76 protein-coding genes and 2 pseudogenes (1 of these 78 cut by a window edge) are annotated in these 85,154 nt (G+C 38.6%); 40 read left to right on the top strand and 38 right to left on the bottom strand.

Going from position 1 to position 85,154, the window contains the following annotated elements:
- The 7 genes from LEP1GSC199_RS21060 to LEP1GSC199_RS19775 form a co-directional block, all read right to left on the bottom strand.
- Positions 1 to 285: helix-turn-helix domain-containing protein (locus tag LEP1GSC199_RS21060; RefSeq protein WP_002990966.1), on the bottom strand; the 285-nt coding region annotated here is incomplete at its 3' end.
- A 51-nt stretch (positions 286 to 336) separates the two neighbouring features.
- Positions 337 to 891, bottom strand: a complete 555-nt coding sequence (locus tag LEP1GSC199_RS19800; protein WP_002991033.1) for an SDR family oxidoreductase — start codon at positions 889 to 891, stop codon at positions 337 to 339.
- Positions 888 to 1,802, bottom strand: a complete 915-nt coding sequence (locus tag LEP1GSC199_RS19795) for a CE1 family esterase (protein WP_002990861.1) — start codon at positions 1,800 to 1,802, stop codon at positions 888 to 890. Before LEP1GSC199_RS19795 ends, LEP1GSC199_RS19800 begins: the two co-directional genes overlap by 4 nt.
- Positions 1,799 to 2,332: a hypothetical protein gene (locus tag LEP1GSC199_RS19790; RefSeq protein WP_002990716.1), complete on the bottom strand. Its 534-nt coding sequence runs from the start codon at positions 2,330 to 2,332 to the stop codon at positions 1,799 to 1,801. Before LEP1GSC199_RS19790 ends, LEP1GSC199_RS19795 begins: the two co-directional genes overlap by 4 nt.
- Entirely contained in the window at positions 2,322 to 2,939 is a 618-nt protein-coding gene (locus tag LEP1GSC199_RS19785; protein WP_002990672.1) for a hypothetical protein, read from the bottom strand. The genes LEP1GSC199_RS19790 and LEP1GSC199_RS19785 overlap by 11 nt, the downstream gene beginning before the upstream one ends.
- A 6-nt stretch (positions 2,940 to 2,945) precedes the next feature.
- On the bottom strand, positions 2,946 to 4,052 hold the full coding sequence (locus LEP1GSC199_RS19780; protein WP_002990916.1) for a DNA alkylation repair protein: 1,107 nt from the start codon (positions 4,050 to 4,052) through the stop codon (positions 2,946 to 2,948).
- Between the two features lie 253 nt (positions 4,053 to 4,305).
- Positions 4,306 to 5,256, bottom strand: a complete 951-nt coding sequence (locus LEP1GSC199_RS19775) for an N-acyl homoserine lactonase family protein (RefSeq protein WP_002991068.1) — start codon at positions 5,254 to 5,256, stop codon at positions 4,306 to 4,308.
- A 91-nt stretch (positions 5,257 to 5,347) separates the two neighbouring features.
- Here LEP1GSC199_RS19775 and LEP1GSC199_RS19770 point away from each other — a divergent pair, with 91 nt between their 5' ends.
- The gene (locus LEP1GSC199_RS19770) at positions 5,348 to 5,845 is read left to right on the top strand and encodes a MarR family winged helix-turn-helix transcriptional regulator (RefSeq protein ID WP_232420858.1); all 498 of its coding nucleotides are present in this window, start codon (positions 5,348 to 5,350) and stop codon (positions 5,843 to 5,845) included.
- Between the two features lie 6 nt (positions 5,846 to 5,851).
- Here the strand turns inward: LEP1GSC199_RS19770 and LEP1GSC199_RS22140 are convergent, their stop codons facing one another.
- From LEP1GSC199_RS22140 to LEP1GSC199_RS19745, 5 genes are all read right to left on the bottom strand, one after another.
- The gene (locus tag LEP1GSC199_RS22140; RefSeq protein WP_002990755.1) at positions 5,852 to 8,020 is read right to left on the bottom strand and encodes an ABC transporter substrate-binding protein; all 2,169 of its coding nucleotides are present in this window, start codon (positions 8,018 to 8,020) and stop codon (positions 5,852 to 5,854) included.
- A gap of 127 nt (positions 8,021 to 8,147) precedes the next feature.
- The gene (locus LEP1GSC199_RS19760) at positions 8,148 to 8,690 is read right to left on the bottom strand and encodes a PadR family transcriptional regulator (RefSeq protein ID WP_002990991.1); all 543 of its coding nucleotides are present in this window, start codon (positions 8,688 to 8,690) and stop codon (positions 8,148 to 8,150) included.
- Between the two features lie 123 nt (positions 8,691 to 8,813).
- Positions 8,814 to 9,587 (bottom strand): alpha/beta fold hydrolase, encoded by a 774-nt coding sequence (locus LEP1GSC199_RS19755; RefSeq protein ID WP_002990986.1) that lies wholly within the window; start codon positions 9,585 to 9,587, stop codon positions 8,814 to 8,816.
- A 1-nt stretch (position 9,588) separates the two neighbouring features.
- On the bottom strand, positions 9,589 to 10,185 hold the full coding sequence (locus LEP1GSC199_RS19750) for an NAD(P)H-dependent oxidoreductase (RefSeq protein ID WP_002990602.1): 597 nt from the start codon (positions 10,183 to 10,185) through the stop codon (positions 9,589 to 9,591).
- A gap of 81 nt (positions 10,186 to 10,266) precedes the next feature.
- Positions 10,267 to 11,304, bottom strand: coding sequence for a DUF1554 domain-containing protein (locus LEP1GSC199_RS19745; RefSeq protein WP_002990725.1), 1,038 nt, complete (start codon positions 11,302 to 11,304; stop codon positions 10,267 to 10,269).
- A 448-nt stretch (positions 11,305 to 11,752) separates the two neighbouring features.
- On the opposite strand from LEP1GSC199_RS19745, the gene LEP1GSC199_RS19740 reads away from it, so the two are divergent.
- Positions 11,753 to 12,319 (top strand): DUF4215 domain-containing protein, encoded by a 567-nt coding sequence (locus LEP1GSC199_RS19740; protein WP_039927513.1) that lies wholly within the window; start codon positions 11,753 to 11,755, stop codon positions 12,317 to 12,319.
- A gap of 391 nt (positions 12,320 to 12,710) precedes the next feature.
- Here LEP1GSC199_RS19740 and LEP1GSC199_RS19735 read toward each other — a convergent pair whose 3' ends face one another.
- From LEP1GSC199_RS19735 to LEP1GSC199_RS19725, 3 genes are all read right to left on the bottom strand, one after another.
- Positions 12,711 to 13,256, bottom strand: a complete 546-nt coding sequence (locus LEP1GSC199_RS19735) for an NADPH-dependent FMN reductase (RefSeq protein ID WP_002990799.1) — start codon at positions 13,254 to 13,256, stop codon at positions 12,711 to 12,713.
- Positions 13,257 to 13,259: 3 nt separating this feature from the next.
- Positions 13,260 to 15,680: an LA_1737 family protein gene (locus LEP1GSC199_RS19730; protein ID WP_002990901.1), complete on the bottom strand. Its 2,421-nt coding sequence runs from the start codon at positions 15,678 to 15,680 to the stop codon at positions 13,260 to 13,262.
- 117 nt (positions 15,681 to 15,797) lie between these two features.
- Positions 15,798 to 18,302 (bottom strand): methyl-accepting chemotaxis protein, encoded by a 2,505-nt coding sequence (locus tag LEP1GSC199_RS19725; protein WP_002990677.1) that lies wholly within the window; start codon positions 18,300 to 18,302, stop codon positions 15,798 to 15,800.
- Positions 18,303 to 19,040: 738 nt separating this feature from the next.
- On the opposite strand from LEP1GSC199_RS19725, the gene LEP1GSC199_RS19720 reads away from it, so the two are divergent.
- The 3 genes and pseudogenes from LEP1GSC199_RS19720 to LEP1GSC199_RS19710 all read left to right on the top strand — a co-directional run bounded on the left by LEP1GSC199_RS19720 (position 19,041) and on the right by LEP1GSC199_RS19710 (position 23,413).
- Entirely contained in the window at positions 19,041 to 20,654 is a 1,614-nt protein-coding gene (locus LEP1GSC199_RS19720; RefSeq protein WP_002990988.1) for an FAD-binding dehydrogenase, read from the top strand.
- Between the two features lie 34 nt (positions 20,655 to 20,688).
- Positions 20,689 to 22,453 (top strand): annotated as a pseudogene (locus tag LEP1GSC199_RS19715) (thiamine pyrophosphate-binding protein).
- A gap of 15 nt (positions 22,454 to 22,468) precedes the next feature.
- Positions 22,469 to 23,413: a tRNA dihydrouridine synthase gene (locus tag LEP1GSC199_RS19710; protein WP_002990970.1), complete on the top strand. Its 945-nt coding sequence runs from the start codon at positions 22,469 to 22,471 to the stop codon at positions 23,411 to 23,413.
- Positions 23,414 to 23,453: 40 nt separating this feature from the next.
- Here LEP1GSC199_RS19710 and LEP1GSC199_RS22135 read toward each other — a convergent pair whose 3' ends face one another.
- Entirely contained in the window at positions 23,454 to 23,582 is a 129-nt protein-coding gene (locus tag LEP1GSC199_RS22135) for a hypothetical protein (protein ID WP_002991037.1), read from the bottom strand.
- A gap of 23 nt (positions 23,583 to 23,605) precedes the next feature.
- Between LEP1GSC199_RS22135 and LEP1GSC199_RS19705 the strand changes: the two genes are divergently transcribed.
- On the top strand, positions 23,606 to 24,094 hold the full coding sequence (locus tag LEP1GSC199_RS19705; protein WP_002990590.1) for a DUF2721 domain-containing protein: 489 nt from the start codon (positions 23,606 to 23,608) through the stop codon (positions 24,092 to 24,094).
- 218 nt (positions 24,095 to 24,312) lie between these two features.
- On the opposite strand, the gene LEP1GSC199_RS19700 is transcribed toward LEP1GSC199_RS19705, so the two are convergent.
- Together LEP1GSC199_RS19700 and LEP1GSC199_RS19695 are read right to left on the bottom strand one after the other, a co-directional pair.
- A complete protein-coding gene (locus LEP1GSC199_RS19700) occupies positions 24,313 to 24,816 on the bottom strand; it encodes a hypothetical protein (RefSeq protein ID WP_002991050.1) in 504 nt (167 codons plus the stop codon).
- Positions 24,813 to 25,424 carry a hypothetical protein gene (locus LEP1GSC199_RS19695; RefSeq protein ID WP_002990599.1) on the bottom strand — a complete coding sequence of 204 codons (612 nt, stop codon included), beginning with the start codon at positions 25,422 to 25,424 and terminating at the stop codon, positions 24,813 to 24,815. The genes LEP1GSC199_RS19700 and LEP1GSC199_RS19695 overlap by 4 nt, the downstream gene beginning before the upstream one ends.
- Positions 25,425 to 26,039: 615 nt before the next feature.
- Here LEP1GSC199_RS19695 and LEP1GSC199_RS19685 point away from each other — a divergent pair.
- The 3 genes from LEP1GSC199_RS19685 to LEP1GSC199_RS19675 all read left to right on the top strand — a co-directional run bounded on the left by LEP1GSC199_RS19685 (position 26,040) and on the right by LEP1GSC199_RS19675 (position 29,246).
- A complete protein-coding gene (locus LEP1GSC199_RS19685; protein ID WP_002990936.1) occupies positions 26,040 to 27,350 on the top strand; it encodes a 3-hydroxyacyl-CoA dehydrogenase family protein in 1,311 nt (436 codons plus the stop codon).
- Positions 27,351 to 27,363: 13 nt separating this feature from the next.
- On the top strand, positions 27,364 to 28,629 hold the full coding sequence (locus tag LEP1GSC199_RS19680; protein WP_002991025.1) for an acetyl-CoA acetyltransferase: 1,266 nt from the start codon (positions 27,364 to 27,366) through the stop codon (positions 28,627 to 28,629).
- Positions 28,630 to 28,775: 146 nt separating this feature from the next.
- Positions 28,776 to 29,246, top strand: a complete 471-nt coding sequence (locus tag LEP1GSC199_RS19675) for a hypothetical protein (protein ID WP_002990804.1) — start codon at positions 28,776 to 28,778, stop codon at positions 29,244 to 29,246.
- Between the two features lie 69 nt (positions 29,247 to 29,315).
- On the opposite strand, the gene LEP1GSC199_RS19670 is transcribed toward LEP1GSC199_RS19675, so the two are convergent.
- Together LEP1GSC199_RS19670 and LEP1GSC199_RS19665 are read right to left on the bottom strand one after the other, a co-directional pair.
- On the bottom strand, positions 29,316 to 29,741 hold the full coding sequence (locus LEP1GSC199_RS19670; protein ID WP_002990998.1) for an OsmC family protein: 426 nt from the start codon (positions 29,739 to 29,741) through the stop codon (positions 29,316 to 29,318).
- 33 nt (positions 29,742 to 29,774) lie between these two features.
- Positions 29,775 to 31,465 (bottom strand): annotated as a pseudogene (locus LEP1GSC199_RS19665) (methyl-accepting chemotaxis protein).
- Positions 31,466 to 31,876: 411 nt separating this feature from the next.
- Here LEP1GSC199_RS19665 and LEP1GSC199_RS19660 point away from each other — a divergent pair.
- The 4 genes from LEP1GSC199_RS19660 to LEP1GSC199_RS19645 all read left to right on the top strand — a co-directional run bounded on the left by LEP1GSC199_RS19660 (position 31,877) and on the right by LEP1GSC199_RS19645 (position 37,046).
- Complete coding sequence (locus tag LEP1GSC199_RS19660; RefSeq protein WP_002990894.1) at positions 31,877 to 33,679, top strand: SpoIIE family protein phosphatase; 1,803 nt, start codon at positions 31,877 to 31,879, stop codon at positions 33,677 to 33,679.
- Between the two features lie 80 nt (positions 33,680 to 33,759).
- Positions 33,760 to 35,145 carry an MFS transporter gene (locus LEP1GSC199_RS19655; RefSeq protein WP_002991022.1) on the top strand — a complete coding sequence of 462 codons (1,386 nt, stop codon included), beginning with the start codon at positions 33,760 to 33,762 and terminating at the stop codon, positions 35,143 to 35,145.
- Between the two features lie 13 nt (positions 35,146 to 35,158).
- Positions 35,159 to 36,727, top strand: coding sequence for an adenylate/guanylate cyclase domain-containing protein (locus tag LEP1GSC199_RS19650; protein WP_002990757.1), 1,569 nt, complete (start codon positions 35,159 to 35,161; stop codon positions 36,725 to 36,727).
- A gap of 43 nt (positions 36,728 to 36,770) precedes the next feature.
- Positions 36,771 to 37,046: a hypothetical protein gene (locus tag LEP1GSC199_RS19645; protein ID WP_232420856.1), complete on the top strand. Its 276-nt coding sequence runs from the start codon at positions 36,771 to 36,773 to the stop codon at positions 37,044 to 37,046.
- A gap of 11 nt (positions 37,047 to 37,057) precedes the next feature.
- Here the strand turns inward: LEP1GSC199_RS19645 and LEP1GSC199_RS19640 are convergent, their stop codons facing one another.
- A complete protein-coding gene (locus tag LEP1GSC199_RS19640) occupies positions 37,058 to 37,543 on the bottom strand; it encodes a DUF4468 domain-containing protein (RefSeq protein WP_039927504.1) in 486 nt (161 codons plus the stop codon).
- Between the two features lie 261 nt (positions 37,544 to 37,804).
- On the opposite strand from LEP1GSC199_RS19640, the gene LEP1GSC199_RS19630 reads away from it, so the two are divergent.
- The gene (locus LEP1GSC199_RS19630) at positions 37,805 to 38,098 is read left to right on the top strand and encodes a hypothetical protein (protein WP_002990625.1); all 294 of its coding nucleotides are present in this window, start codon (positions 37,805 to 37,807) and stop codon (positions 38,096 to 38,098) included.
- A 1-nt stretch (position 38,099) separates the two neighbouring features.
- Positions 38,100 to 38,822: a lysophospholipid acyltransferase family protein gene (locus tag LEP1GSC199_RS19625; protein ID WP_002991092.1), complete on the top strand. Its 723-nt coding sequence runs from the start codon at positions 38,100 to 38,102 to the stop codon at positions 38,820 to 38,822.
- Between the two features lie 61 nt (positions 38,823 to 38,883).
- On the opposite strand, the gene dapF is transcribed toward LEP1GSC199_RS19625, so the two are convergent.
- Positions 38,884 to 39,726 (bottom strand): diaminopimelate epimerase, encoded by an 843-nt coding sequence (gene dapF / locus LEP1GSC199_RS19620; protein ID WP_002990831.1) that lies wholly within the window; start codon positions 39,724 to 39,726, stop codon positions 38,884 to 38,886.
- Between the two features lie 110 nt (positions 39,727 to 39,836).
- On the opposite strand from dapF, the gene LEP1GSC199_RS19615 reads away from it, so the two are divergent.
- A complete protein-coding gene (locus LEP1GSC199_RS19615; protein WP_002990728.1) occupies positions 39,837 to 40,688 on the top strand; it encodes a class I SAM-dependent methyltransferase in 852 nt (283 codons plus the stop codon).
- On the opposite strand, the gene LEP1GSC199_RS19610 is transcribed toward LEP1GSC199_RS19615, so the two are convergent.
- Positions 40,662 to 41,435, bottom strand: a complete 774-nt coding sequence (locus tag LEP1GSC199_RS19610; RefSeq protein ID WP_002990682.1) for an HAD family hydrolase — start codon at positions 41,433 to 41,435, stop codon at positions 40,662 to 40,664. The two genes, LEP1GSC199_RS19615 and LEP1GSC199_RS19610, sit on opposite strands and share 27 nt — an antisense overlap.
- A gap of 77 nt (positions 41,436 to 41,512) precedes the next feature.
- Here LEP1GSC199_RS19610 and LEP1GSC199_RS19605 point away from each other — a divergent pair, with 77 nt between their 5' ends.
- Entirely contained in the window at positions 41,513 to 41,728 is a 216-nt protein-coding gene (locus LEP1GSC199_RS19605; RefSeq protein WP_002991004.1) for a hypothetical protein, read from the top strand.
- Here LEP1GSC199_RS19605 and LEP1GSC199_RS19600 read toward each other — a convergent pair.
- Positions 41,725 to 42,687 (bottom strand): hypothetical protein, encoded by a 963-nt coding sequence (locus LEP1GSC199_RS19600; RefSeq protein ID WP_002990924.1) that lies wholly within the window; start codon positions 42,685 to 42,687, stop codon positions 41,725 to 41,727. The two genes, LEP1GSC199_RS19605 and LEP1GSC199_RS19600, sit on opposite strands and share 4 nt — an antisense overlap.
- Positions 42,684 to 44,606 (bottom strand): flagellar filament capping protein FliD, encoded by a 1,923-nt coding sequence (gene fliD, locus LEP1GSC199_RS19595; RefSeq protein WP_002990919.1) that lies wholly within the window; start codon positions 44,604 to 44,606, stop codon positions 42,684 to 42,686. The genes LEP1GSC199_RS19600 and fliD overlap by 4 nt, the downstream gene beginning before the upstream one ends.
- A gap of 91 nt (positions 44,607 to 44,697) precedes the next feature.
- On the opposite strand from fliD, the gene ppk1 reads away from it, so the two are divergent.
- The 8 genes from ppk1 to LEP1GSC199_RS19555 all read left to right on the top strand — a co-directional run bounded on the left by ppk1 (position 44,698) and on the right by LEP1GSC199_RS19555 (position 55,875).
- The gene (ppk1, locus tag LEP1GSC199_RS19590) at positions 44,698 to 46,776 is read left to right on the top strand and encodes a polyphosphate kinase 1 (protein WP_002990979.1); all 2,079 of its coding nucleotides are present in this window, start codon (positions 44,698 to 44,700) and stop codon (positions 46,774 to 46,776) included.
- A 10-nt stretch (positions 46,777 to 46,786) separates the two neighbouring features.
- Entirely contained in the window at positions 46,787 to 48,199 is a 1,413-nt protein-coding gene (locus tag LEP1GSC199_RS19585) for an FAD-binding oxidoreductase (protein WP_002990807.1), read from the top strand.
- A gap of 120 nt (positions 48,200 to 48,319) precedes the next feature.
- Positions 48,320 to 48,649: a hypothetical protein gene (locus LEP1GSC199_RS19580; protein WP_002991042.1), complete on the top strand. Its 330-nt coding sequence runs from the start codon at positions 48,320 to 48,322 to the stop codon at positions 48,647 to 48,649.
- Between the two features lie 265 nt (positions 48,650 to 48,914).
- The gene (locus LEP1GSC199_RS19575; RefSeq protein WP_002990661.1) at positions 48,915 to 49,292 is read left to right on the top strand and encodes a hypothetical protein; all 378 of its coding nucleotides are present in this window, start codon (positions 48,915 to 48,917) and stop codon (positions 49,290 to 49,292) included.
- 103 nt (positions 49,293 to 49,395) lie between these two features.
- Complete coding sequence (locus LEP1GSC199_RS19570; protein WP_002990896.1) at positions 49,396 to 50,814, top strand: TolC family protein; 1,419 nt, start codon at positions 49,396 to 49,398, stop codon at positions 50,812 to 50,814.
- 1 nt (position 50,815) lies between these two features.
- A complete protein-coding gene (locus tag LEP1GSC199_RS19565) occupies positions 50,816 to 51,823 on the top strand; it encodes an efflux RND transporter periplasmic adaptor subunit (RefSeq protein WP_002990971.1) in 1,008 nt (335 codons plus the stop codon).
- A 1-nt stretch (position 51,824) separates the two neighbouring features.
- Positions 51,825 to 52,574: a hypothetical protein gene (locus LEP1GSC199_RS19560; RefSeq protein ID WP_002991002.1), complete on the top strand. Its 750-nt coding sequence runs from the start codon at positions 51,825 to 51,827 to the stop codon at positions 52,572 to 52,574.
- The gene (locus LEP1GSC199_RS19555) at positions 52,567 to 55,875 is read left to right on the top strand and encodes an efflux RND transporter permease subunit (RefSeq protein WP_002990959.1); all 3,309 of its coding nucleotides are present in this window, start codon (positions 52,567 to 52,569) and stop codon (positions 55,873 to 55,875) included. Before LEP1GSC199_RS19560 ends, LEP1GSC199_RS19555 begins: the two co-directional genes overlap by 8 nt.
- Before the next feature lie 94 nt (positions 55,876 to 55,969).
- On the opposite strand, the gene LEP1GSC199_RS19550 is transcribed toward LEP1GSC199_RS19555, so the two are convergent.
- Genes LEP1GSC199_RS19550 through LEP1GSC199_RS19540 form a run of 3 tightly spaced genes read right to left on the bottom strand, consistent with a single transcriptional unit; the run spans position 55,970 to position 58,523 of the window.
- Entirely contained in the window at positions 55,970 to 57,181 is a 1,212-nt protein-coding gene (locus tag LEP1GSC199_RS19550) for a porin (RefSeq protein WP_002990977.1), read from the bottom strand.
- Positions 57,182 to 57,221: 40 nt separating this feature from the next.
- Positions 57,222 to 57,623 carry a hypothetical protein gene (locus tag LEP1GSC199_RS19545; RefSeq protein WP_039927495.1) on the bottom strand — a complete coding sequence of 134 codons (402 nt, stop codon included), beginning with the start codon at positions 57,621 to 57,623 and terminating at the stop codon, positions 57,222 to 57,224.
- Between the two features lie 21 nt (positions 57,624 to 57,644).
- On the bottom strand, positions 57,645 to 58,523 hold the full coding sequence (locus LEP1GSC199_RS19540) for a DUF455 family protein (RefSeq protein ID WP_002990699.1): 879 nt from the start codon (positions 58,521 to 58,523) through the stop codon (positions 57,645 to 57,647).
- 119 nt (positions 58,524 to 58,642) lie between these two features.
- Between LEP1GSC199_RS19540 and LEP1GSC199_RS19535 the strand changes: the two genes are divergently transcribed.
- Both LEP1GSC199_RS19535 and thiD read left to right on the top strand, forming a co-directional pair.
- Positions 58,643 to 58,981 (top strand): MGMT family protein, encoded by a 339-nt coding sequence (locus tag LEP1GSC199_RS19535; RefSeq protein ID WP_002990930.1) that lies wholly within the window; start codon positions 58,643 to 58,645, stop codon positions 58,979 to 58,981.
- Position 58,982: 1 nt separating this feature from the next.
- A complete protein-coding gene (thiD, locus tag LEP1GSC199_RS19530; RefSeq protein WP_002990622.1) occupies positions 58,983 to 59,783 on the top strand; it encodes a bifunctional hydroxymethylpyrimidine kinase/phosphomethylpyrimidine kinase in 801 nt (266 codons plus the stop codon).
- An 8-nt stretch (positions 59,784 to 59,791) separates the two neighbouring features.
- Here thiD and LEP1GSC199_RS19525 read toward each other — a convergent pair whose 3' ends face one another.
- Positions 59,792 to 61,855, bottom strand: coding sequence for a sigma-54-dependent Fis family transcriptional regulator (locus LEP1GSC199_RS19525; RefSeq protein WP_039927539.1), 2,064 nt, complete (start codon positions 61,853 to 61,855; stop codon positions 59,792 to 59,794).
- A gap of 301 nt (positions 61,856 to 62,156) precedes the next feature.
- Between LEP1GSC199_RS19525 and LEP1GSC199_RS19520 the strand changes: the two genes are divergently transcribed.
- Genes LEP1GSC199_RS19520 through yihA form a run of 4 tightly spaced genes read left to right on the top strand, consistent with a single transcriptional unit; the run spans position 62,157 to position 66,017 of the window.
- Positions 62,157 to 64,085 carry a GAF domain-containing SpoIIE family protein phosphatase gene (locus LEP1GSC199_RS19520; RefSeq protein ID WP_002990685.1) on the top strand — a complete coding sequence of 643 codons (1,929 nt, stop codon included), beginning with the start codon at positions 62,157 to 62,159 and terminating at the stop codon, positions 64,083 to 64,085.
- On the top strand, positions 64,082 to 64,405 hold the full coding sequence (locus tag LEP1GSC199_RS22130; protein WP_002990634.1) for a tRNA lysidine(34) synthetase: 324 nt from the start codon (positions 64,082 to 64,084) through the stop codon (positions 64,403 to 64,405). The genes LEP1GSC199_RS19520 and LEP1GSC199_RS22130 overlap by 4 nt, the downstream gene beginning before the upstream one ends.
- Complete coding sequence (locus tag LEP1GSC199_RS19510) at positions 64,327 to 65,382, top strand: tRNA lysidine(34) synthetase (protein WP_332307950.1); 1,056 nt, start codon at positions 64,327 to 64,329, stop codon at positions 65,380 to 65,382. The genes LEP1GSC199_RS22130 and LEP1GSC199_RS19510 overlap by 79 nt, the downstream gene beginning before the upstream one ends.
- A gap of 5 nt (positions 65,383 to 65,387) precedes the next feature.
- Positions 65,388 to 66,017, top strand: coding sequence for a ribosome biogenesis GTP-binding protein YihA/YsxC (yihA, locus tag LEP1GSC199_RS19505; protein ID WP_002990898.1), 630 nt, complete (start codon positions 65,388 to 65,390; stop codon positions 66,015 to 66,017).
- On the opposite strand, the gene LEP1GSC199_RS19500 is transcribed toward yihA, so the two are convergent.
- From LEP1GSC199_RS19500 to LEP1GSC199_RS19480, 5 genes are all read right to left on the bottom strand, one after another.
- On the bottom strand, positions 66,000 to 66,713 hold the full coding sequence (locus tag LEP1GSC199_RS19500; protein ID WP_002990574.1) for a hypothetical protein: 714 nt from the start codon (positions 66,711 to 66,713) through the stop codon (positions 66,000 to 66,002). The genes yihA and LEP1GSC199_RS19500 overlap by 18 nt on opposite strands.
- 120 nt (positions 66,714 to 66,833) lie before the next feature.
- The gene (gene lsa25, locus LEP1GSC199_RS19495; protein WP_002991056.1) at positions 66,834 to 67,517 is read right to left on the bottom strand and encodes a surface adhesin Lsa25; all 684 of its coding nucleotides are present in this window, start codon (positions 67,515 to 67,517) and stop codon (positions 66,834 to 66,836) included.
- Positions 67,518 to 67,530: 13 nt separating this feature from the next.
- Entirely contained in the window at positions 67,531 to 69,018 is a 1,488-nt protein-coding gene (gene omp85, locus LEP1GSC199_RS19490) for an Omp85 family outer membrane protein (RefSeq protein ID WP_002990836.1), read from the bottom strand.
- Positions 69,019 to 69,090: 72 nt separating this feature from the next.
- The gene (locus LEP1GSC199_RS19485) at positions 69,091 to 69,606 is read right to left on the bottom strand and encodes an acyl-CoA carboxylase biotin carboxyl carrier protein subunit (RefSeq protein WP_002991084.1); all 516 of its coding nucleotides are present in this window, start codon (positions 69,604 to 69,606) and stop codon (positions 69,091 to 69,093) included.
- Position 69,607: 1 nt separating this feature from the next.
- Positions 69,608 to 71,053, bottom strand: a complete 1,446-nt coding sequence (locus LEP1GSC199_RS19480) for an acetyl-CoA carboxylase biotin carboxylase subunit (protein ID WP_002990816.1) — start codon at positions 71,051 to 71,053, stop codon at positions 69,608 to 69,610.
- 94 nt (positions 71,054 to 71,147) lie between these two features.
- Between LEP1GSC199_RS19480 and LEP1GSC199_RS19475 the strand changes: the two genes are divergently transcribed.
- Positions 71,148 to 73,148 (top strand): LTA synthase family protein, encoded by a 2,001-nt coding sequence (locus tag LEP1GSC199_RS19475; protein ID WP_039927537.1) that lies wholly within the window; start codon positions 71,148 to 71,150, stop codon positions 73,146 to 73,148.
- On the opposite strand, the gene LEP1GSC199_RS19470 is transcribed toward LEP1GSC199_RS19475, so the two are convergent.
- From LEP1GSC199_RS19470 to LEP1GSC199_RS19460, 3 genes are all read right to left on the bottom strand, one after another.
- A complete protein-coding gene (locus LEP1GSC199_RS19470; RefSeq protein ID WP_002991106.1) occupies positions 73,128 to 73,442 on the bottom strand; it encodes a hypothetical protein in 315 nt (104 codons plus the stop codon). The two genes, LEP1GSC199_RS19475 and LEP1GSC199_RS19470, sit on opposite strands and share 21 nt — an antisense overlap.
- A gap of 142 nt (positions 73,443 to 73,584) precedes the next feature.
- Positions 73,585 to 74,304 (bottom strand): lysophospholipid acyltransferase family protein, encoded by a 720-nt coding sequence (locus tag LEP1GSC199_RS19465; RefSeq protein ID WP_002990906.1) that lies wholly within the window; start codon positions 74,302 to 74,304, stop codon positions 73,585 to 73,587.
- Between the two features lie 175 nt (positions 74,305 to 74,479).
- A complete protein-coding gene (locus LEP1GSC199_RS19460) occupies positions 74,480 to 75,583 on the bottom strand; it encodes an LIC11274 family protein (protein ID WP_039927490.1) in 1,104 nt (367 codons plus the stop codon).
- A gap of 151 nt (positions 75,584 to 75,734) precedes the next feature.
- Between LEP1GSC199_RS19460 and LEP1GSC199_RS19455 the strand changes: the two genes are divergently transcribed.
- The 8 genes from LEP1GSC199_RS19455 (at position 75,735) to LEP1GSC199_RS19420 (ending at position 84,809) form a co-directional block, all read left to right on the top strand.
- The gene (locus LEP1GSC199_RS19455) at positions 75,735 to 76,613 is read left to right on the top strand and encodes a DUF2225 domain-containing protein (RefSeq protein WP_002990688.1); all 879 of its coding nucleotides are present in this window, start codon (positions 75,735 to 75,737) and stop codon (positions 76,611 to 76,613) included.
- Positions 76,614 to 76,617: 4 nt separating this feature from the next.
- Positions 76,618 to 77,412, top strand: coding sequence for a tRNA pseudouridine(38-40) synthase TruA (truA, locus tag LEP1GSC199_RS19450; RefSeq protein ID WP_002990761.1), 795 nt, complete (start codon positions 76,618 to 76,620; stop codon positions 77,410 to 77,412).
- Complete coding sequence (locus tag LEP1GSC199_RS19445) at positions 77,384 to 78,022, top strand: hypothetical protein (RefSeq protein ID WP_002991054.1); 639 nt, start codon at positions 77,384 to 77,386, stop codon at positions 78,020 to 78,022. The genes truA and LEP1GSC199_RS19445 overlap by 29 nt, the downstream gene beginning before the upstream one ends.
- Positions 78,022 to 79,329, top strand: coding sequence for an LIC11270 family surface protein (locus LEP1GSC199_RS19440; protein ID WP_002990952.1), 1,308 nt, complete (start codon positions 78,022 to 78,024; stop codon positions 79,327 to 79,329). The genes LEP1GSC199_RS19445 and LEP1GSC199_RS19440 overlap by 1 nt, the downstream gene beginning before the upstream one ends.
- Before the next feature lie 78 nt (positions 79,330 to 79,407).
- Positions 79,408 to 81,258 carry an adenylate/guanylate cyclase domain-containing protein gene (locus LEP1GSC199_RS19435; RefSeq protein ID WP_002990584.1) on the top strand — a complete coding sequence of 617 codons (1,851 nt, stop codon included), beginning with the start codon at positions 79,408 to 79,410 and terminating at the stop codon, positions 81,256 to 81,258.
- The gene (locus LEP1GSC199_RS19430; RefSeq protein WP_002990713.1) at positions 81,255 to 83,159 is read left to right on the top strand and encodes a FecR domain-containing protein; all 1,905 of its coding nucleotides are present in this window, start codon (positions 81,255 to 81,257) and stop codon (positions 83,157 to 83,159) included. The genes LEP1GSC199_RS19435 and LEP1GSC199_RS19430 overlap by 4 nt, the downstream gene beginning before the upstream one ends.
- Complete coding sequence (locus tag LEP1GSC199_RS19425) at positions 83,156 to 84,160, top strand: hypothetical protein (protein WP_002991075.1); 1,005 nt, start codon at positions 83,156 to 83,158, stop codon at positions 84,158 to 84,160. The genes LEP1GSC199_RS19430 and LEP1GSC199_RS19425 overlap by 4 nt, the downstream gene beginning before the upstream one ends.
- Before the next feature lie 52 nt (positions 84,161 to 84,212).
- On the top strand, positions 84,213 to 84,809 hold the full coding sequence (locus LEP1GSC199_RS19420) for a hypothetical protein (protein WP_232420854.1): 597 nt from the start codon (positions 84,213 to 84,215) through the stop codon (positions 84,807 to 84,809).
- On the opposite strand, the gene LEP1GSC199_RS19415 is transcribed toward LEP1GSC199_RS19420, so the two are convergent.
- Positions 84,782 to 85,154: the 3' portion of a DUF1574 domain-containing protein gene (locus LEP1GSC199_RS19415; RefSeq protein ID WP_002991031.1), read on the bottom strand. It continues 725 nt past the right edge of the window; the window shows 373 of its 1,098 coding nt (coding positions 726-1,098); the start codon falls outside the window, past its right edge; its stop codon occupies positions 84,782 to 84,784. The genes LEP1GSC199_RS19420 and LEP1GSC199_RS19415 overlap by 28 nt on opposite strands.

The following is an 85,154-nucleotide window of genomic DNA, read 5'->3' as shown; positions in this document are numbered from 1 at the left end:
ACGCAGTTCTAATTTAGATTTTATAAATTTTCGTAAATTTGGATGTTTTTGCAACTTTATTTTACCAGAATTTCTGGAACTTTCATTCTTCTGTGAAATGATTTGAGCATTTGATACTGAATAATTAATGAAAGAATTTCTTGAATAACCTTTAGATAATTCTCTGGAAATGCTTGAAGGACTTCGATTCAGTATCTTAGCTATACTTCTAATACTTTCCTCTTTAAATCGCATCTCAGCAATTACTTCCCTTTCTTTCAAATTAATTCTTGTATAATGATTCATTTATTAACACCTTATTCATTAGATTATCGGTGTTGCGTTAAAAATTTGATTCTACCGGTTATAAAAGTCGGTTTTTGTTATATCAGGAATGATCAAATGTACTTTTACACCAAACTTTCGTAACTCTGCAAATAACTCTCTGGCAAAATGATGGATTCCAGCTTTGAGAGAAGCATAAACATTCCCCCAAGGTGAAATTTCTTTACCAGCCACAGAACCAATAAACACAATACGTCCCTGGTTTTGTTTTAGAATTCTAGTCAATTGACTTGTCAACAACATAGGTGCTGTTATGTGGAGGTTAACCAACTCACGAATTTTTTCTGAAGATAGTTCTTCTACCGGAGAAAAATAAGCAACTCCGGCATTATGTATCAGCAAACTAATTTCTTTTTTTTCAGGAATACGATCAAGTAACTGGTCCAAATGTTTTGCATTGGAAAGATCGCAAGCAATCAAATGAAACAATTCATTTTTATAATTACAGTTCTCAGGGTTTCTTGAGATACCATAAACTTTGTAACCCAAACTAACTAACATCTGCGAGATGGAAAGTCCGATCCCTCGAGAAGCTCCAGTAACTAAAGCAACTTTTAATGAACTCACAAACTTTCCATAAAGTCCCAAACAAGTTTGGATCCATCCAAAACTTTCGTAGTTTTTCCTTGGTCAATAAAAGGAATCATCGGTGTTTCTCCAGGCCAACTATGACCGAGTCCATTGAGTTGAATCAAACCAACCTTGGTATTTTCTGCACAAGATTCATACCGATAAAAATCTATGTGTATATCAGCAAGATCTTCTTTAAAGACTTGCGTTTTTTTGGCTACTGAGTTGTTGCAAGAATTCCATTCTTTCCATCGTTGAATAGAATCTTCTACAGACAAAATTTCACCTCCATCTCTCACATAACCACCACTATATGGAACCAGTGGATCATCAGTTCCTGCAATTATCCCAATAGAAACGGGGTTTGATTTTAAAGCCAATTTCCTTTTGAGAGTAAAAACTGAAATTTGCGCTGCTACACTCACAACACCTTTCCATAGATCAGGTTTTTCTGCAGCCAACCTTTGAGCCATAAAACCACCATTGGAATGGCCTACTAAAAATACTTGCTTTGGATTGACAGAACCTTCTGCAATTAATCGTTTTACCATTGATTCGATGAAAACGATGTCATTGATCTGATTTTCATCGGCTGGAGTATTTCCTCTTCCATCGGCCCAACTTCTTTTATAACCATCAGGAAATACGACAATAAAACCCTTTAAATCTGCCAAAAGATCTAACTTAGTCTGTTTGATCATAGTAGAACCAGATCCAAATCTGCCATGCAATGCAACTAACAATGATATAGGCGATCCATCCCATTTTTTGGGATAATGAACGATGTAAGTCCGTTTATGATTTTGAATCTCTATAGAGTCCAACTTTTCGTTCGGCAATAGTTTCCGATTCAACCCCATACAGGAAACAATCAAACTGGAAATCACAATTATATAGAAGATTTTCATATTTCTTTAATCTCCAATTTTGTTGCCTCAATCAATTGTTCTTTATAAATTTTGTTTGGCCAATGTGTTATCATAAAAATAACCACTGGTATTCCCCGCCACTGATCCATTCCAATATCATATACAGATTCTTTTTCAACCAAACCCAATTTGGAATACCTAAAAGTGAGTGTTTTTTCTGTCCGAATATGAGATGGCACAAAACCACCAGACAAAAAAGTTATAATAAAATTCAACCGATGTATAAACAAATACCTGTAAGTTGGTTCTTTTTTTTGAAGAATTACTTCTAATTCGAAATTGGAATTAGGGTCTTTAACAATGCCTTCTTTTAACAAGATTTCAGCAATTTCATTTTTTTCCTGTTCATAGCGGTAAAACCCAGTAAAAACAATTCTTACTTTTTCTTTTCCGATAGATTGAAATCTGCGTTCTTTCGATGTAACTGTATCTGGAAAGGCTGCACAATTCAGAATGTGCACAATAAAAACTAGATGAACCAATGCTTGTATTTTAAAATTAAAGTTCATTAGCAGTATCTCCTAAAAATTCTGATACTTTTTCCGTAAGAATAGGTTTCCATTCCTTTCTGTCATCCCCCCACATAAATAGGAGAGAAACCCAACCAAACACTCGATAGGATTCCATTGGATATCTATATTCCTTTTCCAATTTTCCTTTTTTACTTAACCTAAAAACTAAATAGTCATCATCTCGATCAATATCAGGAATGATAAAAAAAGTACTAATCGCTAGAAACCGATTGAGTAAATAAATTCCAAATCTCGGAGGATTTCTTTCTGGCAAATACGAAACAGGTTCAGATGCTTCTCCCAAAAAAATTTTGAATTTTGGGCTTGATTCCAATATGATTTGAACATGTGCATCTGTATTTGTTTGGTCTTGGTAACGTAAGGATGTGAATTTTCCGGATGATTGTAATGCAGCAAGAATATAAGAAATTCTGCGACGATCAGCTTCGTCATCCCAACCTATCAACTCATAACTCAATGATTTATTTTTGATAAGTTTGGAAAAATCTGTTTTAAGTCTTTCAGAGGAATAAAACACAGAACAGGACAAAAGAGGAAGGAGGAAAATAAACCTCAAAAAACTTATTAAAAATCTTTGCAACATTGATTGTTATCCTCTTTTTAATTCAAACTTTTGTGATTTGTATTCATTTCCATTGAGTAAAATGGATATTGTATGTGTTCCTGGATAATAAACCCTGGTAGTGATCGGAGCAAATGAATGTTTTTTAGAAATTGTAATTTTATCATTTGGTAACAACAACTTTTCACCCAACTGAAATACTTTATAACCATAGGAACCATTAGATAATAAAAACCCAATTTTATATTCCATCCTAACCTTAGTTTTATCTTTAGGTGTTTGGTTGACAGAAATCGCAAACTCAAGTGAACTTCCAATTTTGACTTCTTTATTTAATACAGAAAACTTAATTTTTCCTGGTTTCCATTTTGTATCATAAGAAAAGAAACCCAAAGCCTTGGTATTTCCTTTTTTCAGAAGAGTACGTAATGAGTGTTTTAAGTTTTTATCTAACTCTTGTGATTTGCCAAATTTAGTTTTGCAGAACGCCAATACCAAATCAGGATTTAATTTGGAGATATCATTCAAATGATTGGAAACACTCCTTCGGACAATTTCATCTTTATCATCCCAAAGTGTTTCTAATATAGATAAATGAATTTCTGGATTTTTTTTAATTTCAGGGATCCCAATCCCCCAAGGTAACATTGGGCGACTGCCTTCGCTTGCTAACCTTCTAACCATTGGCTCTTTGTGTTTTGACCAATGATGCATTTGTTTTAAAGTTTTATCAAAATGATGTTTATAAAAAAACCGAATCGCAAACTCTGCACTAGAAAATACTGTAACTTTTTCCAATGCTTTCATAGACATTTCAAAATCACCTAATCCAGATTTGGTGACAATATCATTCAGGAAAATGTATGGGAAATTAAAATCAGAGATTCCATGACCACGAAGGGATTCTATTAATTTGATTAAGTTAGGATATATTTGAGAGATGGGTCCTTGCCAATACTGAACCAGAACATCAGAAAGTCGATTGATCCTCTCCTTCAATTCCATTTCTTTCCATGGAGAGGTAAATACCTGTTTTTGAAATTCCAAAGGATTAATTTTGGAATCAACCCGACTTAAGTGATTGCCCAACCCGAGAACCCATTCCCGAGAATACATTTCTTTCAAAGGTTCCATACAAACTAGAACGAATGTATATTCCCCTACAGTAATTGGAATCGAAAAAGAATACTCTAGCTAATTTACGAAATGCAGAAATTCACCACTATTGTCCGATTTCCCGCCATGATGTCTGATAATTTGCCATCAGTGGGCGAATCAACGACATTCGGTAACACCTCTCCCAACAACTCCGCCAACACCAACGCCGGCGGACGGGTCTTAAAGGGAAATAATTGTAATTCGTTTATTACCGGCTCCAATCTGAAATTTATTTTTTATCCACTGTTACCCATGGATGAATATGGATATCCTTTTGAGACTTTCTACGTAATGGATTCAAGTCATGACCAGGAACAATGAGTATTGCGGGGTTCGACGACTGAAATGCCAATAATTGGCCGAGCGATATTCTTGCCGCTTCTCCATCAGAGGAAATAAAAGGAAGTCCAATCGAAGCAGAACGAATATTATGTTCTGTCCATGCCATATCACCAGTAAGGAGCACAGGGCCAGATTCTAAATTAACTAAAACAGAAATATGACCAGGAGTATGACCGGGGGTCGAAAGTATAAGTATGGATCCATCTCCCACTAAATCATAATATCCTTCAAAAGAACCAAATTTATTTGTTTGAGAGAAATCAATCTGGTACCAGTTAAGGACACCATCATATTCCTTTTTCACATAATTATAGTTTGGTGATTCATTCCCATGTTTCACTTCTCTACGATCTACCACAATTCGCGCCTTAGGAAATTCTTCGACCGCACCTACATGTTCTGGATGAAAATGAGAGACTAAAATATCTCGGAGAGAGTCTGGATTTTTGCCTAACGTTATCAATTGGCTGCGAAAGTCCTGACCCGGGTCCTGCTCCATAGGCATCAGTCCCATTCTATGGATCCAACCCAGATGTTCTGTAGGATCGGTTGCAATTGCTGAATGGTGGCCCGCTTCAAAAGCAATGAGTCCATAGTTAGGATGTGAGATCAAATAGGCAGGTTGGTCCATGCTGATTTTACCTTCGCCACCCGTATACACTGCCCAGCCATCAATCACCATACGACCAGTTTGAAAAACTTCCATTCTCATACCTGAAATTGGTTTCTGTAATTGGATCGGAGAAACCTCCTTCGAATAAGGGACCGCAGCCCGACCAAAACATCCAAAAAGGGAAAATAAACCTGCTAAAATAAAGATCGGAAATAAAGGTTTCATATATCTCTCCATAAAGATTCTTGATATGAAGATATTCAAATTTTTATTTTGACGTCAAGATAATTTCACCCAAAGTAAACAAATGGATCCAATGGATGAGATTTTAAGGCAGTGGCAAAAGGAAAATCCCTCACTTTCTCTTCGGGGAATGGAAGTTTTTGGCCGTTTGGGCCAAGTTGCCCTTTTGGCAAGCAACGTTGTAGAAACTAATTTAGCAAGGTTTGGGTTAAAGCTCGGGGAATTCGATGTTTTGGCATCGCTCCGTAGGTCTGGATCTCCCTTCCGCTTAAATCCAACTCAGTTGTGGCAAGGAATGTTACTTTCATCGGGTGCCATGACAAATCGGTTGGATCGCTTAGAAACAGCGGGTTATATTGAACGATTAGCAGATCCAAATGATAGGCGAGCGACACTTGTTTCGCTGACGGAAAAAGGTTTAAAACTAGTTGAGGAGGCAGTTCTTTCGCACACCCAAAACGAAGATACCTCCATACAAGACCTCACTGATGAAGAAATAAATACACTGAATTCCCTATTAACAAAATTAAAACTGTCCATTGAAAAAAGTCAAGAAAATAACAAAGGTTAGGTTGATCTAAACTTTGTTATTAACAAAAGAATCAAAAGTTGGTAACCAAACCGAAAAACAAGCTCCCTTGGGAACGTCTTCCAATTCAATTTTTCCATCCATTTGCAAAACAATCTTTTTACAAATATCAAGTCCTAATCCCATACCTTCCCCATCAGGTTTTGTTGTAAAAAATGGATCAAAAATTTTTTCTTTAATCGAATCTGAAATACCAATACCTGAATCTATGATTGATACTTTGATCCAGGGATCCAACGATTGGATTTTAATTTCCAGTCTCCCTGTATAAGCCATTGCCTGAAGCGCATTATTTAATAAATTAATCCAAACTTGATTGAGTTTATCTCTGTTTCCTTTACACTTTTTATCCGTTAAATAATTTTTTATTATAGTAACTTTGTTTAGGTTATAATGGTAAAGTGAAAGGATTGTTTCTATTTCAAATACAAGATCAACTACTGAATTCCCGTTTGAAATATCCTTATCAGAAATAAGATAACTCTTCAAAGCTTTGATTACATGGGTGGCTTTCTCTGATGCAACGGAGATAATTTGGTTGGATCGATATGCAGTAGAAATACTAGCGACAGTTTCTAATATTTGAAGTGAATTTTCACTTTCCAAAATCTGATTTAATTCATCACCTAACCGGAATGCTCCTGTTTCCACCACTAACTGCATATGTTTTCCATACAAGTCCATCTTCTTAGAAGTCGAATACTGTAAAGCAAGTTCCTTCTTGATAGATCTTTCCATTTTTCCCTCAAGAAAAGTTTGATTCCTTAGACTTTCTTCCAATACTTTATTAAACCGCAAAGAATCATCTTTATTGAATCCAACGATTGTATCCATAATATTGTTTATTTTATTTTTTAGAAAATCAGCAAGTGATTGGTTGGAAGATACAATTGCACCCAATGGAGTATTTAGTTCATGAGCCATTCCAGCAGCCAATTGGCCAAGAACTGCCAATTTTTCTGAAGCCAAAAGTCTATCTTGCGCTTCCGTCAGTTCTTTTAATGTATTCAATAAACTTTGATTTAAAACTTGCAAATATTCATTTGAATGTTTGAGTTCTTCAGTTCTCATCTCAACCTGTTTTTTTAGATTCTCAGAATATTGTTTATTCAATCGTCTCCACTGAACCAACCAGACAACTGCAAAAGAAAAAAGCACAAATCCAAACGAATAATAAATCAGATCATAGTTAGCTGGCGGATTTGGATCGTATATAAACCCTTTTAAATTAATATTCCTCGGAAGCATCCCTAATTCAGAATACACTTCGTTGATATGTTTCCAGCGGCCAGGATTCATGTATCCCATCTCAACAAGAACTGGCTGAATTAAAGAAGTCATCTGTTCTGCTTCAAAGAGTAATCTTTCTTTTGTATTTCGCTTTGAATACTTCTCATAAATCAAATCAACTATTTCTGCTTGATGGCCCATTGCATATTGCCAACCCCGAAGACTAGCCTCTCTAAATGCTTTCACTCTTTCTGGATGTTTTTGAACCTCTTCTTCACTAGTGAAAAAGTTATCACCATAAAAATCTATACCGGCAACTCTCGGTGAATAAGCAACATATTGAAACCTTGCTTTTTTGAAATCATAAGTCTGTGTTGTCGCATAACCGGAATATGCGTCTACTTCACCTTGGATCAGATCGTTCGGATTAAATCGGTGTTCTAACAGCTGTAAATCGTGTAAGTCGATTCCTTCTTTTTTTAAATAAGCGACAATTTCATCCATGTGCGGAGTTAACATGACCTTTTTTCCAACTAGATCATGAATGCTTTGTATATTTGATGTTTTTTTAAAAAAAAGAACAGATGAAGAATGTTGAAAAATAACAGCAAGAACAACTACTGGTTTCCCTGCGTATCGCTCCTGAATTAATTCATTACTACCAACACCGTATTGGCCAGTGGATTGGATTACCTTATCATGAATTCCTTTGATTCCAATTGTGCTTTCAATGATCTCAACATCAAGGCCAACATCTTTATAATAACCTTTTTCGAGGGCAGCATAGTAACCGGCAAATTGAAATTGGTGAAACCATTTAAGATGAAGAGTAACTTTTTCGAGCCCAAAAATGGGGGAATGAATTAGAAATAGGAGGCAATAGAAGAAGGTATAATAAAAATTTTTAGAGACAGAGCGCCTACCCATACTTTGTTTTTATATGGATTGGCTCTCAAATCAATGAATTAAATCAAAACAATGTATTTTATTTAAGAGATTTCTGTTGATTTATCTTTGTGGAGGAATTCTCAATTTTACAAATTGAAACAGAGACTCAGGTTTTGATTTTACTTTTAACTTTTTCAATCCAATCCAGATTCAGTTTTGTTTGTTTTTCTGCATATTCTAGTGTCAATGACCAATATTCTAAATCTGGGTGTTTGTCCCAATCAGCATCCAGTTCTTTTTGAAAACTCTTTAATGATTTTAAATCTTCCTTTTGTTTACGAATTTCTTCTTCCAACTGTTGGGTTAATAGTTTGGGATTCATATGCCTTCCGAAGAATACCTTAAATAACAATTCGTTTCTCTTATTGGATTGGATTGGCGATTCATCCATCCAACGTCGAAATGTTTCTAACCCAGGGCGAGTGATTTTATATACTTTTTTCTTTTTTCCACTAACGTCCGTTTTCTCCCATTCTCGGATCAATCCTTCTTCTTCCAACTTGGATAGTGTTGGATAAATCTGGCCGAAACTTTCGCTCCAGAAAAAACTAATGGTAGATTCTATGTATTTTCTGATTTCATATCCGTTCATTTCGCATTGGGAAAGAATCCCTAATAACGCATATTGTGTTTTACTTTCTCGTTTCATTGGAATGTTCTAGATCTTTTTTAAATTGATAATATGCAGCGCAAACTTCTTCTGGCGACTCAATTTGTGGCCAATGTCCAATTAACTCTGACAAAAAATAAACTGGTTTTAATGGAAAACTATTTAAAAAACGATTTGCCATATGTCTACCTGAGTTTGGATCCGCAGGTCCGCAGGTCCGCAGATGTAACAAAATGGAATCTCTGTATTCGACATGGCACCTATCCAACGTTTTTGATAGTGAACTTTATCAAATACCAATCGACCAATCAAATAAGCGATGGATTTACCTTCCTTATGATTCAAAACTTCCCAAAAGATTTCAAGCCAGCTTGAAGCTGGTTGGGTGTTTGGTCCAAACACTTTAAACAAAGAGACTTCCACAGACTTACGACTCATTTTTTTACTTAAAAATTTTCCTATTACATCAGGAGTCTGCGATAACAACCTTTGGATCATTCTCGGTTTGTAAACATCAGTAAACAAACCTCCATTCATAAAAGCAACTGATTGAATTTTAAAAGAATTTTTATCCGGTGATGCCAACATTTCTTGAACAACACTCACGGCTAAATCATGGGCCAAAATATCTGCTTCTTTTATATTCAGATGTTTGGCGACTGCGTTCACTAATTCTGCATATTCTTCAAATGAATATTTATGATTTTTAGGTTTATCAGAAAAACCCATTCCTAAAAAATCCAAAAGAATGATCTTTCTATTCTCTGATATTTTGGGAATGACTAAACTCCAATCGAAACTATTGAAGGGGTATCCATGCAAAAGAAATAGAACTTCGCCTTCACCGATCGTTCGATAAAAAATGGAATGGCCTTGAAAATTAAAATACTTACCTTGGGATTCAAATTCCTTTAACTCTAGATTGGAAAAACTCATATCATTTACCTTGAATCGCCAATGACTCTACAACCTTTGTCCATTTTAAAAAATCAGTTTGTTTTCGAGTTCTCACCTGCCCGAAAATAGTTACTTTCACTGGGGATACTCCACAAAATTCCAATGTACCAAACTTTAACAATTGTACACCGGGAGATTTGTTAAACCATTTATAATACCAACTGGGAGCGTCCATTGTGACAATGATGCGAGCTGTTTTACCTAACAAAAGTTTTTCAGGAAGTGGAGAGTTTTTTCTGTATTTAAAAGAAAAACCCGGTAAAAATACACGATCAATCCAAGCTTTTAAAACTGCGGGCATACTTGCCCACCAACTGGGGAATACAAAAACTAAATGATCTGCTTCTGTTATTAAGTTTTGGCTTCGAACTAAATCCGATTCAAGAATCTGGGAATTATCTTTTTTATGACCCGAATACAAATTATAATCAAAATTTAACTCTGAAAGTTTTAGAAAACTAACGGTATGACCGGACTTTTTGGCCGAATTTACATAACTCTCTGCTAAATGACCGCAAAGCGAATGGGGATTCGGATGGCCAAGGACAACAAGAATATTCCTTTGTTTTGATTCCATAGTTCCTCATATCTAATAGATATATTTCCCAGCTATATCTATTAGATATGGATAGTCAACGAAAAAATAGAATTTTTTGACTTATTGTTCAACACAATAAAAAGGTAGGTTACTATTACAAGGAAAGTTATTAAAACCTATAGCTGCGGATCCGGTCCCAGATGTGTCACCCGCATTCCCATTGCCAGAATCCACAGTCCATGATCCGCAATGATTCCCATTACTTGTCCAATCCGCACTAAGTCCTGTCCATGCAGTGGTAGAAGTAGGCCTTATCCCCACAATGGGAAAAGTAAAAAGGGAAGAGGCAGTTGTTGTGCCAATCACCATTGAAATGTTGTCGTTACGGACGTATGTGGAAAATGGTTTTAGGACCCAATCGATTTGGCCATCACCTACCCCAGAGGTAAAGGATGCTTGGCGAGCATCAGAACCAGCATCGGCTAACATGGCTTTACAAATTTTACCTGCAGGACATTTTACATCTGCTTGGCAAATGGCATCTGCGCCAAAAACCCCACCCAAAATTCCAGTATAACTGCCTGAAGTTGTAAAAATAATTTTATCATTATCTAAAATTTCTGCCTGAATCAACTTTTCTTCCAATCGAAAGGATGTATCATTTGAGCTGGGTATAAATCGAATCAATGTGGAACGAGTTCCATTCATCACAGGATCATTCACCGCAGTGATGATTGTACTTTGATTCTGATTCCAATTGGATTTTGAAAAGGTTAAATTGGTTTGGGAAACAAATGCAAATGATGGATTGCTAACAATCACTTGAACATTTACAACTTCCTTGGGTTCTGATCCCAAAAAAACTTGAACCGATAATGAAGAACCAATGGTCGCTGTACCACCTGCTTCCGTTAGTGTCACAAAGTTATGGCTAAGATTAACACCTGGCTGGTTAACTATTTGGATTCCAGAATAACAGGGATGATTTTTTTGCCCTGTTGCTGTTACAATTAAGGAAGTTTCAAAATATGACTTTGAATTAATATCACAGGTATTGTTCAAAGACCCATTAGCACATGAAATCAAAAAAGAGAGCAAAAAAATGAGTGATAGTTGCTTAACAAGAAAAAAGGAAGTTCCATGTTTCAGTTCAACCATAATCATCAATCGAAATTAGATCAACTTTTTTGACCTATGATTGGATGTAATGCAAATTTTGAACCTCAATATTCAAAGCAGAATATTTTATTTGGGTACAGCAGAAAAAATTTCCACCCTAGTGCATATCGTCAAGATATTTAGTACAAAACATATAGCAATTGTAGATACCAATGCTACCTGCCCAATCAAAACATGTGTTGCTACCGATGACATAACCAGAAATACTTCCAAGCCATACACCTGGCAATATGGCATCAACCACAGCTGTAAATCGGATTTGCAATAATCCAGTTCCATTTGTATTGGAAATCAAAGTTGTGTTATTCGAAAGATGTTAGCTAGAATATTCATTTTTTTTAATAAAACTAATACATAATGTTCTTTTTATGAATTTTTTATTTACCCAAAAATCGCAATTACTTAACTCTTGTTAAAAGAGATACCTATGAAAACAATATCCATATCAAATAGAATGATTTCAGTAATGTTAATGCTAACACTTATGTCCTTATTAAGCTGTGAAATAGCAGATAAAAAAAATGACGAAGCGAGCCAAAGTTCGCTACTTACTCTTATTGGAATAGTTTCGCAAACAAACCAGGCACAAACCCCAGACACATATCAGAGTGTCGGAGGAACATTAACGGGTCAATTGAATGGAGGAACATTAGTTTTGCAACTTAATGGAGCAAACAACCTTTCCAGAAACGCATTAGGAAATTTTTTGTTTAGCACAAACATCAAATCAAATAGCAGTTACTCTGTTTCGGTTCTCTCAAATCCCAATGGAGTAACATGTGGAATTACGAATAAAGCTTCTGGAACAATTGGGACCTCTAACATAACTGACGTTACCGCAGATTGCAATATTTGCGGTAACGGTGTGAAGGTTTCATACGAGGCTTGCGATGACGGTAATTTGGCTAATGGAGACGGGTGCAACAATACATGTAAAATAGAAGCCGGATTTTCTTGCAACAATACGTCACCATCCGTTTGTGTTAATATATAAAGCAAAGTTACTATGAATCATTGTTTTCAATCTGATTGTTTAATCTTGAAAATTTCAAGATAGATTGAAAACAACCCACTTTTAAAGTATATCTTTCAAATTCGCCCTATTTTCATTAAATTTGAGCAAAATATATAGTAAACCCATTCCAATATTCAAAAAGTTGAAAATTGATATCTACTAATTTTAAACCATAACTAAATAGCTGTATTTCTGAATTATAAATTCCATATTTTTTGTGGTTTCATAAGGTTTATTGGAATTGAAAATATTTTTAAAATATGAAAAAAATTTTCAGGCACATTGTCGGTGCTGACGCCATCAATCCAAACAGAACAAGTATTACTATCGAAAACTAAACGGATCGAAACGATTCAAGAGAAGTCTTTACTCAGCTATTATCATTTAGAGAATTTAAAAAAACATGCATCAAGTTATGAATGGATTGTTTTGTAATTGGGTCGCTAATTTGACCATCAGTGGCAACTTTAGCCTTCACTCCAGAAATCAAAAGATTGGTCTCTTCGGATAACTTAGCGCCTATAGTTTTCAAAACTAAAAGCAATGATTCATGTGCTTTTTCACCAACGGAAGCTGCGGTTATCAATGCTACTGGTTTGTCCGTAAATACAACAGAAGATACAGCCCACTCTAATGCATTTTTTAATACACCTGGAATGCTAAATACATATTCAGGAGAACATATTAATATACCATCTGCCTTATCAACATCGGTTAAGAAATCTTTCACAACTGCTGGTGTCTCCTCATCAGAAGTTCCAGAAGCAAAAAAAGGAAAATCAACAATCTTGTCATAAATTACCATTTCACAATTTTCTGAGAAATTTTGTTTTAAAGTTTGGAGAATTTTTTTGTTATACGATGTGGCGCTAATTCCACCTGAAATTGCGAGAATTTTTGATTTTGGATTATTCATGTTCTATATAGACATTCCCATAATTTTTTTGGTTCCATCGGTTTCCTTGGTGTAAGAAAATAATTTCAATATAGAGAATTTTTCATATCCATTGTCTTCTGTTTGGTATTCCCAGAGCCAACCCCATAAACTTCCCCTCTTAACATACCCTCTTTCAATTTCTGTTTTTTCCTGGTACAATGCACCTAACAATATATATGTTGAGTATTGGTTATCGGTTTTAGATTTATTATGATAATAGCCGAGACCTGCGAGCATTAATTCTGTTTTTTCTTCTTCAGAATCAAAAAGGTAATACAGAAATGGCCCATACAATCTTGACTTCTCTTTTTCTGCGTCAGCAGTTCTTACAATTGGAAAAAAATTATATATGGTTTTATAAGATCTGTGATCATATCCTAACCAAAGAAAAGTCATACGGTTAACGCGAGAAGGTTCTTTTTTGAAACTCCAAAGTAAATCACCCAAACTTCTAAACCTATAGTCAGATTCAGTGTTTTCAGATTCGATTAAATATAGAAAATTATAATAATGGCCGGTTCTTTCCCATTTTAGATAATTTAAAAAAGTAAAGGTTGTAAAACTATCTCTCTCCCAATGATTAAAAGAGAATGGGATGACGGAAAAACTGGAATCTGTCTTATAAAACGGGAAAACTAATAGATGAGATAACGATTTTTTCGAATGATTATTCTCAGTCGACTTAGTTTTAGAACTTGTTCTTATAACATCATCCTGATACCACTCCCAATCGACCAACCACAAAACATTTGTTCTTGTCCGACTCTCTTTCATGTTACGATAGAAAAATGGAGTCACCCATACAGTCCGTTCTCTTTCCGAGTGAGAGGGATTTCGATCTTCATAAGAAATCCACAACGGCCAAAATAAAAATTCCGTATGAGCAGAGGAAGGTCCTGTTGTTTGTTGGTAAAGAGATAATAATGTATACGTATTAGTAGTTTTATATTTTTCTCTACTTTCATTTCTATGAATATAGAATGGGAGGAAACGGTGACCAGAATCTACATCAGATTCATAGACGTTCACCAAAGGCCAAAGATACGAACGTTCCTTTCGATTGTTTTTTTTGTGATCCTCGGTCAAATAAACATTCAAAAGATAAGCATGGAACTCTGAATCAATATCTTTCTGTTTCCCGTATAGCGGGAACAAAACTTTGTATTCCAAGTCATTTGATTGATAACTAAACCAAATTGGAAAAAAAGGAGGTAACAAAACTACATTGTCTTCTGAAGTTTCATCCCAAGTAAACCATGCAAGTGGTAATAAGCGGATATGTCTTTTAGAGTCTGCCCTTTCGTAAGAAAAAATTCCAAAAAGTAAATTATAACCAATAAAACTATCGCTGTTTTCTCGATTGAACTCTCTTTTTTTTACCAACTTGGGATTCCCTATTTCCAAAGACTTTGTGTTTTTAGGATCTAAATTTCCATTCAAAACTTTCGTTCGTTGCGAATATCCAACCAAATTATATAAAATTCCAAAGTCAAAATCAACATACACCTTTCCATCATTAGATGCCAGATTTACATTTGCGGAGTTTGTTTTCGTATACCACAATAAATTGATATGATAGTCTTCTTCCGAGTCGGAGTAGTTAAGATACAATGGGAAAACAAGGTCTAATTCTTTTCCAGGAGCTCTGTAATGTGCCAAGAACGGGAAGCCAATAAACAGTCTCTCTTCCTTCGCCTTATCATTTGAAAAATAGATGGGGCCTAACCAATATTCGTTATCATTGGATCTATAACTTTGGTAAAACAAAAACAAAGGAAAAAATAAATAGTTTTCCTTTGAATAATAAACCAAAGGGAAAAATGAGAATTCGTGAAGTCCTTTTTTCTCATTTACTTCCATATGTAACAAAGTCAGAAAACGAGTATAATGATTTTTATTTGCCCCACTAGTGTTTCGACTGTGATAGTATAACAAAGGAATGACGGGGAATCCTAACTTACTATTAGTATCATTTGTTTTATAAAAGAATAAGGGAATTGTGGTTAGATAGTTACTATTTGTATCTTTACCCCAAAAAACTAATGGATAAAAGGATTGGTCTAAGGAATCATTTTCTTTGGTTCGGTTTACGTTAAGTATTCGTTTGTATTCACGATTATCGGATTTACTTTGTATATGATAGTAGAAAGGAAATACAGATTTGGTTTTTGCCTTTGGATAGTCATAATAGCGATATAATCCTAATGCTCGGACAGAGTAATGGTCTGTCCAATTTTCTATGTCATAGAAAATATTACTAGCCTCGAATTTGGCACTGCGCTCACTTCCATAAACCTTTACTTCCTTTTCTGATTCTAAATCAGTCCAAGTTTTTGAATACAAACCCCATGAAAAAAAAAGATAACTAATAGAAAGAAAAATATAAATGATAATCGAATGCATTCCGTTCCACTTACGAGTGATTATCGCATCATAATCTCATATAAGTAAAATTAGGCAAGAAATTACTTTTCCTAAATCTTTTGATTTATAAACAAGTAAATCCAATCATCAAAATTTCTAATATTTATAGGTTTCGACAACTGTTTGTAAATGTTCCCCAGTGACCTCAATGTCTTTTGCTGTTTCCAGTAGGACCAATGAATTATCAGCAATAACTTGAGTTCCTGTTGCTATCGTTTCGATAGATTTTGAGATCTCTTCTACCGCTATTTTTTCTTGAGAAGCGGCATTTAAAATATGAAGAGAATTTTCATTGATTTTATGAACCGATTCCACAATACGATGGGTATCAGCAGTTTGTTTGTCTTGAGCAGAACTCACAAGTTTTGCGGTTTCTTGAATCTTCGAAATATTACTGAGTAACTCTCTAAAACTAGCTTCCGTATTCATCATAAGCCCAACACTGGTCTTAATTGCATTTTTTGTATCCGTGGTCAACGATTGAATATTTCGAGTGTTCAGTGCCGTTTGTTCAGCAAGTTTCCCGATCTCTTGGGCAACAACGGCAAAACCTCGACCGAGATCTCCTGCTCTTGCGGCTTCAATCGCGGCATTTAGCGCTAGTAAGTTGGTTCTATCTGATATTTCATTGATAATATTGACAACTTCATCGATTAACTCTGCTTTTTGATTTACAGTATGAATGGAGTCCGCAGTATTTTTTGTAGTTAACATACCATCATTTGCCTGTCTATAGAATTCTTCTGTTAAATTTGTCATTCCTACCATTGCATTGGCAACTTCTGCCATTGCGATTTTAAAGTCCAAAGTAACTTTTTCGATTTCTTTTAAGTGGTCGGCTTGAGTCGATATACTTAAAAAAACATTTTCCACAGAGGCAGCTAACTCTTCTGTTGCCGCAGACGTTTCTTCTGTTGAAGCAGCTTGGTCTTGGGTTGTTGCAGAATAATTACGAACTAAATTTGCGGCTTCTTTTGATTTATCGGATAACTCGCCGGAGACTTGCCTGAGGATAAATACAATTTCAGTAATATTTAAAATAAAAACTCCCATCCATTTTAATAACCCTCCGATTTCATCATGAATCCCATAATCTAAATTTTCTTTTAGTTCGCCCGATCCCCTTACGATTTGACTAATGATATTTGTACTGTTTCGTATCACTGACATTATACTTTGAATGATTAAATACTGAAGCAAAATAAGAAAGGTAAGAATGGAAACTGTAACAATGGTGATTATTATAGCGTAATTTTTGGCGACTTTGGCTCGCTGCAAAAACTTTTCAGACAGTTGTTTTGAAATGATTTCGTTCACATTAAAAATCTGATCAATCAAATTGGTTGTAGCATTATAATACTCGATGGGTTTTAATGTAGTTTTTTTTTCTTTGATGACCCTATTTTGAATGAGTGCATGTAAGGAAGGAAAATCGGCTTCCGCGTGTTTGTATGTATCGACGATAGTTTTACTATCGGGATTGAATTTTGTGATAAATGTAATACTTACAGAGATTGCTTCAAAATGACCGAGAATGGCACCCATAATTTCTTGAATCAAAATCTTTTCAGAATCCTCTGCCTTTTCTCCTTTCCCCAAATACGCCAATCCTGTAGCACGTAGTTGGCCAAGTTTTTCAGCTAAATAAGGCAATTTAGAGAGAGAAACATCAATCATAAAGTAGGTATCTTTATCTGGATCCAAAAACAACCCCGAAGATTCCCCTACTTCGCTATTCACATTCAACATTTTTTTAATTAACTTCACATGTGCAATATAACTTTCTTTTGGTGTAAGGTTAAGGTTTACTTCTTTCAGGTGTTTCCAATCATTATAAGTCTCCTTCGATAATTCATATACGTGGAAATGTTTACCCTCTTCCTCATTTAATTCTAAGAATTTTTGATAAGAAGAATCTAATTCATTTTCGATTTTTAATGAACCTTCTTTTGCTGACAGATCCCCACTCAAAACTCGAGCCAAAAGCCCCCGGTGTTTTGCCGTGAGTCGCATGAGTTGTGCAAGACTTAAATTGTATTCTGCACCTTTGAACCGATTAAAAGCACCTTCATATTCAACTTTTTTGATTAAGATTAGATTGATTCCCAAAACCATCATCATGATCGCCATAAGTCCAAAGACAAACAAGAGTTTGGTTTTAATTTTAAATTTATAGAGTATTTTTTTTGGATTTAGAATAAAGCCCGATTGTTGTGACTTTGGGTTTAGATAGAACAGTTCGCCTTTTTTAATTTGGGTTTCCGATGCGGTACGTCCGACATACATCTGACCCACAGTTTTTCCCTCGGCATCATAATAAGGAGTGATAGTTGTGTTTGCCCAGAAATAATTACCTGACTTAGTTTGGTTTTTCAACATTCCATTCCAAGGCTCATTGGAATTTAAGGTTTTGAAAATTTGGGAATCAACGGCTCCGGGAGTTTCTGGATGTTGTATTTTTTTAAAGGAATGCCCGAGTAACTCACTTCTTCCAAATTCACTCAATTTAACCAAATCATCGTTAACGAAGATAATATTGCCCTTCAAATCTGTTTTAAAGGATATAGTTGTGTTTTGTGGGATTTTAACCTGGGTAGTCATACCAATACTCCGAAATAAGAATAAAATGAAATAGAGAGGGAAACTGAGTCTGATGAATTAAATAAAAGAAAAATGTGAAAAACAATCCATGATTGGTTCATTGATTCCAAAAGTTGGAAATTCTTTTTTACAGCAGTCTGAAAAAAAAATGCCTCCCAAAACATGGCCTAAGTAACTCCGATTGGATCGAGCAAATGAATGGCCCAGATGCCCTCTGGATTGGTCGGGACACTCAGACTCCTTCAAATGATATCATGATGTTTCGATAGATTAAATAACCTAACGAATATTAACTTAATTTAAGAACCAAACAAGAGAGGTAATTCGTTTCCACCAAAAACAAAAATAGTTTTATGTCTTTGCGTGCAAACATCGTCAATGAAACAAAAGAATAAAAAGAAAATCTAACACATCCAATCCGTTCGCCGCTAAAATCTGCTCTATTCCAAATAAACACAAACTAATGATTGTTATTCACAGATACCAAAAGAACACATTTTCTAGAACTATTCTAGTTATAATTACAATTTCCCAACACTATTTCTAGGTTATTAAATTCATTCTAATATTTGAATTTCACAACTTATGAAAAAACGAGTCGCATTTGTTTCATTTAAATTATTATCGTGTACATTCTGACATAAAATTCATTGCTACTAACAGAAGTAAGTGATTCATTTTATACAAAGCGAAAGTAAGTTCTATTTGATTTACAAAAAGTATTCGGAGGGTTTTGTAATGGCCGTAAAGAAAAACGATGTCATTATCATCGGAGCAGGAATCGCTGGTTTGGTTTTGGCATTTGAATGCCTGAACCAAGGAAAAACTGTTTTAATCATTGAAAGAAATACCAAAGAACACCTAGGAGGTCTCGCCAAATTATCATTTGGTGGTATGGCATTAGTCGGCACTCCATTGCAAAGGCGACTGGGAATCAAAGATACACCTGCTATTGCTTTGGATGATTGGCATTCCTTTGCCGATTTTGGCACACAGGATGTTTTACCGAAGTTGTGGGCAGAACAGTATGTCCATGAAAGTGCAGAACAAGTTTACCATTGGTTACTTGGTCTCGACTTAAAGTTTTTTCCCGTCGTCAATTGGGTGGAACGGGGACAGTATAAAAGAGGGAACTCAGTACCCCGTTATCATGTACTTTGGGGAACTGGCTATCGTTTGGTGGAACGTTTTGAAGAATTATTAAAAAATCATCCGAATAGTGACCGTTTGACTTATCTTTTTGAACATAAAGTCACTGATCTGATCCAAGAAAATAGAAAGATAACTGGTTGTATCGCCGAACAGGAAAATACGGGACAAAAGGATTTAACTTTTTTTGCCGAACATGTGGTTGTAGCGACAGGAGGAATTACCGGATGCCTCGATAAAGTAAGGGAACACTGGTACAAACCTTGGGGGCAGGCTCCCAAAGAAATGCTAAACGGCTCCCATCCTTTTGCGGATGGACTAGTTCATGATGCTGTGAGTCGGCATGGTGGCAATGTTACCCATCTGGATAAAATGTGGAATTATGCGGCAGGGATACCTAATCCCAAACCACAATTTGAAGCACATGGACTCAGTTTGATTCCGTGTAAGTCTGCTTTGTGGTTGGACCACAGTGGGCGTAGGATTGGACCCGAACCAATGGTGACGGGTTTTGATACCAATGAACTTTGTCATCGTGTATCACAATTAGAAAAACCCTATACCTGGCAATTGTTGAACTGGAGAATTGCCGCAAAAGAACTGGCAGTTTCAGGATCAGAACACAATCCCATGATTCGAGATCGAAAACTATTTTCCTTTCTAAGAGAAGTATTACTCGGCAACCATCGCCTAGTCCGCCAGTTACAAAAAGAGAGTGATCATTTCATTGTCGCGCGTGATTTACGAGAACTTGTGAATCAAATGAATCGCTTAAATGGTGACCAAACAATTGATTTCGAAGTATTAAAAAACGAAGTGACTCAGTTCGATGATGTGATCCGACGTGGGAAAGGACTTTGGAATGACGACCAGTTAAGGCGGATCCAACATGCAAGGGGATGGCGTTCCGACCGAGTCCGCACCTGCAAACCCAAACCCATTCTCGATCCGAGTGCAGGACCTCTCATTGCAATCAAACTGCGACTGATTACTAGAAAAAGCCTTGGTGGAATTCAAACAGATTTACAAAGTCGCGTATTAAATACGTTAGGTGCTCCGATCACAGGTTTATATGCAATCGGGGAAGCAGCGGGATTTGGCGGTGGTGGAGCTAGCGGTTTTAAATCTCTGGAAGGAACTTTTCTCTCCGGTTGTATATTAACTGCAAGAGCTGCAGCAAAGTCGATCGGTGGCAGTGTTTAAAGAAAGTAATAAGTAATCACAAAGGAAATAAAACATGAATAAAACAGGTGCTTGGTTAGTAAGATATGCTCTGGAACAAATTGGCGTTCGTTATACCTTTGGAATTCCCGGAGTCCACAATACCGAAATTTATGATGAACTCAATAGTTCAGACTCGATTATCCCAATGTTAGTTACCCACGAAGGTTGTGGTGCCTTTATGGCCGATGCCATCAGTCGCACCAGTGATTCCATTGGGACTTTACTCATTGTACCCGCAGCAGGAGTGACTCATGCCGCAAGCGGGATCGGGGAAGCTTTTTTAGATGGTGTTCCCATGCTCGTCATCGCCGGTGGAGTCCGAAGTGATTCACAATTTAAATACCAACTGCATGATATGGACCAACATGCACTACTCAAACCCATTACAAAAAAAACATTTAAAGTAAAATCGCAAAACGAAGTGGTGGAGACTCTTTACGAGGCCTATCAAATCGCTGTTAGTGGAGAACCGGGGCCTGTATTTGTGGAAGTTCCAGTGAATATTCAGCTATATACTGGTCCGGTGGAAACCCTTCGCACCTACAAAGACTACTGCAAGGCACAAACCATAACGTATCCGCCATTTCCTTTTGCAAGTATAGACGAGGCTGTGGAACTATTGGTAAAGGCTAAGTCACCAGGTTTGTTTTTGGGATGGGGAGCGGTCGACGCAACAACTTCCACTATAGAAATTGCCGAACTACTAGGTGCACCAGTATCAACCACCTTACAGGGTTTAAGTGCATTTCCAGGGAATCATCCTTTGCATTGCGGAATGAGTTTCGGTGCAGCAGCAGTCCCTGCAGCAACAAAAGCATTTTCTGATTGTGATTGTTTACTTGCAGTAGGAACTCGTTTTGCAGAAATCGCTACCGCCAGCTTTGGTGTCACCGTTCCTAAAAATCTCATTCATATAGACATCAACCCCGATGTGTTAAATGCCAATTATCCAGCCAAAGTAGGCATTACTGGCGACGCTAAATTAATACTACCCGAATTGGTAAAAAGGCTCAAACTTAAGTTAGATGAAACCAAACAAAGCCGGGAAAATCACAGACAAAAAATCCAATTAGAGATTCTTAAAAATAAAAAAGCTTATACGGAAGAATGGTTCCAACATGACAGCAAGGACAGAGTCAATCCTGCAAAATTTTTCAGTGTTTTGCGTTCCACACTTCCCGATGATGGGTTTGTTGTGGTGGATGATGGCAACCATACATTTCTTACGGCAGAACTCATGCCGATTCATAAACCACGTCGTATGATTTCTCCGACCGATTTTAATTGTATGGGTTATGCGGTGCCGGCAACGATCGCCACAAAACTAGCCAACCCCGATAAGGCAGTGGTGGGTATCATTGGTGATGGAGCCTTTCTTATGACCTGTATGGAAATTGTAACTGCGAGTATGAACCACATCGGAGCCCTTTTTACCGTGTTTAATGATGGTGAGTTATCTCAAATCGCACAAGCCCAACAAGTTCCTTATAATCGTAAAACCTGTACCGTTCTTGGAGCCACACGTTTTGAAGGCATTGCCCAAGCCACCGGTGCCGAATATCTACGTATAGAAACCAATGATGAAATTCAAGAAAAGTTAGAAGCCGCCTGGAATCTCACAAAACAAGGACACCCTGTCATTTTGGACGTACACATTGATTACAGCAAAAAAAACCCGTTTCACTCAAGGGATTGTGGGAACTAATATCAAACGTCTGCCGTTTGCTGCAAAAATACGAATGATCAGTCGTGCCCTCGTGAGAAAAGTGACTGGATAGGATGATTATTTTTTCTTGCGTATCTTACTTGCACCCATGGAAGGACTTCTCGATTACCGCTTGCGCGATACGCTAACACGCGTAGGTGGATTTGATGAATGTGTCAGTGAATTCATTCGAGTGAATGATACGCTTCTCCCCTCACACCGGTTTTACCGTTATGTTCCCGAGTTGTATGAAGGATGCCGAACCAAAGTGGGAGTCCCCGTAAAGGTTCAACTTTTAGGTTCGGATCCTATTTGCATGGCAGAGAACGCAAGTAAGGTGGCCTCTCTTGGTGCTTTCGGTATTGATATTAACTTTGGATGTCCTGCTCCGACAGTGAACAGAAACCGTGGAGGTGCGGCTCTTCTCAAAGAACCCGATCTTATGTTTGCCATTGTGAAAGCGATTCGGAGTGCCGTTCCTAAAGAAATTCCTGTGACTGCAAAAATGCGAATTGGTTTTGATTCCACCGAATTAGCGCTAGTTTGTGCTAAGGCTTTAGAAGAGGGAGGAGCCGAAGAAATAGTAGTCCATGCAAGAACGAAAACAGATGGATACAAACCCCCTGCCTATTGGGATTGGATCACAAAAATTCGCGCTACAGTAAAAGTTCCTGTTGTTGCCAATGGAGAAATTTGGACTGCCGAAGATGCCAGAAGGTGTCTCGAAGTTTCTGGTTGTAAGGACATTATGATTGGACGAGGTGTCGTTGCCAACCCAGCCCTTGCTTTAATGATTCGCACAGACAGAAACAAAAGCCTCACTTGGGAAGAAATGAAAGAAATTTTGCACCAGTATTGGTTGAGTTTAGAAACAGATATGGAAGCAAAAAGCCGGGCCGGTCGGATCAAACAATGGTTACACTATCTATCTCGCCAATACCCTGAAGCCGAAAGGGATTTTGAAATCGTAAAACGATTCACAAAGCTGGAAGAATTTACAAAGTATTTGAAGACAAAAATATCACTCATATAAAACAATCTCTGGTGTAAAGATATCAATCTAACAGTCGATCCTATTTGCCTAAATAAATTGGTTCACATTTTTCTAGAGAGGACTTCACTCCTTCCTTACCATCTTCTGTTCGCAAAAGACCAATGATTCCCTTCAAAAAACGATATGTTTTTTTTTCTTTAAAAACCAATACACCTCTTAAAACTATTCCTTATGTTCGAATCGTTTTCCAACTCTGAAATCCTTTCCGGTATGATCACCCCAGCAGTCCTTGTTTCCGCCTGTGCCAGTTTGATATTTTCCACAGCCAACAGACTGGGTCGTATATTTGATCGTGTGAACCTTTTGAAATCGGAAGTAGAACTACTTTTAGAGGGCAAACGAGGTTTTCAAAAAGAAAGAATGGTTTACCTTCGCAAACAACTTTCTGTCCAAAAAAAACGGGCCGTCCTCATCCAACGTTCTATGGCGTTTTTGTATTTGGCAACTTCCCTCTTTGTGATTTCGAGCCTGACTTTAGCCATCACTCTTGCTTTTGCCAAAGAGTATTCTTGGATACCAACTGTGGCAGCAATCACTGGTGGGATTTGTTTGTTTCTGGCAAGTGCTCTTCTTTTTTATGAAAGCAGATACAATCTAACATTTATTAATCTACAAATTGAGTTTACGGAATTTTTGGAAAGGGAAGTGCAGGAGAAATAAAACCTAAAAAATCATAACCCGAAAACAATTCCCCCAAAAGGATTTTTTGATTTTCCTTTTGGGCGCCTCGAATCCGTTAGTTGACAAACAGTGGTATTAAAACCGACCGCGTTATCCGCTCCAATCTTTCGCATTGCGAAAGGATTTCCGCTACTACCGCTGGCGCAGGGATTTCATTTTAAATTTTCATCAAAACTCTTGGAAACTTCCTCATGAATTCAAAGTTTTTGTTTGGAGATGTCCTCTAAAAATTGTTCTAAACAACGGTAAGTTGCTTTTTCAGTTGCATAACGAATTCGTTCTATTCCCATAAATTTTTCAGAAACTGTCGCTGTTTCATCAGCAATAAAATCCTTTTTATAAATCTCTTTTTTGTCCTTTAATAATATAAATGTTAGCTTTAATTTATGCCGAATGTCCAAGAATTCCACTTCCTGAATTTCATCTTTTCCATTGTTGATGACGCGAAGCTGAAAATCCCCATTAAAATTGACAACGGATTTAAATAAACCATATTCAATTAAACCTTTCCTGATAATCGCACGCAAACCTACATGGTGGTATCCTTTATTGTACTCATCGAATGACGTTCCTGGTTCTATCAACTCTATCGTTTGATTCAATAAACCTGGTTTTGTATCTTTCTGCTGTAACGGAGGTAATTCGGCACAAGAAATAAAATTAAATAAAACGATAAATACTAAAATATGTTTAAGATTCATTTGATAATTCCTTTTGATTTCCAATTGTTTAGAGATGAATAAATGATACTTCTGTATGCTCTCGTTTCTACAATAGGTGTAAAGAAAAATGGAGAAACAGGAAGAATTATCCATCCGAAGATTGAATCATTTGAATAACGTTCTTCGTTTACAGCTAATAACTTGGAATTCGAATCGAGTAACGAAACTTTCATGTTCAGTTCTAAATCGATAAACAAAGGGAAAACAAGAAAAGTTGCTCCTGAAATACCAACCAAAACCATGTTACTTTTATCATTAATGTTTGTTTCTACAATCATGATTAGATCAACTGGCTCTTTGTCATTCGTTGTGACATTCTTAAACAAATCAGAATCTTTCAAAATACCTTCCATTTTTTCATTAACCGTTGGAATGGGCTGCGGAATTTTTGAAATTTTGCCATGCTCATAATAGTCGCCAAAATATTTTATTAGTATAACTTTTTTTTCTAATATTTCAGGAGTTGGCGTATTTTTTAAACTTGGATTTTCATACTTCACAAAGGAAATACAATTAAGTAATATTCCTAAGCAAGAAACTGAAATAATGATAATCCATTGACTAGAGGGTTTTTCTTTCAAATTCATCGGTCAAAGTGCAACATAAACTATAGTTAGGTCAAATGGTTTTCAGCAAATAACAGATATTATTTCAATACTATAAACAATTTATGTGTATCATAAGATACTGATAAACGAATCTTTCTTGTGATATAATTTACTTCAGAAAAATTCACCCAAAATTATTGATTCGATTCTAAAAAATGAAATCAAATCTCGCATTTTACCAAAGGGGATTCTATTCATATAAAAACTGATGATTTACTATATAGCAAACCAATCCCAACGCCAGGGACCTGCAGGGCTTGGTCCTTCTGGCAAAGGTTTCCCTTGCCGGAAGGACGGGAGCGTAAGCGCACCCCGAAAGGGCCCGCCCGGGCGCCCCAGGTCGAAACCGTGAACTTATCAGAATTAAAATTGGGGATTTTGGGAAGTGGCGTGCCAAAAATTGCGGGTCGTGGTAAAGGGAAACCATTGGGCGGCGGGTCTAGTTCCCCACCCTCAAATCGGGCGGGGAGTACAATATCCACACCCCACACCCCGCCGACCCTCTTTTGTAACAAATCTGACAAAAAAAAACGATTTTCCTGTCACCTTGGCTTTCTAGAACGGTAAGTAAAAATTAGATTCGGATATTCCTTCATGAGAGAAATCAAAACTGTCACGATTTTAGGTGCCAACGGAGCCATGGGTTCTGGAAGTGCAGGCGTCATTGCCGCCTTCGGTGGTGCTAAAGTCTATATGCTCGCTAGAGATGTTGAAAAAGCAAAACAGGGTATCGAAGCCGCTGTGGCATCCGTAAAAACGGATACAATTCGCGCTAGAATGATCCCTGGTTCCTACGATGCGGACCTGGAAAAAGCTGTCGCTGAGTCAGATTGGGTATTCGAACTCGTGGCGGAAAGTTACGAAGTCAAAGAACCGATTAACATTCGTATTGCGAAAGCTCGTCGTCCCGGAACCATCGTGTCCACTGTGTCTTCTGGTCTTTCCATCGGTCGTTTGGCAAAAGCTTACGATGAAGACGGTCAAAAACACTACTACGGAACGCATTTTTTCAACCCTCCTTATAAAATGATCCTTTGTGAACTAGTCACTCACTCTGGTAACGACAAAAAAGTTACACAAGCGTTAGGTGAATACTTAGACAAAGTACTCGGCCGTGCTGTTGTGTATACAAATGACACTCCTGCTTTTGCTGGAAACCGCATTGGGTTTCAGTTGATGAACGAAGTGGCTCACTTTGCAGAAAAGTATGCCGACAAAGGTGGAATTGCGCTTCTTGACGAAATCATGTCTGGTTACACGGGCCGCGCTATGGGACCACTTGCCACTGCTGACTTCGTAGGACTAGATGTTCACAAAGCCATCGTTGACAATATCTACGACAATACAAAAGACGAAGCTCACGAAACATTCAAACTTCCTGGTTACTTCCAAAAGTTAATCGATGCCGGTAAACTCGGTATGAAGAGTGGCGGTGGTCTCACGAAAGTTGTGAAACATGCTGACGGAAAACGGGAAAAGTTTGTTTATAATATCAAAACGGGTGAGTACGATCCGTATCCAAAATTTGATATTCCTTTTATCAAAGAAGCTCGCCAAAAAATCAAAGAGTCTGACTACAAAGGTGCGATGGATGTAGTAAAAAAAGCAAGTGGCTTGGAAGCAGACATTGCTCGTTACTTCATTTCACGTTACATCAGTTATTCGCTCTCCCTTGTTGGGGAAGTGGTGGATACAAAAGAAAACACTGACGGAGCTATGGGTTTCGGTTTTAACTGGGTTCCTGCTTCCGCTTTTGTGGATTTCCTTGGTGGCCCGAAAGAAACAATTAAGCTGATGGAAGCGTCTAAAATACCAGTTCCCAAACTTTTAAAAGATGCAAAAGAAGGCAAAAAGTTTTACGAACTCGGTGAGAAACTGGATGCAAGGTCTCTCTTCAAAGGTTAATTAGGAGCATTATATGAGTGAAAAAGTATTTGTACTAGGTGGAGAACAAACCGACTTCCAACGCAACTGGACCAAAGAAGGAAAAACCTTCATGTCCATGATGCGGGAAGTATTAGATGATGCTCTTGAAAAAGTAGGGATCAGCTATGATGAAATCAAACGATTGAATAAAGAAAACAAAGTGGCTGTATTTGTTGGTAACTTCGATGCAGAACAGTATGCCAACCAAGGCCACTTAGGTGCTTTTTTGACGGAAGTAAACCCTGCTCTTTTTGGTGTTCCCGGTGCTCGTTACGAAGCCGCTTGTGCTTCTGGATCTGTGGCCCTGGACGCTGCCATCACACATATCCGTGCCGAAGATTACGATCTAGCGATCGTACTTGGTGTGGAAGTGATGAAAACGGTTTCTTCTTCTGTAGGTGGAGACTTTCTTGGAACTGCTGCTTATTATGAAAAAGAAGCGAAAGGAGTACAATTTCCTTTCCCTAAACTTTTCGGAAAACTAGCGGATGTGATCCTCGAACGTTACGAACTAAAAGAAGAACGTTTTATGGATGCTCTTGCAGAAATTTCTCGGATCAATTACGCAAACGCAAAACGTAACCCTAAAGCACAAACTCGCACATGGTTTATGAACAAAGAACATGCGATGGCTCGTGGTGGAGATAACAATATGGCTGTGGGAGGAAGACTTTGTATCACTGACTGTTCTCAAGTAACAGACGGTGCTGCGGTAACAATCCTTGCTTCCAAAGATTATACAAAAGCATACGCTAAAAAAACTGGTCGTAAGTTCGATGATATCCCTCGCATTAAAGGTTGGGGACACAGAGTCGCACCAATTACGTTTGAAGCAAAAAAACTAGAATCCGTTGGGGACAAATACATCCTTCCATGGACTCGCCAAACAGTAAAAGATGCATACAAACGTGCTGACTTAGATGTAAAAAACATTGATGTGTTTGAAACACATGACTGTTTCACTTCTTCTGAATATGCTGCGATCTCTGCGTTTGGAATTTCTGAACCAGGAAAAGAACACATTGCGATCGAAGACGGAACCATTGACTTTGGCGGTAAAAAACCAATCAACCCATCTGGTGGACTCATTGGTGTGGGTCACCCTGTAGGTGCATCCGGAGTTCGTATGATGCTCGACCTTTACAAACAAGTCACGAATACAGCTGGTGACTACCAAGTGAAAGGAGCAAAGAACGGTCTTATGCTCAACATCGGTGGGTCTGCGACAACGAACTTTGTGTTCATCTTAGGTAAGTAAACACAATTAATGGGAGTCGGATATAGTCCGATTCCCATTAAACACCCTAAATGTATAATCCTTTCATCCTTTATAAATCAAATTGACAACAAAAATTTCTTTGCATAAACAAACAATGTATACATTTTAAATTATGGAGCATTTAGATGTCACATGACTGCAAACCAAAGAATGGCAGTGATTATATTCAATTACTTTCTATATACATCAATTTGATGCAGCAGAATGAATTGAAATCAATTAGTGTTACAGGATTTTATGTAGCTTTGTTGTCGGCTATCTTAGCTTCTGACAATTACAAGAAAGCTGAAATCTCATTAAACATTTTTTTATTTTTTATTGGTATATTAGCAACTTACATCAACTATTCATTCAGAGGTTGGAAAAAAGACTACCTCAAATATGCAAAGAGTATTGTTCAACTCATATTAGTTGAATTTCCAAATCTTGACGAGTGTAAGAATATTCCGATAGCACTAAGGAAAAAATTCACGCCAACCGAAGCACTTTATCCTATTGACGCTCTTTTCTTTATAATTCCGCTTTTCGGATCTCTTTACTTTTTTTCGTATACGGTTGTAATAATTTTAAAAGGTCTAAGTCTCTCGGTAAAATAGATTACAAATAAAAATTCACATACTATCCATTTTGCATTCGAAAACCCAAAGAAGAACCTTTGGTTTTTTTCATTTTCTACGAATTTCGCCAGCCAAATCAGTTCCTGGGGCAATGGTGTTAAACACAGTTCCATATTTTTTTATATTTTCGTGTAACAGGTGCAGACGGTCATCCGATTCCTCTGTATCCACAATGATCTGGTAACGAATGGATTCCATTTTGGGTGGAACATCCTGACGAACCCCATCTACGATGACTTGAATTCCTTTCAGTTGAAAATGAAGGATCGGCGTAACCCTTTCCACTCCCTTAATGATACATGCCGAAAGTGCAGAGAGTAACAACTCCGCTGCGTTAAACGCATTTGGATTTCCCGCCATATCCGTATCCAAAACAATCTCTGCCGACTTACACTTTGAAAGACTCGAATGTGAATCAACTCGTGATGTTTCTACATGGAAACTCATTTTTGGTTTTGTGTTTGGGTTTGTCATAACCTTATCCTGAATTGTGCTCGTACTACATCATTAAAATTGAAATCGGAAGGCCACAGAATCCAGTCGATCCGCTACTTTGTCTAAATTCGTAATGGACTCTTCAATGGCGGCAACGGTTTGTTTTTGTTCGTTGGCAGCCGCTGACAACTCCTCCACAATGGCGGATGTATTGATCAGTTGGGTTTGGATCTTTTCCATATTTTCCAAAACACTCCCAGACATTGACTCCGACCCTTCAGTAGAACCATTGATCTTCTCGGCACTAATTTTAGTTTCTTCTGCATTCTTTAAAATTTTGTTCATCTCGACTTGAACCGTTTCGAATTCGAGAGAACCCACTTCTACTTCAGTAAGACCTTCTTGGATATCTGAAACCGTTTGCAAAATCTTTGCAGTCAATTCGGAGACGAAGGCAGATATTTCTTTTGCGGATTTATTGGATTGTTCGGCAAGTTTTCCCACTTCCCCTGCAACCACGGCAAATCCTTTCCCCGCATCACCTGCCCTCGCCGACTCAATAGATGCATTTAACGAAAGTAAGTTTGTTTTTTCAGAAATGGCAGTAATGGTTTCTGTGATTTTCCGGATGGCTTTTGTTTTTTCACCTAAATCTTTGATGGTTTCAGAAGTTTTGAAAATTTGACTCTTCGCTTTTAAAAACTGAGTCATTGCTTTATCAGAACGGTTTTTTCCTACTAAGGAAAATTGGTATGCTTCTGTGGATTCCGATTGTACTGTATTAGATTCATTCCGTATATTACAGATGAGTTGATTTAAGGAATCCATTTCTTGGAAGATACAATCTGAACTTTCACGAGTGACAATGCTCGAATCTGCCAAAGAAAACATTGCTTTCGATAACTCTTGAAATGCAACATGGATATGTTCTACGGCATAAGTGAGCGCTTTGATTTGAGTTTTTACAATTTCGGCATTCCCAATCAATTGAGAAATCATTCCTCTAAATTCAAATTGAGTTTTTTTGATCAACGAAAGGATTTCTGCATAATCACCTCCATTTTCTAAAACCACATCAAACTTTAGCCGACCATTACATAAATTTTCTAAGTATTCCTTTACCTTTAAGAATGATTTTCTGTTTTTTCTGATCTTTAGATAACCAATGGTTGTAACAAAGGAAAACAAAACTAATCCAAATATTGATGCCAGAGGATTGGAAAGAAAAACTAAACTAACATTTGTTTTTTGCGAAAATAAAATCAGTAGAGTTCCACTTACAATTGTTTGTATAAGGAAAATGGTTTGCGAAGATAAACCAGCGATGATTCCATCATTTGTTTTAGGTTTCCAAGTTCCAGAATTCATTTTGCCATACAAAGTTTCGGCATTACGAATTTGTCCTTTCGTTGCCTTGGTCCGTACCGACATATAACCAATATGTTTTCCATCTTCGTAAATTGGTGATACGTTCGCATCTACCCAATAATAATCTCCGTTTTTACAACGGTTTTTGACAACACCACCCATGAATTTTGAGCCTTAATTGTATCCCATAAATCTTGGAACGCCTCTTTTGGCATATCGGGGTGACGGATCAGGTTGTGGGGTTCTCCGATTATCTCTTCTTCAGTATATCCACTAATGCGTAAAAAATCCTCATTCACATAGGTGATGATTCCTTTCAGATCTGTTTTGGAGGTGATCTTTGTTCCTTCTTGGAATTCGATTTCAGTATCAGTAATGGGCAGATTCTTGCGCATGATTTCTTTGTATTTTAGCGCACCTTGCCTTTCAAGTACTATTTAGAAGATAGGGATTCCAATTACAGAATTTAGAATTTTCCAGCTTCAAAACAAAAAAACAACTGGTTAACGTCGTTCTTTTTTAAAGGTCTTGAATGGAAAATGATTTTCAATTTCAAATTTATATAACATAACATTGATTATGTGATATACTATAGTTCAAAATGAACGTGTTATCTACAATTTGTAGTGAAAGACAAAAAATTTCCAACAACCGATTTGTATATAAATTTCATTCAAAAGAAATGATAATTATGAAACAACAGAGCATACAAAAGTTTATTTAGAAATCCATCCCTTCGACTTGACTTTTATGAATTGATCCTCCAGTCTATGGAGAAAGGCAGATAGGTAGGATTAGGTGACAACGTGAAACGAGAAACTCTTTTCTGGGATCTTACCCTTAAACTAGAAGCGTTCACACACACGGTTCCTGTTCCCTTTGCCGTATATTACGCCATCATCACTCAGAAAATGGAGCCAGAACATTGGCGTATCTTCATTGCCCTTTGTGTTTTTTTTGCTACTGGGATTGGTCTCCTTGGTACCTTTGTCCGGCACTTATTATTAAAATATGTGTATGCTAAAATTGAAAAGATCCAAATCCCCACTTCTGGAATTTATTCCTTATCCATAGAGGAAGCCGAATATGCAAAATCTGTAAAAATACTTCTTTTTCGTTATCCCTTAGTCGAAGCCATTATCATCGTAATACGTTGGTTATCCGGTGTGATACCAATCAGTTTTTTGTTTTTTTATTTGGTGGCCTATATGCCATCGGTGGTTCGATCTGCAATCTTTACCTTTGTGATGATTGCTCCAATATCGTTTGTAACTTATTATTTTATTTCCGAAAATTCCATCCGGCGTCTTTTCGATCTTCCCCAAATCAAAAACATAGAACTTCAAGAAAAGGACATCCCCAAGTTTAATTATTTTTCAAGGATCCTAGTCGCTTTTTTTAGTTTGGCCGCCCTTCCCTTTGTTATCTTTTCTTACATTCTCTATTCGCTGGCAATGGGAGAAATTGCTGTAAAAGATCCAATGATTCCCATTGTTACTGTATCATTTATTTTCATTATTCCCCTGGTAGTATGTTCTTATGTAGTAGCCAAGTCAGTGAATGAAGGACTAAACGAAACTAGCAGGTCCTTAGGAGAACTTGCCAAAGGAAATTTTGATGTGGTTGTCACCCCCAAGTCCAGCGATGATTTCGCCAAACAAGCATTCTATCTCAATTCGGTGATTACAACATTGAAAGGAATGTATGAAGAAATTAGAAATCTAAATGAAGGATTAGAAGAAAAAGTAACCTTAAGAACCAATGAATTAAACCAATCCTTACAAGACATCAGCAACCTAAAAATCCAACAGGATGGTGATTATTACCTCACCTATCAATTGCTAAATCCACTTGCAATCAAAGATGTGGACAGTAACCAATTGGAAGTGGATCATTTGGTTCGACAGAAAAAAGTATTCGAATACAAAAACCGAAGGTACGATATTGGCGGCGATATCAATATCTCCCATTCCATAGTTTTACAAAATAGAAAGTTTTTACTTTTTGCGAACGCTGATGCGATGGGTAAGTCTATGCAAGGAGCTGGTGGGGCATTAGTATTTGGAGCCGTGTTCCAATCCATTGTTCAAAGAACAAAAACAGATCCAAGGTATCAAATGATCAGTCCAGCAGATTGGTTAAAAACAAATCTCCAAGAGATGCATTTGATCTTTGAAGCATTTGATGGAACAATGCTTGTTTCTCTCACCATGGGTCTTTTGGAAGAAGATACGGGAAGGTTATTTTTTTTGAATGCCGAACATCCGCCCATAGTTCTATACAGGAAGGGAAAAGCAGAATATATACAGGCAGATATTTCCTACCGAAAACTAGGAACTTTAGGTGCCATGCCCATCCAAAATATCAAAGAATTCCAACTTCAATCGGAAGATGTAATCATCATTGGATCGGATGGAAAGGACGATGTATTACGTTTAGATGCTATGGGAAAAACAGAAGTCAATTCAGATGAACAGTTTTTTTTGGCACTCGTTGAATCCACACAAGGTAATTTACTCGCCATCACAAAACTCATTGAATCCTTAGGACAAGTTATCGATGATATTTCTTTGATCCGAATCTGTTATTTACCCAAGAGAATGTTGTAATCTAAAATCGATTTCCCCAAAGATCAGAAATTTCTTCCTCCAGAATTGAGGTTCCTTCCGTCCAATACTTGAGTCCTTGAATGAACCAAACAAAACTTAAACTCCCAATCAAAATGGGATATGGATCGGCAGAGACTGGTATAACGGCCGTTCAACTCTTTACTCAAATTTATTTACTAAAATATTATACAGAAATAGTAGGACTCAATTCGAGTTTGGCCGGGATTGCTTTATCCATATCGGTCCTTTGGGATGCTGTAAGCGATCCATTCATGGGTAGGATCTCTGACCATACCCATACAAAATGGGGTCGTAGACGGCCCTACATTCTCCTTGGCGGGGTTTTACTCTCCTTGGCGGTGTTACTCCTCTTCTCACCTCCGCACCTGACCACACAGCTCGGTAAGTTCTCTTATCTTTTGACTGTGTATCTTTTTGTAAACACCGCAATGACGATCATTTCTGTTCCCCATATTGCCTTGGGTAGCGAACTCAGTTTTGAAAGAAACGAAAGGACTTCTATCTTTGGATGGAGGTTATTTTTTAGCAATATTGGAATGTTAATTGGAATGATTGTGCCTGCAGCCATATTACAATCTTTAGGTGACGAATCCTCAAAAGATAATATCATCACATCCCGAACCGTAGCCGGAGAAATTGTATCCCTTGTGATTTTGGTTTCCTCTATCACTACATTTCTTGTGACCAGAGGAAGAGACAACGTGAGAAATCATACAGAACAAAAGATCCCTTTCTTTACTGCATTTGTTTCGGTTCTCAAAAACAAAATGTTTCTTATTTTACTCTTTGCCTTTATCATTGCAACGATAGGAAGGACATTCAATTCAGCAATTGCCCTCTATTATTATGAATATAGGTTGGGTCTCAAAGAATCACTTGTGGTTATCAATATCCTCTTGCCATTTTTTCTGGTTCTCATCCTTTCCATTGGATTCTGGGTTTGGATCGCCAAAAAAATTGGAAAAAAAATCCCAGCCTTTCTCGGTGTTTTTGGTCTTGGTGTTCTTACGGTCATTGTTTATCCCCTCTTCCCTTATGGAGAATTACGCCCTCCTCTCATTGCAGCTTTTGTGGGAGGAATCTGTGCAGGATCCATCCTTATCATGGACTCAATTCTTACAGATGTTGTGGACTATGATGAATTCAAAACTGGCGAGAAAAGAGAAGGTTTGTATTTCGGAATTTGGAAGATGGGTGTTAAGTTTTCTCAAGCCTTTGGAATTGCTCTCACCGGTTTTTTACTCGATGCCGTTGGATTCCAAAACGGCGCTACCACCCAATCCGCCGATGTGGGATTTCGCCTTGCAATGATCTTTGGTCCTGGTGTAGGATTCTTCTTTATCTTAGGTTCTATCCTCTTTTTATTTTTTCCATTAAGTGATGCAAAACACATCCAAGTCCAAAGAATTTTATTGAAACGTACCACAAAAAGAACCAAGGTATAAGGAAAACTCATTTATGAAACCAGGCCGCACCCTCCAATTCATTGCATTTTTATTAATTTACTTTATTGTCCCTTTTTGTGCCTGTTTGTTCACACTTCTTTTTGCCAACTATACGGCCTCTGCTTTTTTACCGGATCAGTTCTTAGCATTATTTGAAGCCACACAAATCAAAAACGACAGAACATTAGCTATATTCACTTGGGCTCCCTTTCCCATCATCACTCTCATTTTGTTTTTTTACAGCCTACCCATTGCAAAATTTCTTTTTTCCTCCAAAGGTTGTAACTTTATCTCCGAAGAAAGGGCTCGTCACCGAATTGTTCACTCACCGCTAACAATTAGTATATTAGGATTTATTGGTTGGGAACTCTCTAATTTTTTAAGTGTTTGTCGCATCGATACACTCTTTCCTGATGCACCCCACCAAAGTATTGTTACCGTTTCAATTTTATTTGGATTTTGGGGTCTATTTGCTTTTGCCTTTTCTTATGCCACAACCACTTACTTAAACAAACTCCTCATCATCCCTTGTGTATTTCCTGAAGGGGGTCTTGGAAAGTATGCTCATGGAAAACAATTTTCCATTGTTACGAAACAATTTATCTTTTGGGCCGCATCCACACTCTTTCCCATTGTACTTTTAATCTTTGGAATTTTACTCAGAACCAATCAAAACATTTTGAATCTCCATGAACTGGTTCATAACGATGTTTTGTTTGAAGTTATTGCCATTATGCTCGTTTTTTCTTTTGCGTTTGCTATGTCTTTTGCATCCAGTTTGCAACATCCATTAAATCAAATCGAAAAAGCCACAGAACTCATCAAAGAACAAAAGTTTGATACCAGGGTCAAAATATTTAGCTCTGACGAACTGGGTCTTCTCGGTGATGCGGTGAATGAAATGGCCGAAGGCCTTGCGGAAAGAGAAAGGATGAAAGATACCTTTGGTCGGATTGTTGATCCAAGAGTTCGCGATTATCTACTATCCAACGAACATAGTCTAGGTGGGAAAGTTGTCGATGCTTCCATTCTTTTTTCAGACCTTCGAGACTTTACTAAACTTTCAGAAAAACGAAAACCCGAAGAAGTATTGTACATCCTCAATCGTTATTTTCAAGAAATGAGTAATGCCATCGAAATCCACGGAGGGTTTATCAACAAATTCATTGGGGATGCCATTCTTGCTGTATTTGGAACTCCGATGCCCATGGCAGACCACGCCGAACGTGCGTTTGCAACAGCCCTGCAAATGCAAAAAAACCTGGATTCCTTAAATGCTCAATTTTTAGCCGAGGGACTTACTGAACTTAAAATGGGAATTGGAATCCATACAGGGAGCCTTCTTGTGGGAAATATCGGTTCTGCCAATCGTATGGAATTTACAGTGATTGGTGATACGGTCAATACGGCATCACGAGTGGAAGGACTTTGTAAGGGACTAAAGAAAAACCTACTCCTTACTGAAAACACCTCCGTATTGTTGCCCGAAGAAATTCGTTCCAAACTCCAATCGGAAGGAGAATACGAACTAAAAGGAAGAGAGTCCAAAGAGAGGATTTATTCCTATTCTGCTTCAGAATAAAATGGTTGAACTCCATCCAAAAAATGTCCAGAATGGAAAAGGAATGAAGAATCTCCTCGGTATCTTATCGTTTTGTCTATTATTCGTTTCGTGTAACGAAGTCAAGTTGGTAAACAGACAAGACATCTTAGATCTTTTGGAAGGAGATGGAACACAAAATGGTTCTTCCCAATCAGGATCAACAGATTCTTCTTCCAGGTCATCCACTAACAGTGGCAGTTCGAATGGCCTAAACCACTATGGGCTTACTGACTCACCAACAGGCACAAACACCTACGGTTCCACGGGTTCCACTGTGGGAAACCCGCTTGGTTATTAGTCTCTTTTTTTCTATTTTATAAATTCAAAAAAATCATCCATCAGTGGTCGAAAGCAGGACCGAATGGTAATTTTGGCTACCTTTTCATTTTTAGGTCCATAATTCAAAATAATGTCATTGGGATCCCGAATGAAGGAAAAGATTTTGTTGATTTGCATCTCCGCATGTCCTTCTTGCACTTTGATCACATATTCAAATTCATGTTCGTTGGCATCCACTTCCCCAATTCCATAGGGAACGTAACATTTAATGAGGCCAATGCCTCGAAGTTCTCCTATTTCTTGGTTTTCTAATTCAATTTTAGAAAGTTCTGGATCCAACTTGTATTCCAACCATTGTTTTGCCTTTAGATAACTGCGGGTCTTCTGGTAGGATTTATGGTCTCGGGAATCTTCTGTGGTCCGGTATTTGGAAGACACGGTCCAAAGTTTCAAACACATAGAGTTCTGAAAAATTAGGAAAAATAAAGCTAATAGGAGGATTCGTTTTGGCATCATTTCTATGCTTCCCTTTCCTTACCCGGTTCGCAAAACAAATCTTCACAGAGATGCAAAATTTTCTCCTTATTGGGGAGTACGGGGAAGGGTACAACATTCTGAGGCAAAAGGGATGTGTTCTGGTTTGTTTTTTTGATCTTATGTCTCTTGGACTCGATTCTATCTCTCACTTTATTATTTTCGGAACGGCCCTCCCCCATTCTGGAGTGCTCGAATAAAAATTGGATTGAATTTGTCGGGGCATCACTTTCAATCTTGAACATGCCCGATTTTGATCGTATTGATCTTATGAATTATGCCATGTACGGAAATGATTTTGATCCCCAATGGGATGAAATCCGTGCATTTTTAAAATCCAATGCCGCCGCCCAAAAAGAGTTGGAAGAGATTAAAAGAACCGTTCCAAGCCCTCATCTGGGAAAAAAACGTAGAGAAAACCTACTTACCTCTGATCCAGGAGAGTCTCATGGTAGCAGTGGAACAGGTTCCGAACTGCGAAATCCAAACTCGGATCCCACTGCCAAATCTTGGTGGCAGAAAATCTTAGGAGAATGATATGGAAAACACCGTAGACCAAGTCAAAAAGAACGTCGAGAACATCAAAAAGTTTGTCACTCCGTTCTTTAATTTGGCTGTAAACACAACTGTCTACGGTTACCATAACATTGTGCCCAATGGCAAACTCATCCTTACCTGCAACCACAGAAGCGATATGGATCCTTTTGTCATAGGTACTGTTTTCCCCAGGTTTATTTCCTGGATTGCTGCGGAATATACAACGCGTATCCCCCTTTTCAAAGACTTAGTCGAAAAGACAGGAACCATTCCCATGGCAATTGACGGAAATATCTCTATGGCCAGTATCAAAAAGGTACAACAGGTTTTTAAAAACGGGGATGTGCTTGGAATTTTTCCAGAAGGCCATGACTATATGGTGCAAAACGATTTCTCTGCACCACTGGCGAATTTCCATTCTGGTTTTGCTGCTTTTAGCCTTCGGAACAAAGTCGATATCCTACCTACTGTGATCTTACCAGAGGAAGAAACTGTTACAGACTATCCCATTCCTCCATTGGTGCGTGCCTTTATGGGTATGCCAAAAGAAGTTTGTGATATCAAACGACGTGTGGTTTATAAAAAAATCAATGTAGTGTTTGGGGAAGTGATTAAGTATGAAAACTATGCCCACCTACCGCTTGACAAAGGTATGGTGGAAGTTTCGAACGAAACCAAACGCAGAATGGGTGAACTACAAAAAGTAGATTACATAAAAAAATAATCTCCAGTCATTCGATTTGTCCGTAACTCGCTTAAGGAGTACGGACAATCTTACAACCGAATTAAACTTCCACTTCTCCCGAAAATACTTCTTTGGCGGGCCCTGTCATCATCACAGATCCATTTTCTTTCCATTCGATATTTAGAGTTCCACCCCTAAGATCAATTTGCACGGACCGCCCTGTTTTTCCATTTAAGATAGAAGCCACAGTCACCGCACAAGCTCCTGTACCACAAGCTAAGGTCTCTCCGGCTCCTCTCTCCCAAGTCCTTTGGTAGAGATGGTCTTTTCCTCTGACGGACACAAATTCCACATTCACCCTTCTTGGAAACAAAGGATGGTTTTCGATAAGTGGTCCAATTTCTCTAACGGGGAAGGCATCGGCATCATCCACATAAATCACACAATGCGGGTTTCCCATACTAACAGCCGTAAAATGATATTGTTTTCCTTGGACTTCGATCACTTGGTTGATGACTGCTTCGTCACCTGGCCATACAATGGGAACGAGTGTTGGTTTTAGGATGGGTTCTCCCATATCCACGGTGACCATTTCTACTTTGCCGTTGTTTCCTGTTTTTAAGTCGAGGGTGAGAACCCCTTTCCCCGTTTCAATGGTAGGTTTTTGGCTTTTGGTAAGGCCATGATCAAAAACAAATTTTCCGACACAACGCACTCCATTCCCGCACATCTCTGAAGAACTTCCATCCGAGTTGTACATGTCCATTTGGAACTCACCCGTTTTTGAGTTACGAATAAAAATCACCCCATCTCCACCAATTCCAAAATTGCGGTCGGATAGTTTTTGGATTTGTTCGGGACTCAAGCGAATATCGTTTTTTGTGGCATCGATATACACGTAGTCATTTCCAATTCCTTCCATTTTGGTGAAGTTAATTTTCATCGGTTCCTCTCTTATCTCACCCCATGTTTTTTTTGCCTAGGATGTTGGCAAGTCGGATCAAGGTTTTTGGTTTGACCCTTGTTCTCATGAATTAGACTGACCGATAGACCATGAAATCTTGTATCCTTTGCCAATCTTCCGAGTCAAAAACCGTATTCAATGAAAATGGAACCCCCATTTTAGAATGTAAAAACTGTGGTCATGTGTATTCCTCTTATGAACAAGAAGAACATTACGAAGGTTATTGGGACGGGGCAGAACAAACTTATGATTTAAAATGGTGGGACGATGCTCACCGTGCCGTGTATTCCGATTTTATTTCTACTTACTTAAAAAAAGACAAAGGAAACCTTCTCGATGTGGGTTGCGGCCTTGGATTTTTTGTCAAAGCAGTGCTCACCAAAAAACCAGGTTGGTCTGCAGTGGGGTATGAGATTTCTAAACAAGCAGTCAAATTTGCGAACGAACAAAATGGAATGAAAACTGTACATGCGGGTCTTGTGCAAGACTCTAAACTACCCAAAGAAAGTTTTGATATCATCACTTTATGGGACGTGATCGAACACATTCCGAAACCCCATTCCCTACTCACTTATCTACATGGACTCCTTAAACCCGGCGGGATTCTTTTTTTACAAACTCCTAACTTTCCCATCCAACTAACCAAAGCCAATGTGAAGGTAAAACTCAAAGGGATGCAGGAAGGGGTTCATTACCTTGAAGCCAAAGACCACGTAAACAACTACAAAATGAAAACGCTTGCGGAACTCGGAAAACAATGTGGATTTACAGATCCCAAATACAAAGTGCTTATGCCCATCCTTTCTGTATCGGGTAGCAAAAGTAAACTTGCCGTTTATTTTAAGTTAGGTTATTATTATCTTACCAAATTTATCTTTGCTCTAAGTTTTAGAACCATCAACTGGAATAATACTTTATTTCTGACTCTGAAAAAACCATAACTCGGCAAAGTTAAGAGCTGCAACCGTACTCGGTGCCTTCCAAATGGGGCTTGAGGATTCAAAAGGATATTCCTTCACCTCACTACCTACTCCCCACATTTCGGGAATATGAATGCTGGCAATTCCATGACGATTCGCACCGAGGACATCATCGTCCCAATTGTCACCGAGTAAAATACAATCCTCTGGATTTTCTTTCGAACGTTCCAAAACATAAGAAAAGAATTCTGTTGTAGGTTTTTCATGTCCCACCTCTTCCGAAGTGATAAGCGTAAAACGAAAGTGGTCTGGTAAAAAGGAAGATACTTTTAATAATTGCGTTCGTAAGGTTTCGTTGGTAGTTAAAAAAACAGGAAACTGATTTGATAAAGCCACAAGTTTGGGAAATAACTTTGTTTGGTAAGTTTCTTTCTTAGATTCATTTTTTAAATAAGAAAGGAAATGGAAATGGTATCTTTCTTCCATCCACAAAACATCAACTATGTCTTTGGTTTGGAATCCAGAGGACACGGATTCCTCCAACATCAATTTAAAACACAAAAGTCGCAACCGGTTCGAACTATGGCCTACAAGTTGGTTTTTTACTTTTGTTCTGGCAGATTCGTATAAGGAACGGAAATTCCCACCTAACTTTCGAGTCTCCCAATCCTTAGCACATTCGGTTATGGCAAATTCATACGCTGGTTTCGAGGGTAAGAGGGTATTGTCCAAATCCAAAAACAAAGCCATATCAGAAAAGAAAACCAAGGACGAACATCCTGTCAACGGTTTGGTTCTTTAATATTGTCTTGTATCTGCGGAAAACTTCGGATAAACTTACCGGTATGATTTCCCTATCCTCTATTTTGGCCGCTTTGTTTCTGACCCTTGGACTGATCCTCACATCCTATGGAGTCTGGACTTGGTCCGATCCTATGTATACAAAGTCGCTTGGATGGAACCTGAATCTAATTTGGGGAGGGGTTGTTTTTTTTGTGGGGATTTTGTTTGGAGTTGGGAACCGGATTTTTGCCCGATTCCCCAAAGAACCAAATCTTTAAACAGAAACTCTTTCGAGTACAAGAGAAAGGAACGGAATGAACGCCTCTAAAAGTTCAGGAAGTTCGTATTCCAAAATATCACCTGCATAGACAATATCATTTTTTTCCATCGCAGAAGCAATGTTAGAAAGTGTTTCATTCAATCTGGTGATCACTTCTGATAACTTTTTCTCATCAATGGAAAGTGATTGCCAATCTAATTCTGAATGGCGAGTTTGCACTGATACAAGCGCCGACATAAGCCCTGTTAGCCGACCAACAGCATCATTCAAAATCTCAGAAGCCAAATGATCCTTTCCTGATTGGAAGTTTTCATTCACTGCCATAAAGTCTCTTATGACTTTTTCTTTATCATCCACAAAACGAGAAATGATTTCAATCAGTTCACTTTCGTCCATACGCATTACCGCAAGGCGAGTGCTTAGATCCATAAGGAAAAGTTTTACATCACGGAGGTCTTCTAAAAAGGTCTCAATGGCTTTTGTAGAATCTAAAACTTCGGATCCATTTTGTAAAGACTCCAAAATTTCTTCTACGTTCTTTCCTTTCCCCATAGGTTGTATGAGGGTTAGGTTTAGATTTAGAATTTTTGTTGTAGTTTGGATCATGGAAATAATCCAAGGGATTCCTTCTTTTAAGTCTTCGGTTTCTTTTTCCGTCAGAGAATCACGACCGACAAGGGTGGTTCCCACTTTGTCTACGTAGTTATCGACTTCCCAAAGGCTATCTTCAATGACATCTAATTCTTCACCCACAAATAAATCCAGACGTTCTGTTTCGTCTACACCCACAGCATTTAGGTCAGAACGGTTCAGTTCTTTTCCGTTGACCGTGAAATGACGAAGATACTTTCCATTGGATTCAATCCATTTTTGAATTTCATCCAACACTTGGCCTAGATTTGTTTCGCCATCGAGTTTAGTATCTAATTGTTGTTCATTGATATAAATATTCATCATTCCCCACCGTTACCTCTAAACATATTATTCTGCAAATAATTACCCACTGATTTGTTTTTCCCTACACCTTGTTCCATGTAGAGAAACCGTTGTTTCAGTTTGGCTTCAAAACTAATGAGATGAGACTCATGTTCTTTGATTTTTTTATTATTCCCTGCGACACTTTCTTCTAAAAGTTTTACTTTGCTTGTGACAATTCCAGAAGCATATTGATTGTAAGGTTTTAGGATTTCTAATAATCGAATTCCAACACCTTCTTCCATCTTTGCATCGTTATTCGGGTCAGAGGCAAACAAATCACGAACCCCATCTGGATTTTCAGAAAGTACGGAAACAAGTCTTTCTTGGTCAATTTGTAATAGTCCGTCTTGGATTTTTTCCCAGTTGGATCCTACAGCCCCAGTGGAGATCCCAATATCTGTGAGAACTTTAAATCCATTGTCTTTCGGAGCCGGATAGTATGAGTTAGCTGTAGTTTTTAAAGAAGCAATTAATCTTTGGATCGAATTTTCACCAGCAAGGATTCCTGATTTGGATTTGTTATCCCAAAAATCCTTGGAGATGTCTGCTGCTTTGGAATCATCACTTTCTTTTTTATCAGAGATTCTTGCATTTTTTTCAACGGAAATCACTTCCTTTGAAAACTTCATCAGTTCGTTATAAGCATCCACCCATTCTTTGATGAGGGCAGAACCTTTGGCATGATCCACATGGATCTTTAAAGTCACAGGTTTTTCTGTGACTTTATGAACATTAAAAGAAATCCCTTCTAAAACATCGGCAATGGCATCGTTTGTTTCACGAGTGATTTCCACTCCATCGATTTTGATTTTAAGATCTTTTCCTTCTTGTAAAACCTTAACTGGTTCGGCAGTTCCCGGAGCGGGGGGTGTGACAAGAGTGACCGATTTGATAAGAACAGGGGTAGTCGCAGCATTAGACAGTATAATTGTTGTTAGATTTTTCTCCGAAGCATAATCACCCGCAGGGAAAATATATTTGGATTCTGTTTTGGAAATGGGTAGGAATTTGTTACGAACACTGCCCTCTTTTTCAAAACCAATCCCGAGTTCCATCACTGCAGGAGCTTCCCCAACGATTTCAATTTCGACAAAAGCTCTTTCTTTGATTTCCGTCACAACAATCGGAACTGCAAATGCAGTGTCTGGTTTGATTGAAATTCCTTCTTCGGTTTGGAGCAACTTCTCCGTTTCTGTTTCCGACTTTTTGAACTTTGCCTGTTCCCATACCTTGGAGTTGAGTAAATCTAAAGATAATAATTGATTTGTATTTTCAAGACCTGCCTTGTTTTCCCCAACAAGACCCGCCAGTTTCAAAATTCCATTAGGATCAGAAAACTGAAGTTCATTTTTTTTACCGGTCTTTACGGATGTGACAGTGAGAATGGATGAGTCTTTATCAATTTTAATGAGAGAAGTTTCGGCAAGTCCCCCGGCCATATTTTTGATGGCCTGAGTGAGCTCCGGTAATCCCCCGCCAGGGAAGATCACTGTCTCTTTGGACTTTCCAGAATAGATCGTAAAACTGCCTTCTGGCAAACGAATGTCGGTATCAATGGCAACACCAGATAACTGATGTTTGCTTGCCATTTCTGTGATTTCTAGAGCTCGATTTCCAGACTTGGCAGCACGAGAGGCCTCTCCCGTAATCACCCCTTCTTCCGAAGAAGAGACCGATTTGGTGGCAAAAGGAGCGGTAAAGGAAACAAGGGCGCGGGTTTTGGTTTGGAGGTTTGTGGTCAGGTTTTTTACCTCACCCCAAATCTGCATTTGTGCTTTGGCATACTCGTTTTCCGTTTCCCATCGCCTGATGGGTCTACGTTCGAGTTCGACCAGTTTTTTAACGATATCGTTTGTATTTTGCCCGGTCATCAAACCCGGCATGGTATATGCTGGCATATCGTTTCAAATTCCTCTGAATCTAATGTCGTCGAATTCTACAAAAGGATTAGGAATTTACAGAATTTTTTCCTTCCCAAATCCTAGAATTATGACTGCTAGCCCTAAAGAAAAAATAGAACTGGGGAACCAAAATATCTTCTTCGACCGCGAACTTTCCTGGGTCGACTTCAACCACCGTGTCCTCGAAGAGTCTTTCGACAAAGAAAACCCACTCCTCGAACGCCTCAAATTCCTTTGTATCACTGAATCCAATTTAGATGAGTTTTTTATGGTCCGCGTGGCAGGCCTAGTGAACTTAAAAAATGCAGGAATCGAAGAACGAAGCCTGAATGGGAAACGAACTTCAGAAACCGTTGCCGAACTTTATTCCAAAGTGGGAGAATTTGTTAAAGGACAATATGAATCCTTAAACGAGATCCTCATTGAACTAAAAGAAAACAAAATCGTAGTTGTACAAGATCCAAGTGAACTTGCCGGCGATGATATCCAATTTGTAAAAAATTATTACAAACGAGAAGTTTCTTCCATTCTCACTCCTCTTGCGATTGATCCTTCCCATCCATTTCCTCATATTCTAAACCGAACGTTGAATCTCGGAATTACTTTATATTCTGATGATGATAAAAACAAAGCCAAAGAACTTTTTGCCATCGTTCAAGTGCCAAGTGTTCTACCTCGTTTTTTACAACTTCCTCCGAATAAACAATCAGACGTTAGAAGATACTTCCCACTAGAAGAGATCATTAAACTCCATTTAGGTGACCTTTTTTATGGAATGAATGTAAAACAAATTCATACCTTTAAAATTGTTCGTGATGCGGATATCTCCATCAATGAAGAACAAAATATTGGTGACCTTCTCACAACAATGAAAAACGAATTAAAAAACCGTATGTGGGGAGATGCGGTTCGTTTGGATGTCCATTCGGGTGCGGGTCATATCAAAGAACTATTACGTGGACTCTTAGAGTTGGAAGAATACCAAGTTATGGAAATTCCCACCTTACTTAGTTTAAATGACATGATGTTTTTCCAAGGTTTGGAAAAAACAAGCCACTTAAAGTATTCTTATCCCGTTCCTAAATCTGGATTTGCTGCTAAAAAAAGTGAATCTATCTTTTCTGAAATTCGTAAAAACGACCACCTCCTCCATCACCCTTACGAAAGTTCTAAATCCATCGAGGATATGTTAAAAATTGCAAGCCAAGATCCCAAAGTACTTGCGATCAAAATGACTTTGTACAGAACCTCAGGTGATTCACCCATCATCCAATTTTTGGGAGAAGCAGCAGAGAATGGAAAACAAGTCACAGTACTTGTGGAACTCAAAGCAAGGTTTGACGAAGAAAGAAACATTCGTTGGGCAAAAAAATTAGAAGATAGTGGTGTCCATGTAGTTTATGGTGTGGTTGGTCTCAAAATCCATTGTAAGATGTTACTCATCGTCCGCCGGGAAGATGATAAACTCAATCGTTATGTGCACTTAGGCACGGGAAATTATAACTCTACCACAGCTAGATTTTATACCGATATAAGCCTATTCACAGCAAACCCTGAGATTACAGAAGATGTTGCGATTCTTTTTAATACCATCACAAGTTCCGGCAAAATGCCAAGGCTTTCGAGAATTTATGCGGCTCCTACTTTCTTAAAAGAAGAGTTTCTGCACCTCATCCAAAGAGAAACTGACAATGCAAAAAACGGTAAACAAGCACGAGTGGTCTTTAAAATGAACTCTCTTGTGGATCCAGATGTAATTTTAAAACTCTATGAAGCCTCACAAGCAGGAGTTAAAATTGACCTGATTATACGAGGAATCTGTTGCCTTAGGCCCGGAATTCCAGGTGTTTCTGATCGTATTAGCGTTCGCTCCATTGTAGGACGGTATTTAGAACACTCGAGGATTTATAGTTTTGAAAACGGTGGAAAACCAGAAGTGTATTTGGCTTCGGCGGATTGTATGCCAAGAAACTTTCTTCGCCGAATTGAAGTTATGTTTCCCATCCTTCAAGACAAACATAAAAAAAGAATCGGCAAAATTTTAGAACTCCTCCTTCGGGATAACACACAAGCAAGAGTTCTCGAATCGGATGGATCTTACACTCGTTTGACACCGGGGGATGATGACCCTGCAGTAAACTCTCAAATTGATATGGTAGATATCTAAAGGATAGAAAATGGATTTTACGAAAACAAAAACTGACTTAGGCCAACTCATTGGCGATAAAAAGGTCATTCAAAAAAATGATGGAACCATGGATGAGGCCTTATTCAATTCTTATGGAACGGATAGAACCAAAGTGTATCCACCCAACTACCAAGTCCTTGTTTTTCCAGAATCAACAGAAGATGTAGCAGCCATAATCACTTACGCTTACAAAAATGAAATTGCTGTGGTTCCTTCTGGGGGACGAACAGGATATGCCGGTGGTGCTGTTGCAAAAAATGGTGAGATTGTTGTTTCTTTATCCAAAATGAACCAAGTGGTTGATTTTGATCCTTTCCTTGGCACCTTACACGTACAAGCTGGTATGATCACAAAAAATCTACACAAAGAAGCCGAAGAACGTGGATTTTATTTTCCCGTGGATTTTGCAGCTACTGGATCTAGTCAGATCGGTGGAAACATTGCCACCAATGCAGGCGGGGTGCGAGTGGTTCATTATGGACTCATCCGGGACTGGGTACTAGGTCTTACTGTTGTGAATGGAAAGGGAGAGGTTTACCGATTCAATGGAGAAATTTTAAAAAATAACACAGGATATGACCTCAAACACTTGTTTATTGGTTCGGAAGGAACACTCGGAATCATCACTGAAGCTGTTGTCAAACTCACAAAACCTCCGAAAGACATTCGTGTCATTTTCCTTGCTGTTCCCGAATACAAAAATATTTTAGAAATCTTTAGAGAAACACATAACTTCGACTTACCTCTATTAGCATTCGAGTTTTTAACCGACTATTGTTTGGATAAAGTGAAAGAACATTTGGGAGTTCCTGATCCATTTCAAGAACCTAGCAAGTATTATGTGCTTATGGAATTTGAAGTGAGTGGAGAAACTGACGAAGAAAAACTTTATTCCATCTTAGAATCCATTACGGAAAAAGAACTAATTACTGATGGGACCATTGCACAGAACTCACGGCAAAACGAAACCTTCTGGAAGTACAGGGAAGGGATTTCTGAATCTTTATCTCTTGCTTACACAGTTCACAAAAATGATATCTCTCTTCCACTTCGCAACATGGAAGCTTTTTTAGATGAGATGACCACTCTACTGACATCGAAGTACCAAGGATTTCATATTGCCCTTTTTGGACATATTGGGGATGGGAACCTCCACCTAAACATAGTTAAACCAAAAGTTCTATCTGATGTGGAATTCTTTACCCAATGCAAAAAAGTGGATCCTGAAATGTTCACCCTCATCCAAAAGTTCAAAGGTTCCATCTCCGCAGAACATGGAATTGGACTTTTGAAAAAGGATTATCTGAATTTTTCTAGGTCCGAATCCGAAATTGACACCATGCGAGCCATCAAATTGGCATTTGACCCGAGAGGGATCCTAAACCCGGGAAAAGTGCTTTAATTCCGAACAAAGGCAGATCCATCCGAAAAATCGGGTCGATCTGCTTATTTTATAAGCATCTTCCAAAAAAATGCTAGATTTTAATCAGATGCCGTCTATACTGTATCTATGTTCAGGAATGTGATAAAAATATTTGGGATTTCCCTACTCACTCTCGCCCTGGGCAGTGCTTTTCTTTCAGAAGAGAATGTACTCGTTCGCACTCGTGGAGCCAAATCCAGCCGAGTGGGAGGAAAGAGCCAACTATCAGGCTCCCTTTCCATCTCGATTAGCAAATCCTCTTCTGAAGAAACTTCAGGTACAAAAGATTTAGAAGATGTACTTACATGGAGTGGGAAAGGTCAGTCTTCCTTTAGGACTTCTCCCCTAACACATAACAATAACCACCATGTTTCTTTTATTTCTGGGCTCCTCGCCTTTCGTTACTTGAGTTTACCTCCACCCGTTTAACTCCTCTCTACCGCTTAAACCTGTGTCCCGTAAGGGACACAGGATGTTTTTATATTCTCAACTTTTCCTATGATTTGTTTCTCATTTGCCAAAGACCATTCGCGACTGTTCCGGGGAATTCCTGACTCTGGGCAGTCTTTTTTTTAAAGATCCTAACGTCTGATGTATTATATTTTAATCATTTCGATCAATCCCTGTGTTTCATTTGAAACATTAGAAGTATTTTAGAATTGAGTACCTGCTTCGAAATGAATGAGTGGATAATATGACGGCAAACTGGTCAACAAAACTGATAGCTTTCCTCTTAACGATAACCATTGGTTTTTCGTTAGACGATACTTCAGACACAGTTTCCGAATATCTGGAAGCAAATCTCCACCAGATCAAAAAAGCCTATTCTGCGTCTTTTGAAACACCAGAAGACACAACAATCGATGATCCTAAAATCGCCGCCATTGACGATTCAGCGACCATAGCTCGTTCCAGAGCAGACTTTTTAGATTTTATTAATGAAAGTAAATCCACTCTTTTGTCGGAATCACTTTTAGTTAGTTATGTTGATTTGATTTCAGAGGGAACATACATTCCCAATTTACTTTCCTCACTTCTTTTGAATATTCCTCCCCCACTTTCTTTCGTTTAATCTACTTCGGCATTCGCTGAATTCAGAAGTATGACCTCTTTCTAAGTGATAGAGCCATACCTATGTTTTCTTTTTCTCACAATCTTTGTATGTTTGGTAATTTATGAGTTTTTATAACAGAATCGGTATCTGCCTCTTTTTTGTGTTTTCTACCTCCTATCTTTGGGGGGAGACTAGAGTAGCACAAGCAAGTGAAGCGCTGAAAAGGCAACTTTCAGATGAAAATCCAAGGTCTTCCTTGGGATCTAGTTTGTATCCTGATGACCAACGGTTTTCTAAAGAAATTAATTTAGAGTCTGCTGAGACACTGCTCTGGAAAAACAATCTTTTACTCATAGCATCTCGGTTTCAAATCGATGTAAAAAAAGCCGGTATTTTACAAGCCGGACTCTATGCAAATCCAAACATAGCCATAGACCAAAGTATATTTGCAGAACCTACTCAACGTTACTTTGATACAACAAGGTCTGGACAATCGGTAATCCAAATCCAACAAGTGTTTTTACTTGGTGGTAAAATTGACAAACGAGTGAAAGTAGCTGAACTCAATGCGAAGATCTCCGAACAAGAGTTTCACGATCTAGCACGTGCAGTGATTACAAAACTACGAAGAACATTTTATACAATATATTTTTATAAAAAGGCAGTTGTATTTTATGATCAAAGTATCGCCTCGATTGAAAAAACAGTAGATTCTTCGGAACTTGCTTACAAAAGACGAGCACTCCTCCAAGCAGAACATTTACGTTTAAAAGCACTTTTGTTTTTCTTAAAAAAAGAAAGAGAAGATTTGGCCATTAGAGTTTTTGAAAAAGAAGCAGATCTAAAAGTCCTTTTGAATGATGATCTATATCGTGATGTTAGAATTGAATTCAGTCCGATTGTGAATGAAACAAACCTAGATTTAATTGTTCCCAATGAAGTACGTTTGGAAGATTTAGTCGAAATCGCTCGTGAAAACCGACCAGATTTAAAAAAAGCCCTACAAACATTACGTTTCGAAGAAGCCAATTTGGAACTTCAATATGCAAATGCCATTCCTGATTTGTCATTTGGTCCTGTTTACAACAGAGGTGGTACTGCATTCCAAAACTATTGGGGAGTCACAGCACAGCTCAGTGTTCCACTCTTTGATAGAAACCAAGGAAATATCCAAGCCGCAGAAAAAGCCATTCTTGTCCGCAAACAAGAGTTAAAGAACAATATCCTCGAAGTGGAAAACGAAGTCGCCGTTGCCTACCAATCTGCACGAATTAAAGACGCACTTTATAAACGTTTTAGCAACGCCTATATCAAAGATTACGGAAGTTTATCTTTAGATATGATTATGAGTTATGAAAAGAAATACATAACCATCTTAGAATTCGCCGACTTCTTTGAAACCTATCGTTCCAGTATTGTGGAGATGTTAAAACTCCAAACGGATCGAATGGAAGCCATTGAAAATGTAAATTATGCTGTGGGTAAAGGAATCTTTATCCCTAAATCCGAAAACCAAACCAATCCTAAATCTGAGGAATAAAATGTTCATCACCTTAAAATCTCTAAACCAAAAGGCAAAAATCCTCCTGATTTCAGGAGTGGTTCTTGTAGTTATTGCAATACTATTTATGGTTTTTTCCAAACCGGCAAAACCTGTTCACAAAGCTCCTGAAAAAGCAGAAGTATTTGATGGTGGCCTTCGCATCGTTTTTAAACCAAATAGCCCAGGACTAGAAATTGTAAAATCAACTGCAATCGGTGGCGGTGGTGAGTTTGTTAGTTTGGAAGCACCTGCAAGACTCATTGCATCCACTTCTCCTTCAGTAAGTAATGGATCTCGAATCATCCTCTTCGAGTCAGCGGAATTAAACGATCTTTACGTAGGTTATATCCATGCAAAAAACAAACTACATAGATCCAATAAAAACCTAAGCCGGATCAAAGATATGTTTGTCCACCGAGTCGCTACAGAAAAAGACTTAGTGGAATCAGAAACAGATTCTGGAAACGATGCAGCAGAACTTGCAGAATTCGAAGGGAAACTGAGAGCACAAGGTTTGAATCCAAGTGAACTCAGTACTGCGGGAAGTTTAAAAGCATGGATCATCACTGACGTTCCTGAATCCCAAATCTCCACCTTACGCAAAGGTAAAAAAGTAAAGGTAGTATTCGCATCCTTCCCTGATGAAGAATTTACGGGAACCGCAGAAGCGATCGGTGATAACGTAGACCCTCTTACAAGAACTGCGAAAATGAGGATCCTCGTTGTAAATGATAAATATAGATTGAAACCGGGTATGTTTGGAGTTGTAAAATTTCCAGAACAAACCGGTGGTGATAGTGTTGTTCTCCCTTATACAGCGATTGTCACGGTTGAAGGTAAAAACTATGTATTCGTAGAAGAACAACCTTTAACATTCAAAAGGCGAGAAGTTGTATTGGGAATTTCTACAAAAGAAAGAGTCAATATTATCGAAGGTTTGACGCCAGGTGAGAAGGTAGCCATCCAAGGTTCCATTCTCTTAAAAGGTTTGAGTTTTGGTTTTTAATATGAAAAAACTGATCCTTTTATTCATTACCGTTTTTTTAATCGCTCCTTCTTTGTTTGCACAATCTTCTCCTTATCCTAAAGATAAAGATGGAAATGAAATCAAACCAGAATGGACACCGACCAAATCAGATCAGTCGGCGTTTGGTGAAGATGAAAAATTAAAAGCTGATAGTTTAGATGCCAAACGACTTCCTAAATCGACAAATTTTTGGGTATATGGTGCATCCATTGGATCGCCAGCGAGTTTGAATTTCAATTTAGGATATTACTTCAAAGATGTCGTATTACGAGGGTCAGGCGGGGCTTGGGGACCTCATTGGTTAGGTGGTCAGGTAGATTTAGGATATACATTCTGGAAAACACCTGTCATTGCCCATAGCATTTCCATTGTAGGTGGGTATTTTGAAGTAAATCCATTCGCACCTGAAGTAGGTCGTGGGGGACAGTCCTCTTATCCGACTGGACTCAATATTCCTGGATACAATCGAAGAGATCCATCGCAAGAAGACTTACTCATTCGTTCCTACGTAAACTCCATTGATAGTAATGTGGGGACTTATTTAGAATACGAAAGCAGGGAAAGACAGAGAGTTCATCTATCCCAACGATACGTCGGTTTGACTTACGACTTCTTACTTGGAAACTTCTTTTTACAAGTAGGTGGTGGAGTTGGACAAGGCGACTACAAAAACCCGCAGTTATTACTACAGATGGGTTACCTCTTCAATACGAGGGAATATCATGATTAAAGATTTTATAGAAACATCACTTAAAAATCGCGTTACCACGCTCATTGCGGCAGCCGTTGCCGTTCTCTTTGGACTATGGGCATGGATAGACATTCGCAAAGAAGCCTATTCCGATATAGCCGACACACAAGTTCGTCTCATTGCAAAATTTCCAGGAAAAGCTGCGGTGGAAGTCGAAGAACGGGTCACTCTCCCCATCGAACGCGTATTAAATGCAATTCCAAAAGTAGCAGTGCGAAGATCCAGGACCATCAATGGTCTGGTTGTATTTCAATTTGTCTTTGAAGATGGAACCGATGATTATTTCGCACGTATGCGACTTATGGAACGTGTTGCCGATGCAGACATTCCTGAAGACGTTCATCCGGCACTTGGACCTATGAGTTCACCCGTTGGTGAGATCTATCGTTATGTAGTGGAATCATCAGAAAACCACACACCGATGGAACTGCGAACCATCCAAGATTGGATTGTAATGCCAAAGATGTTACAAATTCCGGGAATCGCAGATGTTGTAACTTTTGGTGGTCTTCCGAAACAGTACCATGTAGTAACCTCCCCTGACAAATTAATCCGTTTTAAATTGACCATTGGCGATGTGATCAAAGCCATTCAAGAGAACAACTTAAACACTGGAGGAAACTTACTTCTCCAAGGAGAACAAGGTTTCCCAATTCGTTCTCTAGGTGCCATCAGAGATCCTAAACACATTGAAAACATTGTAGTCAAAACAGTAAACGGGGTGCCCGTTTTTATTCGAGACTTAGGTTCTGTTGAAATTTCTCATCCCATCCCCAGTGGGGTCCTAGGTTATACAATTCAAAATGATGAGGAAGGTCTAATCGACGTAGATTCGTCTGTTCAAGGTTTGGTGGCCATGCGCCGTTGGGGAGACCCGAACGAAATGGGAGAAAGGATTCGTGAAAAGGTAAAAGAAATCAACGAAAACTATCTTCCCAAAGGCGTACAACTTCGAAATACTTATGATAGAACAGACTTAGTAAACTATACTCTTCGCACGATTGGTAAAACATTAGTGGAAGGTGTAGTCGTTGTTAGTTTGGTATTGATTTTCTTTATTGGAAGTGTACGTGCCTCCCTTGTCGTGGTTGCAACCATTCCATTTGCGATGTTGTTTGCTTTTTTACTCATGAATATGACGGGTATTCCAGCCAGTTTACTTTCGTTAGGCGCAATCGACTTTGGTATCATTGTCGATGGGGCCGTCATCATGGTAGAAAATATCATGAGGCGATACCGGGATGCAACTCCCGAAGAAAAATCACATGGAATCTTAGCATTTACACGGGACGCAGCATCGGAAGTAGGAACAGAAATCCTATTTTCGATTTTAATCATCATTTTAGCATACCTCCCGATTTTCTCTTTTGAAAGGATTGAAGGTCGTCTGTTCAAACCGATGGCTTTTACCATCTCCTTTGCGATCTTAGGTGCGTTAATTTTTGCGATGGCAGTGATTCCTGTACTCATGTCCATCATCTACAAAACTTATTTTGAATCAAAAAATCCGGGACCTATTGAATGGCATAACCCGGTTTATGATTGGATTGAAGTACGTTACAAACGAATCATCGAGTTCATTGTAAATAGATCAAAAAAGGCAGTGAAATATACATTCAGTGTAGTGACCATTTTTCTCGCCATTGGTATGTTTTCACTTGGAACTGAATTCCTTCCTGAGATGGACGAAGGTGGATTTAACATTCGGATCTTCTTTCCAGTAGGTATTTCATTACCGGAAGCAAGAAAGTTCATGCCAAAAATCCGCCAAACTGTTTATAAAAATGAACAAGTGAGTGCGGTGATTTCTCAGTTAGGTAGAAACGATGATGGAACCGATCCACTTCCACCAAACCGATTAGAGGTTCTGATTGGTTTGAAAGATTATAGTAAATGGAAAGAAAAAATAACCAAACAAGAGTTACTCATGAGGATGAGAAATGATTTAGAAGCAACACTTCCAGGTGCCCGAGTCAGTTTTTCTCAGCCAATTATGGACAATCTTTCGGAAGCCATTATGGGTACCATTGCCGATTTAGCTGTTTTTGTTTCTGGTAACGATTTAAAAATCATGCGAGGGATCGGAAACGAAGTCCTCGAAGAAATCAAGGAAATGAAAGGAGCCAGTGAATTCGGTATTGAACAAGAAGCAGAAAGCCCTCAGCTAACCATTAATATCAATAGGGAAGCCGCTGCACGATTTGGAATCAACGTCATTGACATCCAACAGATGATTGAAGCTGCCATAGGAATGCAACGAGTGAGCACCCTATACGAAGGCCCTTCTGATATTCCTCCAAAAACTCCGGCGCGATTTGGGATTGTAGTTCGATTTTCGAAAGAATACCGTGCATCCAAACAAGCTATCGAAAACATGCCGATCATTTCACCGAAAGGAGAAAGGATTCCTTTATCACAATTGGCTGATATTGAAGTGATTGATGGACCTACAATGATTTTCCGACAAGAGGGTCGCCGAGTTGTCACCGTTCGGACGAATATCCGCGGTCGTGACCAAGGAGGATTTGTTTCTGAACTTCAAAAAAGAGTGAAGAAAAAAATCAAACTTCCTGATGGATACGAAATCCGATTCGGAGGACAATACGAGAACCTATCACGTGTTGGAAAAAAGTTAGCGCTTGTTATACCAATCACTATTCTCATTATTTTTGGTGTCCTCTATATGTTGTATAGAAACCTCAAGTATGTATACGTGGCATTGGCTTGTATACCACTCTCACTCCTTGGAGGAATCTACGCACTTTTAATGAGAGGTTATTACTTCAACGTTTCCGGGGGTGTGGGTTTTATTTCACTCTTTGGAATTGCAACAATGGCAGGCGTACTCTTCGTTTCCAGAACCAACCACTTATTAATCGAGGAACCGGACATTACCACAAAGGCCGCTGTGAAAAAAGCTGCCGTAATCCAGTTGCGTCCCATGCTTATGACCATGTTACTTGCGTTACTTGGTCTAATCCCAGCAACTCTAGGAACAGGTGTGGGTTCTGACGTTCAAAGACCACTTGCTACTGTAATTGTAGGTGGATTGTTCTCTGCAATGTGTCTAGTACTTACCATCCTCCCTTCTCTCTACTTAGTGGTTGTGGGTGAAAGAAAACCAAATGCAAAGGAGCTAGAAGAGATGAGCCATAAAAAACATATCCCTTTCCTTGACTTTGTCACTGAACTCAGTGAAGAACCTTTGGAAGAAGATGATGACGAAGATGAAGCCCCAAGGAAAAAGAAAAAACCGGCAAAGAAAAAAAAGAAAACCTAAAGCCTTCTAATCAATAAAGAAACTAAACGTTTGCCATTCTCCTATCTTAACCTCCAGACCAGTATAGTGGTTTGGAGGTTTTTTCTTAAAACCACTAATACCTAACAGAAGCTGCCACAACAAACAAACGTTCTACGCGAATTTGTTTATTTTTATCAGTTTCAAAAACAGGATCCATGGATTCCCTTTGGATCACTTCAAAACGAATCAGTCCAGGATTCCATTGTAATAAATCAAACGTGAATGTGTAACCATTTGTCATAAATCCATTCCGCGTATAAGTAGTAGCCATCACCTGTTTTGGGTCATAAAATCGTTCCACGCGGAAACTCAAACGATACAAATCCTCATACCGAAAACTTGTCCAAAAAGTTCCATGATACCACTGGTTGTATACACTAGATTCCCTATTGGTATAGATTCCAAGTGTTGGATTGATTTCTTTCCACCAAGGTTCGTATTGGAATGATTCTTTTGCTTTTTGTGCTCCAACATCGCCGGAAACAGCAAATGACAACCAATCCAAGGCCTTCCATTCTAAAATTGTATTATTATAAACTCTGGTTTGTTTACGTTCATAATCGGGAGCTTCATTTCCAACAAATTGATTTGCTGTAATGGTAAAATTAGGTGTTAGTAAAAACTTAAACTGAGTTCCGAGAGATTTATCTTTGTTTTGATCGGTAATGTTTTGCCAACCATTCATCACATGAAATTGGAATTGAAATTTGTCCGTGAACTTAGTTGTGAGGCGAACCCCAGACGAATAATAGGGAACGTAATCTAGAGCCAAAGCCCGAGTATAATTCCAGTTATCTGAAGAAATCCATGATTCATGTCCGATATGTCCAAAATAGATCCCCGCATCGACCCAAGTATCTTTTGCCAACTTAAAACCAACATAGGCCTCTTGAATGTGTTTGACTGAATTTTGATTGGAACTGACATCCCTACTCGCTTCAGCAGCATAATTTGTGTTTACCGATGTTCCAAACTGAAAAGCCAACCGTCCTCTAATTTTCTCTTCCTGCCATTTGGCATCCACAAACCCTAAGTTGATATTAAACTCATCATTACGCACTGCTTGCGTTGTGTATTGGCGTTCTTTTGATCTAGGATGATTGGCGTTATGAGAGTAATAAGTATCCACAAAGGCACCAAACTTCAAACTTGCGGGAAGTATATTTTGGATTGGCGCAGCTGGCTCTGTTGTCTGCGGTTTTGTTTCCTCCGCATTCAAAATAGAGAAAGAAAAGAACAATCCAAATAGTAGGATTGGAAATTTGAAATTATGGATTTTTCTCATGAGAATCCGTTCCCGTACAAACAGGAACGGAAGAATTAATTTACTTTTTTAATAACGCTTTGATTTCCTTAGGAAATCCGAGCAGGTCTTCTGGTATAGGAATTAGTTTTTTTCTATATTTGGCTTTGTATTCTTTTTTAAACTTTGTATGGCATGACTTACAAGTCTCATCTGGTTTTCCCACTGCCAACTTAGCATCAATGATTTCCTTCCATTCTGCCTTTTGGTCATCGGGTGCCATATCTGGTACCTTTTCTAATATTTTGTTGAGATAGTCTGCATTATCTTTCTTGTCATACAACTTTGTGGCCGGTTTTGTATAGTCTTCCATAAAATCATGAAGATTCATTTCTACAGAAACATCGGCTTTTTTTTCCGCATTCAGTATAACTCCGAGTGCTGACAAAAACAATAATAAACTCAACATCATTCTCAATTTCATAATCACCTTCCCTTATAAATCTTAAAGGTTTGGGAGATGAGAATCAAGTCTGTTTTTTCTAAGTATGGTCTCTCCAAGTCCGAATTTTTTTACAGATTCCAAATTCACTCGCCCAGTATATTCATCTTCGTAATTTCCAAGAGACTGGATAAAGTCTGAATCCATTCCGGCAAGTGATCTTGTTTCTGGAAGGTAAAGGTATCCCTTGGCACGTCTAGGAGTAAAAGGAAATTGAATGAGTGAACGGTAATGATCCCAATGGTTCGTGTTTTCTGGAAGAGAACGTTCAAAGGCACGAAGTCCTCTTTTCACATGTTTCACTTCGTCTTCAAATATAGTAAGCATGATATCGGATGTTAGCTGATCACCAAAATAAGAAAAAACTTGAGCATACACTTGTGCATAATCTAAGTTTGCCCCTTCAAAAGAAATTGACATAACCGCCGAAAAAGATTCTAAACTTCCAAATTGCCCTAACTGTTTCCAAAATATATAATTCAAAGGAATGTCACCAAAATCGATTCCAAACTCTCTCATCCGTTGCAAATACAATTTCAAATGAGTTTGTTCTTCTTCGATTGTTTTCAAAAATCCATTGCGGATGGATTTAGGTGCCGAAGGAAAAGCAAGTAAAGCCCAAGCAAATAACTCAATTGCCATAAGTTCATGATTGGCAAAATGATGGAGGCTTAGACCCCGGTTGGATTCTAAATTAAGATGTTCCAAACGAGGGATTTTTACTTTTTTATCGGAAAACTGAAGTCTGGTTGAACGTCCTGGTGTTTCGATCCGAAGAGCAGTAAACTCCGTTTCCTCCTCCCATTGGCGACTTGGAGACAAAAGTTTATCTTCTAAGTTTGGAGCAAGTAACAAATGTTTTGCGTATTCGGAGATTTTCATTTCAATGATGACTTTTATATAAAAATTTATAAAAGAAAGTGGATTCAGCTTACCATTTTTATTGCACTAAATTGCTGAATCCGCTTAAATTAAATAATTAGGATATAAATCCAAATTCAATGGACACAGCCAAAACTAAAAGTACGAATTTTTACGATTCTGTTTATGCGGTCGTAAAAAAGATCCCCAAGGGAAAGGTAACTACTTATGGACACATTGCTTTACTTCTGGGAAGTCCCAGAGCCGCAAGGGCCGTAGGATATGCTTTGAACGCACTCAAAAAAGAAATGGAACAAAAAATCCCCTGGCAACGAGTGATCAATGCCCAAGGTAGAATTTCGTTTCGAGGTGATGGTATCCGTGCTTCTTTGCAGAAAAAAATCCTACAATCAGAAGGTGTTATCTTTGATTTAAACGAGGATCGCTTAAATTTTGACAAGTACGGATGGTTTCCATAATATGAAAAAAAATTTCCCCATTACCTTAACAATTGCTGGTTCCGATTCAGGTGGTGGTGCTGGTGTCCAAGCGGATCTAAAAACATTTTCATCTCTCGCTTCTTTTGGAACGACTGTCTTTACTTGTTTAACTGCTCAAAATCCCGATGGAGTGAGCGATATTTTTGAAATTTCTCCAAACTTTGTTTCCGCACAACTAAAAGCAGTAGTAGGATACTTTCCTATCAAAGCAGCAAAAACGGGAATGTTATATTCGGCAAATATCATACAAACTGTTGCCGATTTTTTTTCCGAAAACCCTGACATACAACTGGTCCTTGACCCGGTGATGGTTGCCACAAGTGGTGCCAAACTTTTAAAAGATGATGCAATTCAATCTTTAACCAAAGATCTTTTACCATTAGCAAAATTAATCACACCTAACTTAGATGAGGCGTCACTACTTCTCGGTGAAAAAATTCAGCAATATGACCAATTGGTTCCTATGGCAGAAAAATTATTTCAAAAATACAAAGTTCCTGTTCTTTTAAAGGGAGGACATTTACCAAACGCAACGGAAGCCACTGATGTTTTGTTCGATGGCAAATCGTCTTATATTTTTTCCAAACCATTCTTAAAAGACAAAAATACCCACGGCACTGGCTGCACCTACTCCGCTGCGATTACGTCCTTCCTTGCTCATGGAAAAAACTTACCCGAAGCCGTTGGTTCTGCGAAAGAATACCTTCACCTAACATTAGAAGATGAAATACGGACTGGTCCAATTCATCATTTGAATCATTTTCCAGAACCAACCAACTGAAATTAATCCTAATATTCGATATTCAGTTCTTTGATTTTTTTATCCAAGGTGTTTCGATTGATTCCTAAAAACTTGGCGACACGAGTTTTGGTATAACGGAACTTTTTCATTGCATATTGGATGAGTCGGGATTCTACTTCGCTCACAACAATTTCCATAGCACGACCGTCTAGACCATCTAATTGCCCTGATGTCAATCGTCCCGATCCCAAATCCAAAGGTTCCGCACCAGGTGTGGTTTCCACATGATTGAGTTGAGTCACTTCTGTAGTGTTTTCTGGTAAATCTTCCAAACTTGCTAAAATATCAGAGAAATCTTCCTCGCTGAGTATCTCGTCCTGAGCAAGAACCACTGCCCTTTCAATGACATTTTCCAACTCACGAACGTTACCTGGCCAACGGTATTTTAAAAGGAGTTTAGATGCCTCCCGAGAAATGCCCTTGATTAATTTATTATTGTCTTTCGTGTATTTTTCCAAAAAGTGATTCATGAGGAGTGGGATGTCTTCCACTCGATCACGTAACGGTGGTGTGTTGATCTTTACAACATTCAATCGATAAAAAAGGTCGGCTCTGAATTTTTTCTCAGAAACCAATTGTTCCAATTCAGCATTGGTTGCTGCAATGATTCTTACATCTACTTTTTTGGCCTTCACAGAACCAATCGCTTCAATCTCTCGCTCTTGCAAAACACGAAGCAATTTAGATTGTAGGTTTAAATCCATTTCACCTATTTCATCTAGAAAAATAGTCCCGGTATCTGCTAATTCAAACTTTCCTTTTTTATCAGTAACCGCACCGGTAAAGGATCCTTTTTTGTGACCAAAAAGTTCACTTTCCAGTAAGTTTTCAGGAATTGCCGCACAGTTGATTTTGATAAATGGATTTTCAGAACGCGAACTATTGTAATGAATTGCATTGGCAATCATCTCTTTTCCTGTTCCCGATTCTCCTGTGATTAAAACCGATGCTCTTGAATCCGCAACCAGTTGGATTTTTTCAAACATTTTCTCCATACTCGCAGCTTTTCCAATGAGCGATCCAAACTTATATTTATTTTTTAGTTCTCTTTTGAGTTGAATATTTTCACGAGAAATTTCTTTTTTTGCTTCTTCAACTAAATTTTGGATTTTGATCGATTGAGAGATAATGGATGCAACCACTTGCAAAAAGTCTAAATAAGATTTTAAATCCGTATGTTTGTTTTGAACAATAAATGCATTCACAACACCTAACATGGTTTGCTCACTTAGAATTGGTGCACACAACAAACTCACATTATGTGGATCATGTTTAAAATGCGAAAGATATCCTACTCGGTTTAAAAAATCTGGATGACTTGCGACAGACTCAATGATGATCGGTTCCCCAGATTCATATACTTTTCCAGTAATACCTTCACCTGGTTGGTAACTTCCTTTATCAATTTCTTCTGGAGAAAGACCCGATGCCGCAACGATGCGAAGTAGCCCTTCTTCTTTATTAAATAATACAATACTCCCTTTTTCCAAACGAAGGGATTTTTCCATAGTGACCATGATGGAATCAAAAACCTCATTCTGGTCTAATGTGGAACTAACCACTTTGGAAATCTCAATGAGTGTTGCTTGGATTTTAGTCCTTTGTTCTAAACTGCGAATGGTTTGAAGGTTTTTGAAAATTTGTCCGGCTTGGTTTGCAAGAACACTTACAATTTCTAACATCTCCGCCGTAAAAGCATTCAGACGGTTTGAGTCAAGTGAGATGACACCAATGATATCGTCTTCCACAATCATGGGGGCAACTAACTCTGATTTTATTTCTTCTTTAACCTGAATATAGTCTGGATCTTTTGAAACATCGTTAACAAGTTTTGCTTTCCCCGTAGAGGCAGCCATTCCTGTAATCCCTTGCCCAATTTTGAGTTTGGTTTCGCGAAGCAGTTGTTGGTTCATCCCACGAGAGGTGACCGCATCCAGAACCCCATGTTTTTCATCGATGAGCATCAGGGATCCTGACTCCACACCGCAGATTTGGATGCATCGATCCAAAATAAGTTCAAGAAGCCCGTCCGGGTCTTGGGTGGAATTCATAGCGGTTGCTACTTCATGGATGGATTGGATGGGATTAAATTTTTTCACGCTCATAGTTCTTGCTCTTTAGTATTACGCTCTGCCTCGAAAGAATACAGAAGGACCTTGCTGGTGACCAAAACAGTATGCCTATTTTTTGAACAAATAAACCATTTTTTAATCATAATTACCGACATCCTTCCGATTTCTGCAGAAAAAACAACTTTTGCTTATAGATTAAGCATGAATCGTACCAGGTTTCTCGGATCTGCAGGAAATTCTTGTAGCTAATGAAAAAAGAAATCAAATACCTTGGCTTAGGATGAACCGTGAGCCCACTGACGATCGGATTTGTTTGCTCTGTGCCGAACCGCAGCTCCCCAATGGGATCACAAAAAATGGACGGTTCTTCTGCCAAACCTGTGATCGGGAATGGATTTTAGAAAAAAGAAAAATCGCACGGATTGGGAAAAACATCCTAAGCTCTAAAGAGAAAACGGAATTTCTTTTGGACAATCTTTCCCTTTTCAATTCTTCCATGGGGTTGGAAGAATTGATGCAAAGGTTTACGGAACTTATATCCATCCGTTTGAAACGCGATAAGGTTGCCGTTTTCATCACAAACCTAGAGTTAGGTGAGATTAAACTTGCCTACTATTCAAGCAGACAAAAGACCTTACAAAGAGCCATCAAACGAATCACCTTGGATTATGATTTGAGTTATGGTGTTTTGATTGAAGCGATGGCAAAAGGGGAACCTTGTTTTTATAAATTTTCAGAACAAAGTCATCCGTTTTATGAATTCTATTCAAAACTCACAGGAACAAAATCACAACTCGTCATTCCTATTCTTTACGCGAGTACTGCTGTGGGAATGGTAACTATTGACTATGAAGAGGAGGACTACTCAGACTTTTTCGAAGATCAAGAAATTTTACAACTTGTAGTGGGTCAATTTGCCGTATCACTGCGAAATTCTCTTTTATTTTCCAAATCAGAAAACCAATCCAAAAACTTTCAGAGTTTGCATACCGCAGCATTAACTTTAAGCCAACTCTACTTAAACAATCACGATGAAATGATTCGTATGATTCTTTTAACTCTTTCAGGTATTGTGGAATCCACTCTGACCTGTCTCATCGAAAGAACAACCGAATCTTCCAAAGCAAAAGTATTCAAACTCTATCGAGATTTAGAAAACCACCAAATCCATACAAAAACAGAATCCATCGACATAGATAAAATTTTTTCTCTATTACAAACCAAAGAAACCATTACGCTAAATCCAACCACCCATTCTAGTTTGGTTACACTCGGGATCGAAGGAAAGGAATCTATGGTTTTTCCACTCACTTTGGAAAACGGAACCAGTTGTGTTTTCATTCTCACCAAACAAGAAAATCGATTTCCCCATGATGAAATAGAAGCATTGAATGCCTTTGTTTCTTTGGCAAGAATCACTATGGAAAATTCCAATTTATACCAAAACCTTTCGAATAAAGAAAGGTTGGAAAAAGAAATTGAAATTGCAAAAGAAATCCAAAGTACCCTCTTACCTAGAAAAGCTCCAGAAGCCGAAGGGTTCTCCTTCGGTGGTTTTATGGTACCGGCTCGTGGGATTGGTGGAGACTACTATGATTTCATACTTTCACCTAACAGAAACGAACTATTTATTTGTATCGGAGATGTTAGTGGAAAAGGAGTTGCCGCAGGTCTTGTTATGGCAACCGTCCGGACCATTCTACATTCCCTTGTTCGTGTAAAAGATTCACCTTGGGAGATCCTAAACGATATCAATAGTTATCTCTATACTAGCTATAAGGAAGCCATCACCCCCCGGTTTATGAGTATGATTTTACTTAGGTGGAATTTAGTCACTGGTGAAGTGCAATACTCTGGCGCCGGACATGGAAATTTCTATCATTACCAAGCAGGCTCAAAATCTCTTTCTATCATCGAAACAGAAGGAGTGATCCTCGGAATCCAACCCGATATTTCGGCCTTCCGTAACGAGTCCAAATTGAAATTTGATTCAGGTGACACCATTTTACTTTACACAGATGGAGTCACAGAAGCAAGAAACTCTGATGGGATAGAGTTTGGAGAGTCCCAATTAAAATCTAATTTTCTGTCCTTTATCCCACTAGAGCCAAAAAACATACTCGAGAGGATCTATTCGGAACTAAAAGAATTTGTCAAAGAACAGGAACAACACGACGATATCACTATGGTAGCAGTAAGGAAGATATGATCCCAGAAATTCCCACTCCAATCACAAAACTTTTTGAAACTGCCCTGACCAGAATGGGAAACAAACTTCCGACACTTTGGGCCGAAAACAAAACGCAGTTTCTCATTGCCTATTCCGGAGGGAAAGACTCCTCAATTCTCGTTCTGTTTTTTAAATATCTAAAAGAAACTTACCATATCCAAACACCCACTCTGTTTTATTTATCCCATGGAATTCGTTCCATTGAAACGGAAGAAAACGAATTATTTCAATTTTTAAAATCTACAGAATTCCCCTTTCATTTTGTAAAAAAAAAATCCCAAATCTATCTCTCAAACTAAAAAAGGGATTAGAGGAAACAGGAAGGCTCATTCGTTACCACGAACTTAAAAAAATTACCGATAGAATCCCTGCTATTGTTCTTACTGGTCATCACTGTAAAGACTATACCGAATCCATTTTTCTACACCTAACAAGGGGAGGTGGGAAAAAAGCATTTTTTACACTCCCCCCCTTTGATGGGGAACGTTTTTTACCGTTAGTTTTTTTTGAAGATAAAGAGTTAGACTTACTCTATGAGTTTGTATTGAACAACATGAAAGTTTTTGAAGATGAATCCAACAAAGATCCGGTCTACAAACGCAACCGACTTAGAATGGACTTACTTCCTGTATTAGAAAAAGAAAATTGGAACTTTCACAAAATCTATTGGAATTTCCATGATCGTTCCCAACTCAATTTAAAATTTGATTTAAAAAAAGAATCCGTTTCCAAACAAGAACCTCATATCTTTCGTATCCCTCACGAAACCTGGACAAGTCTCAATTTATCTTCCAAAAAGGAACTGATTGATTTTCATTTAAAGTTACTTGGACATTATCCTTTATACAAATCAGGATTTGATAATTTCCATTTACAATCGGAAGGGGAAAGAGCTTTTTTAGAAAACAAAAACTGTTTTCTATACAAATCAAAGTTTGGTGATCTTTTCATCATTGATAAAAAATCTCCTGCTTTTAAAAAAGCAGTCTCCCATCGGGAAGGTGATAACCTTTGCATTGAATGGAATCAAAACAAGTTCAAACTTTCTGATCCAGCCGGAAAATACAGTCTTGGATCTTGGCACCATGGTCAAAAGATCCAAATTCGCTCTGGAAATAAGGAAATTTCAGAATGTATGAGAGAAAACGGAATTCCTTTTTTCCTTAGAACCTACATTCCTATTCTCTATTTTGACGGAGAACCCATTCAAATTTTGTTTTCCCTCTTTTCGAAAAGCGAAAAGAATTATCCCAAACGAATCTATTTGGAAAGGTGAACTAGATGCACAAGTATTCCAAAGAAATTCCCTTTCCGGAAACTAAATTCTTCACTTCCATTGCCAACCTAAATGAAAAGGAAGAATTGGACTCCATTCCTTCCATCGCTTTTATGGGAAGGTCCAACTCAGGAAAGTCAAGTTTGCTCAATGCACTTTCAAACCATAGGGGACTCGCCAAAGTTTCGAGAACTCCAGGAAAAACGAAACTCATCAATATTTTCAGAACTAAGGTAGGATTTAATCTCATCGACTTACCGGGGTTTGGTTATTCAAAGGCATCCCACAAAGAACATAAGGATATGATGAAACTTTTGGAAGGGTTCCTAAATACATGGCAAAATTTAAAAATTCTATTTATCCTTTGTGATTCACAAAGGGAATTCCCAGAAGAAGAACTCTCTACAATTGAAGTTGCCATGGAAAAAAAAATCAAACCTGTGGTGATCCGAACCAAAATAGACAAACTAAATCAAAGTGAACAACACCGAGTGCGCACAGAAATGGAAACAGCTATGAATGCAATTGGGATTCCCTTTCGAGTTTTTTATCTTTCCGCAACAACAGGAAGGGGTATTGGAGAGTTACGCGAGTTTATAGTAGAAAATATGATTCCGTCAAACAAAGGTGTCTAAATAATTACCAACATTAGATTCGGTTTGTATACTCATCATTCCAAACAAATTAGAAGTCATCATTTTACGAAAGTCTGTGAGTAGGGCAAAAGTTTCTTTCAATTGTTCTTTCACCCGGATGAGTCTCACTTCTTCTTCCAAACGTTTTTTTTCTGATTCAATTTCTTTCAATCGTTCTGCCGAATGAACGTTGGAGGATGACTTTTTTGTTTTTTCAGATTCTAGTCGTGTTTCGAGTTCTTTAATTTTAGATTCCAATTCTTTTTCATGAGATTTTTGTATTAACTCCTTGGGATTTAATTTGGTTTTCTCTTTCGAATTGGGTTTTTTATCTTCATCCTCTTTCAATTGGAAAAGGTCCTTTATGGACTTCCCATCTGAGTAAGGAGTCAGTGCGGGATCTTCTTCCGATTTCGCTTTTGGGCGAGTGACTGCGTGGGTTTCTCCACTCACAGCCACCATTCGACCATCTCGGAGCTCATAGTTGATTTTTACTTGGACAGATTGTACATCTCGCCCTTCACGGAAGGCTTCGTTTTTGAATTCGGCTGCATGTCCGAGTTCATGCGAAATGACATGTAAGGCAGATAGGGATTCTGGGGCAGTTTCCAATTGTCCATGACCGGCATAGTTCACCCGGCGATCTTTTAAAAGATCTACATTCATACGACTGAATGGAGACTCGTCAATTCTCATGGAAACCTCACCACCTAATGGGTACTTCGGTTTGTTATCAGAAAATATTAGTAGGAAATTGGTTTTTTGGAAAGCGAAAACTCTCCTGAAAGATCAGGAGAGTGAGTGAAAATTGCGTATTTAAGGGCCGGTGCGAACACAACGGACATAATTCCTTTGTGTTTTTACTACGTTCCTCTGCACTCCGTAAGATTGTCGGTCAAACGAAATCGCATGTGCTGTTTCCCCTGGGATATCTTCGTTATTCGACCAAGCGGTCCAGTAGTCCTCTTCCTGGGTGGAAGGAAAGTATTGGAGGGTCGCTGCACGACCTGGGACCACTAACCTTTGGTATTCGGCCACAGTCGGAACTCTCCAACTAGCACCTAAATAATTGCTGTTTTGGCAAGCCCCATACAATTCGCTAGAGCCAGCGACTGAAATTGAGGAAAAACCTTGGAGCACTTGTGGAAACGCAATCGAGTTACACGCATGTGTTTTGGAATCACAATATGCAACCTGGGCTGCACCTGCACGGGCCACGTCGTTCGGATTCAAAATAGAACCTTGTGGTGCTCCCAAACAATCGTTATTTCCCGGACGGTAAACTTGACCGTGCGTACATTTCTGCCAAACTAAATTGGCTACTGGATCTGTCACAGTTCCATTACCATTGTCTCTGAGACCTTGGTTGGCTAAGATACCTGCGATCAGTTGACTGGTTTCTTCCGGGCTTAGACCGTAGATATCATCCACAGGTTTCATTTCACAATTCATGAAAAAAGATAAGACCAAAAGAGCGAAACAATATTGAATTTTTTTCATAAGCTCTGCCCTCCTAAAATATATGGTTAAAGTTAATGAATGTTTGTCTATCTTCATTCGAAATCGCATGATCAAAATAGATAACAGTTGCTTGGTTCCAAGGAATTCGGAGTCCGATCCCTCTAGAGTGTTTGTAGTTCTTTAAATTCGCATCTTCTGTGCGGTCCCATACTCGACCTACGTCGTAAAAAGGAACCAATTGGAAGTCAAAGTGTTGCCCACCAAACTCAGCTTCTGCGAACTTCCAACGAATTTCAAAGTTTGCAAATGCCATAGTTTGGCCAACAAAACGATCCTGTTTGTAACCACGAATGGTAGTTCGACCACCAAGACCGGATTGGTTGATTTCCGTTCCCCACATATTGCGGTATTCATAAAACGGTGCGTCTCCATTGGTTTGAATCATCGTTCCCCGAGCTGCAAGAACAAACTTTTCCAAAATCTCTGGAGGTTTGTTTGTGAACCATTGGACAGGACTGATGAAGATACGACCCGATACTAAGTTTTTATTGAATTCTGATGTAGAACCGATGGCCTTAGTCGAACGTTCATGGGTGTATTCTAAGAATAATCCACGGTTTGGATCCGGTTCAAAGTCACGGGTGTCATAAACAATACCGGCACGGACTGTATTCGTATAACCGCCGTTAATTCCTTTGATCTTTCCATCTTTATCGTCACGGGTTAACTTGGTTTCCCCTTGTGGAGTTCCAAAGGTACGATCAACGTCCAAAAGTCCCAAAATTCCATCGACTGATCCCAGTTGTGCGTCGTTATACTTTCCGTCGTATCTACGAATGATTTGTTTGGAAAGACGAACCCCTGTCACCGTACGAAGTGTTCCTCCGAAAAAGGAATATTCACCGGAAGTGCTAAAGTTAGGATTTTCAATGTCATAACGATTGTATCTGTGATCACTCACAATAGGAGCTTCCCCAGATCCCGCATCCCCTGGACGACGATAGTTCAAATTGTCTTCATAATCCGCAAAGGGAGCATTTCGTCTGATTTGACCGTTGGGATCGTTCCTTTCTAAGTAGGAAAGCGGTTGGAGAGTGTTCTCGCCGATACCAAAGAAAAGAGAGTTTGGATTTCGTTCATAAACCAAATCCGCACGGAGCCTCCACTTAGTATCGAAGATATAAGGTGCATCCACACTCAACTGGTGGTAAGGAGCCCGTTTGGTTGTATTGAAATACTGAGCAAATATCCGAACACGGTAAGGTGTGTATTCAAACATCGGGGAGGTTTTTGCCCCGTTGTAAAAATAAAGCACACGGGCCCCATACCCCACCCCCACATTGGGATCGGAATTAATGAGAGGAAGGCCCGTAAAGTACCCACCCTCTTTTTTATTCTTAAAATCCCGTTCGCTCAATCTCCTTTTTTCGGAGATTTCGAACGGAAGGTCAGTACGGGGTTGTCGTTCCTGACCGAAAACCCCGTGAAAAAACGAAAAAAACAACAGAAGTGTAAAACTTCTTAAAATATGATTGTACATTCTCTACCTATCAGCCAAAGAAACTGCCTTATGGTGGGAAATTTGAAAAATATGTCAAATAGATTCGAAAATTTATGTTTTTTCCGGTTCGATTCTGTGTAATATGATTAACACTTCGTCTTGTTGGACGAGATCCCCTTGTAATTTTCGAATCTCTTCTACACGGCATGGATAAGGTGCCTTAACGGCGTTCTCCATTTTCATCGCTTCCAATACCAACAGGGTCTCCCCTTGTTTGTGTTCCATACCCACTTTAGTAGAGATTTGCACTACTTTTCCCGGCATGGGACTTTTGATTTCAGGAGATGTTTGGCCAGCACCTTCATACGACCGTTCAGTAAGTTTTCCACTCCATATCTCCCCTTTCCAATGGAAAAAAATCTCATTTCGTACTTTAAGATATTTTAATACAGATCCATCTTTCATAGTTACGGATTGTAACAGATTTGTATTGGAGGAGTCTGGATTTCCTTTTACCAAATCTTCTAACTGGAATGAAAAAGAGTCCACCCCCATCCGAACTCGAACGGAGGCACCACTCACATAAACAGAAGCCGGGCCATTTTTAGTTTCAAATAGATAATCCATATTAGGTGGTCTCCTTTTTCCAAGGATTGTTCGGTTCTTTAGAGGCGAAAAAGGTACCTGCTAGTGCTAACTTGAATTCGTCCTTGGTTTTGTCTGACAGAAGTTCCGACTCGTTGTCTGCAATGAAGTGTGTTGAAACATTACCTTCCGCAAATTCTTTTGTGGAAACAAGTCTTTGTAAAAACTGTAAATTGGTTTTGGGGCCAAAAACAATTGTCTCCGATAAACAATCGATTAGGCGGTGAATTGCAGTAATTCGGTCCTCGCCCCATACAATCAATTTTGCAATCATGGGATCATAAAACATAGTGATTTCAGAACCAGAGACCACGCCAGAATCAACCCGTAAGTAGTCTCTTGTAGGAAAGGATAGATGGTGGATCCGTCCCGTGGATGGTAAAAACCCTTCTTTGGGATCTTCCGCATAAATCCGCACTTCCAACGCATGGCCTTTTTGGGGAGGAGTTTTTGTTTGTGGTAAGGATTCTCCTTGGCAAACTCGAATTTGCCACTCAACCAAATCAAGACCCGTTGTCATTTCTGTAACTGGATGTTCTACCTGCAAACGAGTGTTCATCTCTAGAAAATAAAATTCACCACTCTCACCTAATATAAATTCTACGGTTCCTGCACCTTCGTATTGGACAGCTTTCGCAGCCATAACAGCAGCATCGGACATTTTGGATTTTAATTCACTGCTATAATTTGGTGCTGGAGTTTCTTCGACTACCTTTTGATGACGTCTTTGCAAAGAACAATCTCTTTCATGTAAATGGATGATGTTTCCCTTTGTGTCTCCAAAAATTTGAAACTCCACATGCCTCGGATTTGTGATGTATTTTTCCAAAAGGATACGATCGTCACCAAATGCGGAAAGAGCTTCACGTTTTGCAGAAAGGATGCCAGGCTCTAATTCTTCGGGTGTATTAATCCGACGCATTCCCTTTCCTCCACCACCAGCGCTTGCCTTTGCCATAATTGGATAACCAATTTTTTCGGCCTCTTTTTTGAATACAGACATTTCCTGGGAAGCACCTTCATAACCCGGAACAACAGGAACACCGCTTTTTGCAACTAACAAACGTGAACCGATTTTATCCCCCATGGCTTCTATAGAGTGCGGTTTCGGACCAATGAATCGAATTCCATGTTTTTCTAATTTCGTAGCAAAATCAGTGTTTTCTGATAAAAATCCATACCCAGGATGCACAGCATCGGCTCCTGTTTCTAAACAGGCCTTGATGACCCTGTCTACATTTAAGTAAGAAGAACGGGCATCGGTTCCCCCTAAAGAGAACGCTTCGTCCGCAGACTGGACAAATAGACTTTGTGCATCCGGATCGGAATAAACCGCAACCGTTTTGATGCCCATTCTTTTTGCGGTGCGAATGACACGTACAGCAATTTCACCGCGGTTGGCGATGAGTATTTTTTGGATCGGCTTCATGTGAGTAGGATCAAAACTAAAGAGCCATGAAAATAAATCAACAGAAAGATCGGAACTTCATTGACCGTCTTCTTCCATGACAAATTCTTTTTTTATGGTGAAACATTTCCCCACCCCTAGGTTTTCAGATCGAATTTTCCTAACCTATATCTCCTTTGGATTTCTCACTCTCTTCCTACATCGTATTTTATTTTTTATTGTTTACTCCTATCGATTGGAAGAGTTCCCATTTTTAATTCTGCTGAAAGCATTTTTAATTGGGTTTCGATTTGATTGGGTTACCATTTCTATTCTGTTAGTTGGCTTTTATGGATTGTCCCTTTGGGACAAAGCCTCTAGGCTTAGGTGGTATAGATATTTTTGGCTTATCACACCTTTGGTTCTGTATCCATTTTGTTTGATCCATTTATTTGCCGACTTGTTATATTTTGAAAACGCAAACAAACACATTGGATATGAAGCCATTGTATTTTTAGGTGATTTAGATGTTTTGATTTCTTCTGCCTTCGAAGAAGCTCCCTTTAAAATTCTACTATTTTTGATTTGTATTGGTTTGTATATTTTTGGAATCCGATATTGGTTTTCCAAACTTAAAATCGCAGAAAAACGAAACGAAAAAGAATCTTTTCGGTCTAGTTCATTCAAAACAATACTTTGGATCCTCTTTTTCTTTATTGGACTTCGTGGTGGGCCACAAGAATCTCCTTTACGTGCTAGTGAAGCAATCATATCAGATGACGCTCTCATCAACCAACTGGCGTTAAATGGTATTTACACAACCATCAACGATTTTAAAAGCCAATCCATTCCCAAACATCTAAAAATGACAGATAAAGATATGTTGGCCGTGGTTCAGGAAGAAATTTCATACGCCGGTGCTGAATTTATAGGTGATCCTGAGTTTCCTTTGGTTCGAAAAATCACAGGAATACCTGGGAGAAAGTCAATCAATGTGGTTTTAGTTATCCAAGAATCTTGGACTGGGAAGTATGTTTGGCCAGTATCCGATGGAATTTGGTCGGATAAGGAAGTAACACCATATTACAATACTTTGGCGAAAAAGGGGCATAGTTTTCGAAAATTCTATGCAAATGGAGGTAGAACCAGTAATGCATTACTTTCTGTTCTTACCAGTGTTCCCGATAGACCCGGTCTCACCGCCATTCGTACACCACAAATCCTAAGTAACTTTTCAGCCATTGGAAATCTATTTTCTGGATTGGGATACCAAACCAGTTTCATTACGGGAGATGATTTAAAATTCGATAGTTTAGCCACCATCCTCCCTCATTTTGGATTCAAAACTTTGATCGGGAAAGAGGATTTTCGTAAATCCGGAAAGTATGAAATTGGTGCCTGGGGTTACGATGATGAACATCTTTACACAAAAGCATTAGAAGAAATGGATTTGTACCAAAAAGATAACAAACCCTTTTTAATGACGATACTCACCATGACAACACATTACCCGTATAAGGTGCCAGACTCGAAGTATGAAATTTATGATTCTAATGTCACCGATTTTGATTATCTCAATACCTATCATTATTCTGATGCTGCCTTAGAAACATTTATGAAAGAAATACAAAAAAGAAATTACTTCGAAGACACACTATTTGTATTTGTCGGCGACCATACTCATCATAGATATCTGTCTTATTATGAAGATCGAATGGTTCCTTTTTTATTATATGCCCCCAAATACATAAAGCCAAAGTTAGATGAAAGAATTTCTTCTCAACTGGATGTACTTCCAACAATTTTAGGAGTGGTAGGAAAAGAAACTTACTTTGCGGGTTTTGGGAAGGATATGAGAGCTACTGGTGTGAAGTCGGGTAGTACTTACTTTGCTTATGGAAGTGCTTGCGGTTGGATTGATGAAGAAAAAATACTCTATCAAAGTGTGGATGGGGATACCCAGTTTATTTTTCAAATGATCCCACCTTACGGACAAGACCCAGTTTGTATTCCAAATCGAAACAATTGCCTCCACCAAACAGTGAAAGCAAAGGCCTTCTTTAACTTATCCCTAGAGTTAATGAATCGGAATTCTCTTTATCCGCTAGAAGGTTCTCTACGGTACACCAGGAAATGAATCTACATACTTGACTTTGAAGTCAGGAAAACTATTCACTATCTGGACTTTAAAATCAGGAAAAGAACTGACTTCTTGCCACTTTCCGCAGTCGGAAGGAAAACTACTTACCTTTTGTACCTTTAGATCGGGAAAACTATCTACAATTTGAACTTTAAAATCAGGGAAACTGGTAACAAACTGAACCTTACCCGCTAATTTTTTTCCTTTGAACGTACAGTCAGAAGCAACTTCTCCTGCGAAAACAGTCGAACTGAACAAAATTCCAATGAACAAACCAACCAACTTTTTCATAATTACCTCATTTTTTTAAGAAATAAATTATCGATATAATTTTTCAGCTGTCAATCCTTTTGTCCATAAAATTGAAATGGAAACCACCAGTGGGTAAATGAACTTTCAAATAATCAATTACCCTTTCGCGATAGAACTAAACCTAAGAAAGTTTGATTCTTTCAGCTTCCGTCATTACATCTAACTCTTGTTTTTTGGTTTGCATTAAACTGTGTAAATAAGTTTGGAACTCTTCCCAAGAAGAAAAATCAGTGGGATCATGTATACCCAAACCCATATAACCAACTACGTTTCCTTTTTGGTAGTTTTGATAAGTGGTCACTCCTGATTTCAAAGCAACAAAAACTGGAATTTTTTGATCAAAGGCAATTTTCACCATTCCTTTCTTTAAGGGGAGGATTTCTTCTGAATATGTATTTTTTCCTTCTGGGTACACAATGTACGAAGTGGTTTTTAAACCTTCGATTAGGTTTTTTACAGAAATGGCGACAGACATGGCTTTAGAATTATCAAACACTTGTGAACCCATTGCCACCATCCACCAATAAGCAAAGAGTGCTTTTTTGATTACTTGGTTTGCCAAAAATGGTTTTCGGATCACATAACAATCATAAGGAAAATCCATTTCGTTCACATGATTTAGAAATATCATGTGGCCTTTTTCGGGTACATTGATTTCGTTAAATACGATGAGTTTAGTTTTTGTAATCTTTAGAACATCTTCTGCCCAAATTTTGGTTCCTTCTAAAAACTCATTGATACGGGCTTCTTTGTTACCTGTTAAAGAACGATATAACCCTCTGATCAAATAGGGACTTGCTTTTCCAAAAACAAGAAGAGTGATTCTTAAGTAAACTTTCATCACCAAACGCCCGTAGTGGACGCTGAGTCCGTGTAAATTTTTCTTAATGAGATCGTCAACGACCGGAATTTTCGCCATAGCAACAATTAGACAAAAGAGGTCATTCTATGGAAATAAAAAAGCCCAAGAAAAATCTTGGGCTTAAGACTTTGGAAACAGTGTTAGATAACGTTTCTTATTGTTGCGGAGTGGATGTGGCTCCAGCGGCAGGTTTTGTTGGGACATTCAATGCTTTTTTACGTTCCTGGTCGTATTTCATGAACACCATATTGTTGGAATCCAAATCATACACTCGACCTCTCACATCAGCATGATCCACTCGGTAGTCTTCGGGAACACGAACATCAAACATGGCTTGGATGCGGTGATCATATTTTACATAAGGATTTTTTGAAAAATCATAAGTAACACCATCAACTTTAACAGGTTGGCCTTCCACAGCGACACCATTTTCATCTTTAGATGGCTCTGATTTTGCTTGTGAATTGTTCAGGTAATAGTTGTCATACGGATACTTCAACTTATAGATATTAATCGCATTTGCTTTCGAATCACGACCGAGGTTGATGGCACCAAAATACAAATCAATACGATACTTTCTATGAGATGGTTGTAGTTTTTGGTGTTTTTCCAAATTCTTTTCTACTCTTAAAGCAGTCGCCCTTGCTTCTTTCGCAAGACCCAAGTGTTTGTATCCCAACTCCAAGTTTTTCTCAATATCATATTTGTTATAACTATAGTGAGCCTCTTTTGGATCGTACATACGGCGTGAATAAGGAGCTTCTCTTGGAATGTCCATTACATCTTGACGGAAGTAAGAACCTTTTCCATATTCGATGGAAATATCAAGGAGAGCTTTATCCATAGGATTGTTTGGATTTTTTCTTTCCATAGCCGTTTTCATCATCTCTTCTGCACGTAAGATGTAGAGTTGTGAAATTTCTTCGGTTATCTTTTCGATTCCCAATTGGCATTCGAGAAATCGTTGGTAAGCCGATGGGAAATTACCTTCGAAGTGGTATTGCAAACCTTCTTGGTAGATTCGTTTGGCTTCGTTGTATTTCTTCATACGAAAGCCTTCTTTCCCTTCTGGTGCATTTAATTCCGCAGGTTTTCCTTCGGGATCTTCACCACGGAAATTTTTTACAATTGGTTCTAACTCACGTAGGTAAGTCAAAAGTTCAATTCGTTTGTGGTATGATTTACTAGAGACCGATTCTGCAAACATAGGTGTCTGCATCACGAGACTCGTCATGAGAATAAGAAGGGATTGTTTCATTGCTCTGCCGTTCATTCCGTTTCCGTACTTTCCTTCCTTCGAAGAATCTTACAAGTAATTTCGGGGTGGCCCCTGTGAGTATTATCGGAGATTTCTGATATTGGATTGACAGATTGTATTTTAAAATTGAGCCTTTTCCTAGATTTTTCCTATGTCCCTAGCTGCAGCCCAGTCCAAAAAAGTATCTTTTCGCGCCAAAGAGTCCACAGTCTGCCCAATTTGTGATGAAAATCACCAAAAGGAACAAATGTTCCAAGGGGGGGGAAGACTCATTGCCGGGAAGTTGGCACAAGATTTACGTCGTTTATATGAAAAAAATAGAAAATTCGGTCGTGTCAGTCCTCTGGATTATGTCATGTCCGTTTGTCCGCGTTGTTTATACTCTTCTTTTCCCAAAGATTGGAGTGCACTAAACCCAGCCGACAACGAAGCCATCCGCATGGCCACGGACTCTCGCAGAAGTTATATAGAAAAAATTCTAGGTCCCCTTGATTTTACTGGAGACCGTCAAATTGTGTTAGGTGCTGCTTCTTACTTACTTGGGATTGATTGTTACCAACTCCGTGGTGCGAGTGTTTCCCCTACTCCTAAAAAGGCTGTTTGTGCCATTCGTGGTGCTTGGTATTTTTCCGATTTGCATGAAGAATTTCCACACATTGGATATGATAAAATCAGAGATTTTCTCTACCAAAAAGCAGCTGTTATCTACGGATATACCTTAGAGCTCATGCAAAATGGAAACGAACCTGTAGACCAGGCTGCGGGAATGCTCGGGCCCGATACCGATAACAACTGGGGATTTGATGGTGTAATTTATCTCAACGCATTTCTTACCAAAAAATTCAAAGACCAATTGGCTCCCAAACCAGAAGATCAAGTTTTGCTTTTATCACGCGCCAAACGAACTCTAGCAAGATTATACGGTTCAGGAAAGGCTTCTAAAGGAAAACCAGGTCCTATTGTGGAAATGACTCGCGAGTTGTATGACGAATACAATGCCATCCTTGAAGCAATGGGAGGCGAGAAGTAAGGGTTTGCCCAACTACGCACTTCTCGTCGAATACGACGGTACTCATTTTTACGGTTGGCAGAAACAAAAAGACATTCCTACGGTCCAGTCCTCCATTGAATCTGCCCTTTCCATTATCTTAAGGAAAAATCCCGCATCACGATTGTCAGTTGCTGGTAGAACAGATACTGGTGTTCATGCTTTGGGTATGGTGTGTAATTTTAAAACAGAATTTCCCATTCCCAACTTCCACAAATTCCTAGTGTCCGTGAATGCTCTTACCAAACGAGGAGTTTCGGTAAAAAATATTGTCGAAGTACCAATCGACTTCCATTCCCGGTTCAGTTGTACTGGCCGAGAATATATCTACAAAATCTATTACAGCAAATATGAAAGTAGCTTTGTGGAAGGCAGGGCCTACTGGGAGAAACACCCTGTAGATTGGGATTTTGTGGAAAACCAACTCACGAACCTTATTGGGGAAAAAGACTTTCGATCACTCACAAAAGCAAAGTCAATGGCGGGCAAACGCTCCATTAGGAAGATTTTTGACATTCGTTTGGAACGATTGACATCAGATTGGATCCAAGTCCGAATCCGCGCCAATGGATTTATGCACAATATGGTTCGTATTACGGTAGGAACTTTACTAGACATTGGAAAGGGACGTTGGAAATCTAGATCCATCGGCTCCATTTTGGAAGAGAAGAACCGTTCGACTGCAGGAATCACGCTCCCGCCGGATGGTCTCTATTTTGTCCGCGCATATTACGAAGATTATCCGGAAATTCATGAATTGTATAAAATCACTCTTCCTTAGCCTTTTTCTTGCAATTACTCTTTTTTCTGGACTTCTTTCCGCACAAACTCTAGAAGAATACAACAAACGCCGGTATGAAATCGGGGGCTGGGTCGGTGCGGCAAACCCCATGCCAGGAACTCCCACTGTTCGCGTATTAGAAACTACACTTGGAGGTGGGTTCTATGCGAGAATGCCTTGGCCTTGGATTTTTTATACAGAAGTGGGTGGATCTTATGCCGTGTTTTTATCAAGATCAGAACGGGCACTCACTGCGATCCCACTCTATGCCGCTCTTGCCTATAAAATTCCAGTAGAACTTCCTATCCAATTTTTTATCAAAGGTGGAGGCGGGTCCGCTTATGTAGTCGCTCGTCCTGCTGATACGGCTCGTTGGGATCCATCCGCCTATGCCGGGTTAGAAGCGAGTTTTATTGCTGGTCGGAGAATTCGCATTGGTGTTAGATTGGATTATCATAAGATCTTTGAAACACAAATGGGTGTTCCCAATCAATACAGATACCCACTTTCTAGTCCTTATGATGATCCAAGGTTACAAAACCCGGCCAATTACACTTTGCAGAACGTAGATTTTTTCTATTTCGGTCTAACAGTAGGAGTTTTGTTTTAATGAATTCAATCTATCTACGTGTTTTGTTTTTATTTATCAATGTTCTGGTTCTTATCGATTGTAAAACTAAACTAGATTTAGGCGATGAATCAAATCTTCCGGTTATTTCCACACTCTTTAACAACAGAATGTTATTACTGTTGAAAGGAACTTATGCAACGGATAGTCCACTTGATTGGGCGGAACTCAACAATGGAACCGGGGATTTGTATGTCGATTCTCAAGGGGCAGGACTTGATCCCACCATGACCTTGGTCAACCAACCCAAAGTAGGAAGCCTACCCATCTTTTTGGATATTGGGGAAGTGCGAATTTCCAGCAAATACGTAAAAGGATTAAATGACCTCACTCAAATTCGTGATACAGTAGATTCAAATAAATTCTGGGACTACATTGCGCCGAACAGACAAGTATTTTGTACGGTCACTTACTCATTTGATAATAATACTTGTACAGAAAGTGATGGAATTATAAAAGCCTCTGATTTTTTTAATGGGGTCGGAGCACAATTTCCGTCCAACGACCCTTCCGCAGAAACTGTAGGTTGGGAATCTTCCTTTTCAGCAGGTAGGGCCTGGTTTGGACGCGAGTATTACTATGCTGCCATCTACTTTCGCTCTCTTGTGACTGGATACGCTCTGGACGGAGGAGCACCTGTTTCTGGTCGATTTGACAATAGACCAATTATCAATGGCCTGAATATTGTACCACGTAACAACTACGTGGCGGGAACTTCAACATCCGCCAAAAGTACAATTGTTCCCAAAATGTTCCCGGCTCTCTACACCCAACTTGCTAGCCAATCGGTTCAATCGGATATGCAGATCCGAGATGGGTTTGACCCCTATATCTTGGAAGTGAGAGTTAACTTAAAAGAAAATTTAATGTTACATTCGTATGTTACGAGCCGTGCGACAACTGTAACCTATGTGGGGATCAGCGATATTTTTTATGACCATAAAGGGGAGGGTGATGCAGGCGGCAATTTATTGACAAGGGCTCGGATCATCTATCCTGAAACTGCGTCTAGTTTAACCATCTCGGGCGGTGGAAATTCCTTGTTACACTACTATGGGATATTTAGAGAACAAGAATCTGATTTTGTAAACGTTTTGCCTCTTGCGGCAACACCTGCAAAACAGGGGGCAAAAATAAAGTATCTAAACCCAGGGACTTATAAGGCTGTTTGTTTAGGGGATCTCGTGAAACAGGACGGATTTCCTGACACTGTAGTACGGGAGACTACATTTAATATCCCAGATTACCCTTTCCGGCAGACGTATAACGTTGATTTGACTTGCCCTTAGTAAAAAATTAGTTTCCCCTTTCAATTTTACTTTTTTTTTAGCACCGTTTTTTGTGAAGTTGGTAAAAGTACCAATGATATGAAAACGATATTGCTAAAACTCCGTACCCTCTTGTCCAAGGATTCCCTCCCTCATGGAGAATTGCAGTTTCCAATTCGATACAAACTCCTTCTCATTACCTCAGTCGTATTGCTTGTTTCCATGTCAGGCATCATCTTTCTTGCTTCCTATTTTTTCAGAAAGGATAGTGAGGTCCGAGTAAAAGAAAATAATATCAAAATTAACGAGATCCTCTCCTTAAAAGTAAAATCGGACTTACATTCGATAAAACAAGATGTCCACATCACAGCATCTGCCATTCTAAGAAACCCGAACTCTGCCAATGCGATCGCCAAAGAGTTGTTTGAAGAAGATCAAAACTTTCTTTTGATTGGAGCTTACGATGTGAGCTTAAATCCAAAATTTGAAACTTTGAATGATGAATTTCTACAAAAATATGATTATCAAAAATCAGAAGTGAAAGAATTACTTCGTAATATCCAACCAAAACTAAAAAAATCCTTTGGTGGTACAACTGTCATTTGGAATGCAAGTCCCCGTTTTCGTCATCCAATCCTCTGTCTCAGTTTTCCACTTTCGGAATCTAAAGATACACATACAATTCTTGTAACTTTGGTCAAACTAGATAGTTTGTTAGACGCATTTCAAACTTCAGGTCCAGTTGAGACTTTCCTCGTTAGTGAAGATGGAAGTGTGTTGGCACATCCAGATGCAAAAGTAGTTTTATCGGGTATCAATCTCAATGATCTTCCTATTGTGGAACGTATGAAAAAATCCACTGTAGACAATGGGCAGTTTCGTTATGAATCTAAAGATGGTGTTTCCTACCTTGGATCTTTCAAAAAACTGGGGCTAGGTGGTGTAGGAGTTATTTCACAAGTAAGAGAAGCAAAAATCTTTGAAGAAGTTAATAACATTCAGAAACGAAATGTCTACATATTGATTGTTTCATTGGCTCTTTCTTTTATCGTTGTTTATATTTTTGCTAAATCTCTATCAACACCCATACTTAAATTAGTCGATGCTTCGGAAGAAATTAGACGTGGGAACTATCATATTGAACTTCATGCTACCACTCATGATGAAATTGGAACTCTTACTAAATCGTTCGTGAGTATGGGACGTGGTTTAGAAGAACGTGAAAAATTAAAAGATTCCTTTGGACGATTTGTCAACCAAGACATCGCAGAACTTGCAGCCAAAGGGAAACTATCTCTTGGTGGACAAAGAAAATATTGCACCATCTTTTTCTCAGACATTCGAAGTTTTACAGCAATTTCAGAAAAACTACAACCAGAAGAGGTTGTTGAATTTTTAAACCAATACATGACAGAGATGGTAAAGTGTGTCCAAGAAACAGGCGGGACTGTAGATAAATTTATCGGGGACGCCATTATGGCTACTTGGGGGGCACTCCGTGATACTAAACATCATGCAAAGTTAACAGTAGAAGCTGCGCTTAGGATGCGCGACAAACTCATTGAGTTTAACAAAGGCAGAGGCACCGTTAAAAAACCAATCATTCAAATTGGATGTGGGATTAATACGGGTTTTGTCATTGCAGGACAAATCGGAAGTTCGGATAAAATGGAATACACTGTGATTGGAGATTCGGTTAACCTTGCTTCCCGAGTAGAATCGCTGAATAAAGAAACCCACACAGACATACTCATAACGGAGACCACTTACCAAGAAGTCAAATCCGACTACCATGTACTGAGTATGGGAGAAATTGAACTAAAAGGGAAATCCAAAGCCCAAAAGGTCTATGCCGTGCTTGGAAGAAAAACAGATCCAAATTATCCCAAAAACCTAAACGAACTACAAAAGTTAGTTGGAATCACTGTAGTGAAAAAGGGGAAAAAATGAATTTAGACAAACGCGACCGTCTCGTCTTATTCACCCTCTTAAGCGTAGCAGTATTATTCACGATTTTATTTTATTTGGACATCAATCGCAAAATCGGGATTGGAGATCGTGAAGTTGTTGGAACCATCTTTTTTAAAAACAATATTGTCCAAAGAAAATTTGAAGACGAAGTGATTTGGGAAAAACTAGAAAACAACAGTTCTCTCACTAATAAAGACACAATTCGATCGGAAGCATTTTCGGATGCACTCATTCGATTAAAAGATGGAACAGAAATTAACATCGATGAAAATTCAATGTTTAACTTGGATTTGACGGGAGAAGAACCAAACCTTGAATTTACTCAAGGATCTCTCGAAGTCAAAAAGAACGACTCCCAAAAAAGTCAGTTAAAAATTACAAGTTCCGGAAGCGAAATCAATGTAGATTCTGGAAATGTCAAAATTGAACGTTCCAAAGAAAGAGAACTGAGTCTTTTTGTGGAAAAAGGAAAAACGACTGTCAAACAAAAGGACGGAAAGTCCGTGGCTGTCGATGAAGGTAAAAAAGCTGAATTCAAAAAAACAGGAATTGAAATTAAAAAAATTCCCGTTGTTCTCCTAGCACCATCTTCTCAAAAATTATTTTATGCAGAACCTGACGATGTATCAGTCCACTTTCAGTGGAAAGTAGAGTCAGGATACGAAGATCCTATTCTAGAAATTTCCAGATCACCTAACTTTCAAATGACATTTATCAATGAAAAAGTTGAGGGAACACAAGCCGACTTCAGATTAAAAGAAGGTACATTCTACTGGAGATTGAAGGTCAAAAACAAAACTGGTAATGGTAGTGAATTTAGCGAGATCAATAAATTTTTTGTAACACAACTAGAATCCTTTCACGGAGAATCTCCAGAACAAGGAACCGTGATTCCCTTCGTCCAAACATATCCTTTAGTAACTCTCACTTGGACCAAACTATCCACGGCTAACTCATATAAGTTGATTGTATCCAATTCACCTAAACTGACAAACCCAATAAAACAATTAGAAACTACTGCTAACCAAATTTCCTATGATGATTTTAAAGAAGGTATCTATTATTGGAAGGTAATTGGCAAATCAGCCTTTCCTGACACAAAAGATAGAGAAAGCCAAACCCTTTCCTTTACAGTTAAAAAACAAAACAATGTACCAGCCCCGAAATGGTTACGACCTTCACCCAACTCGGAAATTTCAGCGGATGAAATCAAACAAAACCAAGCAATTTTAATTTGGGATGGGAATGCAGAATTAAAGTCCTATCAATTGAAAATTTCCAAAGATTCCAAAATGGCAAATATAGTTTTCTCTGAAGAAACAGCTTCTAACTTTCTTGTACCAAATTGGAGCCAATTAGGAAAAGGAACTTTCTACGCAACCATCATTGGTAAATCAAAAGAAGGTAAAGAAACGGAAACGTCAGCTTTACTAAGTTTTGCCGTAGTGGATAAAAAGAAAATCCCAGAACCGGAAGTTGATCCAAACGAAAACAAACCTGCACAAAAACTAGAACCTAAATTGGAAATGATGTCTCCGAATGGAACCGTTGTACAAATGAAAGGAAAATCCAGTTTGGAGTTTCAATGGAAGGTAACAGGAGTAACAGGCGAACGATATGATTTAGTTCTGTACCAACATACTGGAGATAAAAAGACTGCCATTTATAAAATTACAACAAAGGAATCCAAACACACCCTAAAGGATTTAAGTATCTTAGATGAGGGATCCTTTTCTTGGGATCTTAGCGTTTATAAAGATTCCAGTTTATTATTATCTAGAAAGGGAAGTTTCATTCTGGCTTTAGATCAATTTAAGTCTTTAAAACCTTCTGATATAGAGTTTATCTCACCAAAAAGGTTGTACAAAGAGAAACGATGAAACTAAATACGAAACGATTCTTATTATTCTTTTGTTTATCGTCTTTTGCAATCGGTGCACAAGAAGGGACAAAACTGATCGTCTGGAAACCCATTGCTGGAGCTAGTGGGTATCAAATCCAAATCAAAGAAAAAACGGGGAAAGTGGTTATCGATAAAAAAATTGATACCCCTTATCAATCCATTGAGGAACTCCCCTCTGGAGTTTATTTAGTTAGAACTGCACCGCTAAACATATTTAAAAAACCAGCAGTTTGGTCTGTATGGAAAGATTTAGAAGTCATTCTTTCGGAACCACCTAAAGTTGTGTTAGAGGAAGAAAAACCAATCCTCCTACCCAAATCAGAATCCAAAGTGGAAAAAACGATATCAAATGTTACTATTGAAGGAGAACATTTTTTAGACGCTACCAAAGTGGATCTTACCAGAAAGAATGAGACACTCCCAATCCTAAGTAAAGAAGTCAAATCACCTGAACGTATCGATTTAAAAGTGGATACAACGGATGCAAAATCTGGAACTTATGATTTGACTGTCACCAATCCTTATCAAAAACCCAAGGTCGTTACAAATTTTGTTCAGGTCGAGGAACCAAAACATGTAACTGATCCTAACGGATCTAAAAAAGGTAAACTATTGTCGAAACCTTTTCGCGATTACACTTATGAAGAGATGTTGTCATTTTTAGAAACTGATATTGCAGTAAATTGTAAAAACACTAAAGTACCTGCCTTAACATTAAGCGAGTGCCACAAAACTTACGTTATACTAAATTTTTCTAGCGATGATAATCATTCTGTTTTCGAATTCTACAAATTAATCAACGAAAACGAAACGGATCGAATGAGTGCCTACCAGTACTTTGCGAAAAATTGTTCTCCTCGATTCCGACCTGCGTTCGAACGAATGGAACTACAATGGAAAAACCGGAACAATCTAGACCCGGATGAACGGCAATCTTTGGTCCAAGAATTGGCTAAATTTCGAAATTGTTCTAGGTAAATTCTATTTCTTTTGCTTGTAAGGAATCCCATTTTTTAGTCCTATTAGGAGAATGAGATACTCTTTGATTGCATCGGTTGGAATCACATTGGCTTCAATGCAAGTCCTTCATTCCGAACCATCCGTTCTGAGCCAAAATGTGAAGGAAGTCACAACTAGAATCCAGGATTTGGCTCTCTACCCTACTCTTTCCAAAAAAAGACTTTATGGTGCCGTTTCTAAAGGTGGTGCCATTCGATTTGATTTAAAAGCGGGAGAGGCGTCCCCTCAGTCCATTGGCATTGGTGTGGCAACTGATGGAAAATTAAAAGAGTGGGTTCTTACTGTGTATTCTGGTAACGGACAGAACGAAAATCCAACCATCTTAAGAAAAGAGAAGATCGAAGCCGAAGCACAGTGGGTCTTCGAATTGTTAGCGCCTCCAGAAGAAATCACTGTGGAAATTCAAAATGTAAACTCCGAAACTCCCGTCTCTGTAGTGGAAATTGTCCATGGGTATTATTATGGATATTCAGTGGATAAAGAAAACAATACCAAACCCCAACCACAAAATCCTACCAAACCAAATCCAACAGATCCAGAAAAACTTTCACCCAACGATGTTCAGAATCGCACGGAATTTTATCGGGCACCCTTTACAAAAGACTGAATTAGATTTTTAAAAATATAATCGGTATACTCATCATAACAAGTTGGTGACATGTGACCTGCATCACTGAAGTTGTTGCAGGTATACGTCGGGTCATCGTTCATATTCCAAAAAGGAATTCCATTTTGATTATGATAGGCAACCATCCTCGGGTACCAATCATGGTACACCGTATCCACCTTACCTTCTCCCACAGAAACCTTTAAGTTTCGAATATGATCCATGTAGGGCAATGAGAGTCGAACCCAAATCACTGCCGATGGTACTCCCAACTGTTTTGCCAGTTCCAAGGATTGGTTTGTGAAACTCAAAATGCTGTCTGAAAATCGGAATGGAACCAAATAA

Origin of the sequence: Leptospira vanthielii serovar Holland str. Waz Holland = ATCC 700522 (genome assembly GCF_000332455.1) — a bacterium.
Lineage (GTDB): Bacteria > Spirochaetota > Leptospiria > Leptospirales > Leptospiraceae > Leptospira_A > Leptospira_A vanthielii.
The sequence above is the reverse complement of the archived record's forward strand: the minus strand, read 5'-3'. Positions and strand labels throughout refer to the sequence as shown.

Excerpts from the sequence above, each read along its gene's own strand:
- LEP1GSC199_RS19760 (WP_002990991.1), bottom strand. The coding sequence starts at position 8,690 with ATGAAACGAGAAAGTAAAACACAATATGCGTTATTAGGGATTCTTTCC.
- LEP1GSC199_RS19725 (WP_002990677.1), bottom strand. The coding sequence starts at position 18,302 with ATGACTACCCAGGTTAAAATCCCACAAAACACAACTATATCCTTTAAA.
- LEP1GSC199_RS19755 (WP_002990986.1), bottom strand. The coding sequence starts at position 9,587 with ATGAGTTTTTCCAATCTAGAGTTAAAGGAATTTGAATCCCAAGGTAAG.
- omp85 (WP_002990836.1), bottom strand. The coding sequence starts at position 69,018 with ATGTACAATCATATTTTAAGAAGTTTTACACTTCTGTTGTTTTTTTCG.
- LEP1GSC199_RS19700 (WP_002991050.1), bottom strand. The coding sequence starts at position 24,816 with ATGAATCTTAAACATATTTTAGTATTTATCGTTTTATTTAATTTTATT.
- LEP1GSC199_RS19675 (WP_002990804.1), top strand. The coding sequence starts at position 28,776 with ATGTCACATGACTGCAAACCAAAGAATGGCAGTGATTATATTCAATTA.
- LEP1GSC199_RS19535 (WP_002990930.1), top strand. The coding sequence starts at position 58,643 with ATGGACACAGCCAAAACTAAAAGTACGAATTTTTACGATTCTGTTTAT.
- LEP1GSC199_RS19730 (WP_002990901.1), bottom strand. The coding sequence starts at position 15,680 with ATGCATTCGATTATCATTTATATTTTTCTTTCTATTAGTTATCTTTTT.
- LEP1GSC199_RS19695 (WP_002990599.1), bottom strand. The coding sequence starts at position 25,424 with ATGAATTTGAAAGAAAAACCCTCTAGTCAATGGATTATCATTATTTCA.
- LEP1GSC199_RS19480 (WP_002990816.1), bottom strand. The coding sequence starts at position 71,053 with ATGAAGCCGATCCAAAAAATACTCATCGCCAACCGCGGTGAAATTGCT.
- ppk1 (WP_002990979.1), top strand. The coding sequence starts at position 44,698 with ATGACTGCTAGCCCTAAAGAAAAAATAGAACTGGGGAACCAAAATATC.
- LEP1GSC199_RS19670 (WP_002990998.1), bottom strand. The coding sequence starts at position 29,741 with ATGACAAACCCAAACACAAAACCAAAAATGAGTTTCCATGTAGAAACA.
- LEP1GSC199_RS19630 (WP_002990625.1), top strand. The coding sequence starts at position 37,805 with ATGCCCGATTTTGATCGTATTGATCTTATGAATTATGCCATGTACGGA.
- LEP1GSC199_RS19780 (WP_002990916.1), bottom strand. The coding sequence starts at position 4,052 with ATGGAACCTTTGAAAGAAATGTATTCTCGGGAATGGGTTCTCGGGTTG.
- LEP1GSC199_RS19705 (WP_002990590.1), top strand. The coding sequence starts at position 23,606 with ATGTTCGAATCGTTTTCCAACTCTGAAATCCTTTCCGGTATGATCACC.
- LEP1GSC199_RS19745 (WP_002990725.1), bottom strand. The coding sequence starts at position 11,304 with ATGGTTGAACTGAAACATGGAACTTCCTTTTTTCTTGTTAAGCAACTA.
- LEP1GSC199_RS19785 (WP_002990672.1), bottom strand. The coding sequence starts at position 2,939 with ATGTTGCAAAGATTTTTAATAAGTTTTTTGAGGTTTATTTTCCTCCTT.
- LEP1GSC199_RS19550 (WP_002990977.1), bottom strand. The coding sequence starts at position 57,181 with ATGAGAAAAATCCATAATTTCAAATTTCCAATCCTACTATTTGGATTG.
- LEP1GSC199_RS19600 (WP_002990924.1), bottom strand. The coding sequence starts at position 42,687 with ATGATGAATATTTATATCAATGAACAACAATTAGATACTAAACTCGAT.
- LEP1GSC199_RS19720 (WP_002990988.1), top strand. The coding sequence starts at position 19,041 with ATGGCCGTAAAGAAAAACGATGTCATTATCATCGGAGCAGGAATCGCT.
- LEP1GSC199_RS19790 (WP_002990716.1), bottom strand. The coding sequence starts at position 2,332 with ATGAACTTTAATTTTAAAATACAAGCATTGGTTCATCTAGTTTTTATT.
- LEP1GSC199_RS19460 (WP_039927490.1), bottom strand. The coding sequence starts at position 75,583 with ATGAAACAATCCCTTCTTATTCTCATGACGAGTCTCGTGATGCAGACA.
- LEP1GSC199_RS19640 (WP_039927504.1), bottom strand. The coding sequence starts at position 37,543 with ATGATGCCAAAACGAATCCTCCTATTAGCTTTATTTTTCCTAATTTTT.
- LEP1GSC199_RS19575 (WP_002990661.1), top strand. The coding sequence starts at position 48,915 with ATGACGGCAAACTGGTCAACAAAACTGATAGCTTTCCTCTTAACGATA.
- dapF (WP_002990831.1), bottom strand. The coding sequence starts at position 39,726 with ATGAAAATTAACTTCACCAAAATGGAAGGAATTGGAAATGACTACGTG.
- LEP1GSC199_RS19545 (WP_039927495.1), bottom strand. The coding sequence starts at position 57,623 with ATGAAATTGAGAATGATGTTGAGTTTATTATTGTTTTTGTCAGCACTC.
- LEP1GSC199_RS19435 (WP_002990584.1), top strand. The coding sequence starts at position 79,408 with ATGAAAACGATATTGCTAAAACTCCGTACCCTCTTGTCCAAGGATTCC.
- LEP1GSC199_RS19655 (WP_002991022.1), top strand. The coding sequence starts at position 33,760 with ATGAACCAAACAAAACTTAAACTCCCAATCAAAATGGGATATGGATCG.
- LEP1GSC199_RS19795 (WP_002990861.1), bottom strand. The coding sequence starts at position 1,802 with ATGAAAATCTTCTATATAATTGTGATTTCCAGTTTGATTGTTTCCTGT.
- LEP1GSC199_RS22130 (WP_002990634.1), top strand. The coding sequence starts at position 64,082 with ATGATCCCAGAAATTCCCACTCCAATCACAAAACTTTTTGAAACTGCC.
- LEP1GSC199_RS19685 (WP_002990936.1), top strand. The coding sequence starts at position 26,040 with ATGAGAGAAATCAAAACTGTCACGATTTTAGGTGCCAACGGAGCCATG.
- thiD (WP_002990622.1), top strand. The coding sequence starts at position 58,983 with ATGAAAAAAAATTTCCCCATTACCTTAACAATTGCTGGTTCCGATTCA.
- LEP1GSC199_RS19650 (WP_002990757.1), top strand. The coding sequence starts at position 35,159 with ATGAAACCAGGCCGCACCCTCCAATTCATTGCATTTTTATTAATTTAC.
- LEP1GSC199_RS19775 (WP_002991068.1), bottom strand. The coding sequence starts at position 5,256 with ATGAAACCTTTATTTCCGATCTTTATTTTAGCAGGTTTATTTTCCCTT.
- LEP1GSC199_RS19430 (WP_002990713.1), top strand. The coding sequence starts at position 81,255 with ATGAATTTAGACAAACGCGACCGTCTCGTCTTATTCACCCTCTTAAGC.
- LEP1GSC199_RS19680 (WP_002991025.1), top strand. The coding sequence starts at position 27,364 with ATGAGTGAAAAAGTATTTGTACTAGGTGGAGAACAAACCGACTTCCAA.
- LEP1GSC199_RS19470 (WP_002991106.1), bottom strand. The coding sequence starts at position 73,442 with ATGAAAAAGTTGGTTGGTTTGTTCATTGGAATTTTGTTCAGTTCGACT.
- LEP1GSC199_RS19500 (WP_002990574.1), bottom strand. The coding sequence starts at position 66,713 with ATGAGAATTGACGAGTCTCCATTCAGTCGTATGAATGTAGATCTTTTA.
- LEP1GSC199_RS19540 (WP_002990699.1), bottom strand. The coding sequence starts at position 58,523 with ATGAAAATCTCCGAATACGCAAAACATTTGTTACTTGCTCCAAACTTA.
- LEP1GSC199_RS19555 (WP_002990959.1), top strand. The coding sequence starts at position 52,567 with ATGATTAAAGATTTTATAGAAACATCACTTAAAAATCGCGTTACCACG.
- LEP1GSC199_RS19420 (WP_232420854.1), top strand. The coding sequence starts at position 84,213 with ATGAGATACTCTTTGATTGCATCGGTTGGAATCACATTGGCTTCAATG.
- LEP1GSC199_RS19560 (WP_002991002.1), top strand. The coding sequence starts at position 51,825 with ATGAAAAAACTGATCCTTTTATTCATTACCGTTTTTTTAATCGCTCCT.
- LEP1GSC199_RS19445 (WP_002991054.1), top strand. The coding sequence starts at position 77,384 with ATGAATTGTATAAAATCACTCTTCCTTAGCCTTTTTCTTGCAATTACT.
- LEP1GSC199_RS19520 (WP_002990685.1), top strand. The coding sequence starts at position 62,157 with ATGAACCGTGAGCCCACTGACGATCGGATTTGTTTGCTCTGTGCCGAA.
- LEP1GSC199_RS19625 (WP_002991092.1), top strand. The coding sequence starts at position 38,100 with ATGGAAAACACCGTAGACCAAGTCAAAAAGAACGTCGAGAACATCAAA.
- LEP1GSC199_RS19585 (WP_002990807.1), top strand. The coding sequence starts at position 46,787 with ATGGATTTTACGAAAACAAAAACTGACTTAGGCCAACTCATTGGCGAT.
- LEP1GSC199_RS22140 (WP_002990755.1), bottom strand. The coding sequence starts at position 8,020 with ATGGGTAGGCGCTCTGTCTCTAAAAATTTTTATTATACCTTCTTCTAT.
- LEP1GSC199_RS19525 (WP_039927539.1), bottom strand. The coding sequence starts at position 61,855 with ATGAATTCCACCCAAGACCCGGACGGGCTTCTTGAACTTATTTTGGAT.
- LEP1GSC199_RS19475 (WP_039927537.1), top strand. The coding sequence starts at position 71,148 with ATGGTGAAACATTTCCCCACCCCTAGGTTTTCAGATCGAATTTTCCTA.
- LEP1GSC199_RS19735 (WP_002990799.1), bottom strand. The coding sequence starts at position 13,256 with ATGAATAATCCAAAATCAAAAATTCTCGCAATTTCAGGTGGAATTAGC.
- LEP1GSC199_RS19485 (WP_002991084.1), bottom strand. The coding sequence starts at position 69,606 with ATGGATTATCTATTTGAAACTAAAAATGGCCCGGCTTCTGTTTATGTG.
- LEP1GSC199_RS19605 (WP_002991004.1), top strand. The coding sequence starts at position 41,513 with ATGATTTCCCTATCCTCTATTTTGGCCGCTTTGTTTCTGACCCTTGGA.
- LEP1GSC199_RS19750 (WP_002990602.1), bottom strand. The coding sequence starts at position 10,185 with ATGGAATCAAAACAAAGGAATATTCTTGTTGTCCTTGGCCATCCGAAT.
- fliD (WP_002990919.1), bottom strand. The coding sequence starts at position 44,606 with ATGCCAGCATATACCATGCCGGGTTTGATGACCGGGCAAAATACAAAC.
- lsa25 (WP_002991056.1), bottom strand. The coding sequence starts at position 67,517 with ATGAAAAAAATTCAATATTGTTTCGCTCTTTTGGTCTTATCTTTTTTC.
- LEP1GSC199_RS19425 (WP_002991075.1), top strand. The coding sequence starts at position 83,156 with ATGAAACTAAATACGAAACGATTCTTATTATTCTTTTGTTTATCGTCT.
- LEP1GSC199_RS19565 (WP_002990971.1), top strand. The coding sequence starts at position 50,816 with ATGTTCATCACCTTAAAATCTCTAAACCAAAAGGCAAAAATCCTCCTG.
- LEP1GSC199_RS19570 (WP_002990896.1), top strand. The coding sequence starts at position 49,396 with ATGAGTTTTTATAACAGAATCGGTATCTGCCTCTTTTTTGTGTTTTCT.
- LEP1GSC199_RS19770 (WP_232420858.1), top strand. The coding sequence starts at position 5,348 with ATGGATGAGATTTTAAGGCAGTGGCAAAAGGAAAATCCCTCACTTTCT.
- LEP1GSC199_RS19740 (WP_039927513.1), top strand. The coding sequence starts at position 11,753 with ATGAAAACAATATCCATATCAAATAGAATGATTTCAGTAATGTTAATG.
- LEP1GSC199_RS19465 (WP_002990906.1), bottom strand. The coding sequence starts at position 74,304 with ATGAAAGTTTACTTAAGAATCACTCTTCTTGTTTTTGGAAAAGCAAGT.
- yihA (WP_002990898.1), top strand. The coding sequence starts at position 65,388 with ATGCACAAGTATTCCAAAGAAATTCCCTTTCCGGAAACTAAATTCTTC.
- LEP1GSC199_RS19615 (WP_002990728.1), top strand. The coding sequence starts at position 39,837 with ATGAAATCTTGTATCCTTTGCCAATCTTCCGAGTCAAAAACCGTATTC.
- LEP1GSC199_RS19645 (WP_232420856.1), top strand. The coding sequence starts at position 36,771 with ATGAAGAATCTCCTCGGTATCTTATCGTTTTGTCTATTATTCGTTTCG.
- LEP1GSC199_RS19455 (WP_002990688.1), top strand. The coding sequence starts at position 75,735 with ATGTCCCTAGCTGCAGCCCAGTCCAAAAAAGTATCTTTTCGCGCCAAA.
- LEP1GSC199_RS19440 (WP_002990952.1), top strand. The coding sequence starts at position 78,022 with ATGAATTCAATCTATCTACGTGTTTTGTTTTTATTTATCAATGTTCTG.